At 71.4% G+C, this 91,249-nt stretch carries 75 protein-coding genes and 1 pseudogene; 27 read left to right on the top strand and 49 right to left on the bottom strand.

What is annotated here, in order from left to right; translation table 11 throughout:
- Nucleotides 1-77: 77 nt before the first annotated feature.
- The 9 genes from ABZ806_RS20470 to glf form a co-directional block, all read right to left on the bottom strand.
- Entirely contained in the window at nucleotides 78-3,005 is a 2,928-nt protein-coding gene (locus ABZ806_RS20470; protein ID WP_500218903.1) for a LamG domain-containing protein, read from the bottom strand.
- Between the two features lie 459 nt (nucleotides 3,006-3,464).
- Entirely contained in the window at nucleotides 3,465-5,495 is a 2,031-nt protein-coding gene (locus ABZ806_RS20465; RefSeq protein ID WP_500218907.1) for a hypothetical protein, read from the bottom strand.
- A 248-nt stretch (nucleotides 5,496-5,743) separates the two neighbouring features.
- Nucleotides 5,744-6,634 (bottom strand): class I SAM-dependent methyltransferase, encoded by an 891-nt coding sequence (locus ABZ806_RS20460; RefSeq protein ID WP_500218902.1) that lies wholly within the window; start codon nucleotides 6,632-6,634, stop codon nucleotides 5,744-5,746.
- Nucleotides 6,635-6,636: 2 nt separating this feature from the next.
- Complete coding sequence (locus tag ABZ806_RS20455) at nucleotides 6,637-7,728, bottom strand: hypothetical protein (protein WP_500218901.1); 1,092 nt, start codon at nucleotides 7,726-7,728, stop codon at nucleotides 6,637-6,639.
- Nucleotides 7,715-10,378, bottom strand: coding sequence for an HAD family hydrolase (locus ABZ806_RS20450; RefSeq protein ID WP_500218900.1), 2,664 nt, complete (start codon nucleotides 10,376-10,378; stop codon nucleotides 7,715-7,717). Before ABZ806_RS20450 ends, ABZ806_RS20455 begins: the two co-directional genes overlap by 14 nt.
- A 55-nt stretch (nucleotides 10,379-10,433) precedes the next feature.
- Nucleotides 10,434-11,213 (bottom strand): ABC transporter ATP-binding protein, encoded by a 780-nt coding sequence (locus tag ABZ806_RS20445; protein WP_500218899.1) that lies wholly within the window; start codon nucleotides 11,211-11,213, stop codon nucleotides 10,434-10,436.
- A gap of 60 nt (nucleotides 11,214-11,273) precedes the next feature.
- Nucleotides 11,274-12,143, bottom strand: coding sequence for an ABC transporter permease (locus ABZ806_RS20440; RefSeq protein ID WP_500218898.1), 870 nt, complete (start codon nucleotides 12,141-12,143; stop codon nucleotides 11,274-11,276).
- Nucleotides 12,140-14,224, bottom strand: coding sequence for a glycosyltransferase (locus ABZ806_RS20435; RefSeq protein WP_500218897.1), 2,085 nt, complete (start codon nucleotides 14,222-14,224; stop codon nucleotides 12,140-12,142). Before ABZ806_RS20435 ends, ABZ806_RS20440 begins: the two co-directional genes overlap by 4 nt.
- Nucleotides 14,221-15,390 (bottom strand): UDP-galactopyranose mutase, encoded by a 1,170-nt coding sequence (gene glf, locus ABZ806_RS20430; RefSeq protein WP_500218896.1) that lies wholly within the window; start codon nucleotides 15,388-15,390, stop codon nucleotides 14,221-14,223. Before glf ends, ABZ806_RS20435 begins: the two co-directional genes overlap by 4 nt.
- Before the next feature lie 201 nt (nucleotides 15,391-15,591).
- Between glf and ABZ806_RS20425 the strand changes: the two genes are divergently transcribed.
- Genes ABZ806_RS20425 through ABZ806_RS20410 form a run of 4 tightly spaced genes read left to right on the top strand, consistent with a single transcriptional unit; the run spans nucleotide 15,592 to nucleotide 20,666 of the window.
- Nucleotides 15,592-16,896, top strand: a complete 1,305-nt coding sequence (locus ABZ806_RS20425; RefSeq protein WP_500218895.1) for a hypothetical protein — start codon at nucleotides 15,592-15,594, stop codon at nucleotides 16,894-16,896.
- A complete protein-coding gene (locus tag ABZ806_RS20420) occupies nucleotides 16,893-18,101 on the top strand; it encodes a hypothetical protein (RefSeq protein WP_500218894.1) in 1,209 nt (402 codons plus the stop codon). The genes ABZ806_RS20425 and ABZ806_RS20420 overlap by 4 nt, the downstream gene beginning before the upstream one ends.
- Complete coding sequence (locus ABZ806_RS20415) at nucleotides 18,098-19,051, top strand: glycosyltransferase (protein ID WP_500218893.1); 954 nt, start codon at nucleotides 18,098-18,100, stop codon at nucleotides 19,049-19,051. Before ABZ806_RS20420 ends, ABZ806_RS20415 begins: the two co-directional genes overlap by 4 nt.
- On the top strand, nucleotides 19,032-20,666 hold the full coding sequence (locus tag ABZ806_RS20410; protein WP_500218892.1) for a glycosyltransferase family 39 protein: 1,635 nt from the start codon (nucleotides 19,032-19,034) through the stop codon (nucleotides 20,664-20,666). Before ABZ806_RS20415 ends, ABZ806_RS20410 begins: the two co-directional genes overlap by 20 nt.
- Here ABZ806_RS20410 and ABZ806_RS20405 read toward each other — a convergent pair.
- Nucleotides 20,648-22,135, bottom strand: a complete 1,488-nt coding sequence (locus ABZ806_RS20405; protein WP_500218891.1) for a family 43 glycosylhydrolase — start codon at nucleotides 22,133-22,135, stop codon at nucleotides 20,648-20,650. The two genes, ABZ806_RS20410 and ABZ806_RS20405, sit on opposite strands and share 19 nt — an antisense overlap.
- A gap of 112 nt (nucleotides 22,136-22,247) precedes the next feature.
- Between ABZ806_RS20405 and ABZ806_RS20400 the strand changes: the two genes are divergently transcribed.
- Together ABZ806_RS20400 and ABZ806_RS20395 are read left to right on the top strand one after the other, a co-directional pair.
- On the top strand, nucleotides 22,248-23,762 hold the full coding sequence (locus ABZ806_RS20400) for a sulfatase family protein (protein WP_500218890.1): 1,515 nt from the start codon (nucleotides 22,248-22,250) through the stop codon (nucleotides 23,760-23,762).
- A gap of 123 nt (nucleotides 23,763-23,885) precedes the next feature.
- Nucleotides 23,886-27,035: a beta propeller repeat protein gene (locus ABZ806_RS20395; RefSeq protein ID WP_500218889.1), complete on the top strand. Its 3,150-nt coding sequence runs from the start codon at nucleotides 23,886-23,888 to the stop codon at nucleotides 27,033-27,035.
- Nucleotides 27,036-27,090: 55 nt separating this feature from the next.
- Here ABZ806_RS20395 and ABZ806_RS20390 read toward each other — a convergent pair whose 3' ends face one another.
- The gene (locus ABZ806_RS20390) at nucleotides 27,091-28,056 is read right to left on the bottom strand and encodes a glycosyltransferase (RefSeq protein ID WP_500218888.1); all 966 of its coding nucleotides are present in this window, start codon (nucleotides 28,054-28,056) and stop codon (nucleotides 27,091-27,093) included.
- Between the two features lie 160 nt (nucleotides 28,057-28,216).
- Nucleotides 28,217-29,656: an LCP family protein gene (locus tag ABZ806_RS20385; protein WP_500218887.1), complete on the bottom strand. Its 1,440-nt coding sequence runs from the start codon at nucleotides 29,654-29,656 to the stop codon at nucleotides 28,217-28,219.
- Nucleotides 29,657-29,781: 125 nt separating this feature from the next.
- Here ABZ806_RS20385 and ABZ806_RS20380 point away from each other — a divergent pair, with 125 nt between their 5' ends.
- Nucleotides 29,782-30,723 carry a DUF6177 family protein gene (locus tag ABZ806_RS20380; protein WP_500218886.1) on the top strand — a complete coding sequence of 314 codons (942 nt, stop codon included), beginning with the start codon at nucleotides 29,782-29,784 and terminating at the stop codon, nucleotides 30,721-30,723.
- A gap of 146 nt (nucleotides 30,724-30,869) precedes the next feature.
- On the top strand, nucleotides 30,870-32,297 hold the full coding sequence (locus ABZ806_RS20375) for a DUF1266 domain-containing protein (protein ID WP_500218885.1): 1,428 nt from the start codon (nucleotides 30,870-30,872) through the stop codon (nucleotides 32,295-32,297).
- A gap of 118 nt (nucleotides 32,298-32,415) precedes the next feature.
- On the opposite strand, the gene ABZ806_RS20370 is transcribed toward ABZ806_RS20375, so the two are convergent.
- The 11 genes from ABZ806_RS20370 to ABZ806_RS20320 form a co-directional block, all read right to left on the bottom strand.
- Nucleotides 32,416-32,874 carry a hypothetical protein gene (locus ABZ806_RS20370; protein WP_500218884.1) on the bottom strand — a complete coding sequence of 153 codons (459 nt, stop codon included), beginning with the start codon at nucleotides 32,872-32,874 and terminating at the stop codon, nucleotides 32,416-32,418.
- 239 nt (nucleotides 32,875-33,113) lie between these two features.
- Complete coding sequence (locus tag ABZ806_RS20365; protein WP_500218883.1) at nucleotides 33,114-34,766, bottom strand: CpaE/TadZ family protein; 1,653 nt, start codon at nucleotides 34,764-34,766, stop codon at nucleotides 33,114-33,116.
- Between the two features lie 76 nt (nucleotides 34,767-34,842).
- Nucleotides 34,843-35,241, bottom strand: coding sequence for a hypothetical protein (locus ABZ806_RS20360; protein ID WP_500218882.1), 399 nt, complete (start codon nucleotides 35,239-35,241; stop codon nucleotides 34,843-34,845).
- A 545-nt stretch (nucleotides 35,242-35,786) separates the two neighbouring features.
- Nucleotides 35,787-37,139: a S8 family serine peptidase gene (locus ABZ806_RS20355; protein WP_500218881.1), complete on the bottom strand. Its 1,353-nt coding sequence runs from the start codon at nucleotides 37,137-37,139 to the stop codon at nucleotides 35,787-35,789.
- Nucleotides 37,140-37,241: 102 nt separating this feature from the next.
- The gene (locus ABZ806_RS20350) at nucleotides 37,242-38,474 is read right to left on the bottom strand and encodes a WXG100 family type VII secretion target (protein WP_500218879.1); all 1,233 of its coding nucleotides are present in this window, start codon (nucleotides 38,472-38,474) and stop codon (nucleotides 37,242-37,244) included.
- Between the two features lie 31 nt (nucleotides 38,475-38,505).
- Nucleotides 38,506-38,895 (bottom strand): hypothetical protein, encoded by a 390-nt coding sequence (locus ABZ806_RS20345; protein ID WP_500218878.1) that lies wholly within the window; start codon nucleotides 38,893-38,895, stop codon nucleotides 38,506-38,508.
- A gap of 163 nt (nucleotides 38,896-39,058) precedes the next feature.
- The gene (locus ABZ806_RS20340) at nucleotides 39,059-39,346 is read right to left on the bottom strand and encodes a WXG100 family type VII secretion target (protein WP_500218877.1); all 288 of its coding nucleotides are present in this window, start codon (nucleotides 39,344-39,346) and stop codon (nucleotides 39,059-39,061) included.
- Between the two features lie 41 nt (nucleotides 39,347-39,387).
- Complete coding sequence (locus ABZ806_RS20335) at nucleotides 39,388-39,708, bottom strand: WXG100 family type VII secretion target (RefSeq protein ID WP_131944590.1); 321 nt, start codon at nucleotides 39,706-39,708, stop codon at nucleotides 39,388-39,390.
- Between the two features lie 245 nt (nucleotides 39,709-39,953).
- The gene (gene eccB / locus ABZ806_RS20330; protein ID WP_500218876.1) at nucleotides 39,954-41,363 is read right to left on the bottom strand and encodes a type VII secretion protein EccB; all 1,410 of its coding nucleotides are present in this window, start codon (nucleotides 41,361-41,363) and stop codon (nucleotides 39,954-39,956) included.
- Between the two features lie 9 nt (nucleotides 41,364-41,372).
- Complete coding sequence (gene eccD, locus ABZ806_RS20325; protein ID WP_500218875.1) at nucleotides 41,373-42,770, bottom strand: type VII secretion integral membrane protein EccD; 1,398 nt, start codon at nucleotides 42,768-42,770, stop codon at nucleotides 41,373-41,375.
- A 187-nt stretch (nucleotides 42,771-42,957) separates the two neighbouring features.
- Nucleotides 42,958-43,329, bottom strand: a complete 372-nt coding sequence (locus ABZ806_RS20320) for a hypothetical protein (protein WP_500218873.1) — start codon at nucleotides 43,327-43,329, stop codon at nucleotides 42,958-42,960.
- Between the two features lie 355 nt (nucleotides 43,330-43,684).
- Between ABZ806_RS20320 and eccCa the strand changes: the two genes are divergently transcribed.
- The 6 genes from eccCa to ABZ806_RS20290 are packed head-to-tail and all read left to right on the top strand — an operon-like array spanning nucleotide 43,685 to nucleotide 50,834.
- Nucleotides 43,685-47,665 carry a type VII secretion protein EccCa gene (eccCa, locus tag ABZ806_RS20315; RefSeq protein WP_500218872.1) on the top strand — a complete coding sequence of 1,327 codons (3,981 nt, stop codon included), beginning with the start codon at nucleotides 43,685-43,687 and terminating at the stop codon, nucleotides 47,663-47,665.
- 33 nt (nucleotides 47,666-47,698) lie between these two features.
- The gene (locus tag ABZ806_RS20310; RefSeq protein ID WP_500218871.1) at nucleotides 47,699-48,001 is read left to right on the top strand and encodes a hypothetical protein; all 303 of its coding nucleotides are present in this window, start codon (nucleotides 47,699-47,701) and stop codon (nucleotides 47,999-48,001) included.
- A 58-nt stretch (nucleotides 48,002-48,059) separates the two neighbouring features.
- Nucleotides 48,060-48,725, top strand: a complete 666-nt coding sequence (locus tag ABZ806_RS20305) for a hypothetical protein (RefSeq protein WP_500218870.1) — start codon at nucleotides 48,060-48,062, stop codon at nucleotides 48,723-48,725.
- A gap of 39 nt (nucleotides 48,726-48,764) precedes the next feature.
- Nucleotides 48,765-49,217 (top strand): YbaB/EbfC family nucleoid-associated protein, encoded by a 453-nt coding sequence (locus ABZ806_RS20300; RefSeq protein ID WP_500218869.1) that lies wholly within the window; start codon nucleotides 48,765-48,767, stop codon nucleotides 49,215-49,217.
- A 24-nt stretch (nucleotides 49,218-49,241) separates the two neighbouring features.
- Nucleotides 49,242-49,592 (top strand): hypothetical protein, encoded by a 351-nt coding sequence (locus ABZ806_RS20295; protein WP_500218868.1) that lies wholly within the window; start codon nucleotides 49,242-49,244, stop codon nucleotides 49,590-49,592.
- Between the two features lie 24 nt (nucleotides 49,593-49,616).
- On the top strand, nucleotides 49,617-50,834 hold the full coding sequence (locus tag ABZ806_RS20290) for a hypothetical protein (RefSeq protein ID WP_500218867.1): 1,218 nt from the start codon (nucleotides 49,617-49,619) through the stop codon (nucleotides 50,832-50,834).
- Here ABZ806_RS20290 and ABZ806_RS20285 read toward each other — a convergent pair.
- A complete protein-coding gene (locus ABZ806_RS20285; RefSeq protein WP_500218866.1) occupies nucleotides 50,831-51,331 on the bottom strand; it encodes a hypothetical protein in 501 nt (166 codons plus the stop codon). The two genes, ABZ806_RS20290 and ABZ806_RS20285, sit on opposite strands and share 4 nt — an antisense overlap.
- A gap of 177 nt (nucleotides 51,332-51,508) precedes the next feature.
- Here ABZ806_RS20285 and ABZ806_RS20280 point away from each other — a divergent pair, with 177 nt between their 5' ends.
- On the top strand, nucleotides 51,509-51,637 hold the full coding sequence (locus ABZ806_RS20280) for a hypothetical protein (protein WP_500218865.1): 129 nt from the start codon (nucleotides 51,509-51,511) through the stop codon (nucleotides 51,635-51,637).
- A gap of 10 nt (nucleotides 51,638-51,647) precedes the next feature.
- Here ABZ806_RS20280 and ABZ806_RS20275 read toward each other — a convergent pair whose 3' ends face one another.
- On the bottom strand, nucleotides 51,648-52,811 hold the full coding sequence (locus ABZ806_RS20275) for a S8 family serine peptidase (protein WP_500218864.1): 1,164 nt from the start codon (nucleotides 52,809-52,811) through the stop codon (nucleotides 51,648-51,650).
- A 94-nt stretch (nucleotides 52,812-52,905) separates the two neighbouring features.
- On the opposite strand from ABZ806_RS20275, the gene ABZ806_RS20270 reads away from it, so the two are divergent.
- From ABZ806_RS20270 to ABZ806_RS20260, 3 genes are read left to right on the top strand one after another with little or no spacing between them, the layout of a single operon-like run.
- Nucleotides 52,906-53,514, top strand: a complete 609-nt coding sequence (locus ABZ806_RS20270; RefSeq protein ID WP_500218863.1) for a hypothetical protein — start codon at nucleotides 52,906-52,908, stop codon at nucleotides 53,512-53,514.
- Nucleotides 53,511-54,113: a hypothetical protein gene (locus tag ABZ806_RS20265; RefSeq protein ID WP_500218862.1), complete on the top strand. Its 603-nt coding sequence runs from the start codon at nucleotides 53,511-53,513 to the stop codon at nucleotides 54,111-54,113. Before ABZ806_RS20270 ends, ABZ806_RS20265 begins: the two co-directional genes overlap by 4 nt.
- Entirely contained in the window at nucleotides 54,110-54,679 is a 570-nt protein-coding gene (locus tag ABZ806_RS20260; protein ID WP_500218861.1) for a hypothetical protein, read from the top strand. Before ABZ806_RS20265 ends, ABZ806_RS20260 begins: the two co-directional genes overlap by 4 nt.
- Here the strand turns inward: ABZ806_RS20260 and ABZ806_RS20255 are convergent.
- From ABZ806_RS20255 to ABZ806_RS20210, 10 genes are all read right to left on the bottom strand, one after another.
- On the bottom strand, nucleotides 54,567-55,868 hold the full coding sequence (locus ABZ806_RS20255; RefSeq protein ID WP_500218860.1) for a hypothetical protein: 1,302 nt from the start codon (nucleotides 55,866-55,868) through the stop codon (nucleotides 54,567-54,569). The two genes, ABZ806_RS20260 and ABZ806_RS20255, sit on opposite strands and share 113 nt — an antisense overlap.
- 240 nt (nucleotides 55,869-56,108) lie before the next feature.
- On the bottom strand, nucleotides 56,109-56,417 hold the full coding sequence (locus ABZ806_RS20250; protein ID WP_500218859.1) for a DUF1416 domain-containing protein: 309 nt from the start codon (nucleotides 56,415-56,417) through the stop codon (nucleotides 56,109-56,111).
- Between the two features lie 29 nt (nucleotides 56,418-56,446).
- Nucleotides 56,447-57,286, bottom strand: a complete 840-nt coding sequence (locus ABZ806_RS20245; RefSeq protein WP_500218858.1) for a sulfurtransferase — start codon at nucleotides 57,284-57,286, stop codon at nucleotides 56,447-56,449.
- The gene (locus ABZ806_RS20240; protein ID WP_500218857.1) at nucleotides 57,283-57,720 is read right to left on the bottom strand and encodes a DUF4395 domain-containing protein; all 438 of its coding nucleotides are present in this window, start codon (nucleotides 57,718-57,720) and stop codon (nucleotides 57,283-57,285) included. The genes ABZ806_RS20245 and ABZ806_RS20240 overlap by 4 nt, the downstream gene beginning before the upstream one ends.
- A 79-nt stretch (nucleotides 57,721-57,799) precedes the next feature.
- Nucleotides 57,800-57,865: a putative leader peptide gene (locus tag ABZ806_RS20235; RefSeq protein WP_353819285.1), complete on the bottom strand. Its 66-nt coding sequence runs from the start codon at nucleotides 57,863-57,865 to the stop codon at nucleotides 57,800-57,802.
- 116 nt (nucleotides 57,866-57,981) lie between these two features.
- Nucleotides 57,982-58,269 (bottom strand): TlpA family protein disulfide reductase, encoded by a 288-nt coding sequence (locus tag ABZ806_RS20230; RefSeq protein WP_500218906.1) that lies wholly within the window; start codon nucleotides 58,267-58,269, stop codon nucleotides 57,982-57,984.
- Nucleotides 58,270-58,485: 216 nt separating this feature from the next.
- Complete coding sequence (locus tag ABZ806_RS20225; RefSeq protein ID WP_500218856.1) at nucleotides 58,486-59,190, bottom strand: anti-sigma factor family protein; 705 nt, start codon at nucleotides 59,188-59,190, stop codon at nucleotides 58,486-58,488.
- An 89-nt stretch (nucleotides 59,191-59,279) separates the two neighbouring features.
- The gene (locus tag ABZ806_RS20220; RefSeq protein ID WP_500218905.1) at nucleotides 59,280-59,837 is read right to left on the bottom strand and encodes a sigma-70 family RNA polymerase sigma factor; all 558 of its coding nucleotides are present in this window, start codon (nucleotides 59,835-59,837) and stop codon (nucleotides 59,280-59,282) included.
- A gap of 5 nt (nucleotides 59,838-59,842) precedes the next feature.
- A complete protein-coding gene (locus ABZ806_RS20215; RefSeq protein WP_500218855.1) occupies nucleotides 59,843-60,550 on the bottom strand; it encodes an LmeA family phospholipid-binding protein in 708 nt (235 codons plus the stop codon).
- 96 nt (nucleotides 60,551-60,646) lie between these two features.
- The gene (locus ABZ806_RS20210) at nucleotides 60,647-60,901 is read right to left on the bottom strand and encodes a MoaD/ThiS family protein (protein WP_500218854.1); all 255 of its coding nucleotides are present in this window, start codon (nucleotides 60,899-60,901) and stop codon (nucleotides 60,647-60,649) included.
- Between the two features lie 72 nt (nucleotides 60,902-60,973).
- Here ABZ806_RS20210 and ABZ806_RS20205 point away from each other — a divergent pair, with 72 nt between their 5' ends.
- The 4 genes and pseudogenes from ABZ806_RS20205 to ABZ806_RS20190 all read left to right on the top strand — a co-directional run.
- Nucleotides 60,974-61,108, top strand: a complete 135-nt coding sequence (locus ABZ806_RS20205) for a hypothetical protein (protein ID WP_500218853.1) — start codon at nucleotides 60,974-60,976, stop codon at nucleotides 61,106-61,108.
- A gap of 13 nt (nucleotides 61,109-61,121) precedes the next feature.
- Nucleotides 61,122-61,838 (top strand): winged helix-turn-helix transcriptional regulator, encoded by a 717-nt coding sequence (locus tag ABZ806_RS20200; RefSeq protein WP_500218852.1) that lies wholly within the window; start codon nucleotides 61,122-61,124, stop codon nucleotides 61,836-61,838.
- 1,646 nt (nucleotides 61,839-63,484) lie between these two features.
- On the top strand, nucleotides 63,485-64,390 hold the full coding sequence (locus ABZ806_RS20195) for an alpha/beta fold hydrolase (RefSeq protein WP_500218850.1): 906 nt from the start codon (nucleotides 63,485-63,487) through the stop codon (nucleotides 64,388-64,390).
- A 373-nt stretch (nucleotides 64,391-64,763) separates the two neighbouring features.
- Nucleotides 64,764-65,054 (top strand): annotated as a pseudogene (locus ABZ806_RS20190) (AMP-binding protein); the annotation flags it as partial.
- Nucleotides 65,055-65,078: 24 nt separating this feature from the next.
- On the opposite strand, the gene ABZ806_RS20185 reads toward ABZ806_RS20190, so the two are convergent.
- From ABZ806_RS20185 to mshD, 9 genes are all read right to left on the bottom strand, one after another.
- Nucleotides 65,079-66,347 carry an HNH endonuclease signature motif containing protein gene (locus ABZ806_RS20185; RefSeq protein WP_500218849.1) on the bottom strand — a complete coding sequence of 423 codons (1,269 nt, stop codon included), beginning with the start codon at nucleotides 66,345-66,347 and terminating at the stop codon, nucleotides 65,079-65,081.
- Nucleotides 66,348-67,673: 1,326 nt separating this feature from the next.
- Complete coding sequence (locus tag ABZ806_RS20180; RefSeq protein WP_500218848.1) at nucleotides 67,674-69,269, bottom strand: phospholipase C; 1,596 nt, start codon at nucleotides 69,267-69,269, stop codon at nucleotides 67,674-67,676.
- A 13-nt stretch (nucleotides 69,270-69,282) separates the two neighbouring features.
- The gene (locus ABZ806_RS20175; RefSeq protein WP_500218847.1) at nucleotides 69,283-70,647 is read right to left on the bottom strand and encodes a Dyp-type peroxidase; all 1,365 of its coding nucleotides are present in this window, start codon (nucleotides 70,645-70,647) and stop codon (nucleotides 69,283-69,285) included.
- A gap of 450 nt (nucleotides 70,648-71,097) precedes the next feature.
- Complete coding sequence (locus ABZ806_RS20170; protein WP_500218846.1) at nucleotides 71,098-71,907, bottom strand: EfeM/EfeO family lipoprotein; 810 nt, start codon at nucleotides 71,905-71,907, stop codon at nucleotides 71,098-71,100.
- Between the two features lie 567 nt (nucleotides 71,908-72,474).
- Complete coding sequence (gene pstB / locus ABZ806_RS20165) at nucleotides 72,475-73,251, bottom strand: phosphate ABC transporter ATP-binding protein PstB (RefSeq protein ID WP_500218845.1); 777 nt, start codon at nucleotides 73,249-73,251, stop codon at nucleotides 72,475-72,477.
- A gap of 18 nt (nucleotides 73,252-73,269) precedes the next feature.
- Nucleotides 73,270-74,187, bottom strand: coding sequence for a phosphate ABC transporter permease PstA (pstA, locus tag ABZ806_RS20160; protein ID WP_500218904.1), 918 nt, complete (start codon nucleotides 74,185-74,187; stop codon nucleotides 73,270-73,272).
- Nucleotides 74,188-74,189: 2 nt separating this feature from the next.
- Nucleotides 74,190-75,167 carry a phosphate ABC transporter permease subunit PstC gene (gene pstC, locus ABZ806_RS20155; RefSeq protein ID WP_500218844.1) on the bottom strand — a complete coding sequence of 326 codons (978 nt, stop codon included), beginning with the start codon at nucleotides 75,165-75,167 and terminating at the stop codon, nucleotides 74,190-74,192.
- A gap of 83 nt (nucleotides 75,168-75,250) precedes the next feature.
- The gene (gene pstS / locus ABZ806_RS20150) at nucleotides 75,251-76,354 is read right to left on the bottom strand and encodes a phosphate ABC transporter substrate-binding protein PstS (protein WP_500218842.1); all 1,104 of its coding nucleotides are present in this window, start codon (nucleotides 76,352-76,354) and stop codon (nucleotides 75,251-75,253) included.
- 285 nt (nucleotides 76,355-76,639) lie between these two features.
- The gene (mshD, locus tag ABZ806_RS20145; RefSeq protein ID WP_500218841.1) at nucleotides 76,640-77,506 is read right to left on the bottom strand and encodes a mycothiol synthase; all 867 of its coding nucleotides are present in this window, start codon (nucleotides 77,504-77,506) and stop codon (nucleotides 76,640-76,642) included.
- A gap of 130 nt (nucleotides 77,507-77,636) precedes the next feature.
- Here mshD and ABZ806_RS20140 point away from each other — a divergent pair, with 130 nt between their 5' ends.
- On the top strand, nucleotides 77,637-79,322 hold the full coding sequence (locus tag ABZ806_RS20140) for a bifunctional metallophosphatase/5'-nucleotidase (RefSeq protein WP_500218840.1): 1,686 nt from the start codon (nucleotides 77,637-77,639) through the stop codon (nucleotides 79,320-79,322).
- A gap of 122 nt (nucleotides 79,323-79,444) precedes the next feature.
- Here ABZ806_RS20140 and ABZ806_RS20135 read toward each other — a convergent pair whose 3' ends face one another.
- The 5 genes from ABZ806_RS20135 to ABZ806_RS20115 form a co-directional block, all read right to left on the bottom strand.
- Complete coding sequence (locus ABZ806_RS20135) at nucleotides 79,445-80,611, bottom strand: inorganic phosphate transporter (protein WP_500218839.1); 1,167 nt, start codon at nucleotides 80,609-80,611, stop codon at nucleotides 79,445-79,447.
- Nucleotides 80,608-81,225 carry a DUF47 domain-containing protein gene (locus tag ABZ806_RS20130; protein ID WP_500218838.1) on the bottom strand — a complete coding sequence of 206 codons (618 nt, stop codon included), beginning with the start codon at nucleotides 81,223-81,225 and terminating at the stop codon, nucleotides 80,608-80,610. Before ABZ806_RS20130 ends, ABZ806_RS20135 begins: the two co-directional genes overlap by 4 nt.
- Nucleotides 81,226-81,639: 414 nt before the next feature.
- Complete coding sequence (locus ABZ806_RS20125) at nucleotides 81,640-81,831, bottom strand: hypothetical protein (RefSeq protein WP_163052579.1); 192 nt, start codon at nucleotides 81,829-81,831, stop codon at nucleotides 81,640-81,642.
- Nucleotides 81,832-82,008: 177 nt separating this feature from the next.
- Nucleotides 82,009-86,115, bottom strand: a complete 4,107-nt coding sequence (locus ABZ806_RS20120) for a hypothetical protein (protein WP_500218837.1) — start codon at nucleotides 86,113-86,115, stop codon at nucleotides 82,009-82,011.
- Nucleotides 86,116-86,243: 128 nt separating this feature from the next.
- Nucleotides 86,244-86,765 carry a gamma carbonic anhydrase family protein gene (locus ABZ806_RS20115; protein ID WP_500218836.1) on the bottom strand — a complete coding sequence of 174 codons (522 nt, stop codon included), beginning with the start codon at nucleotides 86,763-86,765 and terminating at the stop codon, nucleotides 86,244-86,246.
- 320 nt (nucleotides 86,766-87,085) lie between these two features.
- Between ABZ806_RS20115 and ABZ806_RS20110 the strand changes: the two genes are divergently transcribed.
- From ABZ806_RS20110 to ABZ806_RS20095, 4 genes are all read left to right on the top strand, one after another.
- Nucleotides 87,086-88,096, top strand: a complete 1,011-nt coding sequence (locus ABZ806_RS20110) for a DivIVA domain-containing protein (RefSeq protein WP_500218835.1) — start codon at nucleotides 87,086-87,088, stop codon at nucleotides 88,094-88,096.
- Nucleotides 88,097-88,244: 148 nt separating this feature from the next.
- Nucleotides 88,245-88,775 carry a peptide deformylase gene (gene def / locus ABZ806_RS20105; RefSeq protein WP_500218834.1) on the top strand — a complete coding sequence of 177 codons (531 nt, stop codon included), beginning with the start codon at nucleotides 88,245-88,247 and terminating at the stop codon, nucleotides 88,773-88,775.
- 93 nt (nucleotides 88,776-88,868) lie between these two features.
- Nucleotides 88,869-89,606 (top strand): response regulator transcription factor, encoded by a 738-nt coding sequence (locus ABZ806_RS20100; RefSeq protein ID WP_243714871.1) that lies wholly within the window; start codon nucleotides 88,869-88,871, stop codon nucleotides 89,604-89,606.
- Nucleotides 89,606-91,177, top strand: a complete 1,572-nt coding sequence (locus ABZ806_RS20095) for a sensor histidine kinase (RefSeq protein ID WP_500218833.1) — start codon at nucleotides 89,606-89,608, stop codon at nucleotides 91,175-91,177. Before ABZ806_RS20100 ends, ABZ806_RS20095 begins: the two co-directional genes overlap by 1 nt.
- Nucleotides 91,178-91,249 lie beyond the last annotated feature (72 nt).

Below are 91,249 nucleotides of genomic sequence, written 5' to 3'. Positions count from 1 at the left end.
TCTTCTGTCTTCACACACCGATGATCACCGGTGGCCGCACCCGTTCCCGGACCAGCCCCGACCAGCAAGATCGCGATCTACAACTGGAGTACTAGAGTCGTGTCATCAAGCCCAAGCGCGGTGTCCACCTGCCCTTCGGAGCCGAGTGTCGCCCCGCCGTGCAAGGTCGCCTTCCAAGGATTCATGGGGCTGTAGATCCGCAGCGTTCCTGCAGGCTCGTCCATGTTCCAATGGGCGACCGAGTCCACTCCCGCTAGGGTGTCACCGGCGGCGAGTTGCTGGGCCTGCTCGTCGGTCAACGCCTGACTGAACGCTTGGACATCGTCGATGGATCCGGGCCAATAGTTGGCGAACGCGCGATTGTACAGGCTCCGGCCGATCTCGAACGCCCCGTGTGACACCAACGGCGTGCCGGCACCCACGGTGGCCTGCAACTGCCCGTCCACATAGAGCCGCAACTGTCCCGCGCTCTCGTCATACACGCCGGCAAGGTGACTCCACACCCCGATCGGCAGCGGAGTATCGTCCACGGCTTCGTTCCAGGAACCGCCACCGTCATTGGTATCAGTAGACGGCTTCTTGAATACCGGGTTACCTGCCGGATCGATCCCCAGTTGAAATGCACTCTGGAATGTCGAATTCTGGGCCAGAATATTGACCATTCCGTATCGAGTCGGCTTGGCCCAGGCGGACACCGTGAAACTGTTGGTGGGATCGACCAGCGGCAGGATGCTTTCAGCGAACCCGTAGACACCGTCCAACGACAACGCTGTCCCGTGCTCACCCTCGTCTCCCAAAGCCGCGGACCCCGCCAGCGTCGCCGGCAGGCCAGGGCCGGTCGCGGTCACCTCGGTCGATCCGGTGCTCTCGTCCAGCGCGAACCGCGCCACCGGATCGGGTCCCTCGTTCGCACGGAACTCGTAGGAGGCGCTGGCGCCGTTCTGGCTAGAGGGTGCGAACGCCTGGACGCTCACGACGTTGGGGCCTGACCTCGTCGGCGCCAGTGAGACCACCTGAGCCGCGCCGTTGCTGGTGCCGACCGTCTGGGGCGGCTCGTCGTTCATGGTGATGACGTACCGGTCGGCGACACCCTCGGAGTCCGAGATGACGAACCGTCCGGGCTCCCCGACACCACCGTGCCACTTATCGTTGTTCGGATACTCTTGCGAGCTGATGATTGGTTTGGCCGGGGCCGCAGGGTTGTAAGAGAAGTAGCAGCCGGTCTGGGCGCCGGCGTAGCTCCACGGGCCCCACTGCTCACCGTCCCAGACCCGCACACCCCAGGCGATCTTGGTGTTCTGCGGGATGTCGGGCGGCAGATCCGTGTAGAACTTCGACCCTGTCGTCTTGGCCGCCGTCAGGGTGGATGTCCACTTCGGTCCCCAATCCGACCCGTCGGCGTTGTTCGCCCAGTGCAGCGTGAACTGGCCCTGCACCTTGTTCTTGTCCTCGTTGTCGGGGTCCTTGAGGTAGGCGTAGACGGTGGGGATCCCGTTCACCGACTTGGCCTCCCCGGACGGCAGGCACTTGGTGCCCGGGTCGGCGAACATGGTGTCGGTGTCGGGCTGCAACGGCGGCCGGTTGTACTGCACCTTCAGGTAGGCGTCATCGGCGAACCGCTTCCACCAGTCCATCGTCGACTCGCTGTAGGCCTTGAGCCCGAATGTGATCGTGCTGTATCCCTTGTTCACCGCGTCTTGCACATGCGAACGCAGTGTCGAGCCGCCGAACTCCACCGGCGCCTTCGAGCAGTACGCCACATCACGCGAGGCCAGATGCTCCAGCCACACCGACGACTTGTTGGTGTTGTTCCAGGTCGCATACGACCGCAGCGTCGCGGTCCGCCACAGCTGCACCGAAGTCTTGTTACTGCAGTTGTAGGCGCTGGTCTCGTATGCGATGAACTCCACGTTCTGGATGTAGCTGCCCTTGACCGCGGGCAGCGGCATCCGGAAGAACAGCCGCTTGGTCTGGTTCTTCACACAGTTGGGGTCCTTGGCCACCTCGCAGCGGCCCACCCCCTCGGTCGACTTGCCGTCGAACTTGTAATACGACTCGTCCGGCCAACCCGAGGACACCATCCCCCAGCTGTTCGCCTTGCTGGTGTCCCACACCGGATCAATGAACACCGGAAACGTCGTATCGGGAGCGGTCAGCAGTTCCTGGTCGGGGGTCAGCGTCAGCTTCCCCTTCCCCACCGCGACCCCCAGCCGCGCGGTCTTCGCCCCGTCGGCAGGCCCCCTGGCCGGGTCGGTTCCCGGGTCGGCCGCACCCGCCCGAGCGCGCCCCTCCGGCCCCTTGGGCGTGGCGTGAGAGGAGTCCCACATGCGCGGGGACGGCGCCTCGAACACTCCCGCACCCGACCCGGTGTCGGTCGCGGTCAGCACCCCGCCCTGCCCCTGCCGCACCGACAACCGGCTGGTGGACAACGACAGAGCCAACCTGGCCACCCGCGGATCCTTCGCTGCTTCCGGTGTCTTGACCACCAGGACGTGCGCGAACCCCGAAGCTCGCGCACGCAACCGCAGGTCCACATCCGGGCCCGCCACACCCTTATAGACCGCGGTGTCGCCATCCAGCACCGGCTCGGGCAACTTGCTCGGCCACGACAGGGCGAGTTTGTGCCCCGCCTGAGTCATCTGCACCATCGGGCCGTCCCCACCCGCGGAGAACCTCAGCCCGACCGTCGTCGCCGCCGGCACGACCGCACCATCTGAACGGTGCAAGCCGGTGTCGATCTCGACCCACTTGCCGCCCTTGCGCGTCCGGATCGGCTGCACATGCTGCTCGACCTCGACCCGGCCGTTCGGCAGCGCCCGCACCGTCCGCGACTCCCCACGCCGCGAGAGGATCTCCACCGGCTTCCCGGACCTGGCGGCGGCCGTCATCGCCTCCTGCTCGGTCACCGCCCCCGTCGACACTGGCTTCCCCTCGTCCGCGCGGGCCACCGGCTGTGACACTCCCGCGATCACGGGCACTTGCAGCAGCCCGGCCACCAGCACCATCGCCGCGAACCGTGCCGTCCGGACCGGCCGCCGCCACAGACGCGAACCGGCCACAGACACGTCCCGACATGCCGCACGACGACCCATATGGACCTCAGACGTAAAGGGTTGTTAAAGCGGCCTTAAGGTAACCCGCTGATCAACTTCACAAAAGACCCCAAAGTGCATCATCTTGCGTGATCTAGATCACGCAAGATGCAGTAAACCTCTACGCAGGAGCCAGCCGTCCTGCCTTAATCACCATCGCGGCGAAGATCACACTGAGCGATCCAATGGATGCACATCGGCGTGTTTCAGTGCGCGATCGCTTCCGGTTAGACCAATCGATCCACAAATACAAGAGCCACAAGCGGCCAACCCGTGCCCCTGTCACCACGGACAGATAATTCGAACTTGACACAACACGGCAGACCCGTATATCGGCCCACGATGTTCCCGCTAATAGGTGGGGTGGGGGAATCAGGTGGTGGGGGGTGGGGGGTCGGCCTTGTGTTTTCCGTTGGGTTTCAGGGGGGAGACGATCCGGACCGGACGGGAGGCGCCGCGTGGGAGTGCGTGGCGGGCGGGGCGGCGTGGAGCCGGGATATCCGGTGGCTCCGGTTCATCGCGGGCGTCATCGTCGGCGGGCTCGGGGAGGGCTTCCTGCTGCTCGCGGAGGTACTCCTCGAACTCCATGGAATGGGCGGTCGGCAGCGTGATGATGCCGGGGTTGGCGTCCACGAGGAGGGTGCGGCGGCCGGTGGCGCCGGAGTGGGTGAACACCATCGCGGTCGGGGGCAGTTCCTGCAGTTGGGGCGGCTCGATCAGCAGTTCGCGGAAGCGCTGCTTGCTGGAGCGGCGGTCGGCGACTGTTCTGCCCCAGGCGGTCGCGGAGCTGATGCCCTCCACCAGGACGGAGTCGTCGGCGGCTGGGGCGGGGAGCGGCGACCAGACGGGGTCGGTGAGGCCGTCGCCGCGCGGGCGGGCGAAGGCGACCGTGCTGGCGTAGGTCTCCCCCGCGACGTCGAACAGCGTCTCGCCCGCCGCGTCGGTGATCTCGGCGACGATGAGCGGCTGCCCCGCGCCGATGTGCTCGGCGGCGACCCGCGCGTCCTCGGGGTTGCCGAGCCGCATGAACCCGACGGCGGCGTGGCCCCGGCGGCCGAGCCGCTCGCGGACGTGGCCCGGGATCGACCGGTACATCAGCACGAGGCCGGTTCCGGTCGCCTCGCAGGCGTCGATGAGCCGGTCCAGGACGTCCCCGCGCAGCTTCTCGGCGCCGCAGAGGAAGAGGGTGTGGTCCCAGCGGCCGCCGGGCGGGGCCTCGCGGACGCGGTGGGTGAGCGCGGTCGTGACGTATGTCCCGAGGATGCGGTTGGTCAGGACGCCGGCACGGCGATCCATCGACACCACGTGGAGCCTGGACGGTGGCAGCCTGACGGGTTCCGTCGCGAGCTTCTCCAGCTTGCGGAGCTGCGCCTCCAGCGCCCAGGCCCGCCGGACGACGATCCGGTCGGTGGCGTCCCGTCCGAAGAGTGTGGCGATGCGTTCGAGTTGCCCGTCGGTCAGCAGGCCCTTGCGGAGGTCGTCGCGCGGGTCGCCGACCTGGGCCAGGACGCGCAGGGCCGCGGTGATCCGCGGTATCGTCGCGTCCGGCCCGAGGACCTCGATGAGGCGCTCCAGGATGGAGTTGTCGAACGACAGGTCCCGGGTGCCGCCCTCCTCCTCGCCCGCGCTGACGACCAGGGAGAGGACGTCCGCGAGCGCTTCGGGGTTCAGGCCCCTCGTGACGTCCAGCCGGGGCAGGTCGGCGGGCAGCACCCAGACGAGCGGGTCGTCGCCCCGGTCCGCGGCGAGACGCAGCAGGTCATGCGCCACCGCGCCCTCGGACAGGTCGATGATGGTGAGCCGCGCGCCCACCGCCAGCCGGGCCGCGCCCATGGTCGTGACGGCGGCCGACCATCCGGCGAGCGTCCCGCCGACGACGTCCACCCGGTCGACGCCCGGCGGGACGGTGACCGGGTACCACTCGCGCTGGCCCTCGTAGGCGGCCTGGCAGCGCTCCCATTCGGCCCGCGCCTTGGCGTACGCCTTCTCCGCGGCCTCCCGCTCCCGGCGCCGCTCGGCGCGCCGCCGCTCGTCCTCGTCCCGCTCCTGGGCCAGCCGCGCCCGGACGCCCCGCTCGTCCCGCCACAGCCCGCCGCCCGTGAAGCCGAGGATGACCAGGCACGCCAGCAGCGCCACCCCGGCGAACGCCCACGGGATGATCCCCAGCAGCCCGCACACCAGGAACAGGACGGCGAACGCGACCGTCCCGCCGACCACGATCCGCAGCGGCCGGCCGGCCATGTGCTCCGCGGGCCGCCGGGCCGGCGTCGGCAGAGGCGCCCGTTCACGCTGCTCGGGTGGGGCCGGGGGCGGCCCCGGATCGGGGTGCACCTGCGCGTAGCGCCAGCCCACATGGACGCGGTCCGCCTGCGTGAGCCGCGCCATCGCGGACCCGCCCGCCATGTCCGTCACGTCGAGAGACCCCTGGGAGTCGCGGGAGTATATGGAACGCCTCGGGGTTGCCGGTTCGGTTGCCTACACAGCCCAGGGTAAAGAGCTTCCCACCTCCCCGCCCCCCGTTCAACGGAACACTTCCCCCGACGACCGACCACCCCCGACATTTCGGACACCGCACCCACCTGCGACAAGATCAGACACCGCCCGCCCCACCCATGACCACACCCGGCCACCCCGCCAAGACCGGCGACCGGTCAGGGGGTGGGGGTGGTCTTCGTGGGGAGGAAGGCGTCCAGTTCCATCGTCGGGTGCGGGTACTTCCACTCCGCGGCCTCGAACGGGATGTACATGCCTTCGGGGGTTTCGGCCAGGAAGTAGTTGCCGTCCCACTGGTTGGGGTGCGTCACCGGCGCGTCCTGCGGATAGCGCGCGCCTATGGCCTCGTACTTCACGCCGACGCCGAACACGGCGTGGACAGCGGCGTCCACGAAGTTCAGGTGCGCGATGTCGCCGCGGAGATGGCTCCCCTGGATCGCCAGGCCATGGACCCGATCCCGGACGAAGTACAGCGAGCTGAGATCCCTGACGACCTGGTCGAAGGCGTGCGCGCTGTCCTGGTGGACGAGAGCGCGCGTCTGCGGCTCGACGAGCAGCACGTTCGCGACGTAGGTCGGCAGGTCGCCGTGGAACATCCGGACGCGGTTCATGGCGCGCGGGAACAGCCGCCGCAGCCTTTCGTGGGTGAACCGCAGGTAGGCGTCGTTGACGTCGACTAGATCGAGTTCCAGTCCCATCGGCTCGACGCATCCGGCCAGGATCGCCGCCGAGCCGCCCATGAAGACGCCCACGTCGATCAGCCTCGTCAGCTCCAGGTGGCACCGTTCGGCCTGGCGGAACAGGTCGTAGTAGTGGTAGGCGCTGCACTGGTCCTCGTAGACCAGGTCAAGGTCCGCGATCCGGTCGGCGGTGCGGTCGAACACCGTGTTCCGTCCCGCGAACGCCTTCAGGTCGGCGTGCTGCCCGCCCCTGATCGGGATGCCCAGCGCCTCGTGCGGGCGCTCCACGTCCGCCAAGCCCGGGTCGGGATCGAGGAACGTGCCCCACGTGGGCTGGTGCATCGCCACGGTCGCGATGTAGTCCGTCATGTTCAGGTCCTCGGGTTCCGGCGGACGCGTGCGGACAGCGCGCGTCCCAGCTGCGACATGGCCGCGCCCACTTCCTCGTCCCGCTCGGGCGGGGACGCTGCCCGGGCCAGTTCCGTTCGCATGCCCTCCGTCTCCTGCCGCCGGGCGGCGTTCTCGGCCTGTGCCCGCCTGAGGTCGGAGCGCAGTTCGGCGAGTTCCCGCTGCTGCGCGGTAATGGTCTCCGTCAGCCGGTTCGCGTCGTCCGTGCGGGCCTCGGCCTCGTACTGGAGTTGCAGGATGCGGGTGTAGAGCGCGATCCGGTTGTTCTCCATGGCAGCGACGAGTTCCGAGGACGTGTACGGCCGCAGCGCCTCGAAGATCTCGTCGGCGCCGGCCGCGCCCGACCTGATCATGATTCCGAAGCCGAAAACGGCTGGGACGATGGCGAACCGCCGGTCGCCGGCCTCGGCCAGCGCGTCCTCGACGGCGGTGAGGACGCCGTTGCGCTCGCCGCCCGCGTGCGCGGCCACGGTGAACACGCCACCGCCGACGAAACCGGCCGGGGTGACGTCGTCGTGCCAGACGGTCGGCCCGTCGGCCGTGTCGGGCTTGACGTCCGCCGGTGCCAGCGGGGACGGCTGGTAGTAGAAGTCGCGGCGCCCGCACGGCCACAGCACGTCGTTCATCACGACCACCGCGTCGGGCGCGTTCTTCATGATCCATGCGAGTTCGCCGCGGACCACCGCGTAGTTGTGGTCCCCGTCGAGGACGTACATGTCGGCGACCGGCAAGTCATCGAGCACCCCTGGGGACAGGCCCTCCACCAGGTTCAGTCGCGGGTCGCCGTCCAGCACGGCCCGGAGTTCGTCGCCGGGGGCCGGTTCGACACAGTGCACGGTCGCGCCAAGATCGGCGTACAGCGAGCTGACCTGCCCGGACTCCACGCCGACCTCGACCACCGTGCGGATCTCGCGGCAACCGAAGATCAATGCGAAGAGTTCCCGGAACACCGACATCGAGTGCAGCAGCAGCGGCTGCTCCCGAGCGGCACGGGCCTGCGCGTGCGGATCGTCGGGGGAACCGACCACAGCGGCCCCTCGGTCAGCGGTCGTCACCGAGCTTCCTCCTCGCCACTCGCCTGGCGCCGGCCGCGACGCCCTTGACGCCGGCCGTCCGGTACTCCTCGCGCATCCGCTCGGTGAGCCGCGCCGCGCGCGCCGCCCGTTCCGCCATGCGGTCGACCGGCATCCGCGGCGCCATCCCGGTCGCCGACTGCGGAAGCATCGCGAACGCGATCGTGACTTGCGCGGACGACACCGTGGGCGTCCCGGCGCGGCGGGCGAGCGGGAGCCATACCGCCGCATAGGAGGTGTCGAACTCCATGAGGTTGCCGCCGAGGTAGCGGCAGTCCGCGTAGTGGAGGCCGACGAAGTCCTCCGGCTGGTCCCAGCGCAGCACCCGCTCGCGGCGGCGGCCCCCGGCGATGACCCTGGCTTCGATCCAGTCGACCCGGACGATCGCCGGACGGCCGGGGATCGCGAGGGAGATGTCGACCGTGTCGTGGTGCTCGAAGTCGATCCGGGCGAAGGACAATCCGTTGTGGTTGATCCGGACGCGGCGGCGGATCGGCTCGTGCCACCGGTCGTCGGCCGTCCGGTACCGCAGCCGCGTCTCGTACGGCTCGCCGGCCGGGTCGAACGCCTCCGGGGCGACCGCACCGTCGGCGATGGCCCTGGCCATGGCCCCGAGCCCGGTGTCGGACGCGGCGATCAGCGCGGGCCAGAACGAGTCCCGCATGTGCAGGTCGTCGAGGTCGCCGGGCGACAGGTACGGGACGGCGGGTTTCAGGTCGGCGGGCAGCAGGGTCGTGACCAGGGAGGAGCCGAAGTTGTCCTCATGGGTCCAGTTGCCGAAGACGGCCGCCTCGTCCGCCGTGGGCGCCTCCAGCGCGGCCACCAGGATCCGCGCCAGCCGGTCGCGCGCCGCCTGCGGACGGGCCAGATCCGGCCATTCGCCGCCGGACGCGCCGACGTACCTGCTCCACATGTGCTGGAACGCGAACACGCCGTCCTGGACCGTGCGGCGCTCGGCGTTCTGCGACGGCGAGTCGGACGCGTCGCCGAGGACCGGCTCGCCGTCCTCGGTGAAGCCGATCAGCGACCCGCACAGCGCGTTGACGCACTGCTCCACGATCTCCGGGCTGCGGGTCACGGTCGCGGCGACATGCGCCGGATGCCCCGCCTGCGCCAGGTAGCCCTCGGCGCGCAGCCCAGCCAGGTACACCCGCTCCGACCGGTTGTCGGTGGCCAGGTAGAGCCCGGATACCCGGGTATCGATGCGCGCGATCTCCAGCGCCCGCGCGAGATGCCGCTGGATCGTGCCGCCCCAGCCGAGGTCGATGAGGGTCAACTCCGGATCGTCGAGCGCGCCGGCGTCCCGCAGCGACTTGATCATGCGTTCGCGGACGGCGGTGACGGTCACCGCGAGCCGGTTGCACAGGTGCGGCGTCTCGGTCAGCGCGCGGGCGACCCGGTCGGCGATGTCGCCGTTGTCGATGACGGTGTCCAGCTCGACGGCGAGGCCGGGCACGTCGCCGGGCCGCAGCTCGAGGACCGACAGCGCCTGCCGGACGGTCAGCCGGTAACCGGTGCGGATGAACGCGTGCACCGCGTCGGTGTCGTGCGGGTCGAGCCCGGCCAGCGAGGTCACGAACCGCGACAGCCACACGGGAGCGGCCACGACGTCCCAGCCGCGCGCCTCGGCGGCTCGGTTGATGAGCGTGGAGAGCAGTTCGCCTTCTCGCATCGAGCACCACAGCCTGCGGGTTCCGGCCTCGTGCGCCTTCCACGCCGCCCACTCGGCGAACCCGGTCAGCACCGGTCCGAGGACGCCGGCGCCGTACCGCCACGCGACGCCCAGCGCCGAGGTGGTGAACGGGACGCCCGAGTGGACGGCCTTGGCGCGCAGGCTGGTGAGGCCGAAGTCGCCGTACCGGTCGTCCAGGTCGGACGTGTGGTCGGCGGACCGGCCGACCGGCTCCTTCTCCCGCTTCAGCACGTCCAGATAGGCGTCGTCGAGCCGCCGGTAGTGCACCGTCCGGACGCCCAGCCCGCCCGGCACCTCGTGGTCGGCGACCTCGTGGTCGCCGATGTGCACGACCTGCTCCGGGCTGCGGCCGAGGTCCCGCAGCACGATGTCCCACAGGCCGGACGCCTTGTCCGCGCCGTGCTGGTTGGACCGGAAGATCCGGACGTCCTCCAGCGGGCCCAGTTCGGGACGGTCCAGGAGCCGGGCCAGCTGCTCATCGGTGAAGTAGGTGTCGGACACCATGACGACCTGGATGTCCTGTTTCCGCGCGGCCTTCACGACCTCGGCGATGTCCAGGTCCACGACGGTCAGCTCGCGTTCCAGCCGCAGCTCGGCCTCGACGAGCTGCTCGAGCGGCGCGGCGCCGAAGATCCCGTCCGGCATGGCGCGCCAGATGTCGAACAGGGAGACCTCGGTGCCGAGGGCGTCGCGACCGCGGCGGGCCGTGTCCTCGGCGGCGATCCGCATCCGCCGGAGGGTCGCGCCGGTCACCCACGGCGGGCACAGCCCCGCGTCCCGCAGCCGCGAGGCCAGCAGGCCGAACACGTCCACCGGCCTCGGCACCCGGCGCCAGAGCACCGTGTCGAAGATGTCCAGGGACAGCACGGAGCAGGTTCTGTCGGCGATGATCCGGTACACGTTGTCGAGCAACGGGCAGCCGTGTTCCTGCTGGGTCAACGCCGCACCTTTCCCCCTGGTCCCCGACCGGCGCTCGGCCGCGGCACGGGTCACCCTATCCACCGCTTTCTCCCGACGTAGTCCGCGCTCCCGCGGCGGCCGGACGGTCCGCAAGCGCCGCGGCAGTCCGCCGGGCAGCGCGGTCCTCGCGGACCAGCCGGCCGGCCTCCTCGGTCGGCCCGTCGAAGATCACCCGGCCCTGCCGCATCGTGATGCCGCGGTCGCAGAGCCCGACGAGCATCTTGATGTCGTGCGCGACGACGACCATGGTGCGGCCCTCGCCGCGCAGCTCCCGGATGCGGTCCAGGCACTTCTCCCGGAACGGCGGGTCGCCGACGGCCAGCACCTCGTCGATGAGGAACACGTCCGGCTCGGTGTGCGCCGCGATCGAGAACGCGAGCCGCATGAACATGCCGGACGAGTAGAACTTCACCTGGTCGTCCAGGAAGCGCTCGACGCCCGAGAACTCGACGATCGCGTCGAACTTCCCGAGGATCTCCGCGCGGGACATGCCGAGGATCGCGCCGTTGAGGAAGACGTTCTCCCGGCCGGTCAGCTCGGGATGCAGCCCGGCGCCGACGTCGATCAGGCCGGCGACGCGGCCCCGGACGCGCACCGACCCCTCGTCCGGCTGCATGACCCCCGAAATGAGCTTGAGCAGGGTGCTCTTCCCCGACCCGTTCAACCCCATCAGCGCCACGGTCTCGCCCTGGTCGATGGTGATGCTCACCTCGTCCAGCGCGCGGAAGCGGTCCGACAGGCTCTGCCGCCGCAGCGCGCGGACGCTCATCTCCTTGATCGAGCGCGCGTGCCGCAGCGTGAAGTTCTTCGTCACGCGGTCGATGACGATGGACGAGGTCTCTGCCGGAGAAGGCTCTGGTGAGGGGGTCAACGGCTACAGCTCCTGCGCGAAACGCTTCTGCATGCGGGCGAACGCCGCGTGCCCGGCGATGAACACCAGCACGCTCACGGCGAGGGACTCGCATGCGCGGGCGTAGAGGTCGGGCGGGAACGCGAACCCGCCATCCGCTCCGGGGTACCAGAACGCCCGCTGAAACAGGGACACCGCGCTGACGAGCGGGTTGGCGAGGTACACGTCCAGCACCCAGCCGGGCGCGTGCGTCCGGACGTGCGTCCACGGGTAGATCATCGGCACCGACCAGGTGATGACGATCATCGAGATGTCGACCGCCTGCTCCAGGTCGCGGAAGAACACGTTCACGGCCGCGCACAGCAGGCCGACGCCGAAACCGAGGACGACGATGATCGTGAATCCGAGGACGGCCGCGCCGACGCCGGCCGGCGAGGGGCGCCATCCGGTGGCGACCGCCCCGCCGAGCAGGATCAGGAAGCCGGGCAGGAAGTGGACCAGCGAGACCAGCGCCGACGCCGCCGGGAACATCTCCCGGGGCAGGAACACCTTGCGGACGAGCGCGGCGTTGCCGGTGACCGAGCGGGTCGCCGAGTGCAGCGTCTCGGTGAACAGGTTGACCAGGACCATGCCCGCGAACAGGTAGACCGGGAAATCGTCGATCTGCCGGTCCATGCCGAGGAACACGCCGATGACGTAGAAGTAGACGGCGAAGTGCACGGCGGGCCGCACGTAGGACCAGCCGAGCCCGAGCAGCGAGCCCTTGTACCGGGCGCGCAGCTCGCGGCGCACCAGGAGCCGCAGCAGGTACCTGTTCTGGACGGTCCGGCGCAGCCCGCCGCCGGCCCCGGGCACCCGGAGGCCGTCGTCGACGCGGATCGGCGTGACGGTCATCCCGGCCCGCCCCCGGACTCACCGGAACCCGACGGCCGCGGGCCCGAACCCGACGCGCCCGGCTCGGCCGCCTCGAACGTGGCGCGCCACGCCTCCGGGGAGGCGATCTCGGCCATGGCCGCCCGGTACCGCCGGCTGAGCTCCGGCCATTCCCGGCCGAGCCGGGCGTGCAGCAGCGACGTCCGCGCGAGCAGCTTCTTGAAGCGCTCCGGGTCGCGCTGGTACCAGGCGACCTTCGTGCCGTCGGCGGAGGAGACCAGCGCGCTGTCGACCTGCGCGAGCAGGCTCCAGTGCCGGTCGATGTGCGGCACGACCAGCTGCGGGTTGCCCCGGGCGGCGGGGTCCACCGGACGCAGCTGCTTGACGGTGCCGAGCATCGCGCTCGCCAGCACGTTCACCTTGCCGCGCGGCGGCTTGAACCCGCGTCCCCGCTTGGGCGGCCTGTTCCAGCGCACCTGCGGGAACTCCTCGTGGCTGACGCGGTCGCGCGCGTCGGGGAACTCCGCCCGCAACGCCATGATCTCCGGCAGCTTGGCCGCGATCCCGGCGTGCATGTGCTCCGGCCCGCTCAGCACGTCCTCGATCGCCGACAGCATCAGCTCGGCGGTCGAGTACTGCATGGCGAGCGCGTGCTTCACCGAGATGATGAAGCTCTCCTTGACGAGGTTGCCGCCGCGCTCGTAGGGCGAGTGCATCAGCGCGGTGACGAGCCGGTTGCGCTCGTGGAAGTACGCCTGCCAGTCGATGCCGTCGTCCTTGTCCTGCCACGGGACGTGCCACGCCGCCATGCCGGGCAGCGACACGGTCGGGTAACCGGCCTCGCCCGCGCGGACGCAGTACTCGGCGTCGTCCCACTTGATGAACATCGGCATGGACAGGCCGATCTTGCGCACGACGTCGGTGGGGATCAGGCACATCCACCAGCCGTTGTAGTCGACGTCCACGCGCCGGTGCAGCCATTTGGTCTCGCGCAGGCTCCCCGAGCTGGTGCGCTTCCGCGGGTCCGCGGTGAGGGCCGGGTACGGGGTCCGGGCGGGCGGCAGCGCGAAGTCGTGCTCGCGCCTGGTGTGCGGGGCCTCCTCCCACCACCAGCGGTACCGGGCGATGGTCTCGCCGTAGGCGTGCAGCTGCGAGCGGACGAACAGGTTGAACATGTGCCCGCCCACGATCGTCGGCGTGCGGGCGAAGTCGGCGAACGCGACGGCGCGGAGGATGCCCTCGGTCTCGGTGACCACGTCGTCGTCGAGGAGCAGGACGTAGTCGCTGGCGCCGGCCGCGACCGTCTCGTCCATCGCGCGTGAGAAGCCACCGGAGCCGCCCAGGTTGCCCTGCTCGATGACATGCAGCTTGGTGCCGAGCGCGTCGGCTGCCCCCGGGTAGCCCGCGTCGTCGCGCACACGGTCGGTGCCCTGGTCCACGACGTAGACGGCGTCGACCACGTCCAGCACCTCGGGCGCGGCGCCCAGCGCGACGAGCTGGTCCACGCAGAAGTTCGGACGGTTGTACGTGGTGATGCCGAGGCTCACCCGGCCCTGCCGGACGTCCCCCGCCGCTTCGGGGTCCGCGCACCAGTCGGCCCGTTCCAGCACGGCGTTGCCCTCGCCGGCCAGGACGTCCATCCAGTACCAGCCGCCGTCGATGAACGGGAGCAGCGGCAGCCGGAACGCCTCCTCTCGGGAGGTGCCGGAGTCGATCCGTGCGGAGGCGACGCGCTGCACGTGCCCCTTGGCGCTGGACCGGTAGACGATGACGGTGCCCTGGCCGCGCATCCGGACCCGCAGCGTCACCTCCTCCACGCTCGTCCAGCGCCGCCAGTAGCTGGCCGGGAAGGCGTTGAAGTAGGTGGCGAAGGAGGCGCGCCGTCCGACGGGGACCACAACGCTGCGGCGCCCGACGGCGGTGGCGGGCCCTGCCTCCACCTCGGTCTCGGCGGCGAGGGCCTCGGCACCTCTGGCGATCTCGCCCTCGACGTACAGCTTGAGGACGTCGAGGTCGCGGTCGACCGGCATCACGACGCGCTGCAGCACGCGCAGCCGGCGGGGGGTCTCGGCTCCGGCCGTCGCCGTGGCGGGTTCGGTCACTCGTCCACACCTCCGCTTATGAGACGCGAACCATCGGTGAAATGGGGACGCAGTCTGTTGTCGACCATGCTGAGAGCGCTCGCGATGGCCATGTGCATGTCGAGGTACCGGTAGGTGCCGAGCCGCCCGCCGAACAGCACCCCGTCCTCGCCCTTCGCCAGGTCGCGGTAGGCGAGCAGGCGGGCGCGGTCGGCGGCGGTGTTCACCGGGTAGTACGGCTCGTCCCCGCGGCCGGCGGCCCGCGAGTACTCCCGCATGATCACCGTCTTGTCGGGCGGGTGACCGTCGCGCTCGGGATGGAAGTGCCGGAACTCGTGGATCCGGGTGTAGGGGACGTCCTCGTCGGCGTAGTTCATCACCGGGGTCCCCTGGAAGTCGCCGGTCGGCTCGACCCGCAGTTCGAAGTCGAGCGTCCGCCAGCCCAGCTCGCCCTCGGCGTAGCCGAAGTAGCGGTCCAGCGGCCCGGTGTAGACGACGGGCACGTTGCCGACGATGTCGTCGCGCAGGTCGAAGAAATCGGTGTTCAGCCGGACCTCGATGTTGGGGTGGTCGGCCATCCGCTCCAGCCAGGCGGTGTAGCCGTCGACCGGTAGACCCTCGTGGACGTCGCTGAAGTACCGGTTGTCGAAGGTGTACCGCACCGGGAGCCGGGTGATGATCTCGGCCGGCAGCTCGCGGGGATCGGTCTGCCACTGCTTGGCGGTATAGCCGCGGATGAACGCCTCGTACAGCGGGCGCCCGATCAGCGAGATGGCCTTCTCCTCCAGGTTGGCCGGGGCGGACACCTCGGCGGCCTGGCCGGCGATCAGCGCCCGCGCCTCGTCCGGGCTGAGGACCCGGCCGAAGAACGCGCAGATCGTGCCGAGGTTGATCGGCATCGGGTAGACCCGGCCCTTGAACGTCGAGTACACGTGGTGCCGGTAGCCCGTGAAGGCGGTGAACCGGTTGGCGTACTCCCACACCCGCTCGTTGGAGGTGTGGAACAGGTGCGCGCCGTAGCGGTGGATCTCGATGCCCGTCTCCGGCTCGGCCTCGCTGTAGGCGTTGCCGCCGATGTGGTCGCGCCGGTCGAGGACGAGCACGCGCAGGCCGAGCCCGGCCGCGCAGCGCTCGGCGACCGTGAGCCCGAAGAATCCGGAGCCGGCCACCACGAGATCAACGTTCACTGGACGGTGTCCATCCCGTGCGGGGAGCAGAGGGCCGGGCCGCGCTACGGCACCGGCCGGTCGATACGTACGGATCGCGGCTAAGATACCGGGGATTTCATCGGCACCAAGGCAGGGCTCCCAAGGATCGCGGTGGTCTCGTCCACTCCAGGCGCCGCGGCGGGCGGCACATCCGGCGGTGCGCAAGGCGGCACGCGCCCGGTGGTCTTCCTGCATGTCGGAGCCGCCAAGTCCGGGACGACGTTCCTCCAGCAGGTGCTGTGGCACAACCGCGCCCGGCTGCGCGAGCACGGCGTCCTCTACCCGGGCGCGGACTTCTCCGCCCACGTCAGGGCCGCCTTCGACCTGCGCCGGACGTTCTTCCGCGAGGCGTCCGACCCGCGGACGCGCGGCGCCTGGCGGGACTTGGTCGACGAGGTCCGCGACTGGCCCGGCAACGCCGTCATCTCGCAGGAACTCCTCGCCCCGGCCCGGCCCGCCTACGTCCGGCAGGCCATGGCCGACCTCGACTTCGCCGACGTGCACGTGGTCTTCACCGCGCGCGACCTCGGCCGGCAGATCCCGGCGCACTGGCAGGAGGACGTCAAGAACCGGTTCACCACCTCGTTCACCGAGTTCGTGGCCGCGCTCCGGCGGCGCAACTGGCGGACGTTCGAGAGCGCGCGGCTGTTCTGGGGGCTCCAGGACCCGGTCGCGGTGCTCGGACGCTGGGGAGCGGACCTGCCGCCCGAACGCGTCCATGTCGTCACGCTGCCCAGGCCCGGTGCGCCTCGCGACCTGCTCTGGCGGCGCTTCTGCGCGGCCACCGGCCTCGCCCCGGACGACTTCGACCTCTCCGGCACGTTCGCCAACGCGTCGCTCGGCCTGACCGAGACCCAGTTCCTGCTCCGGCTCAACACGGCGCTCGCCGACACGGCGCTCGCCCGGCGGATCGGCTGGCAGGTCTACAACGACGAGGTTAAGCTCTTCCTCGCGCAGCACGTGCTGGCCGGGCGGCCGGCTCCGGTCAGGATCGAGCTGCCCGCCGCGCACCTGCCGTGGGCGACCGAGCGGGCGATCGAGACGGTCGAGGAGCTGCGCGCGGCCGGCTACCACGTGGTGGGCGACCTGTACGAGCTGATGCCGATGGCCGCATCCGGCCCCGCGCTCGGGACGGCGCCCGCCCCCGATCCGGGCGAGCCGCGCTGGGCGGAGATGGCGGACGCGGGCCTCGATGCCATCGCGGCGCTGCTGCGGCGCGTCCAGCAGCGGCAGGAGGACGCGTCCGTCCCGGGCACCGAGATGCCGGTCCGCGACCGGGTCGGGCTGCTGCGGCGCGAGTCGGCGGACCTGGCGGAGGCCACCGGTCGGCTCGCCCGCGACGCCGCCCCGTTCGCCGAGCGCGCCGCACGCGGCGCGCGCGAACGCTACCCGGCCGTCCGCCGCCTCGGCGGCGCCTACCGGAGGGTGCAGGGCAAGGCGGCGTCGTCCGAGACCGGGACGAGTACCGAGACGAGTCAGAGGTGAACGCGCGCATGGACGAGGGGCGGCCCGACAAGCCCGCCAAGTCGGTATATCTGCACATCGGCGCGCCCGCCGCCGGGACGGCCTTCCTCCACCGGGCGCTGTGGGACAACCGGCGGCGCCTCGCCGACGCCGGTGTCTGCTACCCGATCGCCGGGCCGCAGGAGCACTTCGGTGCCGTGATGGACCTGCGCGAGATGAGCTGGGGCGGCCGCCGCGACCCGGGCTGGGACGGCGCCTGGGAGCGGATGGCCGAGCGCGCCCGCGACTGGGACGGCCCGGCGGTCGTCTTCTCGCAGGGGCTGCTGGCGGGCGCGACCGAGCGGCAGGCCGCGCGCGCGGTGGCGTCGCTGCAGCCGGCCGAGGTGCACGTGGTGTTCGCCACCCGCGACCTCGGCTGGCAACTGATCCTCGACTGGCAGGAGCAGATCCGCCACGCGCACACGATCACGTTCGAGCGCTTCGTCGACGACCTGGTCAGGCGGGGAATCGACGCGCCCGAGCCGTACGGGGAGATGTTCTGGGGGCAGCACGACCCGGTACGGGTGCTCGCCGCATGGGAGTCCGCGGTGCCGAGGGAGCGCGTCCACGTGCTCACGCTTCCGCCCCCCGGCGAGGCCCCCGGCGCGTTGTGGGAACGGTTCCGCGAGGTGAGCGGGATCGGCGACGGCGTGTGCGACGTCGCCGGGATCCCGGTGGACGAACCGCTGCCGGCGGTCGAGGCGGAGCTGCTGCGCCGGCTGAACGAGCGGATCGGCCCCACGCTGGGCGAGGACTACGAGCGCGTCGTCCGCGAGAACCTCATCGGTCACGCCCGCACCGCGGGCGACGCCCGGACGCGGATGCGCCTGCCCGCCCGGCACACCGGATGGGCGGCGGCGCGGACCCGGGAGATCGCCGCGTCGCTGCGCGCCTCCGGCTACGCCGTGGCCGGCGACCTCGCCGAGCTGACCACGTCCCGCGAGCCCGGGCCCGGGCTCCTCCCCGGCGACGTCCCGGACGAGCTGATCGCGACCGCGTCCGTCGGGGTCGTGGCGCACCTGCTGGAGGAACTGGCGGTGGCGGACGAGCGCATCGGGCTCGCGCACCTGCACAGCGAGCTGGCCGGCGTCCGGGAGAACCTGCGGGAGCTCATCGAGAACGCCGCCGAGCCATCCCCGGCGCTGCAGCGCGCCGCCCGCCGCGCGACGGGCAGGCGCGCCCGGTGACGCCCGGCCCGGGCCCCGTCTCGGCGGTGGTCGTCACCCACGACCGGCGGGGCCTTCTCGCCGAGGCCCTGTCCGCGCTCGGCGCCCAGCGGCGCCCGCCGGACCGGACCATCGTGGTCGACAACGCCTCGTCCGACGGCACCGCCGCGATGGTCGCGGAGCGCTTTCCGGACACCGACCTGCTGGTGCTGCCCCGCAACATCGGCGGGGCGGGCGGATTCAGCGCCGGGCTGGCCCGCGCCCTGAGCGGCGGCGCCGGGCTCGTCTGGCTGCTGGACGACGACACGGTGCCGGAGCCCGGAGCGCTCGGCGAACTGCTCGCGGCCCGCGCGCGGGCCACCGCGGGCGACGGCCCGCCCGCGCTGGTCGCGAGCCGCGTCGTGTGGACCGACGGCCGCGACCATCCGATGAACACGCCGCGCCGCAAGCCCCGCGTCACGGCCGCCGAGTCCCGCATCGCCGCCGCGGCCGGCTGCGTCCCGATCCGCTCCGCGTCGTTCGTCTCCGTGCTCGTCGACGCGGGCGCCGTGCGGGAGCGCGGGCTGCCGGTCGCCGACTACTTCCTGTGGAACGACGACTTCGAGTTCACCACCCGGCTGCTGCGCGACCGCCGCGGCCTGCTCTGCCCGGACAGCGTCGTCGTGCACAAGACGCGCGGCTTCGGCGGCGCGGACGCCGACCCGGGCGACCGCTTCTTCTTCGAGGTCCGCAACAAGATCTGGCTGTTCACCGGCAGCCGTGGGCTGGCGCCGGCCGAACGCGCCCTGTACGCCGGTTCCACTCTGCGGCGCTGGGCCCGCACCTTCGCGGGATCGTCGGACCGGACGGTCCTGCGCCGCGCCATGGTCCGCGGGCTCAAGGACGGGCTCACCAGCCGCCCGCAACCCACCCCAGCGCTGCTGCGCGAAATCGGAGTCGAGGTCCCCCAGCATGACGGCGACGCCCCATGAGACGGAACGGCACGGCCGACCGGACGGCGAGGAGCCCGGACCTCCACCGGCCAGTGCCGGCGCCACGGCCCGCGCGGAGGTCACGGACGGCGCCGGCACGCCCCGCCGGCGTCCGGCCGCGCCCTGGACCCTGCCGCTGCTCCCCGCCGCGCTGACCCTCGCGATCACCCTCATCGGCATCGGGAACCCGTCGCTGTGGCTCGACGAGGCTGCCACGATCAGCATGACGACCCGGTCGTACGGGGAGATGCTGCGCGTCTTCGACCACCTCGATCTCGTCCACGCCCTCTACTACATGGTGATGAAGCCGTGGGTGGCGGTGTTCGGGACGAGCGCGGTCGCGCTGCGGCTGCCGAGCGCGCTGGCGATGGCCGCCGCGGCCGCGGGGATCACGGTCATCGGCCGCCGCTGCCTCGGCACGCCCGCCGGGGTCCTCGGCGGGCTGGCGTGGGCGGTCGGCCTGCAGACCTCCCGGTGGGCGCAAGAGGCCCGCTCCTACGCGATGACGGCCGCGGTCGCGGTACTCGCGACCTACCTGCTCGTGCGGGCCGTGGACCGGGACGAGCGGCGCCCGTGGCGCTGGTTCGCGGGCTACACCGCCGCCATCGCGCTGCTGGGGTTCCTGCACCTGCACGGCGCCCTGCTGCTGGCGGCGCACGGCACCACGCTCCTGCTGATGCGCCCGAAGGCCGGGGTCTGGGTCCGCTGGACGGTCTCCGCCGCGCTGGCCGCTGCGCCGCTGGTGCCGTTCGCGCTCGCCGCCCGGAACCAGAAGCTGCAGGTCGAGTGGCTGCCGAAGCCGACATGGGACGTCGCGTGGTCGCAGTTGCAGTTCTTCAGCGGCGGCCGGGCGATCGTCTGGGTGGTGGTGACGCTCTCGGTGATCGGTGTGATCGCCGCCGTCCGGGTGCAGCGGGGCCGCTCGATCCCGCTGCTGTCGCCCGGAACGGTCCCGCTGCCGGCCGTGGCCCTGCCCTGGCTCGTGCTGCCGACCGTGCTGCTGGTCGCCGTCTCGCTCGTGAGCGACCCGGTCTTCTTCTTCCGGTACACGACCTACTGCCTGCCGGCGGCGGCGCTGCTGGTCGGCGCGGGACTGGCCCGGGTCCTCGCCGCCGCCGGCCGCCGCGCCGACCAGGCCGCGGTGATGGCGGTGGCCGCGGTCGCGCTCGTCACCCCGTCCATCCAGGACCACCTGTTCATCCGGGAGCAGGGAAGCCGCCCGGAGGACATGGAGAGGGCCGCGGACGTCATCCGCGGCCACGCGCGGCCCGGGGACGCCATCGTGTACCTCTCGGGCGTCGTGCGGTGGAGCGCGGCGGCCTACCCCGACGTCTTCGGGCGGCTCCGCGACGTTGACCAGCGTATCGACCCGGTGAGCGCCGCCAACCTCAAGGGCCGCGACATGTACCCGCGCGACCTGCCGCCGAAGCTCGCCCGCGTCGACCGGGTGTGGGTGATGAGCCACCAGCACCTCGACCTGGGCAACCCGGTCATCCAGCGCCGCGAGCGGGCCGTGCAGGCGGGCGGGCCCTGGCGGCAGGCCGGGAGGTGGACGTACACGGGCGGCTGGCTCGTCCTGTACGTGCGGACCGGCCCCTACCGGACGTCGAGGTAGTCGATCTGCCCCTGGCCCTGCCCGCCCAGGCGGCGCAGGCTGAGGGTGTTCCACCCGGCGGCCAGCTCGACCTCCACCGTGACGGACGTCCAGCCGGCGCCCTTCGTCGGGCGCAGCCGCAGGGACGTCGCGACGGTCCCGTTCGCGAAGAGCTCCAGATAGGAGTCGGTCCCGGAGCGGTTCGCGAACTGGGTCCGGACGGTGTACCTGCCGGCGGCCGGCGCGAAGACCGGGACGTCCACCCGGCAGCCGTCCTGGGCGAACGGGCCGATGGCCCGGCCGCCGGAGGCGTGCGGCCGGGCCAGGGCGGAGACGCAGCCGTTCAGCCGCCCGCGCTCCGCCTCGTAGCGGACGGGCACACCCCGCACGACGGGACGCGCCCCGTCCCAGCCGAGCCTGGCGACGTACATGCCGCGGGTCACCCGGGAGCCGCCGTGGCGGTCCAGGATGCCGTGGAAGACCAGGTAGTCGCCCGTCTCGTCGCTGAGGACGTCGGCGCTGCCCGGCCCATCGACCTGCCCGCCGTACTGGCCGGTCGACTGGATCGGGCCGCTCTTGCGGTACGGCCCCTCGATGGCGGACGCCACCGCGTAGCGGGTCTGGTAGTTCGACTGGAAGTACCAGCCCGCCGCGTAGAGCAGCACGTAGGAGTCGCCGCGGCGGACGAGGTCGGGCGCCTCCACCAGGACGGGCTCGTCCGCGCCGCGGCCCATGATCCGTTTCGCCGGGCCCGCCAGGCGCAGCCCGTCCGGGCTCATCCTGGCCAGGTAGATCGCCGCGGTCCGCCGGTCGTCGGTCTTGTAGAGCAGGTAGCGCGTCCCGTCCTTCTCGATGTAGGACGCCGGGTCGATGGCGCCGCCGAGGTCCAGCGGGCACACCAGCGGATCGCCTTCCTGCGGGACGAACGGGCCGGCCGGCGACGAGGCGGTGGCCACCCCGATGCACTGCTGGTCGCCGTCCTTGCGGCGGGCGGAGAAGTACAGCACGTAGGAACGCGACCCGCCCTGCGGCGGGACGACTTCGGGCGCCCACGTCCAGCCCTGGGCCGCCCACGCGGGAAGCCGGGCGAGGCCGTCGCCGGGCGAGGTGGTCCACGGCCCCGTCGGGGTCGGCGCGGTCGCGACGGGCATCGTCGCGTCGGCGTTGTTGGTGCCGTAGGCGAAGTACGTCCCGGCGACCTTGATCACGGTCGGGTCGGCGAAGGACCCGGCGATCACCGGCTTGACCGGTGAGTAGCCGGGCGGGTCGATCGGTACCGGGGATCCGGCGGGGCTCGGCGGCGGCGGCCGCGCCGACCGGTCGGAGCCGTGCGGCGACCCCGGCGACGGGCGCGCGGCCGTCGCGTCGGAGGAGGGCAGGCAGGACACGGCCAGCCCGATGACCAGCGCGATCACGGCGCTGATCGCGGCCCCCGCCACCAGCGGCAGCAGCGGCGCGAGCGCCCGCAGGTCCCCGCCAGGTCTTCTCATCCCATCCGGCATCATGCCAACAAGCCGCAGGCACGGCGAACCGCCCGGAGTACGCGGAATGTCGTTCAGATCGTTACGCTGGCCCGGCGACCGCATCGTGGAAGGGAACACGTTGACCCGACACCGGCGGCTGGCGGCCGTCCTGTGCGTGCTCGCCCTCCTCGCACTGAGCGGTTGCAGCCTCCAGCCGGGCGGGCGCGCCGACGACGCGAAGGGCGGCGGGAAGGGGAAGTCCGGCACTGCCGCGAAGAAGCCGAACATCGTCTTCGTCCTCACCGACGACCTGTCCTGGGACCTGGTCGCGCACATGCCGCAGGTGCTCCGGATGCAGCGGGACGGGCTCACGTTCGACAACTTCGTGGTGGCGGACTCGCTGTGCTGCACCTCCCGCGCCACGATCTTCACCGGTCAGTACCCGCACAACACCGGGGTCCGGACGAACTTCCCGCCTCTCGGGGGGTACCAGGTCTTCAAGCGGAACGGTGGCGAGCAGGCGTCCTTCGCGCCGTTCCTGCAGAAGGCCGGCTACCGCACCGCGCTGCTCGGCAAGTACATGAACGGCTACCAGCCCGGCGACACCCAGGGCGGGACGAAGCCGTACGTCCCGCCGGGCTGGAGCGAGTGGTACGTCAACGGCAACGGCTACCCCGAGTACAACTACAACCTGAACGAGAACGGCCGGCTCGTCCACTACGGCGCACAGCCGCAGGACTACCTCACCGACGTGCTGGCGAGCAAGGGCGTCGACTTCATCGACCGGTCCCAGAGATCGGCGCAGCCGTTCTTCATCGAGATCGCGACGTTCGCGCCGCACGGGCCGTTCGTGCCCGCGCCGAGACACGCCGGGAAGTTCCCCGGACTGCGGGCACCCCGGCCGCCGTCCTTCAACGAGGCGGACGTCCGCGACAAGCCGTCCTGGCTGCGGTCGCACCCGAAGCTGCGCAAGCCCGGGATCCGCCGCATCGACGAGGGCTTCCGCAACCGGGTCCGCATGGTGCAGGCGGTGGACGAGATGCTCGGCCGGATCCGGACAAAATTGAAGGAACTGGACATTGACCGTGACACGTACGTCGTGTTCGGCTCCGACAACGGCTTCCACCTGGGCGAGCACCGGCTCGCGGGCGGCAAGATGACCGCGTTCGACACCGACGTCCGGGTGCCGTTCGTCTTCACCGGGCCCGGTGTCCCGTCCGGCCGGAAGGTGGCGCAGATCGCGCAGAACACCGACCTCGCCCCGACGTTCCAGGAAGTCGCGGGCCTGCGCCCGCCGGCCGCGACCGACGGGCGGTCGCTCCTCCCGTTCCTGCGCGGCGGCACCCCGCCGGACTGGCGGGAGACCGCCCTCATCGAGCACGTCAAGCCGGCGCCGTCCCCGCAGGACCCCGACCGGCAGGACTCGGCGCCCGGCGCGCCGACGACCTACAACGCGCTCCGCACGAACGACATGCTGTACGTCGAGTACGCCGACGGGGAACGCGAGTACTACGACCGCGCCCGCGACCCGCACGAGTTGAGCAACATCGCCGGGGCGCTACCGGAGCAGCGGCGGCGGCACCTGTCCGATCTGCTCTACGCGCTGACGCACTGCGCGGGTGCCAAGTGCGCCGACGCGGGCCGGAGCCGGTGAGAACTCGCGTCCCTTTTGCGCCGCTATCATCGCTGACGACTGCGGTGACGCAGTGCCATGTCCACAGCGAGCCGAGTGCACAGTGAGCCGAGTGCAGGGCGAGCCGATGCGGGGAGAGCGGGCGTGACTCCAACGGGAAAGCCGGACGACGACCACGAGGCGGAGCGTCCCGACCCGGGCGAGCCGGCTCAGGTCCCGCCGCCGCCGCGTTGGCTGGACGACCAGGGCGGCCCCTCCGGCCCGCTGCTGCCGACGGACGGCCCGGGGCGGCAACTCCCCGCCGGGCCGCCCGCAGCCGAACCGCCCGCACCCGAGGCGGCCGCGGCCGACGACTCCGGTGATGACGATGCGGAGGCCGAACTGGCCGACCGCACCATGCTCGAGTTCAGGTTCGAGCGCGACGATGCCGGATCCGCCGCCGAGGCGCAGGCGCCCGGCGGTCCCGCCGCGTCCGCCGCCGTTCCGGCACCGCCGCCGTTCCCGTACGCGCAGGAGATGCCCGACGCGACCCAGGTGCAGCGGCATCCGGCACCCGCACCGGCACAGCCGCCGGCGCCCCAGCCACCCATGCCCCCTCCGCCCATGGGCCAGCCACCCATATCCCAACCACCGGCCCCGCAGCCGCCGGCGTTCCAGCCGCCCGCACCGCCCGTTCCGCCCCCGCCTGCGCCACCGGCGCAGTTGCCGGCGCCGCGCCCGCCGGTCGCGCCGCCACCGCCCGCACAGAGCCCCCCGGCCCACGATCCGTTCCCCTACGCGCAGGAGATCCCCGGCGCACCGGCCCGTCCGGCCCCGGAGCCGTTCCCCTACGCGCAGGAGGTCCCGGGCGCGCCAAGTGCTCCCGCGGCCCAGCCGTTCCCGTGGGCGCAGCAGGTCCCGGGTGCGCCGCCGCCCGTCCAGGACGGACTGCCGCCGGCGCCGCCGCCGGTGGTCGACGAGCCGTGGCGGACGGCGCAGAGCACGCCCAGGAAGCCGCGCAGGAGCCTCAAGAAGCCGCTGCTCATCGCGGGCGCGGGGCTGGCCGCCGCGGCCCTGGTCGCCGCCGCGGTGATCGTGGTGCCGGGCCTGCTCGGCGGCGACGAGGACGAGAGCGGTGCGAGCGCCAAGCTGGCCGGGGCGCTGTTCCCCGTCGACGGCGCGGCGGCCACCGACGGCCGCGACCAGCAGATCAGCGGTGTCGCGGCGCTCGGCTCCACCGTGGTCGCGGTCGGCGGCGAGACCGACCCGCAGAACGCCCGCGGCCTGTTCCTGGTCTCCACGGACGCCGGCCGGACCTTCAAGTCCGTCCCGCAGCAGGGCACCGACGGCGGCGTCGCGCCGTCCGGCGGCGTGCCCGAGGCGGTCGGCGGGTCGCCCCGCGGCTGGGTCGCCATCGGCAGCCGCGCGGGAGGCGGCGGCGCCGTGTGGACCAGCGAGAACGGGACGGCATGGCGGCGGCAGCCCGATGCCGTCGGCGACGTCTTCGGCCCGAAGGACCGGGTGAAGCGCATCGTCGGCACCCGCAGCGGGTTCATGGCCATCGGCGAGAACTCCCCCAAGGGCGACTTCAGCGACGCCCGGCCGGCCGTGTGGCTGTCCGCCGACGGCCGCCGCTGGGAGGCGCGCATCGGCGACCAGGCCGGCCTGGACGTGCAGAAGGCGAAGCTCTCCCTGGTCGAGGCCGCCGCGAGCGGCGACGTGATCCTGCTGGAGGGGCTGGTCACGCCCGACTCCAAGAAGTCCGGCCCGTACCGGAAGGTGTGGCGTTCGCAGGATGGCGGCCGCACCTGGGCGACGTCCGAGGTACCGGTGCCGAAGGGCAGCCGCGGCCTGATGATCGGCGGCGGCCCCGCGGGCTTCCTGGCGGTCCGGGAGATCAAGGCGTCCGGGAAGCCGGCCGGCCAGGCCTTCCTCTCCAAGGACGGCAGGACCTGGACGAAGGCCGGCAGCCTGGCCACGCCCGGCTACCGGATGACCAGCGGGATCACCGGGGACGAGCAGGGCTTCACCGCCGTGGTCGTGCGCACCGGGGACACGCTGCTGTCGCGCAGTGCGGACGGCAGGACCTGGCGGGGCGCCGGCACGGCCGAGTCGAAGCCGGGGCGGGAGCTCACGGGCGCGGCGGCGTCCGGTGGCCAGACCGTCGTCGTCGGCCGCGAGCCCGGCGGCGGCGACACCAACGCCGTGCTCGGCGTCTGGGACGCGAACGGCACGGCGGTCCCCGTCGACCCGTCGAAGATCCCGGGCGCCGTCCGGCCGGACCACTCGGTCCGCTCCGTCGGTGCCACCGGGAACCTCGCCGTGGCGGTGGGGAGCGCGAGCGGCGACGCCGCCGTCTGGTCGTCGCCGGACGGGAACACCTGGAAGCCCGCGCAGGGGCTCGGGGCGGCGTTCACCCGGCCGGGGCCGCAGCAGCTGAACGACGTCGCCGCAGGGGCGGCGGGCTGGGTCGCGGTCGGCTACGACCAGGCGGCGCCGCGCCGCCCGCTCGTCGTCACCTCGAACGACGGAGCGACCTGGCAGGCCGCCGACTCGGGCGCCGCCTTCGCCGCCGGCAAGACCGGCCAGCCGGTCACCTACGCGGTCACCGCCGGGTCGCAGGGCTACGTGGTCATCGGCACCCAGGGATACTCGGTGGCCACCTGGTTCTCGCCCGACCTCAAGACCTGGACCCGGGGCACCGGGGCGGACCCGGCGATGATGGCGGGCGGGCAGAGCAACCCGCGCTGGATGCTGGACGTCGCGTCGGGCGCGTTCGGCTACGCCGCCGTCGGCGGCAGCCGCGGCGCGCAGGGGAACCGCCCGTCGGTGTGGCTGTCGCCCGATGGCAAGACGTGGACGCTTCAGGAGCTGCAGCTGCCGTCGTCCGGTGCCAGCGAGGCCCACCTCACGCACGTCGCCGCACGGGAGAACACGATCGTCGCCGCGGGGATCGCCGCGACGCCGAAGGGTCTGGACTGGATCGGCTACATCTCCACCGACGCGGGCCGGACGTGGCGCCCGATCCCGTCCCCGAGCAGTGATACGCCCGTTACCGTCACCGCCATGGCCGCGACGCCCAAGGGGTTCGCCGCCACCGGCACGACCGGGCGCGCGGGCGCCACGGACGTCGTGTCGTGGACGTCCTCGGACGGCGCCTCGTGGAAGGCCACGACGCCCGGCGGCACCGGTCTGGGGGGTGTCGGCGACCAGCAGATCACCGGCCTCGCGGCCCTGGGGGGCACGCTCCTCGGTGTGGGCCGCAGTGCGGACGCGAACGGCGACCAGCCCGTCCTGTGGGCCCGGTCGAACTGACCCGTCCGCCGTCCGGCCCCGACGAGCGGGCCGGGCGCGGCGCCCCGCTGTCCGGTCAGCCGGCGGGCGGCTCCTGCGGAGGCGTGGAGAGCGGCGGGACCTGGTTCGCGCGGCGGGCGTGGCGGGGGATGTAGGAGAGGGCGCCGGCGGGGGTGGTGCCGGTGTCGGCGCGGTCGCGGGAGCGGTTGCGGCGGGCGCCGTAGGGGGCGACGACGGCGCGGTAGAACGGTTTGCGGACCATCGTGGGGACGAGGCGGTAGCCGCCGCGGACCATGACGTTGCGCCAGTACTGCGGCTGGGAGATGAAGCCCTCGCGGAGCATCGCGCGCTGCAGCCGCAGTTCGGAGCGGAGCAGGTCGCGGCCGCCGCGGCGCTCGTAGGCGCCCTCGCCGACGCGGTAGTAGACGAGGGGTTCGGCGACGTTCACCATCCGGGCGCCGTTCGCGATCATGCGGACGAACAGCCAGTAGTCCTCCATCAGGGGCAGGTCGCCGTAGCCGCCCGCGGCGATGACGGCGCTGCGCCGGTAGACGACCGTCGGATGGTTGAACGGGTCGTGCAGCCGCGAGTAGCGGGCGATGTCGGCCGGGTCGCTCGGCGGGATGCGGCGGCCGACGACGTCGGTGATGTCGGTGCCGAACTCCAGCAGCCCGGCGCCCACGAGGTCGGCGCCCGCGCGGACGAGCGGGACCTGGGTCTGGAAGCGGTGCGGCATGGCGACGTCGTCGGCGTCCATGCGGGCGACGATGTCGTGCCAGGCGGCGTGCAGGCCGGCGTCGAGGGCGGGGCCGAGGCCGCGGTTGTTCTCCAGCCGGATGAAGGCGACCTTGACGGGGCTGCCGGCGACGAGTTCGCGCAGGCAGTCCGCCAGCCGGGCCGGGACGGGGCCGTCCTGGACGAGGACGACCTGGTCGGGCCGCATGGTCTGCAGCTGCACGGCGCTCCGGAACGCGTCCCGGACATGCTCCGCCTGGTCGCCGCCGTAGACGGTCATCAACAGGGTGAAGGGTTCGGGCTGCATGCGTCCGTTCCGGGGGAGCTGTGGCGGCCGGGGGAGCCCAGTGCGGGGAGGCGGCTCGGCGGGCCGGGGTCGGGGGGAATCTACTAGGCCGTCCTACTGGGGACGCTTTGGTGCGGTCAACGGTTGGCGCGGGCCAAGATACCGGTGATGCGCGGCCACATCAGGTCCGGGCGCAGATGTCGCGGTCGGCGCGGATCTCGCCGGCCACCTTCGGGACGGACGGCGTCAGCCCGCGGAGCCGGGCGCCGTCCTTGCCGATGAACAGGTACACGTAGCCCGGCTTGGCGGACCGCCAGGGCCGCGGCGGGTGCCCCGGCACGGCGATCGCCAGGCGCGCCGCCTGCCGTTCGGCGCCCGCGCCGTAGAGGATCCGGGTGCGGGCGTACTTCTTCTTGCTGGTACCGACCTTGACGACCTTGTAGCCGCGCTCGCCGAGCTGCTCGGCGGTCCGCCCGGCGAGGCCCGCGGTCGGGGACGCGTTGAAGACGCCGACCCTCACCTGGGCGGGCGGAACGGGCTGCACCTTGTTCTGCGCGGCCACCGGCGCGGGCTCGGGGTCGGGGAGCTTGTTGTCCTCCCGGACGGCCTCGAACAGCGGCTCGGCCAGCGCCTGGTCGAACTGCACGCGGTTCTTGTCCTGTGGATACGCCTGCACCGGGACGGTGACGAACCGGACCTTCCCGGCACTCATCCCGCGCAGGCTCGCGGCGAGCTTCTGCATCACCGACAGGGTGAGCCGGTCGTCCGCCTTGAGGGACTTGGTGGCGGCGGACAGGAAGTCGTAGGTGCGGCCGGGGTCGGTGAGCATGCCCTTGCTCGTCGCCTTGTTGACGACCGAGGCCATGAACGCCTGTTGCCGCTTGATCCGGTCGAGGTCGGAGCCGTCGCCGAGGACGTAGCGGGTGCGGACGTAGCCGAGCGCCTGGTCGCCGTGCACGACCTGCCGGCCGGCCCGCAGGTGCAGTTCGGCCTTGGGGTCGTCGATGCGCTTCGGGACGCAGATCTCGACGCCGCCGAGCGCGTCCACGACCCGTTTGAAGCCGGCGAAGTCGACCTCGACGTAGTGGTCGATGTGGATCTTGGTGAGCGACTCGATGGTGCGCCAGGTGCAGGCGGGGCCGCCGTTGGAGAAGGCTGCGTTGATCATCCCGAACTGGGCCGGGACCGTCCGGCCGTTCTTTTTCTCGCACGGCGGCATCCGCACCATCGAGTCGCGCGGGAAGCTGATGCCGATGGCGCTCTCCCCGCCGGGCGAGATGTGCAGCAGGATCGTCGTATCGGAGCGCTGCCCGGCCTCCTCGCCGTAGCGGGCGTTCTCCCCGGCGCGGCTGTCGGACCCCATCAGCAGGATGTTCAGCGAGCCGTTGAGCTTGGGCGGACGGTTCTGGCCGAGCCGGCCGTCGACGTTCTCGCGGTCGATCTGGCCGTCCAGCCGCCGCCAGAACCCGTAGGCGGTGAGGCTACCGCCCACCAGCACCACCGAGAGCGCGATCGAGATGCCGCCGAGCACGCGCCACAGGCGCCCCCGCACCGGCGGCTCCGGTGGCGGCGGGGCGCTCTCCGCGTAGTACACCCCGGAGGGCGCGGCGACTCGCTGCATCCGTAACATTTCAGCACAGATTGGACATGGGCCACGGCGGCCACCGGAAACTCCCCCGTCCCGTGCCCGCGACCCCCCGCCGACCGGTCGCGGGGGTGCCGCCGATGACTAGACTCCCGGTCGAGATGAGCACCGTAGACGCGCTGACCGACCAAGCGATGGTCGTCCTCCAGGACCGGCCGGTCGTGCCGCTGAGCACCTGGCTGAACAGGGCCCTCGGCGACTGCACCGAGACCGGCCGCACCCTGCAGCTCGTCACCCCGCTGGACTCCCGGCTGACGCTGCCGCTGCGCACCGCCGCCTCCGGCGACGCCCTGCAGTGGATCGTGCGCAACGGCGACGGCTACTACGAGGGGCTGACCGGGCGGCCGATGAGGTGGGGCGGGCGGACGTTCGTCCCCGTCCCGGAGGCCCGCGACTACGCGCCCGGGTTCACCACGCGTCCGAGCGCGCCGATCGGCTCGCAGCTCACCCTCGTCTACCGGGTCAGGCACGGCGCCGAGGGCGACCTCGCCGGGACGGTGGAGCGCCTCCTGCAGCTGCTCACCGGCAAGTACCCGTCCGGGCTCGGGCCCGCCGAGCCGCTGGAGCACCCGTGGCGGCGCGACCGGCTCACCGAGTACGCGCGCGGACGGTCCACCGTGCGGCTCGTCGTCGGCGGCGACGGGCCGCGTCCCGCGCAGGCGATCTGCGACTACGCGGCGGGCGAGGGCGGCGCCGTCGCCGAGACCAGCACCGTCACGGTCGGCTACGCGCCCGAGGACCCGCCGCCCCTGCAGCACCTCCCCTCGCTGGTCGGCGCGTTCGCCGCCGACCAGCCGATCGCGTCGCTGTTCGTCCAGCTCACGCCGGGCCGCGCCGACCTCACCACCGAGCCGCGCTGGACCGGCGCGCCCGCCCCGGTCGCGCTCGCCGTCGCGGGCGCCGTCTCCGGCCCGCAGGGGATCCCCGGACAACAGGTCGGGCCGCCGCGCGCGCCGCTGACGTTCTTCCCGCTCGGCGACGGCCGCACCCCGGACGGCTGGCAGCGGCACAGCATGCTCATGCAGCACCTCCAGTCGCCCTGATCCCGGCGGCCGGCCGCCCTCATCCGGTCGCCGGCCGCCCCGAGCAGGTCGCCGGGCGTCCGGATCCGGACACGCGGGGACGACCCGCCGCACGTCGCCACTCCGCCGGATGATCTACCCGGAGGGGATGATGTACGGTCCTGCCCATGGGGACGGCCGGTCAGCTCGACGCGCTTGAGCGGGCCGTCGAGGGGACGCTCGCGGAGGGCGCGTTCGCGTTCGACGGCGACGCGGCGGTACTGCGCATCGAGGGGTCCCTCGTCCTCACCACCGGCTGGTTCCTCGGCGTCGGCGCGGGCGGCGTGGTGCTGCTGCTCGCCGGCGCCGTCCTGTCCCTCACCGGCCTGCCGGACGAGGCGCGCTGGGCGCTCGCACCCGGCGCGGCGCTGCTCGCCGCCGCCGGCTGCTTCCTGCTGCTGTGGCGCCTCACCCCGCTCGCCCGGCCGTCGTCGTCGCTGGAGCTGCGGTTCGCCGAGCGGGCCATCGTCCACCGCAGGACCCGGATACCGTTCGGCGACCTGCGCCCCGAGCACCTGGTGTGGAAGACCGGGCCGGTCTTCCGGCGGCTCTACGTCCGGCACCCGTCGCTCCGCAAGCAGCTCGCCGGGTTCTCCGGCGGGGAGAGGCGGCAGGCCGAGGAGTTCCGGCGGCGGCTCTGGGAGCTGATCGCCCTGCCCGACCTGCCCGGCATCCTCGCCCACGGCGGCGACCTCACCCCGGTGCAGCGCTGGATCATCGGGGCGGGCGCCCCCTACGGCGCCGTCAACGGGTTCCCGGTGGACCGGCTCGGCACCGCCCCCGGCGAGTCCGCCGCGACCGCCGGCCGACGCACCGCGCACGACCTGCTGCAGGACCCGTGGGGCGCCTACGACCTCGAACAGCTCCTCGCCGCCGTCAACTGGCTCGTCCAGGACGGGCACCGCGCCGGCTTCCCCCGCGACGCCCGCCTCGCCGCCCGGCCCCGCGCCGCGCGGGAGGAGTACGGGACGCTGCTGCGCGAGGTCGACGGCCTCATCGCCGGCGACCGGCTCGAGCCGCCGTTCGTGGAGCGGCTCATCGAGCTGGTCCGGGTCCGGTACGGGGACGAGGACGGCTCGTACGCCCGGCTCGTCCCGGCGCTGCTGCGGGACGAGCCGGGCGCCGACGCGAGCGAGGAGGGCGCCGAGCTCGCGCAGTTCCTGCACCAGCTCTTCAACGACCGCGACCACGCGGCGGAGGAGCTGCACCGGCTGGAGGTCCTCGCCGACCCCGCACTGCGCGCCGACGCGGGACGCTTCCTCATCTGGGACTACGGGCGGGCGCTGATGCTCTACCGGTGGGGCCGCATGGTGGGCTGGCTGACCGAGGAGTACTGCTGGGAGCGGATGCTCCCCCTCGCCATCGACGTCCAACGGCGGTACACGTCCTGGCAGGACATGGCCACCTGCTACCTGCGGGGCCGGCTGCTGTGGTCGGGCGGCGGCGGGTCGGCGCAGGCCGAGTACGAGCGGCTCGTCGAGGAACTCGCCCACGACCCGCGCAGCCCGTGGAACCTCGTCCCATGGAACCTGGACCTGACCCGAGACTGGCCCTGAACCACCGCGAACGCCGCGTCGGACGCGCCGTGTCGACGCGGCGCCGGGCGCCGGGTCAACCGATCACGCCGGACGCGGAGCGCCGGACGCCGGGTCAGCCGATCAGGCCACCGCCAGGTCAGCCGATCACGCCGCCCTGGTAGGCGTCCCCGGGCGCCGGGGCGCTGCCGACGGGATCGTCGCCCTGCCCGGACGCCCGCCAGCTGCGGGCCGGGGCGTCGGTCGCGCCGTCCGGGTAGACCGTCCCGCCGAGCCAGCGGACGAGCGAGTCGGCGAACGCGCGGGCGACCCGCGTCGCCTCCGGGAGGTCGGCGACCGCGCGGACGTCGATCCACCACACCGGCACGCCGACCCGGTCGGCGAACTCGGCGCCGAGCAGCCGCCGGATCTCGCTCTGCGCGGAGACCTGCACCGGGTCCTCGATGGAGACGAGCAGGCGTCCCTCGGCGTCGTACAGCAGGGTCGGCTCGGGCTCCCCGCCGCGCAGCTCCAGCGTCTCCCCCATGGCGATCAACCCGTCGGCCACGGCGTGCACGTCCGGGGTGCGGCGAACCAGCGCCACAAGGTCACTGCTCATCGGCCACCTACCTCCCCTCTCCCCCGCAACTTTATGAGAGATCCGCACGCGCCGCCCACGGGACGAGCCCGCCTCCCCCCGACATACCTACCATTCACCGCGATAGCAACACGTCCCGCCCACCAGCCCGTCCGATCTTTTCTCCCGTGCGGGCACCGGGCGGCGGCGAACGCCCTCACTCATGCTCCGAACACGGTCGCGGGGACGCGAACGCGGAGCGCCGACGCGGGACGTGGCGTTCAGCGGCCGGTGCCGGCGCTCAGAGCCCGCGCGAACACCTCGTGGACGACCCGGGTCACCGACGCCCTCGCCGCGGCGGAGACCTTGGACAGGTCCACCGAGCTGCCCGTGGCCAGGTGGCGGTCGTAGGGGACGAACACCACCGGCAGGCCCCAGGCGGTGAGCATCTGGTGCGCCCGGTGCAGGTCGGCGCCCACCTGGGGGGCGTGCGAGACCATCGCGATGACCGTCCGGCGCAGCAGGTCCTGCTGGTCGTTGCCCGCGTACCATTCGAGCGCCCCGCGCGCGCTGAGCGCACCGTCCACCGTGCCCGGGGTGACGAGGACGAGGCCGTGCGACGCCGCGACGACGCCCCGGTTCAGCTCCGTGAGGATCCCGGCGCCGCAGTCGACGACCGTGGTGCCGACGTACCGGCCCACCAGGTTCAGCGCGCCCTGGAACATCTCCAGCGTGAACTCTCCCGCGATGCGCCCGCCCCGCGTCGACGACAGCACGAACAGGCCCTCGGGCGTCCGCGACAGGAACCGCGCCGCCTCCTCGAACGTGCGCGGGTTCTGCCCCGCGAGGTCGAACAGCGACAGCTGCGTCCGGACGCCGAGGCGCAGCGGCAGCGAGCCCAGCTCGGCGTCGGCGTCGGCGACCAGCACCCGGTCCTGCCGGTGCCGGGCCAGCTCGGTCGCGACCAGCGCCGCCATCGTCGTCTTGCCCGCACCGCCGCGGACGCTGGCGACCGCGATCTGCCGGCTGCCCGGCACCGGAGTCCGCATCAGCTCCAGGAACGCGCCCATCTCCCGGGCCTCGCGGGACCCGCCGCCGACCGCCTTGCGGACGGACCGCCCCATCCGGCGGCCGAGCGGGTCGCCGTGCTGGTTCTTGCGCACCAGCTCCTCGGCCGGGACCGGCCCAGCGGCGTCCGCGGGCCCGTGCTGCTGCGGCTGCGCCGGCTGCCCGCCCTGCGCCTGCGGCTCGGCGGGCGCGACCGGGCTCGCGGCGGCCTGCCCCGCGACCGGATGCACCGGGACGTCCGTGGTGTCCACCCCGATGAGCGGATTGACCGCCGCCGCCCAGTCGAAGTCGAAATGCGTCGGCTCTGCCACCGGCGCCTTGGGCGGCTGCTCGGGCTCCTGCTCCTGCGGCTGCTCCGGCGGCGCGTCCGCCGGCTGCCGCGGGCCCGTCTCGAACCCCGGCAGGGGCGGCGGGGGCGGAGGCTCGACTTCCTCGTGCCCCGGCACCGGGAACGGCGGCCGCGGCGGCGGAGGCGGAACCTCGGCGCCCTCCTGGGCCGGCTCGGCCTGCGGAACGAGCGAAGGCGGGGGCGGCGGAGGCGGCGGCTCAGCGGCCACCGGCATCGGCGGCGGGGGCGGGGCCTCGCTGGCCGCCTGCACCGGGAGCGGAGGCGGAGGCGGGGGCGGAGGCGGGGCCTCGCCGGTCGCCTGCACGGGCGCCGACGGCGGTTGCGGGGCGGCCTGCACCGGCTCGGGCATCACGACGGGCGCCACGGCGGGCTGCGGCTCGGGCGCCGGCCGGGGCGGCGCCTCGGCCCCCCACGCGGGCGGCGCCGCGATGGACGCCGCCGCATCGAGGACCTGCAGTCCCCGCTGCGAAACCCCGAGATCGCGCAAAACCGCCTGCTGCCAACTCGAGTCCGGCACCCGGCCTCCCTTCGTCCGACGACAGCCTACGAGGTTCCGGGCTCGCCGCGGCCACCCGCCGCTCAGCGAATCAGCGTCACCCGCCCGCCGGCAGCGACGGCATCTTCGGCTGGTTCTGCGCCAGGCACTCGCCCGCGTCCTTGTTGACCTGCTCGTCGCTCCTGCCCTTCTTGTCGGACGGCGCCATGACGGGGTTGTCCGCGCTGACCTCGGGCATCCCGTAGCCCTTCTTGACCATGCAGTCGCGGAGCTTGGTCAGCAGCTCCCGCTGCACCGGCGTGAGCTTTCCGCCCGCCTTCGGCGTCTGCCCGCCGTTCCCGGGGGTCGCCCCGGTCTCACCCGCCGCCGGAGTCGCCGGCGCGGTAGCACCGGTCGACTCGGCCGTGGGCCCCGCGTCGTCCTTGGAGTCCCCGCACGCACTGAGGCTCAACGCCACCGTGACAACGGCAACCGGAATGAACAGAGCCTTCTTCATGACCACTCTCCCTGTCGTTCGACTGCACACCTGAAGGACGGCCGCCCAGCAGTGGACGGCCGCCAAGAAGTCGCGCCGATGACCGCGTCCCCGCGAAGTTGAGATGGACGCGAGACGGCGTGCTGGATTAACACAACGCACCCTCACAACACGAAAACGGTGTGGGCAACCCCAGGGAATTGCCGCAGCGTCCGGCCAACGAGCGCACCATGATGCCACGGACCGCAGACCCACCGACGTGATTTCCGACATTCCACCCGACCAACTCTGACGCACCGCGTCATGGCCGCCCGACGACCAATACCACTCCGGCCCATCGACCCACGTCACATCGGGTGGACGCCCCGGAAATGCGAGACGCCGTCAAACAGGGCCCGCCCCTTACCAACGCTGCCCACCCGGAGGACACGGACTCCCAGGCGGCGCGCCCGGCGGCCGCTACCCGCCCCACCGCCGGTGCACCAACCCGGTGCCAGCGGCGATGAGCGCCGCCATTCCCGTGCCATAACCCGGCGAATCAGCGACGCTGCCGAGATCTTCGCCCTCTATTGAGGCGGTCCTGCGGGAGGGGCTCCGCCTGGCGGCCGCTGGCCGGGCGGTACCGGAGGCATGGGCGGCTGCGGCTGGTACTGCGGCGGGCCTCCCTGCGGCGGGCCCGGCTGGTACGGGCCCGGCCAGCCGCCCGGCGGTTGCTGCTGCCCGAATCCGGGCGGCGCGCCGTAGCCGGCACCCGGCCCCATCGGGGGCGGCGGTGGGCCGCCTCGATTCCGGCGGGTGAAGAAGAACGCGAAGACGCACAGGACGACCGACCCGGCGAGGATCGCACCCCAGACGATGAAGACGGACGACGAGTCCTCGTCCTCCGAGGCCGCGGGAGACGCCGACTTGGAACCTGCGGGCTGGTGGGTCTTCGCCCAGCGGTCGAACTCCTCGAACACCGGGTTCGCGGTGCCCTTCGGTGCCTTCCCCGCGAGCGGCCGATAGGGGCGGATGACCCCGTACCCGGTCCGGCTGTCCTTGCCCTTCGTGTAGACGTCCAGCGCGGAGGCGATGAGCTGCCGCACGACCTCGCGGTTCTTCATGTCGGGATGCTTGGCCCGAATGACGGCCACCGCTCCGGACACCAGGGCGGCGGAAGCACTGGTCCCGCTTCCGCTGTAGAGCTTTCCGTCCTTGAGCACCGTCCACGTGTGGGCGCCGGGGGCGGCCACCGTCACATAGGACTGTCGCTGTGTCTTCTCCCAGGGGTTGAACTTCAGGTCGACCGCACCTACGGAGATGACGCCTTTGCAGTTGGCCGGCGAATTGCTGGAGTTCGCACCGTTTCCGTCGTTGCCCGCACCCGCCACGATGACCGCGTCCTTGCCCAGCGCGTAGGCGATGGAATCCTGGAGGTCACGCGGACACGGACCCGGAACCGCCTGCGACAGGTTGATCACTTGAGCGCCGCGGTCCACGGCGAAACGTATGCCCTTGGCATAGGCGGGCGTGCTCTGCGCGACCACGGGGAGGATCTTGGAATCCGGAGCCACTCCCACCATGCCGGTGCCGCGCCCCTGCGCCGCGATGAGCATGGCCATTCCCGTGCCGTGCCCGCCCGACTCGCCGTCATCGAGATCCTCGCGGCCGTCGCCGTTCCCGCCCTCGGCGTTCATCCCCGCGAGAACCGTGCCCCGCAGTTCCGGCAGGTCCGCCTCGACCCCGGTGTCGATCACCGCGACCGTAACGCCCTTGCCGGTGGACAGCGGCCAGAGATACTGCTGCACGCCCCAGGTCTTGAACCACCACTCCTGTGACAGCGGCTTGGGTGCCGCGGCAGCCGTGCCGGGCAGGGCCATCGCGCCCACAATGGACACCGCCACTATCGAGCCGGCCAGTTTTCGGGCCCGTCGCAGCATCAGCACTCCTCGCCTACCGCGTTGCTTGACAGCAGCATCGGCAGGCCGGGCTGTGCCTGGCCTGCCGATGCCTCGTGCTCGTCATCCGACGCCTCTGCCGCGTCAGCCGATCACCGGTGGTGCGGTGTCGTCGTCGCCGCCCCAGACGTCCTCGTCCTCGGTCAGCCACGTGCTGCGCTCGTGCTCGTTGCCGTCGCCGCCACCGCCGCGAGCGCCGGCGCCCATCGGCATACCCATGCCGCCCATGCCGCCCTTGGCGCCGAGGGCGTTCTTGCCGAACGCGCCCGGACCGGCACCGAACGCGCCCGGACCGGCACCGAGGCCGGGACCACCCGGGCCCGCGCCGGGACCGCCGCCGAGACCGCCGCCACCGAGGCCGGGAGGGCCGCCGGGGGGGAGCCCGCCGCCACCGCCGCCGAGGCCGGGAGGGCCACCGCCGGGAGGCATGCTGGCCAGGTCCGTGCCGGGGCCGCCGCCGCCACCGTAACCGCCGGGGCCGCCCGGCAGATCGGGACCGCCAGGACCACCGGGAGGGTTGCCGGGTCCGTTCGGGCCGCCGGGGAGATCACCGGGACCGCCGGGAGGGTTGCCGGGGCCGCCGGGGAGATCGCCGGGACCACCGGGCCCACCCGGCATGTCGCCCGGACCGCCGGGACCACCCGGCATGTCGCCGGGGCCGCCGGGACCACCCGGCATCTTGGGCGAGCCCGGAGGGTTCCCAGGACCGCCGGGCGGGTCCTTGTCCCACACGTTCGGGTCGGCCTTCGGCATGTCCTGCTGGATTCCGCGCGGGAAGTTGTTGTTGGACTGGAGCGTGCCGTCGTTGATCTCACCCATGACATCTTCGGCGGCGAAGTTGTTTCCGGCGAGGAAGGTGGCCGCGGCGGCGGGCGAGACGGCCGCGCCCCACTTGACGACGCTGCCGACCCAGCTGTTCAGCGGGCCGCCGCTGCCGTACGCGTTCTTCCACTGCGTCTGCTGGTTCCCGTGCGTCGTCAGGGCACCGCTGGTGGTGTACGCCGTGTCGTGGATCTCCTTCGCCTGTCGATAGGCCTTGTTCATCTGCTCCATGGCCTTTTCGGCGTCGTCACCCCCCCACGACTCGACCAGCCGCCCCGCCTGCTTGAAAAGCAGCCCGACGGATTCGTTGATCCTCGTCGCGGCCTTGCTGTAGGCCGTCGCAGCCGTGTGCACCTGGCCGGGCTGCATGCTGTCGACGACCTGCTTGACCTGGTCGAAATGGTCTTCCCAGACCTTGAGCTTGTTGAAGAAGCCGCCAGTGCCCTGGTCATCCGTCTGGATGTTGTCGACTCTGATCTTCGCTTCTTGTCCCACTGCTGATCACCCTCTCCGCTGGCGCTGCCGATCAGATGGCCGTGTGCGGGGAACCGGCCGCTTCCACACCCCGCTGGGAAGCGTCATCAGCATTGCGGTGGCTCTTGTTCGACGCCCGGATGGCCTCGATCACCTGCTCGTAGGCGGTTAGAAACTGGTCGAAAGTGCCACCGATCTGGTCGCGCGCCGCGATGACCGTGTTGTACAGGCCCTGGCCGGCCTTGTAGTTGCCCATCGCGGACTCGGGCGGGGTGGCATCGGTGATCTGGTTGCTCCACCGTTCGTCGCGCAACTTCTTCAGGTCGGCGTCGAGCTTCTTCACGATGTCATCGAGTACATCGTGCTGGATCGCGATTTCTTTGCCGCCGGCCGTGGGCAGGTTGTTCGGGTACGAACCACCGCCCGGTGCTTTGGGTGCCATGTGCGCTTACCTCCTGTCAGTTTTCGATCCAGAACTGTCCGGGAGATCAAGACGGCACATGACCGCTCGTCGGCCCCCGGTGCGGCGAAGCGGGCCCTGGCCGTTCGCACGGCCAGGGCCATCCCATTCGGAAACCCGGAATGAGTTCTCGCCGGCCGTCCGATCAGCCCCAGATGCCGGAGTTGCTCCGCTCGGCCTGCTGGTAGTTGTCGTGGGCGTCGCGAATGGCGAGCCCCAGCTGCGCGACGACGTTCTGCATGTCCTTGGCGGCGCCGTCCCACTGCTTCTGAAAGACCCAGTAGGCGTCCTGGGCGGAGCCCTCCCACTGGTTGAGCTTCGTCCGGAGCTTGCCCTCCAGGTCGTTCAGCTCGTCCATCAGCGCCCGCGCGGCCTGGCTGAACTGCGCCTCACCCTCGCTGAGGCCACCGAAATTGGCTCTCGTGTAGCTCATGATTCTCCTTCTCCAGCCGTTGACACCTAAAGCGAATTCGGTCAGGTCGTGCCGTTGAGCAAGGACTGGACCTTGTTCACGGCCTGCTCCGACATCTCTTCCTTCGACTCGTAGGTGATCTTCGTCTGGACGAGGCTCTGGTGCATGCCCTCCAGCGCGCGCAGGACCTTGCCGAAGTCCTCGTTGAACCGGTTGAACACCGACTCGAAGGCCATGGAGGCGTTGCCCTCCCAGGCCGACCGGACCTGCTGCTTGTGTCCTTCGAGCTGCGACTGCAGCCCCTTGATGATGTTCGCGGATGCGTCGATGTCGTCCGCGGCCTGCTTCATTGCCGCTCTGTCGACGGCAGACTGCTGCCCCATCAGTCACCTCCAGTGACTCGTATCGTCGTGACCCGCGAGGGTGGTCCGGAACAGAGGCGCCGGGCCAACACCAACTGCCCCCGTTTCGGCAGCGCTTTCAACCCTGTGGCCAGGAAGGCGGGGGGTCGCACCGCAGAGTGCCTCCTACCATAGGATCATCCTCGCCGGGTGTCCATCCGTTCATGCGCAGGGTTAGACGCAATAACGTCCATTGCGGTTCGGTTGAATCTGAAATCATCCGCCGATCAGTTCCCTGCCTGCGTATTCGCGGTCTGGGTGGCCGATACGGCGGCCGGATCGAGCACCGGACCCTGCACGATGAGGTCCAGCACCCCCGCCGGGACATTGGACGCGTCGCCGGGCAGGGAGTAGCCCAGCTTCTCCGCCGTCTCCTTGTCCTTGATGGGGAATCGCTTGCCCTCGGCGACGAGGTAGTAGGTGTTGACCTGGTCGGCCTGCCCGGGGCTCGGCACCCGGCCGGCGAGCGCCGCGCTGCCGGGCGGGAAGAGGAGCTGGTCGGCGCCGTTCGCGTTGGCCGTCTCCGGCGGCGCGGGCAGCGAGCCGTTGAGGGTCAGGGTGGCGTCCTCGTTGCCGCTCGGGTCGCTGTAGAGCGCGCACAGCGGGTTCGTCCCGGTGAAGGGGACGATCTCGGGCGCCTTGCCCTCCAGCTTCTGGTCCCGGATCTGCTGCGCGGACCGTCCGACCGCGTTGACCTGCCCGGCGTTGATGTCGATCGGCCGGACGCCGCCCGCGCCGTAGGCCTTGCGGATCTCCGGGTCGGCGACCAGCAGGTCCCGCTGGATCGGGGTGATCGGCGCCAGCCCGTCCGCGAGCAGCACGAACGAGGAGGACGAGCCGGACGCGGTGCTCAGGTTGAAGACCTGCCCCACCCGCGCCTTGCCGGCCGGCCCGGTCGCGTTCTGCCCGAGGCCGGGGATCTTCGGTGCGGCGAAGTCCGGGCCCTGCGTGACCGAGTTCAGCCACTTGCCGGCGATCTGCACGGGGGTCGCGCCGAGGGTGGCCAGCGCGTACGGCGGCATCCGCATCCGGGTGTTGCGCCACAGCAGCCAGTTCTGCCCGTCCGCCTGCACGGTCAGCGCCTGGCCCGCCTTCAGCGGGGTGCCGCCGACCTCGCGCCCGGCGGTGAGCGTGACGAGCGACCGGCGGCCGAGCGAGGTGCCCTCGACCGTCCGGACGCAGACCGCCCACGGGGCCTGGGTCAGGTCGCCCGGCTTCGGCAGCGTGTTCGGCGCGCCCGGGATGCCGATGGTGGGGCCGCGCTGGAACTCCTTGAGGGACGATCCGGAGACCGTCCGGCGGCTCTTGTCGTCGGCGCCCGCGACCAGCCGCGCGGACACGTAGTTGCTGACCGGGCACAGCTTGCCGTTCTCACACCACACGTAGCGGGCGCCGGTCTCCTTCTCCACGATCAGCATCCCGGCCTTCTCCAGGCCGGTGGCGCCGCCCGGCCGGATGACGCCGTAGATGCCGAACGCCGCCATGCACAGGATGCCGATCATGATGCCGCTGAACGCGGCGATGTTCATCCGGCGCATCGGCAGTTCGGGATGGTCCGGCTCACCGGAGATGAGCGCCAGCGACGCGCGCTGGCTCATCAGGCGGTGGGCCTGCAGCAGGTCCTTGCGAGTCTGCACGGGGGGCTCCTAACCGGCGAGCCCGCGCATGTACGCGAACAGACCGCACTCTCCGAGGGCCAGCGGGATGAGCGCGATCAGCAGGAACATCTCCAGGATGTCCCCGGCGCGGCTCCAGAACGGCGAGGGCCGGTGCCCGGGCAGCCAGAGCCCGACGCCCGTGAAGATCCCCGTGACGACCACGAGCGGGATGATCGCGCCGGCCACCAGGCCCGCCGCCGAGGCGTCCCACGCCTGCCCGACCACCACCGCGGCGATGCCGAGCACGCCCGGCGCCAGCAGGTTCAGCCGCTGCGCCCGGCTGCGGAACAGCCGCGACCGCAGCAGCATCAGCACCGAGATGACCGACGCGGTGGTCGGGCCGAGCCAGCCGTCGTCGAACGCGGACGGGATGAGCCCGATGAACGCGATCACGCCGAGCCCGGCGGTGAACCCGGTGATGAACCGGTTGGCGCGGCCGGTGCGGGTCAGCACCTGCTGCCCGTCCACCATGATCGTGTCGCGGCGCAGGTCCTCGGCGCTCTGCGGCACCGGTGGAAGTGTCACCTTGGAGAAACGGAATGCCAGCGTCGGGGTGAGGGGGGTGAGCATCATCGCGACCACCACCGTGACCGCCGCGATACCTCCGGCGGACAGGTCGTCGAACGCCAGCGCGACGGCGGAGCCGATCGCGCCGAGCAGCCCACCGACGACCATCCCCCAGAAGACGGACGCGCCGCCGGTGATGCCGACGACCGCGATCACGGCGACCAGCACCAGGGTGCCGAACCCCGCGAGCGCGTTCAGCGCGTCCAGGCCGGAGAACGCGGTGTCGCGGGCGGGCGCGAGCAGCCCGGCGAGGAACGCGTGCGGCAGCGCGGCGAAGCCGAGCACCGTGCCCGCCCGCTCGTCGCCCGCGGCGCGCGACACCGACACCGCCGCGGCGAGGTACAGCAGGCAGATGACGCCGGCCGCGGCGGCCGGGACGATCCAGGACGGACCGGCCAGCAGCACCACGATCGCCGCGACCACCGAGGCGCCGCCGCCGACCGACAGCGAGAACTGCCGCGTCCACTCGGGCCGCCAGCGGTCGCGCCGGTCGTTGATCGCCGTCGCGACCACGTCCGCGACGTCGTCGAACGCGAGTTCCGGCAGCTGCGACATGCCGGGCCGCAGGTAGAGGACCTCACCGTCGCGGAGCCCCGCCTGCGACGGCGTCGTCCCGCCGTCGAACGGGGCCTCGTCCAGCCGCTGCAGGACCCACCCGCCGTGGGCGAGCCCGGCATCGGCCATCTGCGCGCCGGAGTAGTGGAGGATCGCCGGAAAGAACTGGGCGAAGGGCACGTGAGCGGGGAGCGAGATGTCGATGCGGCGCTTCGGGGCCACCACAGTGACCCTGCACAGCTCCGCCCCGGTGACTGAAGCCACTGTTCTTCCTCACCTGTAAGCATGGCTCCTGGGGAGCGTCCGGACACCGGCGAAACCATGACCGCGACAAATCCGAAATCGCGCGCCTACGGGGTCGTTCCACCGTCGAAGGACGGTACCAGGGTCGGCCGTCCCCGAGCAGAGCCCATCCACGCAACCACCCACCCCGCAAGCCGGGTCGTGTGGCTCAGGCGGGCGGGCCCTGGCCGCCTCGCGCGGGCCGCGCACCCGGCGCGCCTCTCCGCCCGCCGACCCGCTGCCGATAGGTGACGTAGCCGAACACCAGGGCAACGAGCAGAACGAGGACGGGGCCGTAGAAAAGCCGCAGGGTGAAGGTCGCGGCATCTGACGCGGACGCCCGTACCCGCATGGTCTTGCCCGTGTCGCCCTTACCGGCGCCCGCGATCCGGCCGCGGTGCTCGGTGCCGTCGGGGAGCGTCCACGTCCCCGTGCAGACAAGGGGCCTCCGGCCGGGATTGTGGCAACGCTCCACCGTCGCCTTCGCCGGGGTCCCGGTCGCGTACCACCACAGCGGCCGGGCAAGGAACGCGAACCCCACCAGCGCGGCGACTCCCAGAAGGGCGATGTTGAGCCTCGCGCGAGAGCCCGCTCCGCCGGAGCGCGGAGGGCCCGAGGAGGACGGCCCCCTCATTGGCGGCACGCTGCCGGTCCGGACGGCGATGGACGCCCTTCCAGATGCCTGCCCCACCGTCCGTCGGGCCCGAACATGGTGTTCTCCCAGTTCTGTGGATTCACTGTCGGTCGGCGGAGAGAAGATAGGTGTTCTCCTGCAACCAGGGCATCGTGCGGGCCGTCCGATTCGCTATAGCGTGCTGTCCCGAAGGTCGTGGCAAGCGCGTTATCCGTATGATGTCGGGCTGCGACGCCTGTCGGCCAGAGGGGAGCCCGGTCCAGTGAGCACGCTACTGGTGCGGCGTAAGGAACGCAGGAAGCCACCGGAGATGCCGCGGGGCGAGGTGCTGCTGGAGTCCCCGCCCGAACTGCCGGAAGTCACCAACGACGGGTTCCGCAGCGTGCTCACGTACCTGCCGATGGCGGCGGGCTCGGGCGCGATGGCGTTCATGTTCCTGAATCCCAACTCCAACCCGCTGCAGATGGTGGCGGGCGGGATGATGGGCCTGTCGATGTTCGGCATGATGTTCAGCCAGGTCGGCCAGAAGTCCGGCGAGCGCAAGTCGAAGCTGAACAGCGAGCGGCGCGACTACCTGCGCTACCTCGGGCAGGTGCGGGCGAAGGTGCGCAAGGCCGCGTCCCAGCAGCGCGAGGCGCTGGAGTGGTACAACCCCGACCCGACGCGGCTGTGGTCGATCGTGATGAGCTCCCGGCTGTGGGAGCGGCGCCCCGAGGACGGCGACTTCGGCCAGGTCCGGGTCGGCGCCGGGCCGCAGCGGCTCGCGGTGCAGCTGATCGCGCCGGAGACCAAGCCCGTCGAGGACCTGGAGCCGATGAGCGCGGGCGCCCTGCGCCGGTTCATGCGGACGCACTCGACCGTCCCCGCGCTGCCCGTCGCGATCAACCTCCGGTCGTTCTCGCGGATCTTCCTGTCCGGGGACGTGGACGCGAGCCGCGCCATGGTCCGCGCCATGATCATGCAGATGGCGGCGTTCCACTCCCCCGACGACCTGCAGGTGAGCATCTGCACGTCCCAGGAGCAGCTGCCGCACTGGGACTGGACGAAGTGGCTGCCGCACGCGCTGCACCCGACCGAGCAGGACGCCGCCGGGCAGGTCCGCCGGATCGCGCCGACGATGTCGGAGCTGGAGATCCTGCTCGGCCCGGAGGTCAAGGACCGCTCCCGGTTCGTGGCGGGCCGCCCGTCCGGTGAGCTGCCGCTGCACGTGGTCGTGGTGGACGGCGGCATGGCGTCCTACGACTCGCAGCTCGCCGCCGACGGCATCGAGGGCGTCTGCGTCATCGACCTCGGTCAGACCGTCGGCCACACCACCGAGGGCGGGACGCTGCGGCTGAACGTCGCGGCCGGCCGGGTCCGCATGCTGAAGAAGGACCGGACCGGCAAGGACGTCCCGTCCTCGATCGGCGCCCCCGACAAGATCAGCATCCCGCAGGCCGAGAGCCTCGCCCGCCAGCTCTCGCCGTTCCGTGCCAGCGCCAGCGACACCACCGAGGAGGAGGACGTCCTCTCCGGCAACATGACGCTGACGTCGCTGCTCGGCGTCGAGAACGCGTACGCGGTCGACCCGGCGCGGGTGTGGCGGCCGCGCGCCCAGCGCAACCGGTTCCGGGTGCCGATCGGGCTGGACGCCGACGGGCGTCCCATCGAACTCGACATCAAGGAGTCGGCGCAGGGCGGCATGGGGCCGCACGGCCTGTGCATCGGCGCGACCGGTTCCGGCAAGTCGGAGCTGCTGCGCACGCTGGTGCTGGGCCTCGCGATGACGCATGGGCCCGAGATCCTCAACTTCGTCCTCGTCGACTTCAAGGGCGGCGCGACGTTCCTCGGGATGGACGGCCTGGAGCACGTCTCCGCCATCATCACCAACCTGGAGGACGAGCTCCCGCTGGTCGACCGCATGTACGACGCGCTGCACGGCGAGATGGTGCGGCGGCAGGAGTACCTGCGGTCGATGGGCAACTACGCGTCGCTGCGCGACTACGAGAAGGCCCGGCTGGACGGCGCCGACCTGCCGCCGATGCCGACGCTGTTCCTCGTCCTGGACGAGTTCTCCGAGCTGCTGTCCGCCAAGCCCGACTTCGCCGAGCTGTTCGTCATGATCGGACGTCTCGGCCGGTCCCTCGGCGTCCACCTGCTGCTCGCCTCGCAGCGCCTCGAGGAGGGCAAGCTGCGCGGCCTGGACACGCACCTGTCCTACCGGATCGGCCTGCGGACGTTCTCCGCGATGGAGTCCCGCGTCGTGCTCGGCGTGCCCGACGCCTACGAGCTGCCGCCCGCGCCCGGCAACGGGTACCTGAAGTTCGCGACCGAGCCGATGGTGCGGTTCAAGGCCGCGTACGTGTCGGGCCCGGTCGACGAGCAGCCCGCCAAGCAGGACAGCGGCCGGCAGACCGGCCAGGTCGCCGCCCAGGTCGTCCCGTACCTGCCCGGCTACATGCGGCCGCAGGTCATCGAGCAGCCCGACCGGCCCGAGCCGGAGCCGGCGGAGAACAAGAACAAGGACGCGCTGTTCGACGTGGTGGTCCGGCAGCTCGCCGGCCACGGCGCGAAGGCGCACCAGATCTGGCTGCCGCCGCTGGACGACCCGCCGCCGCTGAACGAGATGCTCCCGCCCCTGCAGGTCACGCACGAGCACGGGCTCACGACCGCGGGCTGGGAGGGCCGCGGCAAGCTGTACGCCATGGCCGGCATCGTGGACAAGCCATTCCACCAGCGCCGCGACCCGTACTGGCTGGAGCTGGCCGGCGCCGCCGGCCACGTCGGCATCGCGGGCGGCCCGCAGAGCGGCAAGTCGACCACGATCCGGACGCTGATCGCGTCCCTCGTCCTCACCCACACCCCCGCCGAGGTGCAGTTCTACTGCCTGGACTTCGGCGGCGGCGCGCTCGCCTCGCTGGGCGAGCTGCCGCACGTCGGCGGCATCGCGACCCGCCTGGACGCCGACCGGGTCCGCCGGACGGTCGCCGAGGTCAGCGGCCTGCTGGAGCAGCGCGAGCGGGAGTTCGCCGAGCGCGGCATCGACGGCATCGCGACGTACCGGCGGATGCGCGCCTCCGGCGAGCACCCCGGCGACGGCTACGGCGACGTGTTCCTCGTCGTCGACAACTGGCTCACGCTCCGCCAGGACTACGAGGCCATGCAGGACACCATCACCCAGCTCGCCGCCCGCGGCCTCGGGTACGGGATCCACGTCATCGCCTCGTCCAACAAGTGGACGGAGTTCCGCAGCAACGTCCGCGACCTGTTCGGCACCAAGCTGGAGTTGCGGCTCGGCGACCCGTACGAGTCGGAGATCGACCGGAAGCTCGCCGACAACGTGCCCGAGGGGCGTCCCGGCCGCGGCCTGTCCCGCGACGGGTTCCACTTCCTCACCGCCGTCCCGCGGATCGACGGCGGCGCCGCCGACGAGTCGCTGAACGACGGCGTCCTGAAGATGGTGCAGGCGATCAGCGAGTCGTGGACCGGCCAGCGCGCCCCGCAGGTCCGCATGCTCCCGGACGTCCTGCCCGTGTCGGACCTGCCGTCGCCGGCCGAGACCGGCATGCGCATCCCGATCGGCATCGACGAGGAGTCCCTCTCCCCCGTCTACCTCGACTTCACCCAGGACCCGCACTTCCTGATGCTCGGCGACGCCGAGTGCGGCAAGTCGAACCTGCTGCGGCACATCGCCACCGGCATCACCAGCCGCTACACCCCCGAGCAGGCCCGCATCATCTTCATCGACTACGGCCGCTCGCTCCTGGACGTCGCCAACACCGAGCACCAGATCGGCTTCGGGGCGTCCGCGCCCGCGGCGACGTCCCTGGTCAACGACATCCGCGGCGCGATGATGCAGCGGCTCCCACCGGCCGACCTGACCCCCGACCAGCTGCGCTCCCGCTCCTGGTGGACGGGCGCCGACCTGTTCCTCATCATCGACGACTACGAGATGGTCGCCACGTCCGACAATCCGCTGCGCCCCCTCGTCGAACTGCTTCCGCAGGCCCGCGACATCGGCCTGCACATCATCCTCGCCCGCGCCATGGGCGGCGCCGGCCGCGGCATGTTCGACCCGGCCATCACCCGCATCAAGGAGATGGCGTCCCCGGGCCTGCTGATGTCCGGCAACAAGGACGAGGGCATCCTGCTCGGCAACATCAAGCCCCACAAGCTCCCCCCGGGCCGCGGCTACCACGTCGACCGCCGCACCGGCACCCGCCTCATCCAGACCGCCCACCGCAACGACGACCCCGCCCAGTAACACCGCTCTCCTGCACTACGAACGGACCAGCACATGAGCATCGAAGCCAAGGTCAAGGCCGCCAATATTCGCAAGCTCGGCGGGGACATGGAGAAACTCGCCGATGGGCAGTTGCCCAATGCGAAGAACATTCTGACCGGAATCTCGGTGGGCTTTCCCGGTTTCTCCGTCATCGGCCTCCCGCTCCACTTCGCACACGAGCGGCTGATCAAGGACGCCGCCGACAAGATCGACAGCGCGAAAGGGACGATGGAGAAGTTCAACGAGGCCCTGGTCACGACGGCGCTGACGTGGGCGAAGGCCGACGAGACGAGTTCGGCCAGCATCACCTACTGACCCCCACGACGAGCGGCGCACCACAGAATCCGCGCGCTCCCCTCGACCGGAGGAATCCATGTCATACGAATCAGGCATGCCCATGCACCTCGCCGGCACCGCGATGACGTGGGGCACCGTCTGGCTGCTCACGCCGATGATTCCGGTGGCGGTGCTGATGACCCTCAGCACGTCCAACCCCGGAATGATCGACGCCGCCGGAACCCACTGGGAAGAGTGCAGGACGAAACTCGAAGAGTACAAGAACGACCTGACAACGCTGAAGAAGCAGTTCGACGCCGACGACGAGAACTGGACCGCGGACGACAAGCTCTACTTCGACCACGCGGTCGAGGCGTACGTCGACGAGCTGGACAAACTCCACACGACGATCAAGACGGTCGAGGACCTCGCGAAACTGGTGGCCAAGATATTCTTCGGCCTCTGCATCTTCGTGCTCGCCGTCGGCGGGGCGGTGCTGGCCATCGCCCTGGCCACCATCGCCCAGCTTCCGATCCCGATCGTCGGCGAGTTGGCCTACTCCCTGGCGCAGACGGCCGCGCTCATGATCATGGAGACGAGTCTGCCCGCGTTCACCGGCGTCCAGACCGCCCTGCTGGGCTTCGGCGCCATCGCCACCGCCGTGGCCGGCGGCGCGTGGGGCGCCGATCTCATCACCCTCGGCTCGCCGGAGCCGAACTTCAAGGACGTCACGATCTCGATGCCGAGCGGCCCGCTCAAGTAGCCGGCACCACTGAGAACACCACTCATCGAAAGGACGGGCATGACGCAGGACTTCGGCGACTTCGCCAACATCAATGTGGACGAGGCGGTGAACCGGGCCAAGCGGCAGGCCGAGCAGGTCGCCCAGATGCAGGACAAGCTGTCCGAGGCCGTCGGCCGAGCCGAGTCCCAGGACGGATACGTCAAGGTGACGTACACCAGCGCCGCGGGAATCGCCGAACTGGAGATCAATCCGCGCGCCATGCGGATGGCGTCGGCCGACCTCGCCGAAACGATCAAGAGCACGGTCAAGGACGCCGCCGCCGACCTGCAGGCCAACATCCGCTCGATGATGGCGGAGATCTACGCGGGGCAGCCCGACAACCCGCTGGATATCATGCAGGATCCGTCCAAGATGACCGAGAGGCTCGAGGAGATGAAGGGTCTCCTCGACAGCGCCATGGGCGACGCCTCCCTCTACATGGAAAAGCTGCGCCGACGCATTCAGACGTAGCCGTTCGAGCCGCAAGGAGATGAAATGTCGGGCAGCCAGATGTCGCCGCTCAACGTGCTGCCGGAGACGCGGGAACTCGCTCTCCAACTGGTCGCCGACGGCAAGATATCCAAGGCGGTCGGTCTGGTGCACAAGGCCACCGGCGCCGACCGCAAGCACGCCAAGACCTACGTCGAGGTCCTGCGAGCCGAGGTCCTCGCCCGGCACGTGCCCGTCGAACTCGAACGCGAGGCCATCTCGCTCGTGGCCAAGGGCAAGCCGATCGACGCCGCGAAACTCGTCGTCAACAACACCGATCTCAACCTCAAGGACGGCCATCGCTACATGGACGCCCTGAGGACAGGCCGGCTGGCAGCACGGCAAGACGAGCCCTGACCAGGAACCAGGCGGGCAGGGTAGATGTCGGAGTTCTCAGCATTGGCCGTCCTGTTCGCCGCTATCGCCTTTCCACTGGTCGTCCGGGTCTGGTGGCGTAAGCGCTGGGCGGGGCGGGCGGGCGTTCCCAGGCGGGCGCCTGGGGTGAAGGGCGCGCCGGAACTCCAGGTCACTCTGGGTCCCCGCGCCTACCGATGGCCGGTTGGCGTGGCGGTAGCCGGGCCCGTGGTCGGACTGCTCATCGTCGCGTCCACGTTGCCTGACGCCATGGCGCGCGGGTCCGGCGTTCCGATGTCGACCGCTTTGTTCTATGGCGGCGGCGGGCTGCTGGTGGGCTTGACCGGCCTCATCTGGGCTGTCCACGTCCATAGGACACGGCTCATCGTCACCATGAGAAGCGACGGTGTCGTGCTGCGTCGCCGTGATGCCGAGGCGGTGATTCCGGCGAGCGGCGTGTGCGCGGTCGGCATCACCTGGCCCATCAGCGACCCGACATGGACGCTTTGGTACGACTCGACGGTCGAGTCGGGCATCGACGCCTTGGCCACGGTGGAACGGCGAGGCCACGAGGCGGCCGCCACCCTGCTACGTGACCGATCGTTGCCTGCCGGCTGGCTGGACGCCGTCCAGACCGCCACCACGGAGATCGTCGGCGGCGCCTGGCGCGTCCTGGACGATCGCGGCCAAGAGGTCGCAGAGCCGCAACAGCGCGCGCTGTTCGAGGCCGATCGCGTTCTCGTGGATGGCGAAGGCCGCTACCGCAACGAACGTGGAGGCACCCTCCTCGCCCAAGCCTGCGGCCGGCTGGTGAAGCAGTCGACGGGAGGGGCGAGCTTCTGGGGCATCAACCCCAACAAGGGACGCAGGAGCATCGTCCTCCGCGACCCCCATGCCCGGACACTGCTCGTCGTCAACCGGGCGTCCCGAACGTTGGGCAAGGAACGCGTCACCGTCCTCGCCCCGGACGGGCATCGGCTCGGTGAGCTCAGCGGGCGCGGGAACATGTCGCTGCGCTCCGCCGACGGCGCTCCGCTCGGAACCGTCCGCCAAGACGGAGACCAGCACACGGTCGCCGACTCGACCGGGCGCGAGGTGGCGTCGCTGCGTACCAAGAGCAGTGCCGACAACAGCCGCATGTGGCTGCAGTTCTCGCCCGACTGCCCCGAGCCACTGCGCCCTCTCGCACTCGCGCTGCCCATCGCCGTCCGCCTCGGCCGGCAGGTTCGCGGCGGCACCCGCTAGGGTTCCGCCCACAGGCGGGCCAGCGCGTCCTCGGTCCCCGCTACGTTCGCGGCCGTCCCACCGGCAATGGCGTCGGCCACCGCCTTCACCTGGTGGCGAGGCAGGCTTCTCCCTCTGGACGTCACCATGCGGACGGACAGGAATTCCCTGCCACCGCCGCGGACGACGAGAAACGGAACGCCCCATTGGTCGCGCACGACCTCGACTGAACTTGCCTCGGCCAAGTCCGCGCGGTGAACTCTACGTAGTTTCTGCAAGCACAGCGTCGTCCCTTCCAGCCAAACGCGGTAGCGGAACGGCCCCACAACGCCCACCAGCCCAAACCAGAGGAACAGGACCCCACAGACGACCGGCATGAACGTCCAGAGCACGTTCATCCTCGCCAACTGGATCCCCAGGTACTCCACGAGCAGCCCACCGAATACGATCACACAGGCGCTCACATATTTCAGTGTTGCGGACATACCGCTGTCCAGCTTTACCAGGTTCTCGCTCACAGCGACCTTCTCCGATATTCCAGACGAACCGCCCTGAGTCTCTGCACCCTCTCACTTTCGGTGCTCCTCGCGGTCTGGATCGACCGCAGTGCTCGCGGCGGAGTTGGCGCACCAGCCCCCAGGCTGTCGGCGCCTCGCTCGTTTCCGGTGCGGCAGTAGGAGATCACCGAGGTCTTCGTGCACACGCTCGCGAAGGGACGGCTCGACAACGTCTCGCTCGGCGAGGCCGAGGCCGAGGTCGAGGTCGAGGCGACGCGGGCGGGGGTTCCCGGACGGGTTCCCGGACCCGGCTTCACACGTCCCTGAACGGTTCGGGTCAGGGGCGGCGGCGGGCGGTGGGGATGACGGTGGCGGCTATGCCGACGGCGGCGGCCAGGGTGAGGGCCGCGGCGGCGATGGCGAAGGCCATGTTGCGGCCGAAGCGGTCTTCGGGGGGCGGCTGGTCGATGGAGACGCGCTGGACGCCGGCGACGGGGGCGGCGCTCGGGTTGCCGGCCGTGCCGACGGTGGTGACGGCGCGGAGGGGGTTCACCACGCCGGAGCCGGTGCCCTGGGCCTGGGCGCCGTCGGCGGTGGCCTCGATGCGGTGCTTGACCTGCTGGTAGTTCAGCTTCGGGTTGAACGAGCGGATCAGCGCGGCGGTGCCGGCGACGTAGGGGGCCGCGAGGCTCGTGCCGTCGTCGAGTTTGTAGGAGCCGCGCGGCCAGGTGCTGATCACCGATTGGCCGGGTGCGGTCACGGTGACCGGGGTGACGGTGTTGGAGAAGTTCGCGAGCGTCCCGTCCTTGGCGAGGGCGCCGACGGAGATCACGCCGGGGTAGCTCGCCGGATACGCCTTCTGCGGGGTCTGCTTGGTGCGGTCGGTGAGGTTGCCGGCCACCGAGACGATCACCACGTCGCGCTGCTGCGCGTAGTGGACGGCCTGCCGCAGGTCGGGCAGGTCCGGCGACTGGGACGAGATGTTGATGACCTTCGCGCCGAGGTCGACCGCCTTCTTGATCGCCTGCGCGGCCCACTCGGACCGGTTGCCGCTGGCCTTCACGGCCATCTTCACCGAGATGATCTCGGCGTCGGGGGCGACGCCGACGAAGGGGATGCCCTTGTCGCGCATGTCCGCGGCGCCGATGATCCCGGCGACGGCGGTGCCGTGGCCGACGCAGTCCCGCAGGCCGCTCTTGGTCACGTCGTATGCCTTGACGTGCCCCCTGAGCTGCGGATGGTTCGTGTCCACACCGCTGTCGACGACGGCGACCTTCACGCCCCTGCCGCGCGTGTGCTCCCAGACGTCGGTGAAGTTGAGCCGCTCCTGCGGCCAGAGCTGGCGGGGGATCTCCTTCGCGGGGCTGCCGTAGACCAGTTCCTGCTCGCAGCCCGCCGCCCACGCCGGTGCCGCCCGGAGCGGCGCCACCTGCAGCGGGGGCGCGAGGAGCGCGCCCAGCGCGATGGCCGATGCGAGAGCGAGTGTCGACGTACGCCGCACCACCGTTCCTCCAGAGCCCGTATCGCGGCATGAGCAACAAGCACCCTATCGGGATGCGCCAGGACGGACATGTCGGCGTAATACCATCTGGCGGATGCAGTCGACGGCGCCAGTCCCCCCAGGGCCCGAGCAGCGTGCGGCGGCGCGGCGGTGGGCCGTGCCGGCGGCCCTGCTGGGCGTGGTCGCGGTGCTGGTGCCCGTGGTGTGGTTCGCCGGCGGGTTCAAGGCGACGCCCAAGCAGCCGGTCAAGAAGGCGGGAGAGCGGCTCGATCTCGGGTTGTTCGAGGTGACCGTCCACGATGCGCGGATCGGGCTGGCCCGCGGGACGTTCGGCACCGGCAGGCAGCGGTTCCTCATCGTCCGGATGCGGGTGCTCAACAAGGGCAAGGAGACCGAGTCGCTGGGCACCGGCGGGCTGACGGACGGCGTCGCCGCGCTCACCAAGGCCGGCAAATGGGTCAAGCCCGAACGGGTGGACGGGGTCGCGGCCGGCGCGCAGACCAACACGACGCAGCCGGGGCTGCCGGTCGAGGCGTCCGCGATGTGGGAGATGGGCCCGGCGGATTCCCCAGCCCGGCTGACCGTGGGCCTGCGCGAGTGGAACTACGATCACGGGTTCACCGACAGCGACTTCAACTGGATCGTCGACCAGAAGAGCGATGACTTCGCCGGACGCCTCACCCTGCCGGTGGGGGCGTCGTGAACGCGCGGCAGGTGCTCCTGCGGGGCGGCGCCGGGGTCGGCGGGACGGTCCTGCTCGCCGGCGCCATGTGGCTGCACTCGGTCCGGCCCGAGATCAGGGCCGCGGAGCTGGACCCGATCCGGACCGGCGGGACGATCGGGGAGCAGGTCGCGACCCGCGACTTCAGCGTGCGGGTCGACGGCGTGGTGGCGGCGCGGTCGCTGGCGCCGGGCTTCTCCCTCGGCCGCAAGCCCCCGGTCGGGACCGACGGGGTGTACCTCGTCGTCCGGCTCAGCGCGACGGCGGCGCGCGAACCGCTGCAGCTCAGGTCCGCGGACCTGGAGACACCGGGCGGCTACACCTTCCACGCCGACCCGCGCACCTCGGACGTCTCGGTCAACCAGCCGACGTTCCAGCCGATGATCTGGACGTCCACGAAGCTGGTGTTCGAGCTGCCGAAGGATCGGGTCGAGGGCGCGCGCCTGGTCGTGGGCACCGGCGGGCTGCTGCCGCAGCTGTCCTCGGCGGCCGACATCGACCTGGGGCTCGGCAAGGACCGGGCGGCGGAGCTCCTCCAGAAGGCGCCCGAGCGGTACCAGGTCAAGGCGGACGGCTCATGACGGCCTCCGACACCCGTCCCGACGGGATCCCGCTCCCCGGGCGCCCGGGGATACGTCCCCGCGACCGGCGGATCGTGCAGGCCATCGCGCTCGTGTGCGCGACGGCGGCGATGCTCGCCATCCCGTGGGCGGACGAGACCGGCACGGTCCGGAAGTTCTTGAAGCCGCCGGAGAAGGTGACGACCGTCCCCGAAGGCCAGATCGGCGAGCTGGCCGGCGCGCAGTGGAAGGTCTTCGACCGGAAGGTGGCCGAACCGCTCGGCGGCAAGGGCCAGGGGGACATCGTCGAACTGCGGCTCGCGGTCGCCGTCCGCCCCTCGGACGCCGCCGCCGCCAAGGCGGTCGGCTCCTACGGCCTGCAGTACCGCCTCCACGACGACGACGGCCACGCATGGTTCGCCAGCGGCGTCCGGACGACCGAACCGAAGGCGGGCGTCGCGCTGCGCATCACCGTCAAGGGGACGGTGCCCCGTGCCAAGGCGGACGCGCTGGAGCTGCGGATCCAGGCACCGAAGGAGACGCGGAAACCGGAGGACCCGCTGGCTTCGCTGCGTTTCGCCCGCTGACCCGCGCCATCACGAGGTTGAACGCCGCCGCCAGCAGGCACACGCGCAGGATCTCGAAGACCAGGCCCGTCCCGTAGCCGATGGCCGGCAGCCATTGCATCCACCACGTCACCTCGTGCGGGCCGATCAGCTCGTACACGAGCCGCCGGGACGCGTCCTCCCCCGCGTACAGGCCCGCGAACAGCAGGCAGAACGTGGCGAACGGCATCATCCCGGACCGGCGGACGAGCCGCAGCCCGTACCAGGCGGGCAGCCACATCTCCCGGAGCCCGCGGGTGAGCAGCTCGCGGGGGCTGTTGGTCCGGTCGATCCCGCCGGCCCGCGCGAGCCGCCGCCCGGCCCGGCCGCCGCCGAGCACGACCCGCTCGTCGCCCGCGTCCAGCCCGAGGACCACCCCGGCGATCACCAGCCAGATCAGCCCGCCGAGCACCGCGTCCTTGAACGGCGGCCACAGGCCGAACGCGGGGCCCGCGACGCCGTTCAGCCAGCCCCACACCTCCCGCCCGGTGAGCCAGCCGACGCCGAGGCCGCGCAGGTGGTCGATGGTGAAGATGCCGAACAGCGCGAAGTTGATCTCCAGGAAGGCGACGAGCGCGCCGATGGCGCGGGGCAGCCGCCGCTCCAGCCGCCACTCCGCCAGCACCTTCAGCACGAACAGGCCCGCGGTGAGGCCGATCGCGAGGCCGATGTGCCGCTCCAGCGACAGCAGCATCCCGGCGCCCTCGATCTGCCCCTGGACGCCGCCTTCGGCGAACCCGCGGCTCGCCGCCGCCGACGCGAACTCGCGGGCGTCCTCGCCGTGCATCCCCCACGCCAGGTAGAAGATGACGAACGGGAGCGCGGCGCGGCCGATCGCGCCGATCACCGGCTCCTCGTTGCCGACCGCCCACGGCGTCAGGTCGCCGTCCGCGGCGCGGGCGTGCACGACGTCCAGACCCTCCCGGACGCTGTGCACCATCAGCACCGCGACCGTCAGCGTGATCACCACGAGGAGGCCGATGGTGACGATCGGCGCGACGGACGCCGCCGTGCCCTTCATCTCCCCGAGCCGGTAGCCCCCGTACATGGCGCCGTAGCGCAGCAGCTCCCCCACCGTGAACCACAGGGACAGCGGCAGGACGAACCGCCCCGCGAGCTTCAGCGCGGCCCACGGGAGGTACAGCGGCGAACGCGCGGACGGCCAGGCCATGGCGCCCGATCGTAGACGATCAGCGCATACCGGCAATCTCGGACCGGTGGTCTCGGGTGGTGGTCTCGGGCCGATGGCTTCGGGCCGGTGGGCTCGGGCTGGTGGGGTCACGACGGCGAACCCCGCCGTCCCGGTGGGGTGGGACGGCGGGGTTCGGCTCCGAGTAGTTCGGTCAGACCAGGCAGGCCAGTCCGGTCGGACCTGCCGGGCCGGCCAGATCGGCCGGACCGGCGGGGTCGGTCAGATCGCGACTTCGAGGCCGGCGACCGTGCCGGTCTTCGCGGTGACGGTGTTGTCGACGCTCACGCCACCGGCCGCGAGGACGCGGACGGTCCAGTCGCCGTCGGCGGCGAAGAACCGGAACACGCCCTCGTCACCCGTGACCACCTCGGCGGTGAACTCGCCGGACGAGTCGAGCAGGCGGGCGTAGGCGCTGGACACCGGCGCGCCGGCGCGGGTGACGGTGCCCTGGATCACGGCCTCGTTGGCCAGGTCGACGGTCGCGGGAAGGTGAGCGGTCTGCTCGGGCGCTGCGCAGCCCTGGGTCATTGCTCCTCCAGTGGGAAGGTCGGCCGGGGTTACTTGGCGGCGCCGAGCTCGATCGGCACGCCGATCAGCGAGCCGTACTCGGTCCAGGAACCGTCGTAGTTCTTCACGTTCTCGATGCCGAGCAGCTCGCGCAGCGCGAACCAGGTGTGCGAGGAGCGCTCGCCGATGCGGCAGTAGGCGATCGTGTCCTTGCCGAGGTCGACGCCGGCTGCGGTGTAGAGCTCGCGGAGCTCCTCGTCGGACTTGAACGTGCCGTCGTCGTTGGCCGCCTTCGACCACGGGATGTTCGCCGCGGTCGGGATGTGCCCGGCCCGCTGCGACTGCTCCTGCGGCAGGTGCGCCGGGGCGAGCAGCTTGCCGCTGAACTCGTCGGGCGACCGGACGTCCACCAGGTTCTGCTTGCCGATCGCCTCGACGACCTCGTCGCGGTAGGCGCGGATCGTGAGGTCCTGGTCCTTGGCCTTGTAGTCGGTCGCCGGACGGGACGGAACGTCGGTGACGAGCTCGCGGGAGTCCAGCTCCCACTTCTTGCGGCCGCCGTCCAGCAGCTTCACGTTGCTGTGGCCGTACAGCTTGAAGTACCAGTACGCGTAGGCCGCGAACCAGTTGTTGTTGCCGCCGTACAGGATGACCAGGTCGTCGTTGGCGATGCCCTTGGCGGACAGCAGCTGCTCGAACCCGGTCTTGTCCACGAAGTCGCGGCGGACCGGGTCCTGCAGCTCGGTCTTCCAGTCGATCTTCACGGCGCCACGGATGTGGCCCTTGTCGTACGCGGACACGTCCTCGTCGACCTCGACGAGAACCAGGCCGGGGTCGTCCAGGTGGGACTCAACCCAGGCGGTGTCCACCAGGACGTCGGAGCGGCTCATGCCGGAACCTCCCTCTCGGAGCGAACTTTCGCGGTGATACGTCGGAAGAGCGGATACATCTCGCAGCCGAGGCAGAACCCGAACGCCGCGTTCAGGAACGCCGCCGCCAGCGCGAGGGCGGTGGCACCGATGCCGAGCCAGGTGGTCCCCGTCGCGTAGCCGACCGTTCCGACCAGGGCGAACGCCAGGCCGACACCCTGCGCGAAGCGGGGCGCGGCGGCGTCCTCCAGTTCCCTGGGCGGAGCGAGCCGGGGACGGATCAGCACTCTGAACACCAGTCCGTACGGGGCGTACCGGAGGCCGAGGGAGGTCGCGAGTGCGAACACGACGGCCTGAGCGGCGAGCAATGCCCAGCTTCCGGTCACCAGCACCACGATGAGGACGGCTGTCGTGACGGCCGCGCCGAAGCGCGGCCCACGCGGGTCAACCTGCATCGGGGTGCTCCTGGCGGAGGGAAGCGTGCGAACGAGCTGAGAAGTCGGAAAGCGCTCGGGGGCGGGTGGGCTCGATGCCTCAGGCCATGCGACAGAGCGAGGCGGCCACGCGGCAGAAGTCCACCGCACGGCGCTTCGTGAGCATCTGCTCTGTCCAGTTACGCACGGACTCGATGTTAAGCGGCAATCCACGCGCTGTCACATCCGTCTCGCCTTCCGAGACGGTGACATTCGTCTTATCGCAGGTCGTCGGAGTGCGGCTCATCCGATGACCTCACCGAGAGCGGCGATCACGTCGGGTTTGCGCGGGGCTCCGGTGGCGCGCCGGACGACGCGTCCGGCGCCGTCCAGGACGAGGACGGTCGGGGTCCGCACGATGTTCAGCCTGCGGACGAGGTCGAGGTTCGCCTCGGCGTCGAGTTCGACGTGCGCGACGCCGTCCACCATCTCGGTCACCTCGCCGAGGGTGCGGCGGGTGGCGCGGCACGGGGCGCAGAACGCGCTGGAGAACTGCAGGAGCGTGGCCTTCGGGCCGAGTTCGGCCCCCATGTCGTCCGGCCGGACGGTCTCCGCCACCTCGCCGTCCTCCCCTCGCCGGGCGCGCAGCACACCGTCACGGCTCCGCCGCACAAGGGCGAACACCGTGGCCGCGATGAGGACCGCCGCAGCGGTCAATGCTCCCGTCATCGCCGGTTACAACCGCGCCGCGCCGCGAATTCTTCCGTCCAGTCTTTCCGGCCAGTCTTTTCGGCCAGGCGGGGAGGGTCAGGTCGGGATCGTGAGGAGGGGCCGCCCGTCCAGCCCGACGACCTCGAACGAGAACAGCTGCCCGCGCGGGAACATCGTCGACCCGCGGTACTCGCCGTACCCCTCGTCGTAGGGGACGTACCAGCTGCCCAGCGCGTCGCGGCGGCCGTCCCGCGCGATCACCTGCAGCCGGCAGTGCGACCCCTTCGGCACACCGGCCAGGTGGAGTTCGACCTCGGTCCCCCACGCCTTCCTGCGCAGCACCACATAGCCCTTGATGTTGCTCGCCGGGTTCGAGGCACTGATCCGCTCGGCGGACGTCGCCGGGACGGACGTCGCCGGCGGCGGAGGCTGCGCCGCCGGCCCGCTGCCGTCCGACCCGATGGGCAGGACGAACCCGCCGAACAGGCCCCCGATCGCCAGCAGCAGGCAGGCCGCGGCGGCGAGCGGGGCCCATCCCGCGGGGCCCCGCCCGGCCCGGCGGCCGAACCATCCCCTCCGTCGTTCGGCCGCCCTCGTGAGCAGCCCGTCCAGCAGTTCGGGCGGCGGCCCGGCCACGCCTTCGAGCTGCTCCAGTTCGACCCGCCCGAGCATCGCGGGCAGCCCGGCCAGCCCGGCGAGCTCGTCCCGGCAGGCGGGGCAGTGCTCCAGGTGGCCGTCCAGCCGGCTCCGCTCGGCGGGATCCAGCGCGCCGAGCACGTACACGCCGAGTGAGGTGCGCACGGCCGCGCAGTCGTTCTCCGTGCGCCCGTTACCCGTGCGACCGTTACCCGTGCGATCGTTACCCGTGCGATCGTTCTCCGTGCGGTCGTTCATGGCGCCAACCCCCGCTCCTCCAATGCGAGTTTGAGCGCCCGCAGTGCGTAGAAGGTGCGGGACTTCACCGTGCCGGGCGGTATGCCGAGCGTCTTGGACGCCTCCGCCACCGACCGGCCCTTGTAGTAGGTCTCGACCAGCACCGCCCGGTGCGGGGGGCTCAGCCCGGCCAGGGCCTCCGCGACCGTCCAGGACTCCAGGGCCCGGTCGATGTCGTCGGAGCCGTCGGCGGTCATCATGACGTGCTCGTCGATGCCGGTCTCCGGTGGCCGCGCGCGCTTGGCCCGATGCGCGTCCACGACCAGGTTCCGGGCCACCGTGAACAGCCACGGGCGCACCGGACGTCCGGCCAGCGCCTCGGGATGTTTCCACGCGCGCAGCAGCGTCTCCTGCACGACGTCCTCGGCCTGGGTTCGGTCCCCTCCCGTCAGCCGCAGGACGTACCCGAGGAGGGGACCCCCGTGCTCGCTGTACAGGGCGCGAAGCAAACCCTCATCCGCGGTCGGACCCACACCACGTACACGTACGCGCCGACGGGCCGGTTCACCCGGGATCCCGGCTATCTCCCCGCCTGCTGGAGATCGTTCAGGTGGACGTTCTGCGCCGTCGCGGCGACGCGCAGCCCGTCCGGCGTCGGCTGGATCTCGCTGATCCGCGACCCGACGGGCAGGTCGGCGACCGGCACCGTCCAGGTCAGCGAACGCTTGACCAGCGCCAGCGGGATCTGCGTCGCCCCGTCCGACCCCACCGACACGGGCGTGACCGCGATGCCCTTCGCGGTCGGCTTGACCTCCACGACCGCGGTCCCGGTGACGGCGAAGCCGAGGATGTTCCCGGTCATCTCCACCGCGAGGTCGTCGCCCTTCGGCGCGATCGACTTGACCTCCTTGGGCGCCTCCTTCTTGATCACGTCATAGGGGATGACGGCGGACGCGGTGGCCGTGCGCGCGGTCACGTTCGCGGCGCTGCCCTTGCTGACCTCCGACAGCGGCGCGCTCACGCCCCGCATGTCCACCTTGACGCCGGAGACGGTGACGCCCTGCTCCGTCCAGTCCCCGATCCCGACCTCGATGTGCTCGTACTCGCCACCGACCGCCTGGGTCAGGAAGGGAAAGCCGTGGATGGTGACGTCCGGCTGCTGCTGCAGGTCGTACTGCGCGGCCACCTGCTCGCCGATCTTGTCCTGCGCGACCCGGACACCGATCCGGTCCGCGGCGACCAGCACCACGGCCACGAAGATCACCAGCACCAGCAGTACTTTCCGCATGTCTCTCCTTCGGGCTGCGGCATGCGATCGCCACACCTTAATGCGCGATTCGCCCCAATCGAGTCACGCCGGAGAATGACCTTGCGGCGGGCCGGGTCAGCCTCCCGCGAACGGCGGCAGCACCTCCACGACACCGCCGTCGGGCAGCACGACGGACTCGTGCGGCCGGCTCCCCACCGGATCTCCGCCGATGAGGAACGAACTCCGCCGGAGCACCCGCGCGAACTCGTCGTCCCGTCCCGCCGACGCCGCCGCGAGCGCCTCCGCCAGCGTCACCGCCTCGTACGGCTCCTCATGCGTCCCCGCCGCCGCCTTGGCGGCCGCCCAGTACCGCATCGTCCCCTTGGCCATGCGTCCAGTATTCACGGCCGCCGGCGATGGGTCGCCCGGTGGCGCCCCGGGACCGTCCGTGATGGTTCCGATATGATCCGGGTGAGGGATCCGGGCGACGAGGCCATGGAGTTCATCCGTAAGGCCCTTCACGGTCACCTCGTCCGCGAGCCGCTGACCGGCGCCGTCGGGCTTGAGGATGAGCCGCCTGGGTCCTACGTCATTTGACGGGAGGCGGCACTTGAGCAGCCTGCTCTTACTGACCAACGCACTGGAACCCTCCGACGAGGTCCTGCCGGCGCTCGGACTTCTGCTGCACTCCACACGGGTCGCCCCCGCCGAGGCGTCCGCGCTCATCGACGCGCCGCCGGCCGACATCGTGCTGGTGGACGCCCGCCGCGACCTCGTCCAGGCCAAGAGCCTGTGCCGCCTGCTGCGCACCACCGGCCTCGACTGCCCGCTCCTCGCGATCGTGACCGAAGGCGGCCTCGCCGCCCTCAGCCCCGAATGGGGCCTGGACGACGTCCTGCTGCAGACCGCCGGCCCCGCCGAGGTCGAGGCCCGCCTCCGCCTCGCCGTCGGACGCGCCGCCGCCGGCGCCGACTCCGACGAGGTCCCCGGCGAGATCCGCAGCGGCGACCTCACCATCGACGAGGCCACCTACACCGCCCGCCTCCGCGGCCGCGTCCTCGACCTGACCTTCAAAGAGTTCGAGCTGCTGAAGTACCTGGCCCAGCACCCGGGCCGCGTCTTCACCCGCGCCCAACTCCTCCAGGAGGTCTGGGGCTACGACTACTTCGGCGGCACCCGGACGGTCGACGTCCACGTCCGCCGCCTCCGCGCCAAACTGGGCGCCGAATACGAATCGCTGATCGGGACCGTCCGCAACGTCGGCTACCGCTTCGTCCCCGACCACCGCCCCGGCGACACAGAGGAGAAGACGCCGGCCCGCACATGACCCTCGACGACCACGGCCGCCGATACGCCGGGCAATGCACCGCCGGCGCCAGCATCGAGTGCCCGGATGCCCGATGATCGCCGGCCGGTCAGATTGAGACGCCCCTTCTGGCTGGGCGTGTCGGCACACTCGCCCACCAGGGCCCACGGCCTGACCGCTCGCCCACGTCCGACCCGCTCGGCAGAAGCCGCACAGCTCGGCACCGCCCAAGAACTTGCTGAGGCCCGGAGCCAGACGTCGATCACGCCTACCTCGATAGCGGGCCGATTGCGGACGTCGCGCCTGCGATAGCGGGTCACGACCGCTCGGTGCTCGCCAGGTTGATGTTGGTGGCGCACTCCACGGCGTAAGTAGACCCGGTAGGCACCGGATCGAACACCGGCGGGCCCTCCGACCGCCCCTTGGCCTTCCGGTGGGCCCGATGGTCGACCTTCGACGGGAATGGCATCCGCGATCCGGCGACAGCAGAGCGCACGTGCCCGGCGTGGGCGCCCCCGCCCCGCCCCGGCACAGGACCGAACGAACTCCAGGCCGTCCCCACACTGACCGCCGACGACCCGGCTTCGGCCCTGCTTATTAAGGCCGTCTCGGCGGCGGGCGCAGGTGCTTGGTTGATCTTGGTGTTGGGGGCGCGTGGGTGGGTGCGGGTTCGCCGGTCTGTGGGTGTGGGAGTTCGGCGGTTTGGTGTGATTGGTTGCGGGCGGGGGTGGTGAGCGGTCCGGCGCGGGGGTGGTGGTGGAGGCTGTCGCGGGCCGGCCGGGGTGTTGCTGGGCGGGTGCGCGGCCGCACCGACTTGACGCTCGGGCAGGTCGCGCGGCCTGTTGGGGGCGGAGTCGGTGGTGCGCCGGGTGGTTGAGCAGCGGGCGCCGTGCTCGCTCTGGCCCCAGACACCCGGTCGGCACGGCCTGCGGCCTCGGTGTTGCTTGTGGACCGGCGGGCAACCATAACCACTGCACCGCCCCCTGCGATTCGGGTGCGGCCCCGGGCCTGCCAGGGGCACGCACGTCATGGCCGGCGGCGGCACGGCACCCAGGGCAACCGGCAGACCACCATGCCTGACCAGCGGCCCCGGCAACGACAGCGCGCGGCGGCGGCATCGGCGACCATTTGCGCGGCCTTCCGCAGCGCTGAGCACAGACCTTCCAAAGAGGCGCTTAAACGCCACGTCAGGTGGATGAAAAGGTCATCACGCCACTGCGTGGACTGACGGACGTCTCGGAACGCTCGTCCTCGCCATAAGAGCGCAACCTGGACCGCCCCTTACGTTAGCTGGCGCTGACCTCCGGACGCGTGGCCAGCAGCTATGTATCCGGTTGTGGCCGCCCACAATCGATCGGCATAACTCATGAACGGCGGCGCGCAGCCTGCCTGCCAGCGGACGGAGCTCGTCCTCGGGTACCTCTCCTTCACCGGGAGATCGGTCCCACGGTCGTCCAGAGGCAGTCCATGACGGCGCAAGGGGGCCGTCCAGTGATCACGTGATCCCTGTCGTAGGTGTCGCAGGTGGCCGTCCCCCGTCCGAGCTACCCGCGACTGTCCACCGCGCGGTGATGCTTTCGTGGGCGGCGGATCAATAGCGTTCTCAATGTGAGCACGGCGCTCACCCAGAGCAATTCCGAGAGCCAGTTCTTTCGCCGGAGGAAATGATGATCCGCAACATCAAGAAGACCGCTGCCATCGCGATGTGCTGCGCCGTGGCCGGGGTGGGACTCACCGGCTGCGACGACACCTCGGGCACGGGGTCGTTCCCGTTCGACTCCGAGTCCCCCGAGAAGGCCGCCACCGACTTCACCGGCGTCCAGAAGATCAAGGTCGGGGGCCAGTCTCTGAACGTGTCCTGCTCGGGCGACTTGGCGGCGGACAAGCCGGTCATCGTCCTGCTGCCCGGACTCGGCGATGGACTGGACAAGATGGCCTCCCTCCAGAAGACCCTGAGCGAGAAGAACCGGGTCTGCTCCTACGACCGGCTCGGCGAGGGCAAGAGCGCCCAGCCGGGCGGTCCGCAGAGCTTCTCCGACACCGGGAAGGTCCTGACCGGCGTGCTGGACAGGGTCGCGGGCGACGGTCCAGTCGTCCTGGCCGGGCATTCGCTGGGTGGGGTGATCGCCGCCAGGTACGCCCCCGACCATCGGGGCAAGGTCAAGGGCCTGGTGCTCATGGACGCCACCTCGCCGACATCGGTCGCCGACATGAAGAACGCGATACCCCAGTCCGCGACCGGCCCGGCGGCCCAGTTGCGTGCGCAGAGTCTCGCGGTGACCAAGGGACAGAATCCGGAGAAGCTCACCATCCCCGACGGGAAGGTCCGGTCCGCCGGGAGCATTCCTGTGGCGGTGATCCAGCACGGGAAGCAGTACCTCGCAGCCGTGCCCGAGTACGGACCGGCCTTGGAGCGGTCGTGGGCCGCCGGACAGCGCAAGTGGCTCGCGGTGTCCAGCCAGAGCAAGCTGAGCACGGCCAAGAACAGCGAGCACTACATCTACGCCGACCAGCCCGACATCGCCGTCCAGGCCATCCAGCGCGTCACCACCCAGGCCGCGAACGCCAAGTGACCGTCGGCAACCAGCCATCGCACCGCGCCCGACCGTGCTGATAACGGTCTCGGGCGCGGTCGGCGTCTCCGCCCCCAGCACACACAATCCGCAGCGAGCTCAAGCAGCACCCGCGACGGCAACGATGACGGATTGGCCCATCTCTTCGAGGCGCCGCCACGGCCAGCAGGACGGCCTGTCCGCCCGGCCACCTGACCCATCTCACCCCGACTGTCCGTGCTCTAGGGGGAACCTCAGACCCCAGCCTGAGAGCGTGACAGAACGAGCTTGAACTCGGAGAACCGGAGCGCATCCATCCATTGGGGAGAGCAGACGGATGGCCCCGACGCCATGAACCAGGCGACCACGCACCGGGCACCGGGCGGGCAGGGCCATACGACCCGGCTGGGGTAGCCCGGCTGGGCACTGTTCGACGCTCTCGGCAACCGGGCCGCCGCACCGCTACCGGAACTGGCGATCGGTCCCGACGACGAAACCACCATCCTCCCCGCCGGGCTGGCGGGCTGGCGGGCTGGCGGGCTGGGCATCGTTCGACGCCCTCGGCGACCGGGCCGCGGCGCCGCTGCCGGAAGTGACGATCGGTCCCAACGACGAGGCCACCATCCTCTGCACCTCCGGCACCACGGGACGTCCGAAGGGCGCCCTCGGCACGCACCGCAATATCGCCACCAAGGGTGCGGCGCGGCGGCTAGGCCGCCCGGGATGTCGGCGGCGGCCGACTGGCTGCGGTGGTGTCCCAGGATGCTGTGGTGGTGAGGTTGCGGGTGCCCGGTGGGTGGAGGTGGTACGTGTAGCGGCCGTCGGGTCCCCGGTTGATGTGGATGCGGTCGGGGTTGGTGTGTTTGTAGCGGTTGTGCCATCCGCAGGTGAGGGTGAGTTGGTCGATGTCGGTGGGGTTGTGACCGAGGGCCCAGCCGTGGACGTGGTCGACTTCGCAGAGGGTGCCGGGGATTTGGCAGCCTTCGGCGGCGCAGGTGGGGTAGAGGGTTTCCAGGACTTGGCGTTGGCCGGGGGTGGCGAATCGGACGCGGTGGCCGAGGTAGAGGGGGGTGTTGTGGTGTCCGAGGAGGAGGGGTGAGACTCCGGCGGTGAGGGCGATGCGGCGGGCTTGTGCGGCGGGGATGGGTGTTCCGTCGGTGAGGCGGGCGGGGGTGGTGGTGCCGGTGAGGGTGTCCAGGTCGCAGATGACGGTGACCTTGGTGGCTTTGTGTCCGCCCGACAGGACGCTGCTCAGCGCGGCGGCGGTGCGTTCGGGCAGGTCGCGCGGGTCGTCGGTCCCGGCGGGTTTGGTGAGCGGGGTGAGGGTGCCGTCCCAGATGGCGGCGTCTTCGGCGTTGAGCCAGCCCCGGATGTAGCGGCCGCCGTCCAGGGACCGGGTGGAGTCGATCCAGGAATGCTCGTAGCCGCGGCGGGCCTCGCCGGGGGCGCGGTCGGTGTCGTCGCGTTCGGCGATGACCTCGCGGATGCGGCGGCCGAACGAGGCGACCTTCCCCGCCGAGCACCCCTGATCGACCAACCCCAGCAGAATGTCCTGCGCGGCGGCGCAGTCTTTATCGTCGAGGCGGGTGACGGCGCCGGCGATGGTGGCGGCGTATCCGGTGGACAGGGTTCCGGCCGTCCAGCGTCCGGTCACTTCGGTGAGGCGGTGCCGCTGCCGGGCCAGCGTGACCCGCTCCTTGGCGCGAGCATCGCGCATCCCGAGGCGGGACCGCAGCCACGCACGGGTGGAGGGGAAACCCCACCGCTGCACTTCACGGCTCCGATCCACGACGCCGACCAGATCGGCGAGGGCTGCCTCCTGCAGGTCACCCGCCGCAGCCAAAGCCTCCGCCAGTTCCATGCAGGCCGCCGCCGACTCCGGCGCGGCACGGCGGGCGAGTTCGGCCGCGATCGCCGAAGCAGCGTCCACCAATTCCCTGGTGGACGCCGCAGCGAGGTCGATCTCAGCCACTTCCATAGCCTCCACTTTACCTGACGCGACTCGTTATTGCATCGAATACCGATTCGAAATCTTGCCACTTCCATGCCACGCACAAAAGTACATCAATTCCACTTTAAAGACATTTCAGGAATGTTGGACGCCGTCGCCCTGGCAACTTGGGCGGCAGGTCTCACCCTGGCGTAAAGCTGTCCGGTAGTGGTGGAGACGTGCGGCAGAGGGGGCTGCTGGTGATCTGTGGTCCTCGGGGCCGGGTCGGTGGGCGGCCGTTGGGTTGTGCGTGAGGGTGATGGCGCGGATGGCGTGGTGGATGCCGTCGCGTTTGTGGCGGGTGCTGCGCGGGGCGGTTCGTCGCTTCATATGTGTGAAGGCGTGCTCGACGCGGGTGGCGCACCAGTGTGTGAACAGTGCCGTGCTCGTGCTGCCGGGCAGTCGGTTTAACGCCGCCGCCGCGCCGTTGCTGTTGCCGGGGCCGCCGGTCAGACACGGTGGTCTGCCGGTTGCCCTGGAGGCCGCCGCCGGCCATGACGTGCGCGCCCCTGGCAGGCCCGGGGCCCGCACCCGAATCACAGGGGGCGATGCAGTGCTTATGGTTGCCCGGCACCGGCACCGGCACTGGTGCCCGACCGCGACCACCAACCAGGTGCCGACGCCGACGACGACCCGCATGTCCACCGGGAAGCAGTAGGTGTCGGACGAGGCGATGACCGTCCCCCGTGGACCGGCACCGGCCCGCCGTCCACGAGCAACACCTGGGCCGGAGGCCGTGCCGACCGGATGCCAGGGGCCAGAGCGAGCACGGCGCCCGCTGCTCGACCACCCGGCGCATAGCCGACTCCGACACCCCCGACCCGCGACAGCCACCACCACCCCGCCCCGAACCGCTCACCACCCCCGCCCGCAACCAACCACACCAAACCGCCGAACTCCCACACCCACAGACCGGCGAACACCCGCACCCACCCACGCGCCCCCAACACCAAGATCAACCAAACATCTGCACCTGCCGCCCAGACCTGTTGCGGTGCATGGGTGGGTGTGGCGCGTCGGGTAAAGGATGGGCGGAGCCTGCCGGACGAAAAGCTGCTCACGGGGCCGTAGAGGTTCCGAAGTCAAGAATGGCCAGAGGTAATCGCGAAGCGGTGCCGAGGGCGCCCTTGGCTTCGGAGGGGTGGCCCCGTATGCAGGGCCGCTCCCACCACAATTCCACGAACAACGAACCGCCAGCCACACTCTTTCCATATCCGGCTGGCTGGGCCATCACGCGATTATCCGCGCAGAAGGAGGGGAGTAGCGGCAGCAACTTCACAAGATATCGGCGCTCGCCCCAGCTCCCTGAAGCTGTCAGGAGCTAGCGGTTACGGATCCCGTAGTCGGGTCGAGGAGAAGGCGGCCGGCCGTTGGGTGGCGAAAGTCGAACAAGTAGGCCAAGCTTCCCGCTCGACCGTCGAAGGAAGAGTGTCCGATGCGACCGGTGCCCCAGTTGTCCTCGATGAAGCGCAAGATGGACGCCTGCTCCACCGGATGGTGGTCCACGTGGTTCACCTTCGTATAAGGCGAGATCACCAGCAGCGGAAGGCGCTGACTAGGGCCGCAGCGGTCGTTGCGCCCACCGATCGCCTTCACTCGGCGACATTCCGGACGGTCTTCCGCGAGATCGTTGGAACCGTTGGTGATGTGCGGGCGGGCATGGTCGTACCAACCATCCGAGTCATCGTAGGCGAGGATGACCGCCGTGGACTTCCACTCCGGCGACTTCTGGATTTTATTGATGGTGGACGTGACGAACCGCTGCTCGTCCAGCGGGTCGGAGTAACCAGCATGGGCGTCCTGGTAGGCCGGAGCCTTGAGGAACGACACAGCAGGCATATTGTGCGCTGCCAGAGCGGCGTCGAAGTCCTTCAAATCGTACTGATGGTTGGCCTGATCGGTACGGCCGATCGCAGACACGGACGACGGCGGCAGATGCTTTTCATTAGCCGTCGATTCGTAGTACTGGAACGGCTCGTGGTGCGGACTGTAGTCGATGACCCGATTCTTGCCGATGTTGGCATGAGACGAGCCGCACACCTTATATCCACCCTTGATCCCGGTCGGACGGAACCCGCCCTGGAACCACCCCCAAGTGACATTCTTCGCGTTGAGGAGGTCGCCTATGTTGCGGCCGGTCATCACCGCGAGATTGTTGTCGGACGTGTGATCGTTGTCCGAGCAGTCATCGAACGCCGGGTCGGGGTCGGTGATGACCGTCCCTATGCCTTCAGAGTCCGGTGACGCCATCACGGATGAATCTGAGACCTTGTCATGGGTTCTCGGGTCGACCGCGTAAGCGCCGTATGTCTGTCCCGAAACAAGGTTGAGCGCACCGGGCGTGGACGGTCCGAACACCGAATCCCAGGAGTTGTCGCTCATCGCATAGTGCTGCGCGTAGTTCCACATCGCGGTGACCGTATTGCCGTCGAAGTAGTCCATGACCAGGCCGGGCTCGCCGAAGAGGATGGGTTCTCCGGTGCACTTGTCGTGCTCGGTGAACTCAACGAACTTGTCCATGCGGCCACCGTTGACGGCTTTCTGCTCGGCAGCGTAGCCATGGTTCTGGTCACAGGTAAGGGCCTCGGACGGGCCAAGGCGCTTAGGGTCGTACCGGTTCGGGTTTTCGGTGAGGAGTCTCTTCGTCAGACCATTGACGTTCGGCGTGTGCGCGACGGCACGGAAGGGCGTCCCATCGGTGTTGGCGGCGTCCGGATACGTACCGAAGTAGTGGTCGAACGAGACGTTCTCCCCATAGATGACCACCAGATGCTCGATCGGCGTCCGCGGCGAAGCCCCTGGGGAAGCGGCCACGGCCCGGTCGTCCCTGGCGGACACGTAGGCGACTGCCAACGCCCCGATGGCCGCCACGGACACCACGGACACGGCCGATGCTGCCAGCTTGCGCATATGTCCTCCTCTACTACGCGAGTAGAGCCCTGCCGAAGTGGTCCGATGCATCAACGACACCCGGAAGTGTGAAGAAATAGCCACCGCCGAACGGAGATATGTAGTCGGTGAGCGGCTCGTCCAGCAGCCGCTCCTGGACAGCCTCGAACTGGCGGCGCGGGTCCTGCTGGAAGCACGTGAAAACCAGGCCCATGTCGAGGTCGCCGACCTCGTCCACACCACGGTCGTAGTTCCAGGAACGGCGCAGCACGCGGCTGGCCTCGGTCTCGGGGACGCGCGGATTCGCGCGCCGAATGTGGCTCGTCAACGGTATGACGTCGCCGATCGGGTCCATGGCGTAGCGCGGGACGTCCCGCTCTCGGGTGCCGTCGAGCGGCGCGCCGGTCTCGCGGCTGCGGCCGAACATCCGCTCCTGCTCGGCGAGGCCGACCCGGTCCCAGAACTCCACGAACATCCGGATGATCCGGACGACCTGGTACGTGCCGTGCGCCGTCCAGTCGGGCTCGGCCCCGTCCCGCGCGGCCCAGATGAGGCGGCCCATGTCCCCGCCATGCCGGACGTTGGGGTTGGCGATGCCGTCCTTGAAACCCAGGAGGTTCCGGGGCGTCCCGGACGGACGCGGCCTGCTGACGAAGCCGTTCGCCCGCCAGCGGACCTGCATCGCGCCGCGCGTGTGCCGGCAGACGTCGCGCAGCGCGTGCAGGACGGTGTCCTCATCGCGTGCGGTGAACTGCAGCAGCAGATCGCCATGGCACCAGGCGAGGTCGAGGTCGTCGTTCGGGAACGTCGGCATCGCCGTCAAGCGCGCCGGACACCGCGACGCCAGGCCGAACCGCTCGTCGAAGAGGGACGCGCCGACACCGGCGGTCACCGTGAGGCCGCCCGCCGGGACGTCCGGACCGAGGATCCCGGAGTCGGGCGGCGGCCCGGTGACCCCCACCTGGGACGGCGCACCGCCGCTGGTCAGCGCACGGGCACGGCCCGTCAGCGCCCGCAACAAGGAGCCGAGTTCGGCGCGCCGCTCCGTGATCACGTCGAACGCCACGATGATCGCGCGAGGCTGCGGCTCGTCCAGGATCCCCGCCTGGTGAACGCCGTGAAACCCGCCCGGCGAAACCGGCCCCGACGCCGCCCCATCCTTGGCCGGCAAGACCCGCCCAGGCGCCGCCGCACCCCCGATCGGCCCGCCCCGGACGACCGCTCCCGCTACCCCGGCAACCGCCGCCCCGCGCAGAACCGCACGACGCCCCAGCCCGCTCACACCCTCCGCCCCCACACCCACTCCCCCGTTCGCACGCACGTCATCCGACAAACGCCCCGTACCGGCGTCCCTGCCCCGCCAGCGCCTGCCGCCCGTCGCCCGCACAAAATGGCGCATGGACGCGCCTTTGGACGACCTCCGCCCCGCTCGGCGATCCTCCGTCCCTGCGGTTGCCCCTCCTCCACGCTTGACCGTCTCCCTCCGCGCCAGACGACATCCGCCCACGCGCAGACCCCCGGTCCACAGCCGACGACACCCGCACCGGACTTGCCCGACCTTCGTTCCCACCCGGCGATCCCTCGTCCCTGCAGTCGTCCCTCCACACACCCGACCGCCGCCGCCCGCGTCCAACGGCACTCGCCCACACGACACTGTGGCCGCGCCCAACGACGTTCCTCGGCTTGGGCGACGACCCTTCACCTCTGCCTGATGGACTCCCGCCTGCGCTTATGGAGTCTTGTGCCAGCGAGTCCACATCTGCTTGCGCCAAGCCGGCTTCCGTCCCGGATGTCCATCCAGGTCCCCGCCCTAGCGTCGGCTCTCGGTCTTTCCTCAGCAGACCAAGGTTCATGGTCTTGTTCGGATTGCGGCGATGGTCGCGACCGACGACAGAAGCTCGACGAGTTCGCCGACGGCGCCGTCTATACGTTCGCGTTCCAAGGTGCTCAGCCGGTCCAGTGGCGTCCACTCGCCGTGCCGATGCTGTGCCTGTAGCAGGTGCGCAGTGCGGCCGAGCCAGTCGTCGATCTCGGCCAGGTCCATTTGGTCTTCGAGCAGCGGACGCAGCGGGCCGAGGACCGCGCGAGTTCCGTCGAGGTTGGCGGCGGCCGTGGCAAGCATCGTCCCGCTGCCCTGGTCGGCCTTGCCCGTCAACTCGAACTGGAGCGTGTTCTCGAGGATCTCGTGGGCGCGCAGCCCGAGGTCGCCAGCGTCGATCTGCTCGCGTGGGAAGTCGTCCCGCAGGGACTCGACGTCAGAGGCGAGGCGGTCGGCCCAGGCACGCAGGGACGCCGGCGGATCACCATGCCACAACCCGTACTCCACCCGATGGAACCCGGTGAAACCGGCATCGTGGACACCCTTCGGCAGCCCCGCCGGACGACCGTCGATCTTGTCGGCGAAGTCGCCGAACGTCCCGTAGGCGGCGCCGAGTCGCTCGTAGGCGAGGTGCGCGGGCAGCCATGCCGCGCGCGCCGCGTCCAGGTCGCCCGACCGGACGGCGTCGCGCAACTCGTCCGTGCGGGTCTCCAGCGTGCCGAGGCCATGGGACACGTAAGCCCGGTAAGCGCGCAGTGCCGGATACAGATCGTTGCGCGTGATCGGCCGGACGCCGCGTGCTCCCCCGGCCGCGCCGGTCACCACGACGTCCGACCCCACCGTGATGGACGAGGCGTCCGCCGCTCGGCATGTGACCCGGTATGTCCCGGCCGCGAGTCTGACGTGCAGTGGACGGGTCGTCCCCGGCCCTACGTCCTCCACCTCCGCGAAGACCGCCCCGCCCGAGACGACGGTGACATCTACCGCCGAGGAGTCGCCGTTGTGGACGAGCAGGGCTTGTGAGCCAGCGTGCGCATAGGGCCAGCCTTGCCCGCAATGTGACCGCCCCAACTGCACGGTGACTGCGCCGATCCCCGAGCCGCCGCCGCAGCCCGAAAGCACAGCGGCCGCAGTGACCAGACACAGCGGGACACGGCGACGCCCGCCCGTCATCCTGATCACCGCCCAGGCCGTCACTCACCTCTAACAAGCCAACGGCACCGTAGAACACGCAGCGTTATCAATCGCCGACCTACTGTCATTCGGCGCGCCGCGACAAGCAACATGGCGTCCACAGAAACGGAGGGCGCTATGGACGGCCACACTCGCGTCATGGCAGCCCAGAACAGTGCAGTGCAGCGCCGCACGGTGCAACCGCCGCACGCTGAGTGGGGCCGGCGTGCGGGGTTAGCCGAAGCGGCCGGTGATGTAGTCCTCGGTGGCCTTCTGCTCGGGGTTCGCGAAGATCTTGCTGGTGTCGTCGACCTCGATGAGCTTGCCCGGCTTACCGGTCCCGGCGATGTTGAAGAAGGCGGTGCGGTCGCTGACGCGGGCCGCCTGCTGCATGTTGTGGGTGACGATCACGATCGTGTACTGCGTCTTCAGCTTGTCGATCAGGTCCTCGATCGCGAGCGTGGAGATGGGGTCGAGGGCGGAGCACGGCTCGTCCATCAGCAGGACCTGCGGCTGGACGGCGATGGCGCGGGCGATGCACAGCCGCTGCTGCTGGCCGCCCGACAGGCCCGCGCCGGGCTTGCCGAGCCGGTCCTTGACCTCGTTCCACAGGTTGGCGCCGCGCAGCGACTCCTCGACGATCTCGTCCAGGCGGGACTTGCGGCGCACGCCGTTCAGTTTGAGCCCGGCAGCGACGTTGTCGTAGATCGACATGGTCGGGAACGGGTTGGGCCGCTGGAAGACCATGCCGACGACCCGGCGCACCGCGACGGGGTCGACGGACGAGTCGTACAGGTCCTCGTCGTCCAGCATGACCTTGCCCTCGACGCGCGCGCCCGGAATGACCTCGTGCATCCGGTTCAGTGTGCGCAGGAACGTGGACTTGCCGCAGCCCGACGGCCCGATGAACGCGGTCACCGAGCGCGGCTCGATCGTCATCGAGATGTCCTCGATGGCGTGGACGCCGCCGTAGTAGGCGTGCAACCCGGAGACGTCGATCCGCTTGGCCATGGTTGTCCTCTCTGACGGTCAGCGGCTCGTCGGCGCCGTGCGCCGGGCGACGAGGCGGGCGACCAGGTTGAGCAGCATGATGATCCCGATCAGCACGAGCGCGCCGGTCCAGGCGCGGTCGATGGAGTGCTGGCTGGGGTCGGCGGCCTGCTCCCAGATGAAGGTGGGCAGGGACGCCTGCGGTCCGTTGAACGGGTCGTTGTTGATCGCCTTGGTGAAGAAGATCGTGAGCAGCAGCGGCGCGGTCTCGCCCATGACGCGGGCGACGGCGAGCATCACGCCGGTCACCATCCCGGTCATCGCGGTGGGCAGGACGACGAAGCAGACCGTCCGCCAGCGCGGCACGCCGAGCGCGTAGGACGCCTCGCGCAGGTCGTTCGGGACGAGCTTCAGCATCTCCTCCGCGGACCTGACCACGGTCGGGATCATCAGGATCGTCAGCGACAGCGCCCCGGCGAACCCGGAGAACTGGAACCCGAACGTCAGCAGCCACAGCGCCAGCACGAACAGGCCGGCGACGATGGACGGGATGCCCGTCATCACGTCCACGGTGAAGCTGATGATCTTGCCGAGCCGCCCGTTGCCGGCGTACTCGACCAGGTAGATCGCGGTCAGGATGGACAGCGGGACGGCGATCGCGGTGGTGATCGCGACCTGCTCCAGGGTGCCGATGATGGCGTGGTAGGCGCCGCCGCCGGCGTCGCTGCCGCTGACCGCGTTCATCGAGAACTGGAAGAACGTGAGGTCGAGCCGCTTGGCGCCGTTGACGGCGACCGTCCACAGCACCGACACCAGCGGGACGAGCGCGAGCGCGAACGCCAGATAGACCAGCCCCTGGACGAGCCGGTCCTTGAATCTGCGGGCGGGCGACACCGAGGTCAGGCTCCCCGAGCCCGTGGACGCCGGGCCGCTGGACGCCGGGCCCTTGGACACCATGGTCACGCGAACTCCTTCCGGCGCGCGACGACCGCGCGGGCGGCGATGTTGACGACCAGGGTGATCACGAACAGCACGAGACCGGAGGCGATCAGCGCGCCGCGTCCGGTGACGGACGCCTCGGCGAAGCTGTTGGCGATGTTCGCGGCGAACGTCGCGCCGCCGTTCTCCAGGATGTGCCAGTTGATGCCGGGCACGAACGTCAGCACCATCGCGACGGCGATCGTCTCGCCCATCGCGCGGCCGAGGCCGAGCATCGACGCGCCGATCATGCCGGACCGCCCGTACGGCAGCACCGCCAGCCGGATCATCTCCCAGCGGGTCGCGCCGATGGCCAGGGCCGCCTCCACGTTGGCACGCGGGACCTGCAGGAACACCTCCCGGGAGATGGACGAGATGATCGGCAGGATCATGATCGCCAGCACCACCGAGGCGGTGAAGATCGAGTTCTTGCCGGGGCTGTCGCCGCCGAACAGCGGGATCCAGCCGAGCGCGCCGTTGAGGAAGGCGCTGATCCCCTCCATGTGCTGCGACAGGAACGCGAGGCCCCACAGCCCGTACACGATGCTGGGGACGGCGGCGAGCAGGTCGACGACGTAGCCGAGCCCGGACGCCAGCCGCCGCGGCGAGTAGAACGAGATGAACAGCGCGATCCCGATCGCGACCGGCGTGGCGATGAGCATCGCGAGCAGCGACGAGATCACCGTGCCGAACGCGAGCTGGGCGATGCCGAACTCCGGCGGCGAGGCGTTCGGGTTCCACGTCTGGCTGGTGAGGAAGTTCGCCTCGTTGTCCTGGAGGGCCGGGACCGCCTTCCACACGAGGAACGCGGCGATCGCGGCCACGATCGCCAGCACGGTGATGCCGGAGCCGCGGGCCGCGCCGGCGAAGATCCGGTCGCCGGCCCGTCCGGTGCCCATCGGCGCGCCGGCGCGCTCCCGGGCGGCCGCGTGCGCCCCGACGCCGGTCTCGGTGGTCATGGGGGAACCTCCTTGGATGGAACCCACTCCGGCCCCGCCGCCGAGGTCGTCGGCGGCGGGGCTGGAGGTGCGGTCGCGTGCCGTCAGGACAGGGCCTTCACGGACGCCTGGACCTTGGTGAGCACGCTCTGCGGCAGCGGCGCGTACCCGAGGCCGGTCAGGATCTTCTGGCCGTCCGCGCTGGAGGTGTAGGTCAGGAAGGACTTGACGAAACCGGCCTGCTCGGCGGGCAGCCCCTTCTCACAGGCGATCTCGTAGGTGACGAGGACGATCGGGTAGGCGCCCGGCTCCTTCGTCGCGTAGTCGATCTCCAGCGCGACGTCGTTGCCGGTGCCGGTGACCTTCGCGCCCGCGACGGCCTTGGACGCGCTCTCCGGCGACAGCTCGGTGTACTCGCCGGCGCCGTTCTTCACGTGCGCGGTCTGCAGCTTGTTGTTCGTCGCGTACGACATCTCGACGTAGGAGATGGCGCCCTCGGTGCTCTTCACCTGGCTGGTGACGCCGTCGGACTTGGCGGCGCCCTGGCCGGTGGAGTTCGGCCACTTCTTGGCCTTCTCCCACGTCCAGACGTCCGGCACGACGGTGTGCAGGTAGTTCGTGAAGTTGTCGGTCGTGCCCGACTCGTCCGAGCGGTAGACCGGCTTGATGTCGGACGACGGGAGCTTGGCGCCCTCGTTCTCCGTGGCGATCGCCGGGTCGTTCCACTTGGTGATCTTGCCGGAGAAGATCTTGGCGATGCTCTCGGGGGACAGCTTCAGCCCGTCCGCGCCCGGCACGTTGTAGACGACCGCGACGGGGCCGACGACCATCGGCAGGTTCAGCGCGCTGCCGCCCTCGCAGCGCTTCTGCGCGGCGGCGGCCTCCTCCGGCTTGAGCGCGGAGTCGGAGCCGGCGAACGACACCTGCCCGCTGGTGAACGCCTGGATGCCCGCCCCGGAACCGCTCGGGTTGTAGTTCAGGTTGGCGCCCGCGCACTTGCTCGCGTAGAGCTTCGTCCACTCCTCGATCGCGTTCTTCTGCGCGCTCGATCCCGCCGCGTTGACGCTGGCCTTCGCGCAGTCGATGTCGCCTGCCGGCGCGCTGCTCGAGCTCGCCGTCGTGTTGTTGTCGCTCCCGCAGGCGGACAGGGCCAGCGCGCCCGCGACGACCACACCGCCCAGGGCGGCGAGTCGGGAACCGTTCTTCACCGGAGGGTCTCCTCTTAGTTTCGTCGGCCGGGGTCCCCTCGTCCCGGCCTCGGCCGGACGTCGGGTTCGCCGTCGAGTGCGACGCTAGGCAGGCGAGGTGACCAGCCGCCCCGCTCCAGGTGAACGGCAGATGAACGGAGCCGTGCACGACCACGAAGAATGCCCCGATTTGCCATGGACGCTGGGTTAACAGCGCAGCTCACACAATCAAAAACCCGGTCGAGACACGCTCAACCGGGTTTGCGAACGCCCGAACGCGGGCAGTCGGCCGGGCCGCCGACAGGGTTAGGCGTACATGACGTCCACGGCGTATCTGGTGAAGCCGAGGGACTCGTAGAGGCGGACGGCGGCGACGTTCGATTCGTCCACGTAAAGCATGATCTGGTCCATGCCGGTGTCGCGCAGGTGATGCAGACCGCGCAGCGTGAGGGTGCGGCCCAGGCCGAGGCCCTGCGCGTCGGGGTCGACTCCGACCACGTACACCTCGCCGATCCTGCCGGGGTGGACCTTCGTCCAATGGAAGCCGGCGAGCCGCCCGTCGCGCTCGGCGAGGAAGAAGCCCGCCGGGTCGAACCAGTCCTCGGCCTCGCGCTCGCGGACGTCGTCCATCGTCCAGGCGCCCTGCTCGGGGTGGTCGGCGAAGGCGCGGGCGTTGACGTCCAGCCACGCCCGCTCGTCCTGGCCTGGCTCGAAGGCGCGGAGGGTCACCCCGTCCGCGACGCGCGTCTCCGGCAGCGGATCGGACGCGGGGCGCCGCAGCTGGAACAGCGCGCGGACCCGCGCCATCCCCGCCGAGTCCGCCAGCGCGGCGGCGGCCGGAAGATCGCCGTGCGCCCACACCCGCAGCGGGCCGCCCGCCTCGTCCCGCAGTGCCCGGAGCAGTGCGCGCCCGTGCCCGCGGCGCCGGTGGTCCGGGTGGACGACCAGCTCCCCCGCCGCGGGCTCGTCGCCGCTCGCGGGGTCGAAGTGCGCATAGGCCACGAGCGCTCCGCCGTCGGTGACCGCCAGGCCGGGGCGTCCGCCGCGCAGCGCCAGCAGCGCGTGCTCGGACAGCGGCCCCACACCGTCGGCCCGCTCGGCCGCGTCCGCCAAGGCCAGCGCCTCGGCGGCCTCGTCATCACCCAGCGTCCCGCGCGCCCGCAGCTCACTCACGTCCGCAACCCTATGCGGCGGGACGAACCGGCCGCTCGTCCGGGCCTCGCCCAGTGTCCTGATCGATTTGTCACAGAAACGTCACCGTGTCGCCGGGAACCGTATGCCGGGCGAACCTACCGTCCACAGAATGACTCGACGACGCACCATCCTGGCCTGCGCCGCGGCGGGGCTGACGGTCGTGGGACTGGCGGCGCAACCGGCCGCCGCCCGTCCCGCACCGACCGCGTCCGTGCGCCTGCTCGCCCTCAACGACTTCCACGGCAACCTGGAACCGCCGTCCGGAAGCTCGGGGAGGGCGATCGACGAGAACGGCGACACCGTCCTCGCCGGCGGCGCCGCCTACATCGCGGCCCACCTCAAGCAGCTGCGGAACCGCGACACCCTCACCGTCGCCCAGGGCGACCTGATCGGCGCCTCGCCGCTGATCTCCGCCGCCTACCACGACGAGCCGTCCGTCCAGTTCATGGGGGACATCGGCGTGACGGCGTCGGCGGTCGGCAACCACGAGTTCGACGAGGGCTACCAGGAGCTGCTGCGCATCCAGAACGGCGGCTGCCACCCCGTCGACGGCTGCTCCCCCGAGGGCGAGTGGCGCGGCGCGAAGTTCGACTACCTCGCCGCCAACGTGCTGAAGAAGCGCGGCCACCGCGAACGCCCGATCCTGAAGCCGTGGACGATCCGGCGCATCAACGGCGTCCGCGTCGGGTTCATCGGCGTCGTCACCAAGACCACCCCGAGCATCGTGACCGCCGAGGGCATCAAGGGCCTGAGGTTCGACGACGAGGTCGCCGCCGCGAACCGGGCCGCGCGCGAGCTGAAGCGCCGGCACGTCCGCGCGATGGTGCTGCTCGTCCACGAGGGCGACCAGGTCCAGCCCGGGACCCGCCCCGACCAGTGCGGCATCATCCCCGGCGCCGGGTCGCGCATCGCGCAGGAGGCCGACCCCGAGATCGACATGGTCCTTTCGGGCCACACGCACCAGCAGTACCTCTGCTCGGTCAAGGACCCGGACGGGCAGCCGCGCCTGTTCTCCTCCGGCTCGTCCTTCGGCCGCGTGATCACCGAGGTCAACCTCAAGGTGAACCGGCGGACCGGCGACATCATCCGCTCGTCCGTGAAGGCCGACAACCACGTCGTCACGCGCGACATCGCGCCCGACCCGGCGACGGAGAAGTTCGTCCAGACCTGGAAGGACCGCGTCGCCACCATCGCCGACAAGCCCATCGGCAAGATCACCGCGGACCTGACCCGCACGCCGTCCGCCGCGGGCGAGACCCCGCTCGGCGACGTGATCGCCGACGCCCAGCTCGCCGGCACGCGGGACCTCGGCGCGCAGGTGGCGCTGATGAACCCCGGCGGCGTCCGCACCGACCTCACCTACGCGGCGAGCGGCTCGGAGGGGGACGGCGTCGTCACCTACGGCGAGGCGTTCGCCGTCCAGCCGTTCAGCAACGTGATGGGCGTGACGTCCCTGACCGGCGCGCAGCTCGACGCCCTCCTGGAGCAGCAGTGGACGTCCGCGGGCGAGAAGATCCTCCAGCCGTCGGCGAACCTGCACTTCACCATCGACCGCTCCAAGCCCGTCGGCGACCGCGTGTCCGCCATCACGGTCGACGGCGCCCCCGTCGACCCGGCGGCCACCTACAAGGTCGCGGCGAACAACTTCCTCCTCGGCGGCGGTGACGGCTTCACCGTCTTCACCGAGGGCACCGGCCAGGTCCTCGGCGCCATTGACCTGGACACCTTCGTCGCCTACTTCAACGCCCAGGGCGCCGTCCCGCCCCCGCCCCTCACCCGCATCTCCGGCCAGTAACCCCCGGTGACCACGAAACGGCCCGCCGCCCCGGGAGGGACGGCGGGCCGTTCCGCTGGATCAGGCGTCCGTCGAGAGGGCGTCCGTCGAGACGGCGTCCGTCGAGACGGCGTCCGTCGAGATCATGCGCCGAAGAAGTGGACGACGTAGTAGACGACCGCGGCGACCGCGGCGGCGGCGGGCATGGTGAGGACCCAGGCCACCAGGATGTTGCCGGCGACGCCCCAGCGGACGGCGGACAGCCGCTTGGTGGCGCCCGCCCCCATGATCGCCGACGTGATCGTGTGGGTGGTGGAGATTGGAGCGTGCCAGATGAACGCGGTGGTGTAGAGCACGATGGAGGCCGTCGCCTCGGCGGCGAAGCCCTTCGGCGGATCGACCTCGATGACCTTGCGGCCGAGCGTGCGCATGATGCGCCAGCCGCCCGCGTACGTCCCGGCGGAGAGCGCGCCCGCACAGACGATGATCACCCACCAGGGCACCGTGCTGCCGTCCGCGTGCCCGGTGGTGACGAGCGCGAGGACGATGATGCCCATCGTCTTCTGGGCGTCCTGCAGGCCGTGCCCGAGCGCGAGCGACGCCGCGGACATGGTCTGCGCGATGCGGAACCGGCGGCCGACCCGGGACGGATTGGCGCGCCGGAAGATCCACAGGATCGCGACCATCACCATGTAGGCGAGGCAGAACCCGACGACGGGCGACGCCACCATGGGGATCGCGACCTTGTCGACGACGGTGGACCAGTTCACCGACGACAGCGACGCCAGCCCGGCGCCGACGACGCCGCCGATGAGGGCGTGCGAGGACGACGACGGCAGCCCGAAGTACCAGGTGATGAGGTTCCAGGTGATCGCGCCGAGCACGCCGGCGGCGACCACGGTGAGCCCGTGCAGGCCGTCCGGCGGGGTGATGACCTCGCTGACGGTCTTGGCGACGCCCACGCCGAGCAGGGCGCCGATCATGTTCATGGCGGCGGCCATGCCGAGCGCGACGCGCGGTGTCAGCGCGCGGGTGGAGACCGCCGTGGCGATCGCGTTGGCCGCGTCGTGGAAGCCGTTGGTGTAGTCGAACACCAGCGCCACGATGACGACCAGGACGAGGACGGCCATCTGGGCGTCGCTGCGGAGCCCGAGCGCGCCGCCCAGCATGACCAGCAGGATGCCGGCCAGCAGCAGCAGCCAGGCCCGGCCGGTGACCCGGCGCGTGGCCTGCTCCCCAAGGGAGGCCGCATCATCCTCCGGGGAGGGTTCCCGGGTGGCGGTCACGCCGGGATCCTTGGCTGCGCTCATGATTCCTTGACCGCGATGGTCTCGACGGTGTTGGCGACGTGCTCGAAAGCGTCCGCCGCGTCCTCCAGCCGGTCGATGACCTGCTTCATCTTCAGCACCGTCAGCGTGTCGTACTCGCCGCTGAACAGCTGCGCGAGCAGCTTGCGGTACACCTGGTCGCCCTGGTTCTCGAGCCGGTTGATCTCGATCCAGTACTCGTTGAGCTCCTTCATCGAGCGCAGCCTCGGCATGGCCTCGGCGGTCAGCTCGGCGGCCCGTTCGAGGACCTCGACCATCGCGACGATGCCCTTGGGGAACTCCTCGATCTTGTAGAGGACGACGAGGTCCGCCGCCTCCTCCATCTCGTCCATGACGTCGTCTATGGTCGACGCCAGCTGGTAGATGTCCTCGCGGTCGAAGGGCGTGATGAACGTTTCGTTCAGCCGCCGCATGATCGCGTGGGTGCATTCGTCGCCCGCATGCTCGCAGGCACGCATCTTCTCCGCGATCGCCGCCCGGTCGGCGCCGTCGCTGATGAGTTCCACGAGAAGCCTGGCGCCGGTGACCAGGTTGTTCGCCGAGTCGGTGAACATGTCGTAGAAGCTGTCCTCACGCGGCGTGAGACGCAAGCGCACGTCGTTCTCCTGATGTGCTGGAACAGTCCGCAGAGGATCGTAGGCGCTACCCGCCGTAAAAAGAACCTTTGCCCCAGCTTCGGCTGGTGTCACCCATCCTCTCACCTCCAAGATTGCCCTAGATCACCAGGTACATACCCCTTGCAGGCTGCCCTATCTGGCGCGATGCCCGCCGGTTCGGCGTCCGGCGGCGTCCCATGGCGGTCACCTGCGGCGGCGCGCCCGGCGGGGCGTGAGATTCGTTACACCACTCCGCGTGGCCGCCCGCCGGGCGGCGGCCGGACGGCGGCCGGGCAGCGCCCGAGCGGCGGCCTGGCAGCGGCCGGGCGGCGGGCCTGCGGGCCGTCGGGGCTGGAAATGGCGAACCGGGGACGCCTCGAATCGGCGTCCCCGGAACCTGCGAGCCCGCGGGAACTAGTCCTGCGGCGTGAGCTCGCGACGACCGGCAGCGTCGGACCGAACCCCGAGCACCATGTCGATTTCCGCGACGGTCAGCGGCCGCTCCGCCGCCGCCACCGCACTGAGCATCTCGGCATAGAGTTCGATCTCGTCCAGCGCGACACGGTCGTGGACGCGCAGATCGAGATACTGGCGCACCGCGTCCACCTCCGTTCTTCCCCCACACCCAAGTTCGAGGCTACGCTTCCGGCCTCGACGGGCACATGACCCAAGAGGGCCATTCGCGGACCACCTTGCCCCCTGGTCTTCCCGGGTGATGCCCATCTGATGCCACCGTCCCGCCTGAAGGAGACACGTCCCGCCCGGACGGGACGCGGCCCAGGATCAGCCGCCCGCCCGGAAGTCCCCGAGGAGCTGCTCAAGCGGCGTTTCGGGCAGGTCGCGGGCGCTCAGCCGGGCCACGGTCGCGGCGTTGACGTCGGCGCCCGCCAGCCGGGCCGCCTGCCGCGCCACCGTCTGCTCGAACAGCGCGCGGACGGTCCGGGCGTAGGCGAACCGGGGGTCCTCGCGCATCCCGGCCAGCCGGGACAGCAGCTCGACGCGCAGCTCCTCGTCCAGCATGTAGAGATCGCGTTCGGCGTAGCTCTGGAAGAGCCGCACCATGTCGCGGTCGCCCATCCCGGTGAACTCCAGGACCCGGCCGAACTCGGCGCGGAACGCGGGGTTGCCCGCGAGGAACCCCTCCATCTCCGCGGCCGGGCTGGAGCAGACGACGATGAACCGGCCCTCGCCCATGCGGCGCAGCAGTTCGCCGACCACGGCGGGCGTCCGGTCGAGCCGGTACGCCTCCTGGATGAGCAGCACGCCGCCGAGCGCCTGGTCGACCATGGCGGCGACCCGGTTGCGCGTGTCGACCTGGTCGCGTCCCGCCAGGTGGACGGGACGGCACGCCACCACATGCCCGGACCGCAGCAGCCCCAGCGCCGCGTAGACGCCGCCCACGAGCCCCGCCACGGTCGTCTTGCCCGTGCCGGGCGGGCCGGTGAACACCAGGTGCCGGACGTCGCCGCCGGACACCCCGTACCGGGCCCGGTCGGCGGCGAGCGCGGCCTCCTCGGCCAGCTCCCGCACCGCCGCCTTGACGTCGTCCAGCCCGGTGAGGTGGTCGAGTTGCCGCAGGTAGCCGTCGATGTCGCCGGGCGGACGCAGCGCAGGCTCGATGCCCTCCGCGACGCCGGCGAGGTCGTCGGGGGTGAGGACGAGCCGGTCGTGGGACGCCCCGGCGCGCTCCATGTTCCGCTGCGCCGCCTGGTCCAGGTACGCCTCGACGAGCCGGGCGTTGACCAGGTCGCCGGGCCCGCGGAGCCGCTCCAGGTCCGCCCGGACGGTCTCCAGCGCGGACGCGCCGATCGTGACGCGCCGCTCGTCCGCCAGCAGGTGCAGCAGCGTCATCCGGTTGTCGAGGTCGCTGAAGTCGGGCAGCCGGTGGACGCGGAACGCCTGCACGAGCTTCGGATGCTCCTGCAGCAGCCGCCGGTACGCGCGCGGCTCGCACGTCGCGATCACCGGCGTCGTGTTCACCGGGTCGCGGCGGGCGCGGCGCACCGCGCCGACGACGGCGCCCGGATCGGCCGCGTCGTTGATCGCGACGTCCAGCCGCTCGAACAGGATCACCGGGCCGGGCTGGGCGAGGATCTGCCCGATCCGCTCCGGCGGCGCGTTCCGGACGTCCTCGGCGTCGTGCGCGCGGATCGACCCGTCGCCGAGGCCCGCGTTCGCCAGCGTCAGCGCGATCATCCGGGACAGCCTGCGCTGCCCCGAGTGCGGGTCGCCGACCAGCAGCACGCCCGGCAGGCCCGACTTGATCGCGCTGGGCGCGCCGTCCACCCGGGTCGCCTCGAACTGGCCGCCGCTCGGCGCGTTCCACTCCTCGGCCTGCGCGCGGACGTCGGTGAGCAGGACGGACGCGTCGTGCTCCGCGTAGAGGAACGCGAACCCGAACCGCTCCAGGACGCGGCGGGTGCTGCGGTCGCTCGGCGGCGGGATCTCGTCGACGGGACGTTCCGGGGACGGCGTGTCGTCCAGGAAGTCGAAGTCGCCGACCATCGTCTTGGACATGACCCTCGTCCCCGGAGGGTTCGCTCCCGGGCCGCCCGCCGGCACGGGCGGCGGGGCCGCGTCGTCCTCCAGGTCTCCGGGACCGAGGATGCGCGTGCCGGGCGGCTGGTTCGGCGCCGGGCCGCCCTGCTGGGGCGGGCCGGGCTGCGCGGGCTGCGGGGACACCTGGCCGCCTTCGACGCGGGTCGAGTAGGCGTCGAACGCCGTCGCCATCGGCTCGGCCAGGCCCTGCTGACGCACCGGATCCGCCGACGCGGGCTGGTTCGGCGCTGGCTGGTTCGACGCCACGGGCTGATTCGGCGCGGGCTGACTCTGAGGCGGCTGGACCGGCGGCTGGACGGGCTGCTGGACGGGCGGTTGCGGTGGGGCGGCGCCGGCCGGCTGGTAGCCGAGCTGCGTGTAGGGCGGCGCGAAGTCCTCGTCCACCTCCTCCTCGGGCGGCGAGAAACCGCCGAGCTGCGGGTCCGGCTGCGGAGCCGGCGCCGGGTCCGCCTGCACGGGCTCCGGCGGAGGCGGCGCCGGACTCTGCATGGGTGCCGGGTTCTGCATCGGCGCAGGACTCTGCATCGGCGCGGGACTCTGCATGGGGGCGGGCTGTGGCGGGGCGGCGGGGCGCTGGAAACCGAGTTCGGTGTAGGGCGGCGCCGCGTTGGCCTCGTCGTCCTCGCCCGCGGAACCGCTGATGAGCGGGTCCGGCGAGGCGAACGCGGCCTGCTGGCCGTGCCCCGGCATCTGGTCGTGCGCCGGCATCTGATCGTGCCCCGGCGCGGCGGCCGGGCCGGGCGCGTTCTCCCAACCGGGCTGCGCGGGCGGCTGCACGAACGGCCGGTCGGGCCCGGACGGCGTCCCCTGCGGCTGCGGCGGCGTCCCCGGCGCGAGGCCGGGCTGGCTCTGCATGCCGAACGGCGCCGGCTGCGCGGGCGCGGGATTCGGCGGCGGCGTGGCCGGCACCGGGGAGGCGGTGGTGGCGCGGGCCCGGTTGCGGCCGACGATCCCGGCGATGATCGCGGTCGGGACGGGGAAGCCGCGCGGCCGCGCGGGCATCCCGCCGAGCCGGCACCAGGCCAGGTCGACCTCGTACATCGCGGCCAGCAGCGACTCGGCGCCCGGCCCGGACCCGGCCGCCGACCGCAGCGGCTCGGGAAGGCGCATGTCCTCGGGCCAGAGGCGGCGCAGCGGATGCCCCTTCTGCTCCGCCACCGCCTGCACCGTGTACCGGATCTCCGGGTCGAGCCACGGCACGATCGTGCCCACCATGTCCTTGCGGACGACGTTGAGGTCGGCGGCGAGCAGCGCGGCGGCCACCAGGCGGGGCTCCAGATAGGCCGGGTCCACCGGATCGCCCGACAGCTCCGCGATCAGCTCGCTGAGCGTGTAGAAGGCGTGCCGGAAGTTGTCCCCCGGCGAGCTCTCGTTCCGCAGCGAGGGGACCAGGTTCGGCGGGCACCGGGTGAGCCACTGCTGGACGATCGCCTGGTCCCCGTACGGCAGCGCCCCGTAGTCGACGGTCGGGTTGGCGAGCGTGGTGCCGAGGATGGCGAGCAGCGCGTCCGCCCGCACCTGGAACCGGACGTCCTCGCGGAGCGCGCTGGCGACGGCCCACATCGTCCGCAGGACGACGACCGCCGCGTCCACCCGGCTGGCGCGCAGCCGTTCGGCGTACAGCGCGACGAGCGACTCGAGGGTGGGCGGGGTGAGCCAGCGGGGGCCGTCCACGTCCGGGAGGGGCCTGGCGCGGTACGGCTTCCAGAGGTCGAGCATCTGCGCGTCGAGCCGCGCGTCGAACGCGGGGGCGGCCGAGCACCACAGCATCACGCCCCACGCGGCGGCGACGGTGGACGGCGTCTCGGTCGTGAAGTCGGGCCACCGGTGCGGGTAGTCGGGCGCGGGCAGCACGGCCGCCGATTCCAGCGTCGACCGGACGCGCGACGTCAGTTGCGTCGCGAACCCGTGCCCGACGAACGGCAGCCCCGACGGCGGGTCGTAGCCGAAGTCGGGCCCGGCCGGGACGACGTGCGGCGGCAGGTTGGGCACCTGCCCGACGCCCTGCTGCGCCGACCGCGCCGCCATCCGGACGGCGGGCGTGCGGGGCGGCGGGCACAGGTACCACTGCCCGTCGGACGGGTGCAGCCGGTACCAGCGGGCCCACGCGCCGAACAGCCACCACGTCCCGTCCGGGAGGACGAGCATGCGGCCGCCGATGGCGTGGTGCCGCTGCTGCGGGGGCGCCGTCGGCCACCACGCGGCGGCCACCATCGCCCGCGTGTCGCGCTCCGCCCCCGTGAACGGATCCGCGGCGTACGGATCCTGCCCCCGCTGCGGGCTGGGCGGCGGAGCACTGCCATAGCCCGGTCCCCACACCACGAAGGTCATCGTAGTCAGGAGAAATCGCCCGGGGCCTGCCTGACCGGCGCAGAAGCCGTATCGCCGCAGGTCAGCGGGGCCCTAAACCGGGCTTGACGGTGGGCCGGGGGCGGGCGGGGGCCCGGCGTTGGCCGGGGTCACTCCCACGCGGCGGCGCGGTGCTTGGCGGCCTTCTCCATGTAGATCGTCGGGGTGTGCTCCAGGACGAGCCGGTCGCCGTCGTTCAGCTCCCGGACGACCTTGCCGGGCGTCCCGGCGACGAGCACCCCGGACGGGATCTTCTTGCCCGGCGGCACCAGCGCGCCGGCGGCGATCAGCGTCCCCGCCCCGATCCGGGCGCCGTTCAGCACGATCGCGCCGATGCCGATGAGCGCGCCGGTCTCGACGTGCGCGCCGTGCACCATCGCCTTGTGGCCGAGGCTGACCCGGTCCTCCAGGATCGCGGGCATCCCCGGGTCGCAGTGCAGGCAGGACAGGTCCTGGATGTTGCACTCGTCGCCGACGACGATCTCCTCGTCCTCGGCGCGCAGCACCGAGCCGTACCAGACGCTGGCCGCGCGGCCCAGCGTCACCCGCCCGACGACGACGGCACCGGGCGCGACCCACGCCTCCGGGTCGATCTTCGGCCGGTCGTCACCCAACGCTCCGAGGTAGCTCATGCGGCCGATGCTAGGACGCGTCCCGCCCCGTCCCGGACGCCGGGTCCGCCGCCGGGTCCGCCGCCGGGTCCGCCACCGGGTCCACCGCCGGTCCGCCACCGGTCCGCCGCCCGAGAAGCGGACTTTGCCGGGATTAGATACCTTGTCGAGCCCACCCAGATGAAGAAACGGCAGCAAGAACCGCGATTCGGTTGCGCGAATGGGGTGAGCCGGACAAGAGTCGTGCTGACGTTTCCATGTGGCCCGCTCAGGCGGGTGAGGCTGTTATCGCAACCGACCCTGACGGGGTGATGACCCCCGCCAACGACCCCCAAGGCACCATGAGCAACGAAGCCGAGATCCTCCCGAACCTCCTCCAAGACGAGTCCTTCGAGATCGTGATGCGCGGCTACAACCGCCGTCAGGTCGACGACTACATCGCCCGCGCCCTGCAGAAGCACCGCGAACTGGAGGCGCGGCTCGCCCGCGCCCAGGACGACGGCGAGCGCCTCCGCCGCGAGATGGCCGAACTCCGGGAGGCGCGCAAGCCCACCGGCGACGACCTGAGCGACCGGCTCCGCCAGATCATCAACCTCGCCGAGGACGAGGCCCAGGACAAGGTCGCCCAGGCCGAGGCCAAGGGCGCCGAGATCCGCGAGGACGCCGAGCACGAGTCGAAGCGGATCATCGACGACGCCCGCGCGCACGCCGACAAGAACCTCGCCCAGGCGCAGGACAAGGCCGACCACGTGCTCGCGTCCGCCAAGAAGGAGTCGGACAGCGTCCTGTCGTCGGCCAAGCAGGAGGCCGAGCAGACGGTGACGAGCGCGCGGCTGGAGGCCGAGCGCACCCTCACCGCGTCCGAGCGCCGCGCCAGCGTGATCAACGAGGGCGCCACGCAGCGGCTCACCGCGCTGACCAAGAACCACACCCAGGCCCTGCAGCGCCTCACCGAGATCAGCGACACGCTGCACCGGCTGCTCACGGTCGAGAACGAGGCCGGACCGCTGGAGAAGATGGTCGAGGACGCCGTCCGGCAGAGCGCCCCGCGCAAGCAGGCCCCGCCCGCCGCACCCGCGCCCGCGCCCGCCGCCGCGAAGCCGGCCCACGCACCGGCCCCGGCAGCCGCCAAGCCCGCCCAGGCCCCGGCGCCCAAGCCGGCCTCGGCCGCCCCGCCGGCGGCCCCGGCGATGAAGAAGCCCGAGCCCCCGGCCGCCGAGAACCCGGCCCCGCCCGCGCCGCCCGCTCCGCCCGCGCCGCCGCAGCCCAAGCCCGTCCGCCCGGCCGAGGACGCCGCCCCGCACCAGCCCCCGTCCCCGCCCCAGCAGCCCCGGGGCCCCATCGAGTTGTAGCTGCAGCTGTCCCTGGGGCGACCTCCTGGAACCCCCGCCGCGACGCAGGCGGGTCGGCCGGCCTGCGGGCGCAGAGCGCCCTCCGGCCGCCCGGCCCGTGATCGGTGGCTGAGGTCCCCGTCCAAAGGGGTCGCTTAGGATCTTTCGGATGAGCAAGCGGAAACACGCGCGGGGTGGGACCGTCCGGCCGGTCAGGTTCCTGGGGGATCCCGTGCTCCGGACCGAGTGCGACCCGGTGCGGACGTTCGACGCCTCCCTGGAGCGCCTCATCGACGACATGTTCGTGACCATGTACGACGAGGACGGCGCCGGGCTGGCGGCGAACCAGATCGGGGTCGGCCTGCGGCTGTTCGTGTACGACTGCGAGGACGACAAGGGACGCCGGCACATCGGCCACGTCGCCAACCCGGAACTGGTGGCCGCCGACGGCGAGCAGCTGATCGAGTCGGAGGGCTGCCTGTCCCTGCCCGGCCTGCGGTTCGAGACGCCTCGCCACGCGCACGCCGTCGTCGAGGGCGTCGACATGAAGGGCAGGCCCGTCCGCGTCGAGGGCACCGGCTACTTCGCGCGCTGCCTCCAGCACGAGTGCGGCCATCTGGACGGCGGCGTCTACATCGACGTCCTGTCCGGGGACGCGCGCCGCGAGGCGATGCGGGCCATCCGCGCACTTCAGCGGTGACCGGGTAGCACTCAACCGATCCTCTGCGGGTATTCAGCGGACGTTCAGGTTCGGCTGGAATCCTCTGCGATGATGTGGAGGGGGACTGGGCAAGTGACTGAGCGGCAGGCGAACGGCAGCGGCAAGGCGGCGACGGCGGAGGCGACCCTGCTCGTCGTCGAGGACGAGCCCAACATCCTGGAGCTCCTGGCCGGCAGCCTGCGCTTCACCGGGTTCGACGTGGTCACGGCGACCAACGGGGCGGACGCGGTGCAGTCGGCGCGGCGGCACCGTCCCGACCTGATCGTCCTGGACGTGATGCTGCCCGACATCGACGGGTTCGACGTCGCGCGGCGGCTGCGGTCCGGCGGCGACCACACCCCGGTGCTGTTCCTCACCGCGCGCGACGCGGTGCAGGACCGCATCAAGGGGCTGACGATCGGCGGCGACGACTACGTCACCAAGCCGTTCAGCCTGGAGGAGGTCATCGCCCGCATCCGGGCGGTGCTGCGCCGGTTCCGCGGCGGCGCGGCCGAGCCGCCGCCCCGGCTGGTGTTCGCGGACGTCGAGCTCGACGAGGACAGCCACGAGGTGTGGCGCGGCGGCCGCGCGATCCAGCTGTCGCCGACCGAGTTCAAGCTGCTGCGGTACTTCATGGCCAACGCGGGGCGCGTCGTGTCCAAGGCGCAGATCCTCGACCATGTGTGGAACTACGACTTCCGCGGCGACGCGGGGATCGTCGAGTCGTACGTGTCCGCGCTGCGCCGCAAGGTGGACAACGCCGAGCCGCGCCTCATCCACACCCTGCGCGGTGTGGGGTACGTCCTGCGCGAGCCGTCGAGATCGGGCTGATGGCCCCCCGCGTCCCGGCGTCCGCTCCGGCCGTCCCCGGGGCGCCGGAGCCGGGCGGCGGCGTCCCCGCCGGCCGGCGGTCCCCGTCGCCGCGCCGCGCGCTCGCGCGGCTGTGGGGGCGGACGTCGCTGCGCGTCAAGCTGATCGCCGGGATGCTCGTCCTGGTCACGTTCGGGATGACGGTGATGAGCGCGGCGGGGGCGTCGGTGCTGCGGCAGTACCTGGTCGGACGGGCCGACGACCAGCTGCGCAGCTCGGTGGGGCGGGCGATCGAGCAGGCCGTCCCGCAGCTGCGGCGCGGCGAGACCAACATCGACGTCCGGATCCCGAGTGAGATGTACGGGCAGGTCCGCACGAACGACGGCCATGTGCTGGGGCAGAACCCGGCGTGGAGCGAGACCGGCCATCCGCGGCTCCCCGCCGACCTGCGCAGGCACATCGACCGCCCGTTCACGGTGCGCGGGACGGGCGGTTCGCAGTGGCGGATCCTGGCCGAGCCGCTCCCGGGCGGGGTGATCGTCCTCGCGTTCAGCCTGGACGAGGTGGACCGCACCGTCCAGCGGCTGGTGGTGATCGACGCGATCGTGGGCCTGCTGGTGCTCGCCGTGCTGGTGGTGCTCGGGGTCTGGGTGGTGCGGGCGAGCCTGCGCCCGCTCGCCGCCGTGGAGGCGACCGCGGGCGCGATCGCGGCCGGGGACCTGTCCCGGCGCGTCCCGCAGGCCGATCCGCGGACCGAGATGGGCCGGCTCGGCGGGTCGCTGAACACGATGCTGGGGCAGATCGAGGCGGCGTTCGGGGCGCGCGCCGAGTCGGAGGCGGCGGCCCGGCGCTCGGAGGAGACGGCGCTGCGCTCGGAGGAGACCGCGCGGCGCTCGGAGGAGCGGATGCGGCGGTTCATCGCGGACGCCAGCCACGAGCTGCGCACCCCGCTGACCGCGATCCGCGGGTTCGCCGAGTTCTACCGGCAGGGCGCGGCCCGCAGCCCCGCGGAGCTGGACCGGCTGATCAGCCGGATCGAGGAGACCGCGTCCCGGATGGGGCTGCTCGTCGAGGACCTGCTGCTGCTCGCCCGGCTGGACCGGCAGCGCCCGATCGAGCGGCGCCCGGTGGACCTGCTCGCGGTCGCCGCCGACTCTGTCCAGGAGGCCAGGGTTCTCGCACCGGAGCGCAGGATAGACCTGTCGGTCGAGGGCGGGCTGGCGTACCAGGTGCACGGGGACGAGCCGCGGCTGCGGCAGGTGATCGGGAACCTGCTGACCAACGCGATCGCGCACACCCCCGAGGGGAGCCCGGTCGAGGTGCGGCTGACGTCCGGCACGCTGCGCGACGCCCCCGCCGCCGTCATCGCGGTCGCCGACCGGGGTCCCGGCCTCTCCCCCGAGCAGGCCGAACGCGTCTTCGAACGGTTCTACCGCGCGGACGAGGCCCGCTCCCGCGACTACGGCGGCGCCGGCCTCGGCCTCGCCATCGTCGCCGCGCTCGTCGCCGCCCACGAGGGCGTCGTGCAGGCCGAGTCGACACCGGGCGAGGGCGCCACATTCCGAGTAGTCCTCCCCCTGGACGACGACTAGCCCGCCCCCACCCAGCTTCCCCAGCTCCGTTGACCTGCGGCGTGTTGTTGTTTTCGACGCGCTCATAACAAC

This window comes from Spirillospora sp. NPDC047418 (genome assembly GCF_040643275.1).
GTDB lineage: Bacteria > Actinomycetota > Actinomycetes > Streptosporangiales > Streptosporangiaceae > Spirillospora.
This window is presented reverse-complemented; position numbering and strand designations above follow the sequence as displayed.

Coding starts and splice junctions, on each gene's coding strand:
- ABZ806_RS20470 (WP_500218903.1), bottom strand. CDS start 3,005: ATGGTGCTGGTGGCCGGGCTGCTGCAAGTGCCCGTGATCGCGGGAGTG.
- ABZ806_RS20465 (WP_500218907.1), bottom strand. CDS start 5,495: ATGGCGGGCGGGTCCGCGATGGCGCGGCTCACGCAGGCGGACCGCGTC.
- ABZ806_RS20460 (WP_500218902.1), bottom strand. CDS start 6,634: ATGACGGACTACATCGCGACCGTGGCGATGCACCAGCCCACGTGGGGC.
- ABZ806_RS20440 (WP_500218898.1), bottom strand. CDS start 12,143: ATGACCGTCACGCCGATCCGCGTCGACGACGGCCTCCGGGTGCCCGGG.
- ABZ806_RS20410 (WP_500218892.1), top strand. CDS start 19,032: ATGACGGCGACGCCCCATGAGACGGAACGGCACGGCCGACCGGACGGC.
- ABZ806_RS20405 (WP_500218891.1), bottom strand. CDS start 22,135: ATGAGAAGACCTGGCGGGGACCTGCGGGCGCTCGCGCCGCTGCTGCCG.
- ABZ806_RS20390 (WP_500218888.1), bottom strand. CDS start 28,056: ATGCAGCCCGAACCCTTCACCCTGTTGATGACCGTCTACGGCGGCGAC.
- ABZ806_RS20385 (WP_500218887.1), bottom strand. CDS start 29,656: ATGCAGCGAGTCGCCGCGCCCTCCGGGGTGTACTACGCGGAGAGCGCC.
- ABZ806_RS20380 (WP_500218886.1), top strand. CDS start 29,782: ATGAGCACCGTAGACGCGCTGACCGACCAAGCGATGGTCGTCCTCCAG.
- ABZ806_RS20375 (WP_500218885.1), top strand. CDS start 30,870: ATGGGGACGGCCGGTCAGCTCGACGCGCTTGAGCGGGCCGTCGAGGGG.
- ABZ806_RS20370 (WP_500218884.1), bottom strand. CDS start 32,874: ATGAGCAGTGACCTTGTGGCGCTGGTTCGCCGCACCCCGGACGTGCAC.
- ABZ806_RS20360 (WP_500218882.1), bottom strand. CDS start 35,241: ATGAAGAAGGCTCTGTTCATTCCGGTTGCCGTTGTCACGGTGGCGTTG.
- ABZ806_RS20355 (WP_500218881.1), bottom strand. CDS start 37,139: ATGCTGCGACGGGCCCGAAAACTGGCCGGCTCGATAGTGGCGGTGTCC.
- ABZ806_RS20345 (WP_500218878.1), bottom strand. CDS start 38,895: ATGGCACCCAAAGCACCGGGCGGTGGTTCGTACCCGAACAACCTGCCC.
- ABZ806_RS20340 (WP_500218877.1), bottom strand. CDS start 39,346: ATGAGCTACACGAGAGCCAATTTCGGTGGCCTCAGCGAGGGTGAGGCG.
- ABZ806_RS20335 (WP_131944590.1), bottom strand. CDS start 39,708: ATGGGGCAGCAGTCTGCCGTCGACAGAGCGGCAATGAAGCAGGCCGCG.
- ABZ806_RS20310 (WP_500218871.1), top strand. CDS start 47,699: ATGAGCATCGAAGCCAAGGTCAAGGCCGCCAATATTCGCAAGCTCGGC.
- ABZ806_RS20305 (WP_500218870.1), top strand. CDS start 48,060: ATGTCATACGAATCAGGCATGCCCATGCACCTCGCCGGCACCGCGATG.
- ABZ806_RS20300 (WP_500218869.1), top strand. CDS start 48,765: ATGACGCAGGACTTCGGCGACTTCGCCAACATCAATGTGGACGAGGCG.
- ABZ806_RS20295 (WP_500218868.1), top strand. CDS start 49,242: ATGTCGGGCAGCCAGATGTCGCCGCTCAACGTGCTGCCGGAGACGCGG.
- ABZ806_RS20290 (WP_500218867.1), top strand. CDS start 49,617: ATGTCGGAGTTCTCAGCATTGGCCGTCCTGTTCGCCGCTATCGCCTTT.
- ABZ806_RS20270 (WP_500218863.1), top strand. CDS start 52,906: ATGCAGTCGACGGCGCCAGTCCCCCCAGGGCCCGAGCAGCGTGCGGCG.
- ABZ806_RS20260 (WP_500218861.1), top strand. CDS start 54,110: ATGACGGCCTCCGACACCCGTCCCGACGGGATCCCGCTCCCCGGGCGC.
- ABZ806_RS20255 (WP_500218860.1), bottom strand. CDS start 55,868: ATGGCCTGGCCGTCCGCGCGTTCGCCGCTGTACCTCCCGTGGGCCGCG.
- ABZ806_RS20250 (WP_500218859.1), bottom strand. CDS start 56,417: ATGACCCAGGGCTGCGCAGCGCCCGAGCAGACCGCTCACCTTCCCGCG.
- ABZ806_RS20245 (WP_500218858.1), bottom strand. CDS start 57,286: ATGAGCCGCTCCGACGTCCTGGTGGACACCGCCTGGGTTGAGTCCCAC.
- ABZ806_RS20240 (WP_500218857.1), bottom strand. CDS start 57,720: ATGCAGGTTGACCCGCGTGGGCCGCGCTTCGGCGCGGCCGTCACGACA.
- ABZ806_RS20230 (WP_500218906.1), bottom strand. CDS start 58,269: ATGGGGGCCGAACTCGGCCCGAAGGCCACGCTCCTGCAGTTCTCCAGC.
- ABZ806_RS20215 (WP_500218855.1), bottom strand. CDS start 60,550: ATGCGGAAAGTACTGCTGGTGCTGGTGATCTTCGTGGCCGTGGTGCTG.
- ABZ806_RS20210 (WP_500218854.1), bottom strand. CDS start 60,901: ATGGCCAAGGGGACGATGCGGTACTGGGCGGCCGCCAAGGCGGCGGCG.
- ABZ806_RS20205 (WP_500218853.1), top strand. CDS start 60,974: ATGATCCGGGTGAGGGATCCGGGCGACGAGGCCATGGAGTTCATCCGT.
- ABZ806_RS20195 (WP_500218850.1), top strand. CDS start 63,485: ATGATCCGCAACATCAAGAAGACCGCTGCCATCGCGATGTGCTGCGCC.
- ABZ806_RS20185 (WP_500218849.1), bottom strand. CDS start 66,347: ATGGAAGTGGCTGAGATCGACCTCGCTGCGGCGTCCACCAGGGAATTG.
- ABZ806_RS20180 (WP_500218848.1), bottom strand. CDS start 69,269: ATGCGCAAGCTGGCAGCATCGGCCGTGTCCGTGGTGTCCGTGGCGGCC.
- ABZ806_RS20175 (WP_500218847.1), bottom strand. CDS start 70,647: ATGCGCCATTTTGTGCGGGCGACGGGCGGCAGGCGCTGGCGGGGCAGG.
- pstB (WP_500218845.1), bottom strand. CDS start 73,251: ATGGCCAAGCGGATCGACGTCTCCGGGTTGCACGCCTACTACGGCGGC.
- pstA (WP_500218904.1), bottom strand. CDS start 74,187: ATGGTGTCCAAGGGCCCGGCGTCCAGCGGCCCGGCGTCCACGGGCTCG.
- pstC (WP_500218844.1), bottom strand. CDS start 75,167: ATGACCACCGAGACCGGCGTCGGGGCGCACGCGGCCGCCCGGGAGCGC.
- ABZ806_RS20140 (WP_500218840.1), top strand. CDS start 77,637: ATGACTCGACGACGCACCATCCTGGCCTGCGCCGCGGCGGGGCTGACG.
- ABZ806_RS20135 (WP_500218839.1), bottom strand. CDS start 80,611: ATGAGCGCAGCCAAGGATCCCGGCGTGACCGCCACCCGGGAACCCTCC.
- ABZ806_RS20120 (WP_500218837.1), bottom strand. CDS start 86,115: ATGACCTTCGTGGTGTGGGGACCGGGCTATGGCAGTGCTCCGCCGCCC.
- ABZ806_RS20115 (WP_500218836.1), bottom strand. CDS start 86,765: ATGAGCTACCTCGGAGCGTTGGGTGACGACCGGCCGAAGATCGACCCG.
- ABZ806_RS20110 (WP_500218835.1), top strand. CDS start 87,086: ATGAGCAACGAAGCCGAGATCCTCCCGAACCTCCTCCAAGACGAGTCC.
- def (WP_500218834.1), top strand. CDS start 88,245: ATGAGCAAGCGGAAACACGCGCGGGGTGGGACCGTCCGGCCGGTCAGG.
- ABZ806_RS20095 (WP_500218833.1), top strand. CDS start 89,606: ATGGCCCCCCGCGTCCCGGCGTCCGCTCCGGCCGTCCCCGGGGCGCCG.